This is a genomic window from Pseudonocardia sp. N23, from assembly GCF_002583555.1.
Taxonomy (GTDB): Bacteria; Actinomycetota; Actinomycetes; order Mycobacteriales; family Pseudonocardiaceae; genus Pseudonocardia.
Map to the genome: position 1 here is coordinate 435833 of NZ_BEGX01000052.1, position 112008 is coordinate 547840.

At 72.1% G+C, this 112008-nt stretch carries 116 protein-coding genes, 3 tRNA genes and 5 pseudogenes; 34 read left to right on the top strand and 90 right to left on the bottom strand.

Going from position 1 to position 112008, the window contains the following annotated elements:
• Positions 1 to 52 precede the first annotated feature (52 nt).
• The 3 genes from TOK_RS15600 to eccCa form a co-directional block, all read right to left on the bottom strand.
• The gene (locus TOK_RS15600) at positions 53 to 550 is read right to left on the bottom strand and encodes a GNAT family N-acetyltransferase (RefSeq protein WP_253258403.1); all 498 of its coding nucleotides are present in this window, start codon (positions 548 to 550) and stop codon (positions 53 to 55) included.
• Between the two features lie 239 nt (positions 551 to 789).
• Positions 790 to 1863 carry a type VII secretion-associated protein gene (locus TOK_RS15605; RefSeq protein ID WP_098958553.1) on the bottom strand — a complete coding sequence of 358 codons (1074 nt, stop codon included), beginning with the start codon at positions 1861 to 1863 and terminating at the stop codon, positions 790 to 792.
• On the bottom strand, positions 1860 to 5723 hold the full coding sequence (gene eccCa, locus TOK_RS15610; RefSeq protein WP_098958554.1) for a type VII secretion protein EccCa: 3864 nt from the start codon (positions 5721 to 5723) through the stop codon (positions 1860 to 1862). Before eccCa ends, TOK_RS15605 begins: the two co-directional genes overlap by 4 nt.
• 185 nt (positions 5724 to 5908) lie before the next feature.
• Between eccCa and eccD the strand changes: the two genes are divergently transcribed.
• Positions 5909 to 7384, top strand: a complete 1476-nt coding sequence (gene eccD, locus TOK_RS15615) for a type VII secretion integral membrane protein EccD (RefSeq protein ID WP_172457580.1) — start codon at positions 5909 to 5911, stop codon at positions 7382 to 7384.
• Entirely contained in the window at positions 7384 to 8673 is a 1290-nt protein-coding gene (gene mycP, locus TOK_RS15620) for a type VII secretion-associated serine protease mycosin (RefSeq protein WP_098958556.1), read from the top strand. Before eccD ends, mycP begins: the two co-directional genes overlap by 1 nt.
• Positions 8674 to 8878: 205 nt before the next feature.
• On the opposite strand, the gene eccB is transcribed toward mycP, so the two are convergent.
• From eccB to infA, 10 genes and pseudogenes are all read right to left on the bottom strand, one after another.
• Positions 8879 to 10285: a type VII secretion protein EccB gene (gene eccB / locus TOK_RS15625; RefSeq protein WP_098958557.1), complete on the bottom strand. Its 1407-nt coding sequence runs from the start codon at positions 10283 to 10285 to the stop codon at positions 8879 to 8881.
• A 54-nt stretch (positions 10286 to 10339) separates the two neighbouring features.
• Positions 10340 to 10753, bottom strand: a pseudogene (locus TOK_RS15630) (DNA-binding response regulator); the annotation flags it as partial.
• 454 nt (positions 10754 to 11207) lie between these two features.
• Entirely contained in the window at positions 11208 to 11993 is a 786-nt protein-coding gene (truA, locus tag TOK_RS15635) for a tRNA pseudouridine(38-40) synthase TruA (RefSeq protein WP_253258417.1), read from the bottom strand.
• A 278-nt stretch (positions 11994 to 12271) separates the two neighbouring features.
• Positions 12272 to 12796: pseudogene (gene rplQ, locus TOK_RS34115) on the bottom strand (50S ribosomal protein L17); the annotation flags it as partial.
• 2 nt (positions 12797 to 12798) lie between these two features.
• A complete protein-coding gene (locus TOK_RS15645; RefSeq protein WP_098958560.1) occupies positions 12799 to 13842 on the bottom strand; it encodes a DNA-directed RNA polymerase subunit alpha in 1044 nt (347 codons plus the stop codon).
• A gap of 101 nt (positions 13843 to 13943) precedes the next feature.
• Positions 13944 to 14549, bottom strand: a complete 606-nt coding sequence (gene rpsD / locus TOK_RS15650) for a 30S ribosomal protein S4 (protein ID WP_098958561.1) — start codon at positions 14547 to 14549, stop codon at positions 13944 to 13946.
• A 20-nt stretch (positions 14550 to 14569) separates the two neighbouring features.
• A complete protein-coding gene (gene rpsK / locus TOK_RS15655; RefSeq protein ID WP_098958562.1) occupies positions 14570 to 14977 on the bottom strand; it encodes a 30S ribosomal protein S11 in 408 nt (135 codons plus the stop codon).
• Complete coding sequence (gene rpsM, locus TOK_RS15660) at positions 14977 to 15357, bottom strand: 30S ribosomal protein S13 (protein ID WP_098958563.1); 381 nt, start codon at positions 15355 to 15357, stop codon at positions 14977 to 14979. The genes rpsK and rpsM overlap by 1 nt, the downstream gene beginning before the upstream one ends.
• A gap of 174 nt (positions 15358 to 15531) precedes the next feature.
• Positions 15532 to 15645: a 50S ribosomal protein L36 gene (gene rpmJ / locus TOK_RS15665; RefSeq protein WP_010148647.1), complete on the bottom strand. Its 114-nt coding sequence runs from the start codon at positions 15643 to 15645 to the stop codon at positions 15532 to 15534.
• Between the two features lie 34 nt (positions 15646 to 15679).
• Complete coding sequence (gene infA, locus TOK_RS15670) at positions 15680 to 15901, bottom strand: translation initiation factor IF-1 (protein WP_004558881.1); 222 nt, start codon at positions 15899 to 15901, stop codon at positions 15680 to 15682.
• A 315-nt stretch (positions 15902 to 16216) separates the two neighbouring features.
• Here infA and TOK_RS15675 point away from each other — a divergent pair.
• Positions 16217 to 17500 (top strand): annotated as a pseudogene (locus tag TOK_RS15675) (MFS transporter); the annotation flags it as partial.
• Positions 17501 to 17596: 96 nt separating this feature from the next.
• Here the strand turns inward: TOK_RS15675 and map are convergent.
• The 30 genes and pseudogenes from map to TOK_RS15825 form a co-directional block, all read right to left on the bottom strand.
• Complete coding sequence (gene map / locus TOK_RS15680; RefSeq protein WP_098958564.1) at positions 17597 to 18424, bottom strand: type I methionyl aminopeptidase; 828 nt, start codon at positions 18422 to 18424, stop codon at positions 17597 to 17599.
• A gap of 36 nt (positions 18425 to 18460) precedes the next feature.
• A complete protein-coding gene (locus TOK_RS15685; RefSeq protein WP_098958565.1) occupies positions 18461 to 19009 on the bottom strand; it encodes an adenylate kinase in 549 nt (182 codons plus the stop codon).
• Between the two features lie 129 nt (positions 19010 to 19138).
• Positions 19139 to 20449 carry a preprotein translocase subunit SecY gene (secY, locus tag TOK_RS15690; RefSeq protein WP_098958566.1) on the bottom strand — a complete coding sequence of 437 codons (1311 nt, stop codon included), beginning with the start codon at positions 20447 to 20449 and terminating at the stop codon, positions 19139 to 19141.
• Between the two features lie 233 nt (positions 20450 to 20682).
• A complete protein-coding gene (gene rplO, locus TOK_RS15695) occupies positions 20683 to 21132 on the bottom strand; it encodes a 50S ribosomal protein L15 (protein WP_098958567.1) in 450 nt (149 codons plus the stop codon).
• Positions 21132 to 21323, bottom strand: coding sequence for a 50S ribosomal protein L30 (rpmD, locus tag TOK_RS15700; protein WP_098958732.1), 192 nt, complete (start codon positions 21321 to 21323; stop codon positions 21132 to 21134). Before rpmD ends, rplO begins: the two co-directional genes overlap by 1 nt.
• A gap of 5 nt (positions 21324 to 21328) precedes the next feature.
• Entirely contained in the window at positions 21329 to 21964 is a 636-nt protein-coding gene (rpsE, locus tag TOK_RS15705) for a 30S ribosomal protein S5 (RefSeq protein ID WP_098958568.1), read from the bottom strand.
• Between the two features lie 31 nt (positions 21965 to 21995).
• On the bottom strand, positions 21996 to 22406 hold the full coding sequence (gene rplR / locus TOK_RS15710) for a 50S ribosomal protein L18 (protein ID WP_098958569.1): 411 nt from the start codon (positions 22404 to 22406) through the stop codon (positions 21996 to 21998).
• Positions 22406 to 22945: a 50S ribosomal protein L6 gene (rplF, locus tag TOK_RS15715; protein ID WP_098958570.1), complete on the bottom strand. Its 540-nt coding sequence runs from the start codon at positions 22943 to 22945 to the stop codon at positions 22406 to 22408. The genes rplR and rplF overlap by 1 nt, the downstream gene beginning before the upstream one ends.
• Positions 22946 to 22958: 13 nt before the next feature.
• On the bottom strand, positions 22959 to 23357 hold the full coding sequence (gene rpsH / locus TOK_RS15720) for a 30S ribosomal protein S8 (protein WP_098958571.1): 399 nt from the start codon (positions 23355 to 23357) through the stop codon (positions 22959 to 22961).
• 99 nt (positions 23358 to 23456) lie between these two features.
• The gene (locus tag TOK_RS15725; RefSeq protein ID WP_098958572.1) at positions 23457 to 23642 is read right to left on the bottom strand and encodes a type Z 30S ribosomal protein S14; all 186 of its coding nucleotides are present in this window, start codon (positions 23640 to 23642) and stop codon (positions 23457 to 23459) included.
• 1 nt (position 23643) lies between these two features.
• Positions 23644 to 24207, bottom strand: a complete 564-nt coding sequence (gene rplE, locus TOK_RS15730) for a 50S ribosomal protein L5 (protein ID WP_098958573.1) — start codon at positions 24205 to 24207, stop codon at positions 23644 to 23646.
• Between the two features lies 1 nt (position 24208).
• Positions 24209 to 24538, bottom strand: coding sequence for a 50S ribosomal protein L24 (gene rplX / locus TOK_RS15735; RefSeq protein ID WP_098958574.1), 330 nt, complete (start codon positions 24536 to 24538; stop codon positions 24209 to 24211).
• Positions 24539 to 24540: 2 nt separating this feature from the next.
• On the bottom strand, positions 24541 to 24909 hold the full coding sequence (rplN, locus tag TOK_RS15740; RefSeq protein ID WP_098958575.1) for a 50S ribosomal protein L14: 369 nt from the start codon (positions 24907 to 24909) through the stop codon (positions 24541 to 24543).
• The gene (gene rpsQ, locus TOK_RS15745; protein WP_098958576.1) at positions 24906 to 25178 is read right to left on the bottom strand and encodes a 30S ribosomal protein S17; all 273 of its coding nucleotides are present in this window, start codon (positions 25176 to 25178) and stop codon (positions 24906 to 24908) included. The genes rplN and rpsQ overlap by 4 nt, the downstream gene beginning before the upstream one ends.
• Positions 25175 to 25417, bottom strand: a complete 243-nt coding sequence (gene rpmC / locus TOK_RS15750; protein ID WP_098958577.1) for a 50S ribosomal protein L29 — start codon at positions 25415 to 25417, stop codon at positions 25175 to 25177. Before rpmC ends, rpsQ begins: the two co-directional genes overlap by 4 nt.
• On the bottom strand, positions 25417 to 25836 hold the full coding sequence (gene rplP, locus TOK_RS15755; protein ID WP_098958578.1) for a 50S ribosomal protein L16: 420 nt from the start codon (positions 25834 to 25836) through the stop codon (positions 25417 to 25419). Before rplP ends, rpmC begins: the two co-directional genes overlap by 1 nt.
• Before the next feature lie 3 nt (positions 25837 to 25839).
• Positions 25840 to 26661, bottom strand: coding sequence for a 30S ribosomal protein S3 (gene rpsC / locus TOK_RS15760; RefSeq protein WP_098958579.1), 822 nt, complete (start codon positions 26659 to 26661; stop codon positions 25840 to 25842).
• Entirely contained in the window at positions 26661 to 27092 is a 432-nt protein-coding gene (gene rplV, locus TOK_RS15765; protein WP_098958580.1) for a 50S ribosomal protein L22, read from the bottom strand. Before rplV ends, rpsC begins: the two co-directional genes overlap by 1 nt.
• Before the next feature lie 35 nt (positions 27093 to 27127).
• Positions 27128 to 27409, bottom strand: a complete 282-nt coding sequence (gene rpsS / locus TOK_RS15770) for a 30S ribosomal protein S19 (RefSeq protein WP_020622935.1) — start codon at positions 27407 to 27409, stop codon at positions 27128 to 27130.
• A gap of 16 nt (positions 27410 to 27425) precedes the next feature.
• Complete coding sequence (gene rplB / locus TOK_RS15775) at positions 27426 to 28259, bottom strand: 50S ribosomal protein L2 (RefSeq protein WP_098958581.1); 834 nt, start codon at positions 28257 to 28259, stop codon at positions 27426 to 27428.
• Between the two features lie 16 nt (positions 28260 to 28275).
• Positions 28276 to 28575, bottom strand: a complete 300-nt coding sequence (gene rplW, locus TOK_RS15780) for a 50S ribosomal protein L23 (RefSeq protein ID WP_098958582.1) — start codon at positions 28573 to 28575, stop codon at positions 28276 to 28278.
• Positions 28576 to 28829: 254 nt separating this feature from the next.
• Positions 28830 to 29486: pseudogene (gene rplD, locus TOK_RS15785) on the bottom strand (50S ribosomal protein L4); the annotation flags it as partial.
• Entirely contained in the window at positions 29483 to 30136 is a 654-nt protein-coding gene (rplC, locus tag TOK_RS15790; protein WP_098958584.1) for a 50S ribosomal protein L3, read from the bottom strand. The gene rplC and the pseudogene rplD, both read right to left, overlap by 4 nt.
• A 13-nt stretch (positions 30137 to 30149) precedes the next feature.
• Positions 30150 to 30455: a 30S ribosomal protein S10 gene (gene rpsJ, locus TOK_RS15795; RefSeq protein WP_003938093.1), complete on the bottom strand. Its 306-nt coding sequence runs from the start codon at positions 30453 to 30455 to the stop codon at positions 30150 to 30152.
• A 347-nt stretch (positions 30456 to 30802) separates the two neighbouring features.
• The gene (gene tuf / locus TOK_RS15800) at positions 30803 to 31996 is read right to left on the bottom strand and encodes an elongation factor Tu (RefSeq protein WP_098958585.1); all 1194 of its coding nucleotides are present in this window, start codon (positions 31994 to 31996) and stop codon (positions 30803 to 30805) included.
• A gap of 144 nt (positions 31997 to 32140) precedes the next feature.
• On the bottom strand, positions 32141 to 34240 hold the full coding sequence (gene fusA, locus TOK_RS15805; RefSeq protein ID WP_098958586.1) for an elongation factor G: 2100 nt from the start codon (positions 34238 to 34240) through the stop codon (positions 32141 to 32143).
• 46 nt (positions 34241 to 34286) lie between these two features.
• On the bottom strand, positions 34287 to 34757 hold the full coding sequence (gene rpsG, locus TOK_RS15810) for a 30S ribosomal protein S7 (RefSeq protein ID WP_098958587.1): 471 nt from the start codon (positions 34755 to 34757) through the stop codon (positions 34287 to 34289).
• Complete coding sequence (rpsL, locus tag TOK_RS15815; protein ID WP_013677469.1) at positions 34757 to 35131, bottom strand: 30S ribosomal protein S12; 375 nt, start codon at positions 35129 to 35131, stop codon at positions 34757 to 34759. Before rpsL ends, rpsG begins: the two co-directional genes overlap by 1 nt.
• A 753-nt stretch (positions 35132 to 35884) precedes the next feature.
• The gene (locus TOK_RS15820) at positions 35885 to 39787 is read right to left on the bottom strand and encodes a DNA-directed RNA polymerase subunit beta' (protein WP_098958588.1); all 3903 of its coding nucleotides are present in this window, start codon (positions 39785 to 39787) and stop codon (positions 35885 to 35887) included.
• Positions 39788 to 39830: 43 nt separating this feature from the next.
• On the bottom strand, positions 39831 to 43358 hold the full coding sequence (locus tag TOK_RS15825) for a DNA-directed RNA polymerase subunit beta (protein ID WP_098958589.1): 3528 nt from the start codon (positions 43356 to 43358) through the stop codon (positions 39831 to 39833).
• Between the two features lie 669 nt (positions 43359 to 44027).
• Here TOK_RS15825 and TOK_RS15830 point away from each other — a divergent pair.
• Complete coding sequence (locus TOK_RS15830; protein ID WP_098958590.1) at positions 44028 to 45707, top strand: AMP-binding protein; 1680 nt, start codon at positions 44028 to 44030, stop codon at positions 45705 to 45707.
• 71 nt (positions 45708 to 45778) lie between these two features.
• On the opposite strand, the gene rplL is transcribed toward TOK_RS15830, so the two are convergent.
• The 17 genes from rplL to TOK_RS15915 all read right to left on the bottom strand — a co-directional run bounded on the left by rplL (position 45779) and on the right by TOK_RS15915 (position 62823).
• Positions 45779 to 46168, bottom strand: coding sequence for a 50S ribosomal protein L7/L12 (gene rplL / locus TOK_RS15835; RefSeq protein WP_098958591.1), 390 nt, complete (start codon positions 46166 to 46168; stop codon positions 45779 to 45781).
• A gap of 66 nt (positions 46169 to 46234) precedes the next feature.
• Positions 46235 to 46816, bottom strand: coding sequence for a 50S ribosomal protein L10 (gene rplJ / locus TOK_RS15840; protein ID WP_098958592.1), 582 nt, complete (start codon positions 46814 to 46816; stop codon positions 46235 to 46237).
• A 272-nt stretch (positions 46817 to 47088) separates the two neighbouring features.
• Positions 47089 to 48096, bottom strand: a complete 1008-nt coding sequence (locus TOK_RS15845) for a hypothetical protein (protein ID WP_098958593.1) — start codon at positions 48094 to 48096, stop codon at positions 47089 to 47091.
• 59 nt (positions 48097 to 48155) lie between these two features.
• Positions 48156 to 48716 carry a hypothetical protein gene (locus TOK_RS15850; RefSeq protein WP_141566409.1) on the bottom strand — a complete coding sequence of 187 codons (561 nt, stop codon included), beginning with the start codon at positions 48714 to 48716 and terminating at the stop codon, positions 48156 to 48158.
• 83 nt (positions 48717 to 48799) lie between these two features.
• Complete coding sequence (locus TOK_RS15855; RefSeq protein ID WP_098958595.1) at positions 48800 to 50026, bottom strand: MCE family protein; 1227 nt, start codon at positions 50024 to 50026, stop codon at positions 48800 to 48802.
• Positions 50023 to 51297, bottom strand: coding sequence for an MCE family protein (locus TOK_RS15860; protein ID WP_098958596.1), 1275 nt, complete (start codon positions 51295 to 51297; stop codon positions 50023 to 50025). Before TOK_RS15860 ends, TOK_RS15855 begins: the two co-directional genes overlap by 4 nt.
• Positions 51294 to 52568 carry an MCE family protein gene (locus tag TOK_RS15865; RefSeq protein WP_306305145.1) on the bottom strand — a complete coding sequence of 425 codons (1275 nt, stop codon included), beginning with the start codon at positions 52566 to 52568 and terminating at the stop codon, positions 51294 to 51296. The genes TOK_RS15860 and TOK_RS15865 overlap by 4 nt, the downstream gene beginning before the upstream one ends.
• Entirely contained in the window at positions 52562 to 53527 is a 966-nt protein-coding gene (locus TOK_RS15870; protein ID WP_098958597.1) for an MCE family protein, read from the bottom strand. Before TOK_RS15870 ends, TOK_RS15865 begins: the two co-directional genes overlap by 7 nt.
• The gene (locus TOK_RS15875) at positions 53524 to 54681 is read right to left on the bottom strand and encodes an MCE family protein (protein WP_098958598.1); all 1158 of its coding nucleotides are present in this window, start codon (positions 54679 to 54681) and stop codon (positions 53524 to 53526) included. The genes TOK_RS15870 and TOK_RS15875 overlap by 4 nt, the downstream gene beginning before the upstream one ends.
• Entirely contained in the window at positions 54678 to 56051 is a 1374-nt protein-coding gene (locus tag TOK_RS15880) for an MCE family protein (protein ID WP_098958599.1), read from the bottom strand. The genes TOK_RS15875 and TOK_RS15880 overlap by 4 nt, the downstream gene beginning before the upstream one ends.
• Positions 56048 to 56890 carry an ABC transporter permease gene (locus TOK_RS15885; RefSeq protein WP_098958600.1) on the bottom strand — a complete coding sequence of 281 codons (843 nt, stop codon included), beginning with the start codon at positions 56888 to 56890 and terminating at the stop codon, positions 56048 to 56050. The genes TOK_RS15880 and TOK_RS15885 overlap by 4 nt, the downstream gene beginning before the upstream one ends.
• Entirely contained in the window at positions 56890 to 57687 is a 798-nt protein-coding gene (locus TOK_RS15890) for an ABC transporter permease (protein ID WP_098958601.1), read from the bottom strand. Before TOK_RS15890 ends, TOK_RS15885 begins: the two co-directional genes overlap by 1 nt.
• Positions 57684 to 58772, bottom strand: a complete 1089-nt coding sequence (locus TOK_RS15895; protein WP_098958602.1) for an ABC transporter ATP-binding protein — start codon at positions 58770 to 58772, stop codon at positions 57684 to 57686. Before TOK_RS15895 ends, TOK_RS15890 begins: the two co-directional genes overlap by 4 nt.
• Positions 58773 to 58907: 135 nt before the next feature.
• Positions 58908 to 59867, bottom strand: coding sequence for an oxygenase MpaB family protein (locus TOK_RS15900; RefSeq protein ID WP_216361978.1), 960 nt, complete (start codon positions 59865 to 59867; stop codon positions 58908 to 58910).
• On the bottom strand, positions 59842 to 60816 hold the full coding sequence (locus TOK_RS15905; protein ID WP_098958604.1) for a R2-like ligand-binding oxidase: 975 nt from the start codon (positions 60814 to 60816) through the stop codon (positions 59842 to 59844). Before TOK_RS15905 ends, TOK_RS15900 begins: the two co-directional genes overlap by 26 nt.
• Before the next feature lie 13 nt (positions 60817 to 60829).
• A complete protein-coding gene (locus tag TOK_RS15910) occupies positions 60830 to 61936 on the bottom strand; it encodes an NDMA-dependent alcohol dehydrogenase (protein WP_098958605.1) in 1107 nt (368 codons plus the stop codon).
• 233 nt (positions 61937 to 62169) lie between these two features.
• Positions 62170 to 62823, bottom strand: a complete 654-nt coding sequence (locus TOK_RS15915) for a response regulator transcription factor (RefSeq protein WP_098958606.1) — start codon at positions 62821 to 62823, stop codon at positions 62170 to 62172.
• Positions 62824 to 62845: 22 nt separating this feature from the next.
• On the opposite strand from TOK_RS15915, the gene TOK_RS15920 reads away from it, so the two are divergent.
• From TOK_RS15920 to TOK_RS15930, 3 genes are all read left to right on the top strand, one after another.
• Positions 62846 to 64078, top strand: a complete 1233-nt coding sequence (locus TOK_RS15920; protein WP_253258405.1) for a sensor histidine kinase KdpD — start codon at positions 62846 to 62848, stop codon at positions 64076 to 64078.
• Between the two features lie 187 nt (positions 64079 to 64265).
• The gene (locus TOK_RS15925; RefSeq protein WP_098958607.1) at positions 64266 to 64676 is read left to right on the top strand and encodes a sterol carrier protein; all 411 of its coding nucleotides are present in this window, start codon (positions 64266 to 64268) and stop codon (positions 64674 to 64676) included.
• An 81-nt stretch (positions 64677 to 64757) separates the two neighbouring features.
• On the top strand, positions 64758 to 65021 hold the full coding sequence (locus TOK_RS15930; protein WP_098958608.1) for a hypothetical protein: 264 nt from the start codon (positions 64758 to 64760) through the stop codon (positions 65019 to 65021).
• Here the strand turns inward: TOK_RS15930 and TOK_RS31735 are convergent.
• A complete protein-coding gene (locus TOK_RS31735; RefSeq protein WP_141566410.1) occupies positions 64973 to 65233 on the bottom strand; it encodes a hypothetical protein in 261 nt (86 codons plus the stop codon). The genes TOK_RS15930 and TOK_RS31735 overlap by 49 nt on opposite strands.
• A gap of 62 nt (positions 65234 to 65295) precedes the next feature.
• Here TOK_RS31735 and TOK_RS15935 point away from each other — a divergent pair, with 62 nt between their 5' ends.
• Positions 65296 to 66771: a PLP-dependent aminotransferase family protein gene (locus TOK_RS15935; RefSeq protein ID WP_098958609.1), complete on the top strand. Its 1476-nt coding sequence runs from the start codon at positions 65296 to 65298 to the stop codon at positions 66769 to 66771.
• 61 nt (positions 66772 to 66832) lie between these two features.
• Positions 66833 to 67921: a CaiB/BaiF CoA-transferase family protein gene (locus TOK_RS15940; RefSeq protein ID WP_098958610.1), complete on the top strand. Its 1089-nt coding sequence runs from the start codon at positions 66833 to 66835 to the stop codon at positions 67919 to 67921.
• Between the two features lie 55 nt (positions 67922 to 67976).
• On the opposite strand, the gene rplA is transcribed toward TOK_RS15940, so the two are convergent.
• The 5 genes from rplA to TOK_RS15965 all read right to left on the bottom strand — a co-directional run bounded on the left by rplA (position 67977) and on the right by TOK_RS15965 (position 70882).
• Positions 67977 to 68699: a 50S ribosomal protein L1 gene (gene rplA / locus TOK_RS15945; protein ID WP_098958611.1), complete on the bottom strand. Its 723-nt coding sequence runs from the start codon at positions 68697 to 68699 to the stop codon at positions 67977 to 67979.
• Positions 68700 to 68772: 73 nt separating this feature from the next.
• Entirely contained in the window at positions 68773 to 69207 is a 435-nt protein-coding gene (gene rplK / locus TOK_RS15950) for a 50S ribosomal protein L11 (RefSeq protein WP_098958612.1), read from the bottom strand.
• A gap of 81 nt (positions 69208 to 69288) precedes the next feature.
• Positions 69289 to 70218 (bottom strand): transcription termination/antitermination protein NusG, encoded by a 930-nt coding sequence (gene nusG / locus TOK_RS15955; RefSeq protein ID WP_374754899.1) that lies wholly within the window; start codon positions 70216 to 70218, stop codon positions 69289 to 69291.
• A gap of 163 nt (positions 70219 to 70381) precedes the next feature.
• Positions 70382 to 70723, bottom strand: coding sequence for a preprotein translocase subunit SecE (gene secE / locus TOK_RS15960; RefSeq protein WP_098958613.1), 342 nt, complete (start codon positions 70721 to 70723; stop codon positions 70382 to 70384).
• 83 nt (positions 70724 to 70806) lie between these two features.
• Positions 70807 to 70882, bottom strand: a tRNA-Trp gene (locus TOK_RS15965).
• A gap of 249 nt (positions 70883 to 71131) precedes the next feature.
• On the opposite strand from TOK_RS15965, the gene TOK_RS15970 reads away from it, so the two are divergent.
• Positions 71132 to 72361: a pyridoxal phosphate-dependent aminotransferase gene (locus TOK_RS15970; RefSeq protein ID WP_098958614.1), complete on the top strand. Its 1230-nt coding sequence runs from the start codon at positions 71132 to 71134 to the stop codon at positions 72359 to 72361.
• A gap of 64 nt (positions 72362 to 72425) precedes the next feature.
• On the opposite strand, the gene TOK_RS15975 is transcribed toward TOK_RS15970, so the two are convergent.
• From TOK_RS15975 to rpmG (TOK_RS16020), 10 genes are all read right to left on the bottom strand, one after another.
• Positions 72426 to 72635, bottom strand: coding sequence for a hypothetical protein (locus tag TOK_RS15975; protein ID WP_098958615.1), 210 nt, complete (start codon positions 72633 to 72635; stop codon positions 72426 to 72428).
• Between the two features lie 111 nt (positions 72636 to 72746).
• Positions 72747 to 73181, bottom strand: a complete 435-nt coding sequence (locus TOK_RS15980; RefSeq protein ID WP_098958616.1) for a MaoC family dehydratase — start codon at positions 73179 to 73181, stop codon at positions 72747 to 72749.
• Positions 73178 to 73621: a MaoC family dehydratase N-terminal domain-containing protein gene (locus TOK_RS15985; protein ID WP_098958617.1), complete on the bottom strand. Its 444-nt coding sequence runs from the start codon at positions 73619 to 73621 to the stop codon at positions 73178 to 73180. Before TOK_RS15985 ends, TOK_RS15980 begins: the two co-directional genes overlap by 4 nt.
• 2 nt (positions 73622 to 73623) lie before the next feature.
• On the bottom strand, positions 73624 to 73791 hold the full coding sequence (gene rpmG / locus TOK_RS15990; RefSeq protein ID WP_098958618.1) for a 50S ribosomal protein L33: 168 nt from the start codon (positions 73789 to 73791) through the stop codon (positions 73624 to 73626).
• Between the two features lie 41 nt (positions 73792 to 73832).
• Positions 73833 to 73908: transfer RNA gene (locus TOK_RS15995), tRNA-Met, on the bottom strand.
• 38 nt (positions 73909 to 73946) lie between these two features.
• Positions 73947 to 74019 (bottom strand) — tRNA-Thr (locus tag TOK_RS16000).
• A gap of 153 nt (positions 74020 to 74172) precedes the next feature.
• Positions 74173 to 74478 (bottom strand): 30S ribosomal protein S14, encoded by a 306-nt coding sequence (gene rpsN / locus TOK_RS16005; RefSeq protein ID WP_098958619.1) that lies wholly within the window; start codon positions 74476 to 74478, stop codon positions 74173 to 74175.
• Positions 74478 to 74714: a 50S ribosomal protein L28 gene (rpmB, locus tag TOK_RS16010; protein ID WP_098958620.1), complete on the bottom strand. Its 237-nt coding sequence runs from the start codon at positions 74712 to 74714 to the stop codon at positions 74478 to 74480. The genes rpsN and rpmB overlap by 1 nt, the downstream gene beginning before the upstream one ends.
• Positions 74715 to 74718: 4 nt before the next feature.
• Complete coding sequence (gene rpsR / locus TOK_RS16015) at positions 74719 to 74964, bottom strand: 30S ribosomal protein S18 (RefSeq protein WP_098958621.1); 246 nt, start codon at positions 74962 to 74964, stop codon at positions 74719 to 74721.
• Positions 74964 to 75128 (bottom strand): 50S ribosomal protein L33, encoded by a 165-nt coding sequence (gene rpmG / locus TOK_RS16020; protein ID WP_098958622.1) that lies wholly within the window; start codon positions 75126 to 75128, stop codon positions 74964 to 74966. The genes rpsR and rpmG (TOK_RS16020) overlap by 1 nt, the downstream gene beginning before the upstream one ends.
• 68 nt (positions 75129 to 75196) lie before the next feature.
• On the opposite strand from rpmG (TOK_RS16020), the gene mrf reads away from it, so the two are divergent.
• From mrf to TOK_RS31740, 6 genes are all read left to right on the top strand, one after another.
• On the top strand, positions 75197 to 76465 hold the full coding sequence (gene mrf, locus TOK_RS16025) for a ribosome hibernation factor-recruiting GTPase MRF (RefSeq protein WP_098958623.1): 1269 nt from the start codon (positions 75197 to 75199) through the stop codon (positions 76463 to 76465).
• Complete coding sequence (rpmF, locus tag TOK_RS16030) at positions 76465 to 76635, top strand: 50S ribosomal protein L32 (protein ID WP_098958624.1); 171 nt, start codon at positions 76465 to 76467, stop codon at positions 76633 to 76635. Before mrf ends, rpmF begins: the two co-directional genes overlap by 1 nt.
• A gap of 471 nt (positions 76636 to 77106) precedes the next feature.
• Positions 77107 to 80157, top strand: a complete 3051-nt coding sequence (locus tag TOK_RS34920) for a helix-turn-helix transcriptional regulator (RefSeq protein WP_098958626.1) — start codon at positions 77107 to 77109, stop codon at positions 80155 to 80157.
• Between the two features lie 69 nt (positions 80158 to 80226).
• Entirely contained in the window at positions 80227 to 81513 is a 1287-nt protein-coding gene (locus tag TOK_RS16045; protein WP_098958627.1) for a cytochrome P450, read from the top strand.
• Positions 81510 to 83234, top strand: a complete 1725-nt coding sequence (locus TOK_RS16050; RefSeq protein ID WP_098958628.1) for a class I adenylate-forming enzyme family protein — start codon at positions 81510 to 81512, stop codon at positions 83232 to 83234. The genes TOK_RS16045 and TOK_RS16050 overlap by 4 nt, the downstream gene beginning before the upstream one ends.
• 289 nt (positions 83235 to 83523) lie before the next feature.
• Positions 83524 to 83736, top strand: a complete 213-nt coding sequence (locus tag TOK_RS31740; RefSeq protein WP_141566411.1) for a hypothetical protein — start codon at positions 83524 to 83526, stop codon at positions 83734 to 83736.
• A gap of 153 nt (positions 83737 to 83889) precedes the next feature.
• Here the strand turns inward: TOK_RS31740 and TOK_RS16060 are convergent, their stop codons facing one another.
• Positions 83890 to 84096, bottom strand: coding sequence for a hypothetical protein (locus TOK_RS16060; RefSeq protein ID WP_172457598.1), 207 nt, complete (start codon positions 84094 to 84096; stop codon positions 83890 to 83892).
• Positions 84097 to 84331: 235 nt separating this feature from the next.
• On the opposite strand from TOK_RS16060, the gene tenA reads away from it, so the two are divergent.
• Positions 84332 to 84994, top strand: a complete 663-nt coding sequence (tenA, locus tag TOK_RS16065; protein ID WP_098958736.1) for a thiaminase II — start codon at positions 84332 to 84334, stop codon at positions 84992 to 84994.
• Positions 84995 to 85071: 77 nt separating this feature from the next.
• Here tenA and TOK_RS16070 read toward each other — a convergent pair whose 3' ends face one another.
• Genes TOK_RS16070 through TOK_RS16080 form a run of 3 tightly spaced genes read right to left on the bottom strand, consistent with a single transcriptional unit; the run spans position 85072 to position 87129 of the window.
• Positions 85072 to 85482: a phage holin family protein gene (locus TOK_RS16070; RefSeq protein ID WP_216361979.1), complete on the bottom strand. Its 411-nt coding sequence runs from the start codon at positions 85480 to 85482 to the stop codon at positions 85072 to 85074.
• Between the two features lie 22 nt (positions 85483 to 85504).
• Complete coding sequence (locus tag TOK_RS16075; protein ID WP_098958631.1) at positions 85505 to 86734, bottom strand: serine hydrolase; 1230 nt, start codon at positions 86732 to 86734, stop codon at positions 85505 to 85507.
• 56 nt (positions 86735 to 86790) lie between these two features.
• A complete protein-coding gene (locus tag TOK_RS16080; RefSeq protein WP_305775563.1) occupies positions 86791 to 87129 on the bottom strand; it encodes a multidrug efflux SMR transporter in 339 nt (112 codons plus the stop codon).
• Positions 87130 to 87195: 66 nt separating this feature from the next.
• Here TOK_RS16080 and TOK_RS16085 point away from each other — a divergent pair, with 66 nt between their 5' ends.
• Positions 87196 to 87576, top strand: coding sequence for a hypothetical protein (locus TOK_RS16085; protein WP_216361980.1), 381 nt, complete (start codon positions 87196 to 87198; stop codon positions 87574 to 87576).
• 236 nt (positions 87577 to 87812) lie between these two features.
• On the top strand, positions 87813 to 88265 hold the full coding sequence (locus tag TOK_RS16090; RefSeq protein ID WP_141566412.1) for a hypothetical protein: 453 nt from the start codon (positions 87813 to 87815) through the stop codon (positions 88263 to 88265).
• An 82-nt stretch (positions 88266 to 88347) separates the two neighbouring features.
• On the opposite strand, the gene TOK_RS16095 is transcribed toward TOK_RS16090, so the two are convergent.
• Positions 88348 to 89247, bottom strand: a complete 900-nt coding sequence (locus tag TOK_RS16095) for an alpha/beta hydrolase (RefSeq protein WP_098958633.1) — start codon at positions 89245 to 89247, stop codon at positions 88348 to 88350.
• Between the two features lie 292 nt (positions 89248 to 89539).
• Positions 89540 to 90055 carry a PaaI family thioesterase gene (locus tag TOK_RS16100; RefSeq protein WP_098958634.1) on the bottom strand — a complete coding sequence of 172 codons (516 nt, stop codon included), beginning with the start codon at positions 90053 to 90055 and terminating at the stop codon, positions 89540 to 89542.
• Between the two features lie 56 nt (positions 90056 to 90111).
• On the opposite strand from TOK_RS16100, the gene TOK_RS16105 reads away from it, so the two are divergent.
• The 3 genes from TOK_RS16105 (at position 90112) to TOK_RS16115 (ending at position 92209) form a co-directional block, all read left to right on the top strand.
• Positions 90112 to 90603, top strand: coding sequence for a helix-turn-helix domain-containing protein (locus TOK_RS16105; RefSeq protein ID WP_253258407.1), 492 nt, complete (start codon positions 90112 to 90114; stop codon positions 90601 to 90603).
• Positions 90604 to 90647: 44 nt separating this feature from the next.
• Positions 90648 to 91547 (top strand): S9 family peptidase, encoded by a 900-nt coding sequence (locus TOK_RS16110; protein WP_141566413.1) that lies wholly within the window; start codon positions 90648 to 90650, stop codon positions 91545 to 91547.
• Positions 91548 to 91672: 125 nt separating this feature from the next.
• Positions 91673 to 92209: a hypothetical protein gene (locus tag TOK_RS16115; protein ID WP_098958637.1), complete on the top strand. Its 537-nt coding sequence runs from the start codon at positions 91673 to 91675 to the stop codon at positions 92207 to 92209.
• Here the strand turns inward: TOK_RS16115 and TOK_RS16120 are convergent.
• On the bottom strand, positions 92206 to 92787 hold the full coding sequence (locus TOK_RS16120) for a helix-turn-helix domain-containing protein (protein ID WP_098958739.1): 582 nt from the start codon (positions 92785 to 92787) through the stop codon (positions 92206 to 92208). The genes TOK_RS16115 and TOK_RS16120 overlap by 4 nt on opposite strands.
• Positions 92788 to 92865: 78 nt before the next feature.
• Here TOK_RS16120 and TOK_RS16125 point away from each other — a divergent pair, with 78 nt between their 5' ends.
• From TOK_RS16125 to TOK_RS16135, 3 genes are all read left to right on the top strand, one after another.
• A complete protein-coding gene (locus tag TOK_RS16125; protein WP_098958740.1) occupies positions 92866 to 93846 on the top strand; it encodes an NAD(P)/FAD-dependent oxidoreductase in 981 nt (326 codons plus the stop codon).
• 62 nt (positions 93847 to 93908) lie between these two features.
• Positions 93909 to 94343: a heme-binding protein gene (locus TOK_RS16130; protein ID WP_098958638.1), complete on the top strand. Its 435-nt coding sequence runs from the start codon at positions 93909 to 93911 to the stop codon at positions 94341 to 94343.
• Positions 94344 to 94393: 50 nt separating this feature from the next.
• Positions 94394 to 94762: a nuclear transport factor 2 family protein gene (locus TOK_RS16135; RefSeq protein ID WP_141566414.1), complete on the top strand. Its 369-nt coding sequence runs from the start codon at positions 94394 to 94396 to the stop codon at positions 94760 to 94762.
• A 57-nt stretch (positions 94763 to 94819) separates the two neighbouring features.
• Here the strand turns inward: TOK_RS16135 and TOK_RS16140 are convergent, their stop codons facing one another.
• A complete protein-coding gene (locus TOK_RS16140) occupies positions 94820 to 95275 on the bottom strand; it encodes a protein-tyrosine phosphatase family protein (RefSeq protein WP_098958741.1) in 456 nt (151 codons plus the stop codon).
• Positions 95276 to 95574: 299 nt separating this feature from the next.
• Between TOK_RS16140 and TOK_RS16145 the strand changes: the two genes are divergently transcribed.
• Positions 95575 to 96384 (top strand): putative protein N(5)-glutamine methyltransferase, encoded by an 810-nt coding sequence (locus TOK_RS16145; RefSeq protein ID WP_253258408.1) that lies wholly within the window; start codon positions 95575 to 95577, stop codon positions 96382 to 96384.
• Here TOK_RS16145 and TOK_RS16150 read toward each other — a convergent pair.
• The gene (locus TOK_RS16150) at positions 96363 to 96827 is read right to left on the bottom strand and encodes a hypothetical protein (RefSeq protein ID WP_098958640.1); all 465 of its coding nucleotides are present in this window, start codon (positions 96825 to 96827) and stop codon (positions 96363 to 96365) included. The two genes, TOK_RS16145 and TOK_RS16150, sit on opposite strands and share 22 nt — an antisense overlap.
• A 37-nt stretch (positions 96828 to 96864) precedes the next feature.
• Between TOK_RS16150 and TOK_RS16155 the strand changes: the two genes are divergently transcribed.
• The 7 genes from TOK_RS16155 to TOK_RS16185 all read left to right on the top strand — a co-directional run bounded on the left by TOK_RS16155 (position 96865) and on the right by TOK_RS16185 (position 105653).
• A complete protein-coding gene (locus TOK_RS16155; RefSeq protein ID WP_098958641.1) occupies positions 96865 to 97857 on the top strand; it encodes an arsenic resistance protein in 993 nt (330 codons plus the stop codon).
• A gap of 165 nt (positions 97858 to 98022) precedes the next feature.
• Entirely contained in the window at positions 98023 to 100980 is a 2958-nt protein-coding gene (locus tag TOK_RS16160) for a response regulator (protein WP_172457581.1), read from the top strand.
• On the top strand, positions 100977 to 101702 hold the full coding sequence (locus tag TOK_RS16165) for a two-component system response regulator (RefSeq protein ID WP_172457582.1): 726 nt from the start codon (positions 100977 to 100979) through the stop codon (positions 101700 to 101702). The genes TOK_RS16160 and TOK_RS16165 overlap by 4 nt, the downstream gene beginning before the upstream one ends.
• A complete protein-coding gene (locus tag TOK_RS16170) occupies positions 101699 to 102451 on the top strand; it encodes a MinD/ParA family protein (RefSeq protein WP_098958644.1) in 753 nt (250 codons plus the stop codon). Before TOK_RS16165 ends, TOK_RS16170 begins: the two co-directional genes overlap by 4 nt.
• A 3-nt stretch (positions 102452 to 102454) precedes the next feature.
• The gene (locus TOK_RS16175; protein WP_098958645.1) at positions 102455 to 104308 is read left to right on the top strand and encodes a cyclic nucleotide-binding and patatin-like phospholipase domain-containing protein; all 1854 of its coding nucleotides are present in this window, start codon (positions 102455 to 102457) and stop codon (positions 104306 to 104308) included.
• A 308-nt stretch (positions 104309 to 104616) separates the two neighbouring features.
• On the top strand, positions 104617 to 105255 hold the full coding sequence (locus tag TOK_RS16180; protein ID WP_098958646.1) for an FMN-binding negative transcriptional regulator: 639 nt from the start codon (positions 104617 to 104619) through the stop codon (positions 105253 to 105255).
• Positions 105256 to 105269: 14 nt separating this feature from the next.
• Positions 105270 to 105653, top strand: coding sequence for a hypothetical protein (locus TOK_RS16185; protein ID WP_098958647.1), 384 nt, complete (start codon positions 105270 to 105272; stop codon positions 105651 to 105653).
• Positions 105654 to 105713: 60 nt separating this feature from the next.
• Here the strand turns inward: TOK_RS16185 and katG are convergent, their stop codons facing one another.
• The 5 genes and pseudogenes from katG to TOK_RS16210 form a co-directional block, all read right to left on the bottom strand.
• On the bottom strand, positions 105714 to 107933 hold the full coding sequence (gene katG, locus TOK_RS16190) for a catalase/peroxidase HPI (RefSeq protein ID WP_098958648.1): 2220 nt from the start codon (positions 107931 to 107933) through the stop codon (positions 105714 to 105716).
• Between the two features lie 28 nt (positions 107934 to 107961).
• A complete protein-coding gene (locus TOK_RS16195) occupies positions 107962 to 108390 on the bottom strand; it encodes a Fur family transcriptional regulator (RefSeq protein ID WP_098958743.1) in 429 nt (142 codons plus the stop codon).
• A 78-nt stretch (positions 108391 to 108468) separates the two neighbouring features.
• Entirely contained in the window at positions 108469 to 109686 is a 1218-nt protein-coding gene (locus tag TOK_RS16200) for a cation:proton antiporter (RefSeq protein WP_098958744.1), read from the bottom strand.
• A gap of 59 nt (positions 109687 to 109745) precedes the next feature.
• Positions 109746 to 110183, bottom strand: a pseudogene (locus TOK_RS16205) (alpha/beta fold hydrolase); the annotation flags it as partial.
• 167 nt (positions 110184 to 110350) lie between these two features.
• Positions 110351 to 110839: a hypothetical protein gene (locus TOK_RS16210; RefSeq protein ID WP_098958650.1), complete on the bottom strand. Its 489-nt coding sequence runs from the start codon at positions 110837 to 110839 to the stop codon at positions 110351 to 110353.
• Between the two features lie 147 nt (positions 110840 to 110986).
• Between TOK_RS16210 and TOK_RS16215 the strand changes: the two genes are divergently transcribed.
• The gene (locus TOK_RS16215) at positions 110987 to 111700 is read left to right on the top strand and encodes a hypothetical protein (RefSeq protein WP_098958651.1); all 714 of its coding nucleotides are present in this window, start codon (positions 110987 to 110989) and stop codon (positions 111698 to 111700) included.
• The last annotated feature ends 308 nt before the right edge of the window (positions 111701 to 112008 follow it).

Genomic DNA, 112008 nt, shown 5'->3' on the forward strand with positions numbered 1-112008 from the left:
CGTCGTGCCCGTGGCGCTTCGGCGGAACCGTTCGCCACGGTGAACGGCGGCGTCAGGAGGGGCGGCGCGCGGGGTGCAGGTCGAGGCCGAAGTACCGGCTCGACGGCATGTCGGCGTAGTACCCGAACCCGTCGACCGGCGTGTAGCCCTCGGTCTCGTAGAGCGCGATCGCCTCCGGCTGCCGGATGCCTGTCTCGAGCACGATCCGGGTGTACCCGGCCGCGCGGGCGCGGTCCTCGGCGGCGTGCAGCAGCAACCGGGCCAGGCCGCGCCTGCGTCGGTTCGCACGGACGTAGAGGCGCTTCATCTCCGCAGCACCCGGCTCCGCGGCGGCACGTATCGCGACCGACCCCACCGCGACGCCGCCGCACGAGCCGACCAGTACGAAACCGCACGGCAGCCGGAACTCGTCCGGGTCGACGGGCGTCCGGTCGCGGTCGCCGTAGCGCACGACGTACTCGCCCTGCACCTCCTCGACGAGCTCCGCGACGACCGCGTCGGTGTAGTCGTGTACCCGCACCTGCAGCGGGACGGTGTCGTGACGTTCCACGACGCCCATCCTGCGCGCCCGCCCGCCGGGAGCCCACGCCGTCGCCGACTTCGACACATGACCGGTTCCGACGGCCGCCGGCAGCCCCTGTCGGACCGGCCCGGAGCGGACGTCAGCGGCGGCGCCCCCGCACCCACCGCCGAGCTCGGCACCGGACTGGTGTCGACGACTTCTGCAGCATTCCTGTGTCGAACTCGGCGCGGGGAGGAAAGGCACCAGGGGGAACCACGACGGGCGTCTCAGGCGGGGGTGACCGACGCCACTACCTCCGCACACGCCGCCAGCAACGAGGCCGAGGCCACCGGCCCGTGCCGGCAGCCGACGCTGAGCTGCGCGGTGCCGTCGAGCACGACGGTCCAGTCGACGCGCCCGTCGACGGTTGTCTGCCGGTAGGTGTGGACGTCCCGCTCACCGGCCCGACCCGGCGCGAAGCCGTCCAGCCGGCCGCCCGCGGCGACGGAGTCGTCGTAGCGGGCGCGCAGGTCCGCGGCGGCCCGTGCCGGTTCGAGCGTCGCGTCGTAGGCGAGGTCGGTGCGTTCGACCGCCATGAGCTCGACCCCGTCCGGCGCCGCGGCCGGGGTGACGAGGGTCCGTCGCCGCTCGGGCAGCCCGCCGGTGTGCGCCCAGCCGGCGGGCAACACGAACCGGTAGCCGTACTGCACGAGCGACTCGGGTCCCGTGTCGTCGGCGTGCCGCGACAGGGTGGGAACGACGCCCGCGGTGCCGACGCCCAGCACCGCCACCGCCACGACCGCGGCGGCCACGACGGATGCGCGTCGGCGCCGCGGGACCGGCAGCAGCCGGCCGGGAACGTCCACGGCGGAGTCGGCAGACGGTGCCGCGACCGCGACCGCGCCGAGAACGGCCGCGGAGTCCGGCCCGGCAGGCACGCGCACGGGCGGGAGGTCCGCGGAGTCGAGCAGCGCGGCGAGCCGCGGGTCGCGGGCGCGTCCACCGACGAGGACGACCTCCCCGACGGGATGCTCCCGCGCAAGCCCCACGACCTGCGCGCACATCTCCCCGAGTGCCACCTGCCGCGTCGCGACCACTCGCCCACCGTCCACGACGGACACCTCGACGCGCGACGCCCCGGCGTCGACGACGAGCCGCCGCGGCGCCCCCGAGACCGCCACCCCGACCGGGGTCCCGCCGGGACCGACCACCGTCGGCGCCACGGGCCGGGCGAACAGCAGCACGACGGCCGCCTCGGCGGTGACGTACCCGGGCAGCTCGGCGACGAGCCGGGGCTTCGGGTCGGCGACGGCCACCCGCGTCGTCGCCGTCCCGGGGTGCACCGCGACGCGCAGGCTCACGCGTCGGGCTCCGGGGCGAGCCAGGCGAGCTGAACACGCCGGGCGCCGCGGCGGCGGTCGACGAGCATCGCCCGCCCGGGCGGCATCGGCGCGGGCTTCACGGTGTCGACGAGCGCGCCCTCCTCGGGGCTGCCGTTCATCACGAGACCGGGCGAGCCCAGCTCGCGCAGCCGGCCGAGGACCGGGTCGTACAACGCTCGCCCGGCACCACCGCACCGCCGGGCGACGACGACGTGCAGGCCGACGTCCTTGGCCTGCGGCAGGAACTCGGCCAGCGGCAGCAGCGGGTGCGGCGCACCGGCTCCGGTGGGCGCGACGAGGTCGTAGTCGTCGACGAGCAGCCACACGTCGGGGCCGGTCCACCAGCTCCGCCCGCGCAGCTCCCGCGCGGTGACGGCGGGGCCGGGGAGCCTGCGGCGCAACGAGTCCGCGATGTCGCGAACAGCGGCGGCGATCGCGTCGGGGGTGCTGGGCGCGGCGAGCAGGTGGCCGTCTCCGACGGCGCCGAGCAGACCGCGGCGGGGGTCGACGACGACGATGCGCGCCTGGTCCGGGGTGTGGGTCCCGGCGATCTCGGCCGCGAGCAGCCGCAGCAGTGCGGTCTTGCCACTCTCGGCGTCGGCGAAGCACAGCAGGTGCGGCTCGGCGGCCGGGTCGATGTCGACGAGCGCGAGCCCGTCCTCGTCGAGGCCGATCCGCAGCCGGCCGGACCCGCCGGCCGGCAGGTCGTCGCGGTCGACGCAGGCGGGCAGGGTCCGGACCGACGGCATCCCCGGTGCGGCACACCCGTCCGCGAGGGACGCGACGAGTGCGGCGGTGTCCCGCCCGGACGTCCACGGCGCGGCGACGATCGCGGCGGCGCCGTCGGGGGCGAGACAGTGCCCGGGCCGGGTGGGGACGGTCGCGGCCCGGCGACGGTCCACTTCGGACTCGCCTGGCTCCCCGAGCCGCAGCTCGACCCGGGTGCCGAGCAGCTCCTTGACGGCGGGCCGCAGCTCGCTCCACCGGCCCGCACCGACGACGAGGTGCACGCCGTAGCCGAGGCCCTGGGCGGCGACGCCCTGCAGCCGGGCCTCGACGTCCTCGAACTCGGTGCGCAGCGCGAGCACGCCGTCGACGACGAGCAGCACGTCGGTGGCGGGCTCGTCGGCGAAGCCGCCGGCGGCGCGGCGGGCCCGGAACGCCTCGACGGAGGTGAGTCCGGCGTCGCGGAACAGCCGTTCGCGGCGGGCGACGAGCCCGGCGACCTCGGCGACGGTGCGCCGCACCAGGTCCGGGTCGCCGCGGTCGGCGACGGTGCCGACGTGCGGGAGCCCGCCGAGCTGCGCGAGGGTGCCGCCGCCGAGGTCGACGGCGTGCACGCCCAGCTCGGCCGGGGTGTGGGTGCGGGCGAGCGCGAGAACGAGCGTCGCGAGCGCGGTCGACTTCCCGGACCGGGGCCCGCCGACCACGACGACGTTGCCGGCCGCACCGGACAGGTCGACGACGAGCGGCTCCCGTCGTTGCTGGTAGGGACGGTCGACGACGCCGATCGCGGCCCACGGAGCCGACGGCGCCGGGCCGGTCGGCGGTCCGAGCTCGTCGAGGGGCGGGGGCTGGGCCAGCGGCGGCAGCCACACCCGGTGGGCGGCGGGTCCGAGCCCTGCCGCGGCCGAGATGAACCCGTCGAGAACGGTCACGCCGGGATCCGGGCCCGAGCCGTCGGGAGGCGGGTCGTCGAGGACGGGTTCCGCGACGGTCGCGGCCGTGAACAGCATCGGCCGGCGTGCCGGACCGGCGCCCGCGGCGGGCACGTCCGCGGGCGCCCCAGACACGTACGACGAGCGGAACCGGACCAGCTCACCGGTGCCGTCGGAGAGGAACGCCGCGCCCGGCACCGGCGGCAGCAGGTGTGCGTCGGGGACGCCGAGGACCGCACGGGACTCGGCGGCGGAGAAGGTGCGCAACGCGATCCGGTACGACAGGTGGGACTCGAGCCCCCGCAGCCTGCCCTCCTCGAGCCGTTGCGACGCGAGCAGGAGGTGCAGCCCCAGTGAGCGGCCGAGGCGTCCGACCATGACCATCAGGTCGATCAGCTCGGGCCGCTGCGCGAGCAGCTCGGAGAACTCGTCGACGACGACCAGCAGTGCGGGCAGCGGCGGCAGGTCCGGGCGCTCGGCGCGGACCGCGGCGTACTCGGCGACACCGGTGAGGTTCCCTGCGGCGCGCAGCAGCTCCTGGCGACGGGTGATCTCGCCGGCCAGCGCGTCGGCCATCCGGTCGACCAGCGTCAGCTCGTCGGCGAGGTTCGTGATCACCGCCGACACGTGCGGCAATGCCGACAGCCCGAGGAACGTCGGGCCGCCCTTGAAGTCGACGAGCACGAGGTTGAGGTCGGCCGGGTCGTGCGTCGCGGCGAGGCCCAGGACGAGCGTGCGCAACAGCTCGGACTTTCCCGAACCGGTCGCGCCGACGCACAGCCCGTGCGGGCCCGAGCCGCCCTGCGCCGACTCCTTCAGGTCGAGCAGGAGCGGGCGGCCGTGCTCGTCGACACCCAGCGGCACACGCAGACGGTCGGCCGGCGTGCGCCGCCACCGCGCACGGACGGCCACCAGGTCGGCCGCCGCGGGCCGGCCGGGGACGCCGAGCAGCGCGGGAAGGTCCTGCGCCGCGACGGGAACGCCGTCGTCGGCGACGACCGCACCCGAGGGGCGGAACCGGGCGAGCCGCCGCGCGAGGGCAGCCGCCTCGGCGACGTCGAGCGAGTCGGGGACCCCGACGGGGGTGATCGTGCCGTCGGGCGCGACGCGCCCGAGCCTGCCGGCGGCCACGGCGAGGCGCACCACCGACGGCGCCGCCCGCCGCCCGGGTGGGGCGCCGACACGCAGCACCGTCACCCCGGCGGCGCCTGCCCACGGGCCGGGCCCCTCGACCCCGTCGACGACGACCAGCACGTGCGGCTCGGCCGGGCCCGGCCCGGGTGGGCGGGCCGCGACGTCGGCGGCGAGGAGCCTGCGGAGCTCATCGGGATCCGACGTGACCAGCCGGCAGGGGCCCAGTGCGTCGACGGTTCCCGTGCGGGCGTTGTGCGGCAGCCACTTCGCCCAGTCCCAGGGTGCCGGGTCGGCGGCCAGTACCGCGACGACTGCGGCGTCGGGGCCGTGCCACAGCGCGAACTGGGCCACGATCGCGCGGGCCAGGCTCCGGGCCGGTCCGGGATCGGCCCCGACGCGTTCGAGCCAGACAGTCGCTCCGGCACGCATGTCGAGGGCGACGGGCAGGTCGGGCACGACGGAGTGCCTGCCGAGGAAGCGGCGCAACGCCGCCGCGGTGACGGGCTCGATGCCGTCGAGGGGGCCGGTCTCGGGCGCGGTGAGCCGCGTCGCCAGCCGCTGGACCCCGAGCGCGACGCGGACCTGGCCGAAGTCGGGGTCGGAGACGCCGCGTTCCCAGTGCCTCCCGGCGGCGACGACGTCCGCCCACGCCGTCGGATCGGGGTGGACGGCGAGCAGTGCCGCACGCTGGGCCGCCGACACGGCGACGACCCTGTCGCGCTGCACGCCGAGGTAGCGCAGGTAGTCGCGGCGGTCCTCGTCGAGGCCCGCGGTCCGGGCGGCACCGCTCTGGCCGCCGTTGCCGGACACCAGCATCGCCACGCTCGACAGCGCCATCATGCCGCCGAACATCCACATCGACGGGTTGCTCGACGCGAGCAGGACGACCATCACGATCGACGCCACGATCATCCCGATCGGCAGCACCTTCGCGAGCAGCCCGCCGGGGACGACGCGTTCGAGCTCCGGCGGCGGCTCCAGCACCAGTTCGCCACCCGGCATCGGCAGCGGTGTGCGGCGGGTCCGCGGCTTCCCGATCGTGCCCACGCGCCGTCCTTCCGCGGCGGTGTCGCTCAGGTGCGAACGATCTGCCGCCTGCTTCTCCGAAACGGCCCACGGCGGGCCGGATGCGCGGCGACAGTAGGCGCCCACCCGTCCTCGCCGCGGGCGTTCACGGGAATCCGTTGCACCCGCAGAACCCCGCGCGCCCCCGACCGAACCCGAGGTCCCCCGTGACGCCGTTCCCGGCTCCGCCCCTGCCCGACCCGGGCGCCACGGTGCCGCTGGGCGCCGACCCGTTCGCCGCGGCCCGGCGGGCGGCCGCCGCCCGCGCGGGACGCCCGGAGCCCGACCCGCCCGTCGTCACCGCCGCGGCGTGGTGCCGGGTGACGGTGTGCGCGCCGCACCGCACCGCCGACGTCGCGCTGCCCGCGGGGGTGGCGGTCGCGGAGCTGATCCCGATGCTCCTGGACCTGCTCGGCCGCCCACCCGCCGCGGCGGCGCCGGCGCGGTGGCGGCTCGTGACGTCGGCGGGGGTGGAGCTGCCGCCGGCGGCGTCCCTGGCCGCACTCGGGCTGCTCGACGGGGAGCTCCTGCAGTTCCGGCCCGACACGGCGGCACCCGCACCGCCCGTGCTCGACGATCCGGTCGACGTGCTCGCCCGCTCCGCCGCCGACACCGCACCGGGCCGCGGCGTCGCCGTGCGGACGGTTCTCGCGCTCCTGCTGGCCGCGGTTGCCGCGGCTCTCCTCGGTGGCGCGGCGACCGGCGGGGCGGGGTGGGCCGCCGCCGTCGTGGCGGGGCTGCTCGCGCTCGGCGGGGTCGTGGTCGCGGGCCGTCGCCCACTCGACGACGACGGGCTGCGCGAGGCCCGGACCGCCGCGCTGGCCGCCGTTCCGTTCGCCGCGGCGGCGGGCTGGGCCGTGCTGCCCGAGGCGGCGGCGGGTGTGCTGCTCGCGGCCGCCGCGGCGGGGATCGCGGCCACCGCGGGACAGCTCGTCGTCCGGGTGGTGACGCCTGCGCTGCTCGCGGCGGTGGCCGTCGCGGCGACGGGCCTGCTCGCCGCCGCCGGGGCGCTGCTCACCGACGCCGGTGCGGCGCCGGTCGCGGCCGTCGTCGCCGCCGTCGCGGTCGCGGTGGCCCCGCTGCTCCCCCGGTGTGCGCTACGGCTGGCGGGGGTGCCGCGTCCGATCGTGGCGTCCGACCTCGACGACCTGACCGGCGCCGACCCCGGTGGTGGCCTCTCCCCCGACGAGCTCGCCGACCGCGCCGACCTCGCCCGCGGCTACCTGACCGGGACGGCGAGCGGCGTCGCCCTGGTGGCGGCGGTTGCGGCGGGGCTCGCGGCGGGGGGCACGTCGGGCGGGTGGTCGGGTGCGGCGCTCGCGGGGGTCGTCGCCGTCGTCCTCGGCCTGCGGACCCGGGCGACGACGGATCCGGTCGTCACCCAGGTCCTGACGGGCGCCTCCGCCACTGCGGGCCTGGCCGGGCTGGCGCCCGTCGCGGTCGCGGGCACGGCCGGTGCCGTGATCGCCGTCGCCACCCTGGTCGCCGGGGTCGCCGTACTGGGTGCGGCTGGTCCGGTCACGCCGACCCTGTCGCCGGTCGCGCGGCGCGCCCTCGACATGGTCGAGGCCGCACTGGTCGCGGCGACCGCGCCGCTGGCCGTCGCCGCCGCGGGCCTGCTCGCCGTGGTGCACGTGCTGTGATGGCGGCCCTGGCCACGCTGGCCGCCGCGGCGGTGCTGGCGCTGGGCCCGCTTCCGGTCGTCGACGCCCCGCTGCCCGACGGCAGCGCTCCGCGTACCCCGGCGGCCGGCCTGCGGGCACCCGAGCGGTGCGAGGACAGCGGCGGCGGCCCTGTCCCCCGGGTGCCCGATCCGGCCGTCGTCACCATGGGACTCGATGCGGCGCACCGGATCGCGACGGGTCGCGGCGTGCGGATCGCGGTGATCGACACGGGCATCGCCCCGCACCCGCGGCTGTCCGGACGGGTCACCGGCGTCGGCGACTACGTGCGCGGCGGCTCCGGTCTGGAGGACTGCGACGGGCACGGGACCGCCGTCGCCGGGCTGCTCGCCGCCACCCCGGACGCCGGGGACGCGTTCCGGGGGGTCGCCCCCGACTCCTCCCTGCTCTCGATCCGGCAGTCCAGCCAGGAGTTCCGGGTTCCCGCGCCGGGCGGCGGCGACCGCGGGGTGGGGAACACCGGCACGCTCGCCGACGCGCTCGTCCTCGCCGTCCGCGCGGGCGCCGACGTCGTCAACGTGTCCGAGGCCGCGTGCGTCACCCCCACCGATGCCGAGGCCGCCGCCCCGCCCCTGCGTGCGGCGCTGCGGTTCGCGGCGGAACGCGACGTCGTCGTGGTCGCCGCCGCCGGCAACGTCGGCAACGGTGGCTGTGCCGAGGGGCAGGTCGCGCTGCCGGGCTGGCTCGGCGAGGACGTGCTGACCGTCGGCGCCCTCGACGAGCGCGGCGGGCCGGCGCCGTTCGGCGTCCGGGGCCCGTGGGTCGACGTCGCCGCCCCCGGCGCCGGCCTCACCTCGCTCGGCGTGCCGGTGGGGTTCAGCCGGGAACCTCTGCGCGGCACCAGTTTCGCGACGCCTTTCGTTGCCGGCACGGTCGCGTTGCTGATGCAGCGCAGGCCTACGGCGAGCGCGCGGGAGATCGTCGGGACGGTCGTCGCGACGGCCCGGCCCGTTGCCACCGCGCCAGGGGACGCGGTGGGCCGCGGTGTCGTCGACCCGGTCGCGGCGCTGACCCGCGGCGACGCCCCGGAGCCGCCTGCCGACACCGGAGCGGCGAACGCGCCCGCCGACGTGCCCGCGCCGCCACGGACGGAGACCGGAACCCCGACGAGCAGACCGACCGCGCTGCTCCCCGGCGCCCCCGACGACGCCGAGGCGCCGCTGTCGACCGGGACCGCCGTCGCGATCGTCGTCGCCTGCGCGGGTGCGCTGCCGCTCGCGATCCGCATGATGCGCAGGCCCCGCCCCTGACCGCGACGACAGCGGTCGGACGCGACAAGCCCGACCGGCTCCCGCACCGTCGCGGACGTCTCGTCCGGATGGTCGGGCCGACCGCCGTGGGACGCGCCGGGCGACGACTCGGGCGAGCCGCCGAGCGCGGCGGTGGGCCGGGTGTGCGTCCGCCGGATGTCGCTGCTCCGGCTCCCGGCCGGCGGTGACGACGACGGCGCGGCGCTCAGCCCACCCGGTCCAGGACGTCGACGACCCGCCTCGCCGCGTCGACGTCGAGTCCCGGGCCCGCGGGCAGTAACCGCAACGCCCAGCCCGGGGCATCCGCGGGGTCCCCGACACCCAGTGCGTCCGCCGTCGCCCGGTCCCGGATCACGTGCAGGACACCGGTCGTCGACACCAGCGCGACCGTCCCCTCGGCCTCGCCCCCGATCCGGACGGGGCCGCCGGCGCCCGCGCCGAGCACGACCGCGTCGGCCCGCGGCCCTGGCCCGTCCCGCTGGGCGAGCTCGACGGTGACGACGTCCCCCGGCACGGGTGCGGTCGCGCCGACCACGACCTCGGGATACCGGGTCTCGCCGGGTGCCGAGACCCGGCAGAGCACCGGTTCGGTCGCGGCGTCGGCCCAGCGCTGCGGCGGGCGCGGCCAGGCGCCGAACGACGGCGCCGACAGCCGCGGTAGCGCCGTCACGACCGACTCCGGCACCTCGACGATCCGCCGGCCCGACGCCGCCGCCAGCGCCAGCCCGGCCAGCGGCGGCACCTCGCGCAGCCCGGTCGGCAGCACGAGGAACCTGCTGTCCCCCAGCGAGACGACGTCACCCGACCGGGCGTCCACCCCGGGTGGGCCGTCGCCGCGGGGCAGCGCCGGAACGGTCAGATCGGGCCCGGTGGGCACCGACGCGAGCAGCGCCGCGCCCACAGGGCGGGCGGCTCGCCGGTCCGTTCCGAGTGCGTCGAGCACCGCGCGGTCACCCGCGTCGACGCGGTAGCGCGTGCCGTCGACGATCGCCCACAGCTCTCCCACGCTCTCGGCGAGCACCGCGACGCCCGCCCCCGCGACCGGGTTCGCCACCCCGGCGACGACGGTCGTCCCGACCAGGCGAGGTGTCGCGTCGCTGGTCACGGTGTCGCACACCGCCCAGCCTCCGGACGGCCCGGGCGCCTCCGGCTGCACCCCGGACGCGCCGGGGACCGCAGCCACGGCGGTGCGCGGGGCGGCGGCGAGCACCCGGTCGGCGACCGGCGTCGCCGTCGCACCCGACGCGCCCTCCACTCCGAGCGCGGCGAGCACCAGCCGCGCGGCCGCGAGGTTGGCCACCGGGACGAGGAGGTCGAGCCGCTGCGCGACCGCGTACATCGTGCCCGCCGACTTCGTGACGACGATCTTCTCCGACCGCCAGTTCGTCGCCGACGTGAACCTTCCGTGCGCTGCGACCCCGCCCAGCACCAGCAGGGCGAGCAGCACCCCGGCGAACGCCGCCCGTCGCTGCGACCGCAGCTGCTCGTGCAGCAGGACGGTGTCGCCGCGGGCGAGCGCGGCCTCCATGCGGCGCACCCCGAAGCGGTAGGCGTCGGCCTGGTCACGGGTGGCGGGCGTCCGCGCCGGGGCGGGAGCGGTCGGACGGACCATGGCGCGGACCGTAACCGCGCAGCCCCTGTGCCCGTGGCGGTTCGGGGAAACCCGTCAGCCGGCCCAGCCCGGCCGCACGCGCCCGCTCTCGTAGGCGAGCACCACCAGCTGCGCCCGGTCGCGGCAGCCGAGCTTGCCCATGGCCCTGCTGACGTGCGTCTTCGCCGTCGCCGGGCTGACGACGAGCCGCTCGGCGACGTCGTCGTTGGTCAGCCCACCGGCCACCAGCGCGACGACCTCCCGTTCGCGATCGGTGAGCACCGTGAGCGCGGCCGTGGCCGCCCCGCCGGCCGGCGACGACCGCACCGCGAACTCCGCGATCAGCCGGCGGGTGACCCCCGGCGACAACAGCGCGCCCCCGTCCGCGACGACCCGCACCGCGTGCACGAGCTCCGCCGGTCCGGTGTCCTTCACCAGGAACCCGGATGCACCCGACCGGATCGCCTCGAAGACGTACTCGACCTGGTCGAGCTCACCGCCGACCTGCCCGCCCCTCCCCCGCCACCTGCCCCGCCCCCGTCGAAGCAGGCCCGGACGAGGCTGGGAGTCCACGGGATCGTCGTCGCCGTCCTGGCGACGACGCTGGTCATCGGCTGGGCGACCTCGGCCGCCCTTTCTTCTGGCCGGCGTGGCCGATGTTCTGGCCGGCCCTGAGCCTGTTCCTGCACGCCGCCGCGAGGCCCGACCGACCCCCGCCCGCTGCCCCTGCCCCCTGACCTGGGCCGCTGCCCCGGCCCGCCGCACCCCAGCCCGCGCTCGAGCGGGCCACCCCCCGTCGAACGTGTCACCAGCGCGACCGGCGCGCTCTCACGACACACTCGACGGCAGTCACCGGACCGAGCGTGTCACCAGCCCGGCCTGCGGACTCTCAGCACACGCTCGCCGCGGCGGAGCCCGGACGGGGCCGCTTCGCGCGCCCCGGTCAGCGGGTGCGGACGTTGCGGGTGACGGCGGCGCGGGCGCCGAGCTCGTCGTCGGCGGGGTAGTCGACGCCCACGAGGGTCAGCCCGTGCGCGGCGGCGACCGCGACGTCGGAGGCCCGCTCGGTGCGGTCGAGCAGGCTCGCGGGCCATCCAGGGGCGCGCCGGCCGCGGCCGACGTCGAGCATCGCCCCGATGAGGCTGCGCACCATGGAATGGCAGAACGCGTCGGCCGACAGCCGCGCGGACAGCACGCCGTCGGCGTCGGCGGACCAGTCGAAGCGCTGCAGCGTGCGGATCGTGGTCGCGCCCTCACGGCGCCGGCAGAAGGCGGCGAAGTCGTGCTCGCCCAGCAGCGCGGCGGAGGCGCGGGCGACGGCCTCGACGTCGACGGGGTGCGGCCAGGCGAGGGTGTCCCTGGCGCGCAACGGATCGGCCCCCCAGGGCGCGGTGGTCACGCGGTAGACGTAGTGGCGGCGCAGCGCGGAGAAGCGGGCGTCGAACTCCGCGGGTACGACGGCGACGGCCGGTACCCGCACGTCGGGCGGCAGCAGCCGGGCGAGCCTGCGGACGAGCCGGTCGGGGTCGGTCCCGGCGGCGACGTCGGCAGGGAGGTCGACGTGCGCAACCTGCGCAGCCGCGTGCACGCCGGCGTCGGTGCGCCCGGCGACCGTCAGCGCCACCGGCGTGCGGAGCAGCCGGGCGAGCGCCTCGGTGAGGACGCCGTACACGGTGCGCAGGCCGGGCTGGGGGGCCCAGCCGGAGAAGCCGGTGCCGTCGTAGGCGATGTCGAGCCGGTATCGCCGGGCCGCAACACCGACGAGCCCGCCGTCCGGGTGGACGGCGGGCTCGTCGTGGTGCGGGGTGGTGCTCAGGCGTCGCCCTTGGCGTCGTCGTCCGACGACTCCTCGGACTCGTCCTCACGCTGCGACTTCGGCAGCAGGAAGCCGGCGGCCTCCGCAGCCTCCGCGTCGCGGAACCAGACCTCGGCCACGGTGCGGTCGTAGAACGACGTACCGGGGAGGTGGTAGAGCATCGAGTCGGCGTTGCCCTTGACCGGGAAGCCCTCGGGGGCCTCCTGGGGGTCGTCCAGCGGGGCGTGGCTGCCCTCGCCGTGCGGGGCAGCGGCCTCGTCGGCCGGAGCCTCGACGACCTCGGCGGCCTGCACCTTGTCCTCGGCCGCCTGCTGCGACGCGGCGACCCGGCGGGCGCGCTCGGCCTCGTCGGTGACCGTCTTCTGCGACACCAGCTCGATGACCGCCATCGGGGCGTTGTCGCCCTTGCGCGGCATCGTCTTCGTGATGCGGGTGTAGCCGCCGTTGCGGTCGGCGAAGAACGGGCCGATGTCGGTGACCAGGCGGTGGATGATGTCCTTGTCCCGGATCACCTTGGCGATCTGCCGAATGTTGTGCAGGTCGCCCTTCTTGGCCTTGGTGATCAGGCGCTCGGCGTAGGGACGCAGCCGCCGGGCCTTGGCCTCGGTGGTCGTGATCTTGCCGTGCTCGAACAGAGACGTCGCCAGGTTGGCCAGGATCAGCCGCTGGTGCGCGGGCGAACCGCCGAGGCGGGGACCCTTGGTGGGCTGAGGCATGACTACAACTGCTCCGTTTCTGCGTAGTCCTGACCGTCGTCCCCGAAGTTGTCGGGGTCGAACCCGTCGGAGCCGTACTCGACGGCGGCGGCCGACGGGTCGAATCCGGGCGGGCTGTCCTTCAGCGCGAGGCCGAGGCCGACGAGCTTCATCTTGACCTCGTCGATCGACTTCGCACCGAAGTTGCGGATGTCGAGCAGGTCGGCCTCGGACCGGCCCACCAGCTCACCCACGGTGTGGATGCCCTCGCGCTTGAGGCAGTTGTAGGAGCGGACCGTGAGGTCGAGCTCCTCGATCGGCATCGCGAAGGCCGCGATGGTGTCGGCCTCCTGCGGCGACGGCCCGATCTCGATGCCCTCGGCGTCGACGTTCAGCTCGCGGGCGAGACCGAACAGCTCGACCAGGGTCTTGCCGGCGGAGGCCAGCGCGTCGCGCGGCGTGATCGACGGCTTGGTCTCGACGTCGAGCACGAGCTTGTCGAAGTCCGTGCGCTGCTCGACACGGGTGGCCTCGACCTTGTACGTCACCTTGAGGACCGGCGAGTAGATCGAGTCGACCGGGATGCGGCCGATCTCGGCGCCGGTGGCCTTGTTCTGCATGGCCGGGACGTAGCCACGACCCCGCTCGACGACGAGCTCCACCTCGAGGCGGCCCTTGTCGTTGAGGGTGGCGATGTGCAGGTCCGGGTTGTGCACGGTGACGCCGGCCGGGGGCACGATGTCACCCGCGGTGACGGGACCGGGGCCCTGCTTGCGCAGGTACATCGTCACCGGCTCGTCCTCCTCGGAGCTCACGACGAGCTCCTTGAGGTTGAGGATGATGTCGGTGACGTCTTCCTTGACCCCCGGCACGGTGGTGAACTCGTGCAGCACGCCGTCGATGCGGATGCTGGTCACCGCTGCCCCCGGGATCGAGGACAGCAGGGTGCGGCGGAGCGAGTTGCCGAGCGTGTAGCCGAAACCGGGCTCGAGCGGCTCGATGACGAACCGGGAGCGGGTCTCGGTGACCGAGTCCTCGGTCAGAGTGGGGCGCTGAGAGATCAGCACAGAGTTATCTCCATTCGTATGCCGCGGCAACCACTATTTGATGCCGCAGTGAGCCCCCCGCCCCACAACGGGACGGGGGGACGAACAGAGACCGGCGAGCGCTACTTGGAGTAGAGCTCGACGATCAGCTGCTCGGTGACCTGCGTGTCGATCTGCGCGCGCTCGGGCAGCTGGTGCACGAGGATGCGCAGGTTCGAGGGAACGACCTGGAGCCAGGCCGGGACCGGACGATCGCCGACGAGCTCCTTGGCGATGACGAACGGGTCCATCGGCATCGACTTCGGCTTCACGTCGATGATGTCGTACTGGCTGACGCGGAAGCTGGGGATGTTCACCTTCTGGCCGTTGACCAGGAAGTGACCGTGGTTCACCAGCTGACGGGCCATCCGCCGGGTGCGCGCGAGGCCCGCCCGGTAGACGACGTTGTCGAGCCGCGACTCGAGGATCTGCAGCAGGTTGTCACCCGTCTTGCCGGGGCGACGGTTGGCCTCTTCGTAGTAGCGGCGGAACTGCTTCTCCAGCACGCCGTACCCGAAACGGGCCTTCTGCTTCTCCTGCATCTGCAGGAGGTACTCGGTCTCCTTGATCCGGATCCGGCCGTGCTGGCCGGGCGGGTAAGGGCGACGCTCGAACGCCTGGTCGCCGCCGACGAGGTCGACCTTGAGCCGGCGGGACTTGCGGGTCATGGGTCCGGTGTAACGAGCCATGTCTTGTTACTCCCTCTCCCTTAGACCCGGCGCCGCTTGGGCGGGCGGCATCCGTTGTGCGGCTGGGGGGTCACGTCGCTGATGGTGCCGACCTCGAGGCCTGCGGCCTGCAGGGAACGGATCGCGGTCTCACGACCGGAGCCGGGGCCCTTGACGAACACGTCGACCTTCTTCATGCCGTGCTCGGCGGCCTTGCGGGCGGCGCTCTCGGCGGCCATCTGCGCCGCGAACGGCGTCGACTTGCGCGAGCCCTTGAAACCGACGTGGCCGGCGGAGGCCCACGCGATCACAGCACCGGTCGGGTCCGTGATGGACACGATGGTGTTGTTGAAGGTGCTCTTGATGTGCGCGTGGCCGTGCGCGACGTTCTTCTTCTCCTTGCGGCGGACCTTCTTGGGTCCGGCCGCGCCACGGGTACGGGGCGGCATTACTTCTTACCTGCCTTCTTCTTGCCGGCGACCGTCTTCTTCGGTCCCTTACGGCCGCGGGCATTGGTCTTGGTGCGCTGGCCACGCACCGGCAGGCCCCGGCGGTGCCGGATCCCCTGGTAGCAGCCGATCTCGATCTTGCGACGGATGTCGGCCTGCACCTCGCGGCGAAGGTCCCCCTCGACGCGGAAGTTGGCCTCGATGTACTCGCGAAGGGCGGTCAGGTCCTCGTCGGAGAGGTCCTTGGTCCGCAGGTCCTTGCTGATACCCGTGGAGGCGAGAATCTCGAGCGAGCGCGTACGCCCGATCCCGAAGATGTAGGTGAGCGCGATCTCCATCCGCTTGTCGCGGGGGAGGTCCACGCCTGCGAGTCGTGCCATACGGCGGTGTTCTCCTCTGTTCTTGTCCCCAGGTCTGCCCGATGTCCGTCCCGGTCCGACTCGTGGTCCGGGCCCCGGCCTGGGGGCCGGGGGTGGGCCGCGCCCGAGTGGCGCGGCAGGTGCATCGGGTCCTCTGATGCGGTCAGGACGACCGCGACGTGCCGGTTGCTGCGATCAGCCCTGGCGCTGCTTGTGGCGCAGGTTCTCGCAGATCACCATGACCCGGCCGTGACGGCGGATCACCTTGCACTTGTCGCAGATCTTCTTGACGCTCGGCTGGACCTTCACGTCTTCTGCCTTCTTGTTCCGATGGAGCGGGCGATCACTTGTAGCGGTAGACGATTCGGCCGCGGGACAGGTCGTAGGGTGAGAGCTCCACGACCACCCGGTCCTCGGGGAGGATCCGGATGTAGTGCTGCCGCATCTTCCCGCTGATGTGAGCCAGGACCTTGTGCCCGTTCTCCAGCTCCACGCGGAACATCGCGTTCGGCAGGGGTTCGACGACCCGGCCCTCGACCTCGATCGCCCCGTCTTTCTTGGCCATGTCCTCCGCGTTCCGTGACGGTTGTGCGCAATTCGTGCATCTGACGGGTGGTGCTGGGGACGACCGCGACCGCCGACGGAATTGCCGGCTGGGTCATGGCGTCCGGTGGGCACGAGGGGCACCGGAGGCGACATGCGGGAGGCACGACGGAACCGGCGCATCCAGCGCGCCGAACTCTCAGTGTACGGGTCTTGCGAAGTGCCGTTGCAGTCGGGTACACGCGCGCGGCATGCGCCACGACGCGCCGCGCCGACACCACGACGGATCGGACAATCCGCTTGACCTCGACCCGGGTCGAGATGGTCGCATCATGACGTGGAGAACCGCCCCGACCCCGCATCCCACGATACGCGCCTCCCCCGGGCGCTGCGGCCGTTCCGCCGGCGCGAGTACCGGATGCTCGCCACGTCGATGCTCTTCTCCCTGTTCGCGACGGGCGTGTGGCTGGTCGCGATCGTCTGGCAGGTCATCGAGCTCGGCGGCGGGCCGTCGCAGCTGTCGCTGGTCGCGGCGGCCGGGAGCGCGGGCCTGCTGCTCAGCGTGCTCGCCGGTGGGGTGGCCGCCGACCGGCTCCCACGGCGGCGCGTCCTCGTGACCGTCGAGACCGTCCGCATCCTGTCGGCGGCGACCGCGGCGACGCTCGCCCTCACCGGCAGCCTCGCGCTGTGGCACCTCGCGGCCGTCGCGTTCCTGCTCGGGACGGCGGACGCGTTCTACTACCCGGCGGCGTCGGCAATCCTGCCGTCGCTGCTGCCGGCCGACGAGCTGTTGGCCGCCAACGGGGTCGAGGGCACGCTGCGACCCGTCGCGATGCAGGCCGCGGGGCCCGCCGTGGCCGGGCTCGTCGTCGGCGCGCTGGTCCCGGCAGCAGGCTTGGTCGCCGCGACAGCCGGCTTCTGCGTGGCCCTGCCGCCGCTGCTGGCCATGCGCCGCACCCCGGTCACCGACCGCACGCCCGCCACCGCGGAGGACGTGCCCCGCGCCTCGGTCCTCGCCGACGTCCGCGAGGGCTTCGCCTACCTGCTGCGCACCGGCTGGCTCTTCACGACGCTGGCGTTCTCGTCGCTGTACGTGCTCGTCGTCATCGGGCCGATCGAGGTGCTGCTGCCGTTCGCGGTCCGCGACCAGACCGGCGGCGGCCCGAGCAGCTACGCCATGGTGCTGGGCGCCTTCGGCATCGGCAGCGCCGTCGGGTCGATCGCGACGTCGTCGATCCGGCTGCCGCGGCGCTACCTGACGGTGATGATCCTGGCGTGGGGCGTCGGCGGGGTGCCGCTGGCGTTCATCGGCCTGACCGACGCGCTCTGGGTGATGACGGCCATCGCGTTCGTCGTGGGCGTCCTGAGCGCCGGTGCCATGGTGATCTGGGGCACGCTGCTGCAGCGAAGGGTGCCGTCGCACCTGCTGGGCCGGGTGTCGAGTCTCGACTTCTTCGTCTCGCTCGCGTTGATGCCGGTGTCGATGGCGCTGGCCGGGCCGATCGGCGAGTGGCTGGGCATCCCGCTGACGTTCCTGCTGGCCGGGACCGTGCCGGTACTGCTGGCGGTGGCGGCGCTCGTCGGCTTCAGGCTCGACCGCGACGAGACCGCGCACCCGCTCGACACCGCTCCGCCTGCGGAGCCGGACCCGCCGACGCGCGACGGTGCCGACCCAGCGGCCGAGGCGCCGGTCCCCCGGTCGTGACCCGGACCGCTGTCAGGGTGCCGCGGTCAGGACCCGCGGCCCGTCGTCGGTGATTGCGACCGTGTGCTCCCAGTGCACCGCACGCCTGCCGTCAGCCGTGACCACGGTCCAGCCGTCCTCCAGCTCACGCGTCTCGGGCTCGCCCGCGGTGATCATCGGCTCGATCGCGAGCACGACCCCTGGCCGCAGGCGCAGCCCGTGGCCCGGGTCGCCGTAGTTGGGCAGGAACGGGTCCATGTGCATCGACGTGCCGATGCCGTGGCCGCCGTACTCCGCGACGATCCCGTAGTCGGCCCGGTCGCGGTTCGCCGCCTTCTCGACGGCGTCCTGCACCGCGTGCGAGATGTCGGTGAGCCGGCCCCCGGGCAGGGCCGCCGCGATGCCGGCGTACAGCGACTCCTCGCAGGCGACCGACAGCAGATGGTCGGCCTCGGAGACGGTCCCGATCTCCAGCGTCACGGCCGAGTCGCCGTGCCAGCCCTCGACGACGGCACCGCAGTCGACCGAGATGATGTCGCCCTCGGCGAGGACCTGCGCCGCCGACGGGATGCCGTGCACGATCTGGTCGTTCACCGACGCGCAGATCGACGCCGGGTACCCGTGGTAGCCGAGGAAGGACGGCACACCGTTGCCGTCGCGGATGGTCTCCTCGGCGAGGGCGTCGAGCTCGGCGGTACTGACGCCGGGAGCGGCGAGCGCCCGGACGGCGGCGAGGGTGCGGGCGACGAGCAGGCCCGCGACCCGCATCGCCTCGATCTCGCCTGCCGACTTCAGCTCGATGTCACGTCCACGGAAGCGGGCCAACGCGCCCCGCACCCCGCCTCGTCCGCCGCCGTTCATCGACGCTCCTCATGGCTCGTGGCGCCGCCGCAGTGGTCAGCGCTCGGGAAGGGCCGAGAACACCCGGTCGGTGATCTCGGCGACCTCGCCGACGGCGTCGACGGTGACGAGCCGGTCGCGGTAGTAGTCGAGCAACGGCGCGGTCTCCTGGCGGTAGACCTGCTGCCGGTTGCGGATGACGTCCTCGGTGTCGTCGGACCGGCCGCGCGCGAGCAGCCGCTCGACGACGACGTCCTCCGACACCTGCAGCTCCACGACGGCATCGAGCTCGTCGCCGGTCGCGGACAGGATCTCGGCCAGCGAGTCGGCCTGCGACGTGGTGCGCGGGAAGCCGTCGAGCAGGAAGCCCTTCGCGGCGTCGGCGTCGGCCAGCCGGGCCTTCACCATCCCGACGGTCACCGAGTCGGGAACGAGGTTCCCGGCGTCCATGTACCCCTTGGCCTCGAGGCCCAGCGGGGTCTCCTCGGCGAGGTTGGCCCGGAACAGGTCACCCGTGGAGATGTGGGGGATGCCGAGCTGCTCGGCGATCCGCACAGCCTGAGTTCCCTTGCCCGCCCCCGGCGGACCGACCAGAACGAGTCGCACGCGAAACCAACCTCCCTGAGAACACGATCGCGGTGGTGCCGAGCGTCGCCGGCGGGGTGCGGCGAGCGGCGGGACTGGGCAGCGTGCGGCTGCGGGTGACGCGCCGCGCTGCCTGCCGTCCATCGCACCTTAACGCAGGAAACCCTCGTAGTTCCGCTGCATGAGCTGGCTCTCGATCTGCTTCACGGTGTCGAGGCCCACTCCGACCATGATCAGCACTGCCGTGCCACCGAAGGGGAAGTTCTGGTTCTGCCCGCTCCCGGTGACGCCGAGGAAGAAGTTCGGCAGCACCGCGATGACGCCCAGGTAGAGCGATCCCGGCAGCGTGATGCGGGAGAGCACGAAGTTCAGGTACTCCGCCGTCGGCCTGCCCGGCCGGATGCCCGGGATGAAGCCGCCGAACTTCTTCATCTCGTCGGCCCGCTCCTCGGGGCTGAACGTGATGCCGACGTAGAAGTACGTGAAGAAGATGATCAGGGCGACGTAGAGCAGGATGTGCAACCAGTTCGACTGGTCGACGAGATAGGTCGCGACGAAGCGCTGGAACCAGCTGTCGCCGCTGCCCGCGAGCTGCGCGATGAGGCTGGGCAGGTAGAGCAGCGAGCTGCCGAAGATGACCGGGATGACGCCGGCCTGGTTCACCTTGAGCGGCAGGTACGTCGACGTGCCGCCGTACATGCGCCGGCCCACCATGCGCTTCGCGTACTGGACCGGGATGCGGCGCTGGCCCTGCTCGACGAACACGACGCTCGCGATGATGGCGAGGCCGAAGACGCAGACGCCGGCGAAGACCAGGCCGCCGGAGCTGTCGAGGATGTTCTTGCCCTCGGCCGGGATGCGGTGCGCGATCGAGGCGAAGATCAGCAGCGACATGCCGTTGCCGATTCCGCGCTCGGTGACCTGCTCGCCGAGCCACATGACGATGGCGCAACCGGCCGTCATCACGATGACCATGACGGCGAGGGTGAAGATGCTCTGGTCCGGGATGACCGGGACGTTGCAGCCCTGGAACAGCACACCGCGCACCGCGAGCGCCACGATGCCCGTGGCCTGCAGGATCGCGAGTGCGATCGTGAGGTAGCGGGTGTACTGGGTCAGCTTGGCCTGACCGGACTGCCCTTCCTTCTTCAGCTGCTCGAACCGCGGGATGACGACGGTGAGCAGCTGGACGATGATGCTGGCCGTGATGTACGGCATGATCCCGAGGGCGAGGATCGACAGCTGCAGGAGCGCGCCACCCGAGAACAGGTTGATGAGCGAGTAGACGCCGGAGTTGGCGCCGCCCTCGACCGCGGCGATGCACTGCTGGACGTTCGGGAAGGACACCCCGGGCGACGGGATGTTCGCTCCGAGGCGGTAGACCGCGACGACACCCAGCGTGAAGAGGATCTTCTTCCGTAGGTCTGGCGTCGTCAGTGCTGACCGGAACGCGCTGAGCACTCGGGCCCCTCCTACTACGTCGGCGGCGGACCGCCGGTTGCCGGCACGACCGGCTGCTGGTGGGGCCTGCGGCGTCTGCCCCTTGCGGGGACCTCGACGGCCGGCTGCGACCCGGCGACCGCGCGCCACGAGTGCATGCGGCGGTCGCGAGCGACTCTAACAGCGGCGACGCCGCCCGCTCCCGCACCCCGTACTGGACGGGGTCGACTCGGGAACGAGCGGCGTCGGCCGGCTCACAGCTCGGTGGCGGAACCGCCGGCTGCGACGATCTTCTCCTTGGCACTGCCGGAGAACTTGTGCGCCGACACGGTCAGCGCGACACCGTCGAGCTCGCCGGTGCCAAGCACCTTGACCAGCTCGTTGCGGCGGACCGCACCCGCGGCGACCAGCTCGGCGGGGCCGATCTCGCCACCCTGCGGGAAGAGCGCCGCCAGGTCGCCGACGTTCACGACCTGGTACTCGACGCGGAAGCGGTTCTTGAAGCCCTTGAGCTTGGGCAGCCGCATGTGCAGCGGCATCTGCCCACCCTCGAAGGCGGCGGGAACCGTCTTGCGCGCCTTGGTGCCCTTGGTACCGCGGCCGGCGGTCTTGCCCTTGCTGCCCTCACCGCGACCGACACGGGTCTTCGCGGTCTTGGCACCGGGGGCCGGACGCAGGTCGTGGATCTTGATGGACTCGGTCATCAGGAACCGACCTCCTCCACCGTCACGAGGTGACGAACGGTGTTGATCATGCCGCGGATCTGGGGGTTGTCGTCCCACTCCGCGGTCTGACGGATCTTGCGCAGTCCGAGTGACTTGAGCGTCGCCCGCTGGTTCTGCTTACGCCCGATGGCGCTGCGAACCTGGGTGACCTTCAGCTTCTTGTCGGCCACGTCGCTCACGCCCTCGCAGCCGCAGCGGCTTCGGCACGCCGACGGAGCATGGACTCCGGCGCGACGTCCTCCAGCGGCAGGCCGCGGCGGGCCGCGACCTCCTCCGGACGCTGGATCATCTTGAGCGCCGCGATCGTCGCGTGCACGACATTGATCGCGTTGTCGCTGCCGAGCGACTTCGACAGGATGTCGTGGATGCCGGCGCACTCCAGGACCGCGCGGACCGGGCCACCGGCGATGACACCGGTACCGGGGCTCGCGGGGCGCAGCATGACCACGCCCGCGGCCGCCTCGCCCTGGACCCGGTGGACGATCGTGCCGCCGATGCGGGGGACGCGGAAGAAGTTCTTCTTCGCCTCCTCGACACCCTTGGCGATCGCCGCCGGGACCTCCTTCGCCTTGCCGTAGCCGACGCCCACCATGCCGTCGCCGTCGCCGACGATCATCAGCGCGGTGAAGCTGAAGCGCCGACCACCCTTGACGACCTTGGCGACGCGGTTGATGGTGACCAGCCGCTCGATGTACGGGGTCTTGTCCTGGGCCGCCCCGCCACGGCCTCCGTCGCGGCGGTCCCGACGGTCGCGGTTGTCGCCGCTGCCGCCACCGGGGCCTCCGCCGTCACGCCGCGTACGTCCCGGCATCAGACGTTCCCTTCAGTGTGCTTCATGGTCATCAGAACTTCAGCCCGCTCTCGCGTGCCGCATCTGCCAGCGCCGCGATCCGGCCGTGGTAGCCGTTGCCGCCGTGGTCGAACACCACCGCGTCGATGCCGGCTGCCTTGGCGCGGGCGGCGATGAGCTCGCCGACCTTGGCCGCCTTGGCCTTCTTGTCGCCCTCGAGCGACGCCACGTCGGCGTCGAGCGTGGAGGCCGACGCCAGCGTGTGGCCGGCCAGATCGTCGATCAGCTGCACGAACATGTGCCGCGAGCTGCGCTTGACCGCAAGCCTGGGGCGGACCGTCGTGCCGTTGATCTTCTTGCGCAGCCGGGCGTGGCGACGCGTACGCGCCGTCCGCCGGGCGCCGGAGATGTTCGACGCGGCCCGCTTCTTGGCGTTGGCCGAGATCGTCTCTGTCTGAGCCATCACTTACCCGTCTTCCCGACCTTGCGGCGGACGACCTCGCCCGCATACCGCACGCCCTTGCCCTTGTAGGGCTCCGGCTTGCGGATCTTGCGGATGTTGGCGGCGGTCTCGCCCACCAGCTGCTTGTCGATGCCCGACACCGAGAACTTGGTGGGGGACTCGACGGCGAACGTGATGCCCGCGGGCGGTGTGATGACGACCGGGTGGCTGAAACCGAGCGCGAACTCGAGGTTCGCCCCCTTCAGCGCGACGCGGTAACCGACACCGACGATCTCGAGCTTCTTCTCGTAGCCGGCGGTGACGCCGATGACGAGGTTGTTGACCAGCGTCCGCGTCAGGCCGTGGAAGGCCTTCGACTTGCGCTCGTCGTCCGGACGCTTCACGACAACCGCGCCGTCGTCACCACGCTCGATGGTGATGGGCTCGATGACGGTGTGCGACAGGGTGCCCTTCGGGCCCTTCACGGTGACCGTGCGGCCCTCGATGGCCACGTCGACGCCCGACGGAACGGTGATCGGAAGTTTTCCGATGCGCGACATCGTTACTCCCCTCTCACCAGACGTAGGCGAGGACTTCCCCGCCCACGCTGTCCCTGTTCGCCTGCCGATCGGTCAGCAGGCCCTTCGACGTCGAGATGATCGCGACGCCGAGCCCACCCAGAACGCGGGGCAGGTTGTTCGACTTCGCGTAGACCCGCAGGCCGGGCTTGGAGACCCGGCGCAGGCCCGCGATGCTGCGCTCGCGGTTGCGGCCGTACTTGAGCTCGATCACCAGGGACTTGCCGACCTCGGCGTCCTCGGTGGTGTGCGACGCGATGTAGCCCTCCTTCTGAAGGATCTCCGCAATGGCGACCTTCAGCTTGGAGTGCGGCATCACGACGCGGTCGTGGTATGCCGAGTTCGCGTTTCGCAGACGGGTCAACATGTCTGCGATCGGATCGGTCATCGTCATGGTGACGTCACTACTTTCCCGCCCTGGTTCCCCCTGGCCCAGAGAAAACTGGACGCTGTCGGGGGCCTGTGGCGATCAGGAACTACCAGCAGCCGGCGATTACCAGCTGGACTTGCTCACACCGGGCAGCTCGCCCGCGTGCGCCATCTGGCGCACGCAGATACGGCACAGCCCGAACTTGCGCAGAACGGCGCGCGGACGCCCGCACTTCTGGCAGCGGGTGTAACCGCGGACCTTGAACTTCGGGGTCTTCTCGGCCTTGATCCGAAGCGCCTTCTTCGCCATCTCAGGCCTCCTTGAAGGGGAAGCCGAGCTTGCGCAGGAGCTCCCGGCCTTCCTCGTCGGTGGTCGCCGTCGTCACGACCGTGATGTCCATGCCGCGCGGCCGGTCGATCGAGTCGGGGTCGATCTCGTGGAACATCGACTGCTCGTTGAGACCGAAGGTGTAGTTGCCCCGGCCGTCGAACTGCTCGGCCGACAGCCCGCGGAAGTCACGGATGCGGGGCAGCGCGATCGACAGCAGCCGGTCGAGGAACTCCCACATCCGGTCGCCCCGCAGGGTGACCTTCGCGCCGATCGGCATGCCCTCGCGGAGCTTGAACTGCGCGATGGACTTGGTGGCGCGGCGGACCTGCGGACGCTGACCGGTGATCGTGGCCAGGTCGCGCACGGCGCCGTCGATCAGCTTCGCGTCACGGGCGGCGTCGCCGACACCCATGTTGACGACGACCTTCACGACGCCCGGGATCTGCATGACGTTCTCGTAGGAGAAGTGCTCGCGCAGCTCTCCCCTGATCTCGTCGCGGTAGCGCTGCTTGAGACGCGGCGCCACCTTCTCGGCGGTGGTCATGTCAGATCTCCTTCCCGTTGCGGCGGGAGATCCGGACACGCTTGGCCTTGCCGCCGTCCTCGGCCTCGACGACCGACTTGCCGACACGGGTCGGCTTGCCGTCGGAGTCGATGACCATCACGTTCGAGACGTGGATGGCAGCTTCCTGCGTCACGATGCCGCCGGACTGCGCTCCACGCTGGTTCTGGCTCACGCGGGTGTGCTTCTTGATCCGGTTCACGCCCTCGACGAGGACCCGGCTGCGCTCGGGGTAGGCCTGGATGACCTTGCCCTTGGCGCCCTTGTCCTTGCCGGCGATCACCAGAACGGTGTCACCCTTCTTGACCTTCATCCCTACAACACCTCCGGAGCGAGGGAGATGATCTTCATGAACCTCTTGTCGCGAAGCTCGCGACCGACCGGACCGAAGATGCGGGTCCCTCGCGGCTCGCCGTCCGGCTTGATCAGCACGGCGGCGTTCTCGTCGAACCGGATGTACGAGCCATCCGGGCGGCGCCGCTCCTTGACGGTGCGGACGATGACGGCCTTGACGACGTCACCGCGCTTCACACCGGCACCGGGAATGGCGTCCTTCACGGTGGCGACGATGATGTCGCCGATGCCCGCGTAGCGTCGGCCCGAGCCACCCAGCACCCGGATGCAGAGGATTTCCTTCGCACCGGTGTTGTCGGCGACGCGCAGCCGCGACTCCTGCTGGATCACTTGGCCTTCTCCAGGATCTCGACCAGGCGCCAGCGCTTCGTCGCCGACAGCGGTCGGGTCTCCATCAGGCGGACCCGGTCGCCCACGCCGGCCGTGTTGGCCTCGTCGTGCGCCTTGACCTTGCTCGTCCGCCGGATGACCTTGCCGTACAGCGGGTGCTTCACGCGGTCCTCGAGCGTGACGACGATCGTCTTGTCCATCTTGTCGGACACGACGAGGCCTTCACGGACCTTCCGCTCCCCGCGCTCATTCGCGTTCTGGTCGCTCATGCCGCGCCCTCGTTGTCGGTCGGGGCGACGGACAGGCCCAGCTCACGCTCGCGCATCACCGTGTAGATGCGCGCGATGTCGTGGCGGACTGTCCGCAGCCGCCGGTTGTTGTCCAGCTGCCCGGTCGCCATCTGGAATCGGAGGTTGAACAGCTCCTCCTTGGACTCCTTGACGCGCAGCACGAGCTCCTCATCGGTCAGCTCGCGCAGCTCGGCAGCGGTCGTACCCGCGGAGGCCATCAGATGTCACCACCCTCGCGGGTCACGATCCGGCACTTCATCGGCAGCTTGTGGATGGCGCGACGGAGCGCCTCCCGAGCGGTCTGCTCGTTCGGGAAGCTCATCTCGAAGAGCACCCGGCCGGGCTTCACGTTGGTCACCCACTTCTCGGGGGAACCCTTACCGGAGCCCATGCGGGTCTCGGCGGGCTTCTTGGTCAGCGGCCGGTCCGGGAAGACGTTGATCCAGACCTTGCCACCACGCTTGATGTGCCGGTTGATCGCGATACGCGCCGACTCGATCTGGCGGTTGGTGACGTAGGCGGGCTCGAGAGCCTGGATACCGAAGTCACCGAAGGTGACACGGGTCCCGCCCGTCGAGGCGCCGGTGCGGTGCGGCCGGTGCTGCTTGCGGTGCTTCACCTTGCGTGGGATCAGCATGACTCAGGACTCCCCACCGGTGCTCGGAGCCTCGGTGGTGGCCACAGAACCCCCGCCGGCCTGCTCGGCAGCGGCGCGACCGGCGTCCGTGCTCGTCGCCGTGGTGCCGGAAGCACCGGAACGGCGGCGGGCGGGACGCTCGCGACGCGGACCACCGCGGCCCGGGTCGGCAGCGGCGGGCGCGCCTTCACGGCGGCCACCGACGACGTCACCCTTGTAGATCCAGACCTTCACGCCGATGCGGCCGAAGGTCGTGCGGGCCTCGAAGAGGCCGTAGTCGATGTCGGCACGCAGCGTGTGCAGCGGGACGCGACCCTCGCGGTAGAACTCCGAGCGCGACATCTCGGCACCGCCGAGGCGGCCCGAGCACTGCACGCGGATGCCCTTGACCTGCGGGCTGCGCATGGCCGACTGGATGGCCTTGCGCATCGCGCGACGGAACGCGACGCGGTTCGACAGCTGCTCGGCGACACCCTGCGCGACGAGCTGCGCGTCGGACTCCGAGTTCTTGACCTCGAGGATGTTGAGCTGGACCTGCTTCTTGGTCAGCTTCTCGAGGGCGCCACGGATACGGTCGGCCTCCGCGCCGCGGCGGCCGATGACGATGCCCGGCCGTGCGGTGTGGATGTCGACACGCACACGGTCACGAGTGCGCTCGATCTCGACCTTGGAGATGCCGGCCCGTTCCATGCCCTTGGAGAGCAGGCGACGGATCTCGACGTCCTCCTTCACGTACTCCGCGTACTGCTTGTCCGCGTACCAGCGGGACTTCCAGTCGGTGGTGATACCGAGTCGGAACCCGTGCGGGTTGATCTTCTGCCCCATCAGCGGGCCCTCCCCTTGGCACCACGTCCGCCGCGTCCGCCGGCCTTGACGACCGCCCGCGACTCGACCTCGATGGTGATGTGGCTCGTGCGCTTGCGGATCCGGTACGCACGACCCTGCGCGCGCGGCCGGATGCGCTTGAGCGTCGGGCCCTCGTCGACGTAGGCGACGGCCACCACGAGGGTGTCCGGGTCCATGTCGAAGTTGTTCTCGGCGTTGGCCGCGGCACTCGCGATGACCTTGGCGAGCGGCTCCGCAGCGGCCTGCGGCGAGAACCGCAGGATGCTCAGAGCCTCGGCGACCGGACGCCCCTTGATCAGCTCGACCACACGCCGCACCTTGGTCGGCGACATGCGGACGAACCTCGCCCTGGCGAACGCGCGAGCAGGCTCGAGCGCGGCGCCGGCGGTGTCCTGGCTGGTGTCAGCCATGTCTTTCCACCTCTCCTTGTCGCTACTCGGGCCGCTCAGCGCCTACGCGCTTTGCGGTCGTCCTTGATGTGGCCACGGAAGGTCCGCGTGGGCGCGAACTCCCCCAGCTTGTGGCCGACCATCGAGTCCGACACGAACACCGGCACGTGCTTGCGGCCGTCGTGCACCGCAATCGTGTGGCCGATCATGTCGGGGATGATCGTGGACCGTCGGGACCAGGTCCGGATGACGGTCTTCTTGCCCGACTCGTTGAGCGCGTCCACCTTCTTGAGCAGGTGGTCGTCCACGAACGGGCCCTTCTTCAGGCTACGCGGCATGTCTTAACCTCCCTGCTCAGCGCTTCTTGCCGGTACGACGCCGGCGGACGATCAACTTGTCGGACGGCTTGGTGCGGCGGGTACGCCCCTCGGGCTTACCGTTGGGGTTGACCGGGTGGCGACCACCGGAGGTCTTGCCCTCACCACCACCGTGCGGGTGGTCGACCGGGTTCATGGCGACACCACGGACGGTCGGGCGCTTGCCCTTCCATCGCATGCGGCCTGCCTTGCCCCAGTTGATGTTCGAGTGCTCGCTGTTGCCGACCTCGCCGATCGTCGCGCGGCAGCGCACGTCGACGTTGCGGATCTCGCCGGACGGCATGCGCAGCTGCGCGTAGGGCCCGTCCTTGGCGACCAGCTGGACACTCGACCCGGCGGACCGCGCGATCTTGGCGCCGCCACCGGGGCGGAGCTCGATCGCGTGGATCACGGTGCCGGTCGGGATGTTGCGAAGGGGCAGGTTGTTGCCGACCTTGATGTCGGACTTCGGGCCTGCCTCGACGACGTCGCCCTGCTTGAGCTTCGCCGGCGCGATGATGTAGCGCTTCTCGCCGTCGGCGTAGTGCAGCAGTGCAATGCGTGACGTGCGGTTGGGGTCGTACTCGATGTGAGCGACCTTCGCCGGAACGCCGTCCTTGTCGTTGCGCCGGAAGTCGATCAGCCGGTACGCACGCTTGTGGCCGCCACCCTGGTGACGAGTGGTGACCTTGCCGTGCGCGTTACGGCCGCCCTTGCTGTGCAGGGGACGGATCAGCGACTTCTCCGGCGTCGAGCGGGTGATCTCGGCGAAGTCCGAGACGCTCGAGCCACGACGACCGGGGGTCGTCGGCTTGTACTTACGGATGCCCATGGGTCAGCTCACTCCCTCAGCTCGCCCGGCCGCCGAACACGTCGATCGTCTTGCTGTCCTCGGACAGCGTGACGATCGCGCGCTTGGTGTCCTTGCGCTTGCCGTAGCCGGCCTTGGAGCGCTTGCGCTTGCCGGGGCGGTTCAGCGTGTTGACGCTGAGAACCTTGACCCCGAACACCTTCTCCACGGCGATCTTGATCTCGGTCTTGTTCGCGTCCGGGCGGACGACGAAGGTGTACTGGCGCTCTTCGAGCAGCCCGTAGCTCTTCTCCGACACCACCGGCGCGAGCAGGATGTCGCGCGGATCCGCGATCACTTGCTCTCCTCCTCAGCAGCCTTGCGCTGCGACGGCGGCAGAGCGAAGCCCGCGGCCTCGGCATCCGCCTCGGTGGCGAACCACACCTCGGCGACCGTGCGGTCGTAGAAGGCGGAGCCCGGCACGTGGTACAGCTTCGAGTCCTCGTTGCCCTTGATCGGGAAGCCCTCGGGGGCCTCCGACACGTCGTCGAGCGGCGCGTGGCTGCCCGAACCGTGCGGGGCGGAGTCGGCCTTCAGCAGGCCGATCTTCGCGGCACGGCGCTTCGACGGCGCGGCCGCGACCGGGCCGGCGAGGAACGAGTCGAGCGACTCGGACGTGAATATCACGTCGTCGTTGACCAGCACGTCGTACGTGTTGAGCTGGTCGGGCGCGATGAGGTGCACCTGCGGCAGGTTGCGCAGGCTCAGCAGGTTCACCGAGTCGTCGCGACCGACGACCACGAGCACGCCGCGGGACTCGGTCCCGATGACGGCCTCGAGCGCCAGGCGCGCGGCCTTGGTCGAGGGGGCGTCCCCACCGACGAGGCCGGACACGACGTGCACGCGACCGCCACGGGCCCGGTCGGAGAGGGCGCCACGCAGGGCGGCGGCCTTCATCTTCTTCGGGGTCCGCTGCGAGTAGTCGCGCGGCTGCGGGCCGTGGACGACACCACCACCGGTGAACTGCGGCGCGCGGACCGAGCCCTGACGGGCGCGACCGGTGCCCTTCTGGCGGTAGGGCTTGCGCCCGCCGCCACGGACCTCGCCACGGGTCTTCGTGGAGTGCGTGCCCTGGCGGGCCGCGGCCTGCTGGGCCACGACGACCTGGTGCATCAGCGGGATGTTCGCCGTGACGTCGAAGACGTGGGCGGGAAGCTCGACGCTTCCGTCCTTCTTGCCCTCGGCGTTCTTCACATCGACCGAGCTCACTTGGCACCACCCTTCGCGGCCGTCTTGACGACGACGAGGCCACCGCGCGGACCGGGCACAGCGCCCTTGATCAGCAGCAGGCCGCGCTCGGCGTCGACACGGTGGATGGTCAGGCTCTGGGTGGTGACGCGCACCGAACCCATCCGCCCGGCCATCCGCATGCCCTTGAAGACACGACCCGGGGTGGCGCAGCCGCCGATGGAACCCGGCGAGCGGTGCTTGCGCTGGGTGCCGTGGCTGGCGCCGAGGCCCTTGAAGTTGTAGCGCTTCATGACACCGGCGTAGCCCTTGCCCTTGCTGGTGCCGACGACGTCGACCAGGGCGCCGGCCTCGAAGGCATCGGCGGTGATCTCCTGGCCGAGCGAGTACTCGCCGGCGTCGGTCGTGCGCAGCTCGACGGTGTAGCGCCGCGGCGTCACGCCGGCCTTGGTGAAGTGGCCCGTCTCGGGCTTGTTCACCCGGCGCGGGTCGACCGCGCCGTAGGCCAGCTGGACCGCGACGTAGCCGTCGCTCTCCTGGGTTCGGATCTGGGTCACGACGTTGGGTCCTGCCTGGACCACGGTGACCGGAACGACCCGGTTGTTCTCGTCGAATACCTGGGTCATCCCGAGCTTCTTGCCCAGGATCCCGGTGATCTGCCTGTCAGTCATCGCCTGGTCAGCCCTACTGAATGTTCACGTCGACGCTGGCCGGCAGGTCGATGCGCATGAGCGCGTCGACCGTCTTCGGCGTCGGGTCGAGGATGTCGATCAGCCGCTTGTGGGTGCGCATCTCGAAGTGCTCGCGCGAGTCCTTGTACTTGTGCGGCGAGCGGATGACGCAGTACACGTTCTTCTCGGTCGGCAGCGGCACCGGCCCGACGACCCTGGCACCCGTACGCGTTACGGTCTCGACGATCTTTCGCGCCGACGCGTCGATTGCCTCGTGGTCGTAGGCCTTGAGCCTGATGCGGATCTTCTGTCCCGCCATGTCCTCGGTCGTCCTCTTCTTCCTGCCGCTGCTTCACGGTCCACCGGGTAGCGCCCGCGAGGAGCCCCGCACCCGCATTCGTGCCTCTGTACAGATGTCTGCGACATCCGTCGTGGGCTCGCGCTCTGTTCAGGTCTCACTCCCTGGGCTCCGGTCCACGAGGTCGGGCGTGTCGCGCTCGTCCTGCAGACTGGTCCCCGGGTCACGTGCATCCACGGGGGGATGCTCGAGAGCTCTTGGGGGCTGGCACCGAACGCGGCGCGCGGGAGCTGGTCCCGCGCGCCGCGTTCGACGCGCAACCCGTCAAGGATGCCACACCGGAATGTGGCCTCCTCAACCGGGGGGTGTTACTTGCTGATCTTGATGACCTGGCCGGCGCCCACGGTCCGACCACCCTCACGGATGGCGAACTGCAGGCCCTCCTCCATGGCGATCGGCTGGATCAGCGCGACGCTCATGGTGGTGTTGTCGCCGGGCATGACCATCTCGGTGCCCGACGGCAGGGTCACGACGCCCGTCACGTCCGTGGTACGGAAGTAGAACTGCGGGCGGTAGTTGTTGAAGAACGGCGTGTGCCGGCCACCCTCGTCCTTGGACAGGATGTAGACCTGGCCCTCGAACTCGGTGTGCGGGGTGATCGAGCCCGGCTTGACGACGACCTGGCCGCGCTCGACGTCCTCACGCTTGATGCCGCGGAGCAGCAGGCCGACGTTCTCACCGGCGCGACCCTCGTCGAGGAGCTTCCGGAACATCTCGACACCGGTGACGGTGGTCGAGGTGGACTTCTCCTTGATACCGACGATCTCGACGGTCTCGTTGACCTTGACGATGCCACGCTCGATACGGCCGGTGACGACCGTGCCGCGACCGGTGATCGTGAAGACGTCCTCGATCGGCATGAGGAACGGCTTCTCGATGTCGCGCTCGGGCTCCGGGATCGACTCGTCGACCGCGGCCATGAGCTCGAGGAGCTTCTCGGCCCACTCGGCGTCGCCCTCGAGGGCCTTGAGCGCCGAGACGCGCACGATCGGCAGGTCGTCGCCCGGGTACTCCTGCGACGACAGCAGCTCGCGGACCTCGAGCTCGACGAGCTCGAGGATCTCCTCGTCGTCGACCATGTCGGCCTTGTTGAGCGCCACGACGATGTAGGGCACGCCGACCTGACGGGCGAGCAGCACGTGCTCGCGCGTCTGGGGCATCGGGCCGTCGGTCGCCGCGACCACCAGGATGGCGCCGTCCATCTGCGCCGCACCGGTGATCATGTTCTTGATGTAGTCGGCGTGACCGGGGCAGTCGACGTGCGCGTAGTGCCGCTTCTCGGTCTGGTACTCAACGTGCGCGATCGAGATCGTGATGCCGCGCTGACGCTCCTCAGGAGCCTTGTCGATCTGGTCGAACGCCGAGGCCTCGTTGAGGTCCGGGTACTTGTCGTGCAGAACCTTGGTGATGGCCGCCGTCAGCGTGGTCTTGCCGTGGTCGATGTGACCGATCGTGCCGATGTTGACGTGCGGCTTGGTCCGCTCGAACTTCGCCTTCGCCACTGCAGTGTCCTCCTGGACTGAGTTCCTTTTGTCCGCCGTGCTGACGGCAGGTTCTTGGGGTGGTGCCGATGTCGGCGCCGGGTGGCTGTCGGATGAGTGACGGCCACCGGGCCGCGGACCTTACCGGTCCGCGGCCGGGACCTCTTACTCGCCCGTCGCCTTCGCGATGATCTCCTTGGCCACGTTGGTCGGGACCTCCGCGTAGGAGTCGAAGACCATCGTGTAGTTCGCCCGGCCCTGGGTCCGCGACCGGAGGTCGCCGACGTAGCCGAACATCTCGGAGAGCGGCACGACCGCCTTGACGATGCGAGCGCCGGCCCGCTCCTCCATGGCCTGGATCTGGCCACGGCGGGAGTTCAGGTCGCCGATCACGTCGCCCATGTAGTCCTCGGGCGTGGTGACCTCGACGGCCATCATCGGCTCGAGGATGGCCGGGTCCGCCTTGCGGGCCGCCTCCTTGAGTGCCATCGAGCCGGCAACCTTGAAGGCCATTTCCGAGGAGTCGACCTCGTGGTACTGGCCGTCGAGGAGCGTCAGCTTGATGCCGGTCAGCGGGTAGCCCGCCAGCACGCCGTACTGCATGGCGTCCTGGGCGCCGGCGTCCACCGACGGGATGTACTCCCGAGGGATGCGGCCGCCGGAAACCTTGTTGTCGAACTCGTACAGCGCACCGTCGGCCGTGTCGAGCGGCTCGAGCTTGATGATGACGCGGGCGAACTGGCCCGAACCACCGGTCTGCTTCTTGTGCGTGTACTCGAACTTCTCGACCGTCTTGCGGATGGTCTCGCGGTAGGCCACCTGCGGCTTACCGATGTTCGCCTCGACCTTGTAGTCGCTCTTCATACGGTTGACCAGCACCTCGAGGTGCAGCTCTCCCATACCGGCGAGAATGGTCTGGCCACTCTCGTCGTCCTGGTGGACCTGGAAGGTCGGGTCCTCCTCGGCGAGCTTCTGGATCGCGATGCCCAGCTTCTCCTGGTCGGCCTTGGTCTTCGGCTCGACCGCGACCTGGATGACCGGGTCGGGGAAGGACATCGACTCGAGGACGATCGGGGCCTGCGGGTCCGACAGGGTCTCCCCCGTCGTGGTGTCCTTCAGGCCCGTGACCGCGTAGATGTGGCCGGCGAGGGCCTCATCCACCGGGTTCTCCTTGTTGGCGTGCATCTGGAAGAACTTCCCGATGCGCTCCTTACGGTCCTTGGTCGAGTTGATGACCTGGGCGCCCGCAGCGACCTTGCCCGAGTAGACCCGGATGTAGGTGAGCTTGCCGAAGAACGGGTGTGCGGCGATCTTGAACGCGAGAGCCGAGAACGGCTCGTCGATGCTCGGCTTGCGCGACGCCGGGGTCTCCCCGTCCGTCAGCGTGCCCTCGACCGGCGGGACGTCGATCGGCGACGGCAGGTAGTCGATGACGGCGTCGAGCATGGGCTGCACGCCCTTGTTCTTGTACGCCGATCCGCAGAGCACCGGATACGCGACCCGGTCGTTCACGATCTTGCGGATGCCGAGCTTGATCTGCTCGGTCGTGAGCTCCTCACCGCCGAGGTAGAGCTCCATGAGCTCGTCGTCGGTCTCGGCGACGGCCTCGACGAGTGCGGTGCGGTACTCGGCCGCACGCTCGACCAGGTCGGCCGGGATCTCCTCGACCGTGTAGTCCTCGCCCATCTTGACCTCGCCGCGCCAGGTCAGTGCGCGCATCTCGACGAGGTCGACGACGCCGATGAACTCGCTCTCGGAGCCGATGGGCAGCTGCAGCGGCAGCGGCTTGGCACCGAGGCGGTCCTGGATCGTCTGCACCGTGAAGTAGAAGTCGGCGCCGAGCTTGTCCATCTTGTTGACGAAGCAGATGCGCGGGACGTCGTACTTGGTGGCCTGCCGCCAGACCTGCTCGGACTGCGGCTCGACCCCCTCCTTGCCGTCGAAGACCGCGACCGCGCCGTCGAGCACCCGCAGGGACCGCTCCACCTCGACGGTGAAGTCGACGTGCCCCGGGGTGTCGATGATGTTGATCTGGTGGTCGTTCCAGAAGCAGCTGATGGCGGCAGACGTGATCGTGATGCCGCGCTTCTGCTCCTCCTCCATCCAGTCCATCGTGGCCGCGCCGTCGTGGACCTCACCGATCTTGTAGTTCAGACCGGTGTAGAAGAGGATCCGCTCGGTGGTGGTGGTCTTGCCGGCATCGATGTGCGCCATGATGCCGATGTTGCGGACCTTGCCCAGGTCCGTCAGCACGTCCCGTGCCACGGTTAGCTCGCTTCCCTCAACAGGTTGGCGCGGACGATCGGGCCCGTCACCAGCGGTAGTGGGCGAAGGCCTTGTTGGACTCCGCCATCTTGTGCATGTCCTCGCGCCGCTTGACAGCAGCACCGAGACCATTGCTCGCGTCGAGGAGCTCGTTCATGAGCCGCTCGACCATGGTCTTCTCGCGACGCTGGCCGGCGTAGGACACCAGCCACCGCAGCCCGAGCGTGGTCTGCCGGACCGCACGGACCTCGACCGGGACCTGGTAGGTCGCGCCACCGACACGGCGGCTGCGGACCTCGAGGGCCGGCTTCACGTTGTCGAGCGCCCGCTTGAGCGTGACGACGGGGTCGGTGCCGGTCTTGTCCCGGGTGCCCTCGAGCGCGGCATACACGATGCGCTCCGCGAGGGAGCGCTTGCCGTCCTTGAGGACCTTGTTCACCAGCTGGGTGACCAGCGGCGAGGAGAACACCGGGTCGGAGACCAACGGCCGCTTCGGGGCGGGACCCTTGCGGGGCATCAGCTCTTCTCCTTCTTCGCTCCGTAGCGGCTGCGCGCCTGCTTACGGTTCTTGACGCCCTGCGTGTCGAGCGAGCCGCGGACGATCTTGTAACGGACGCCGGGCAGGTCCTTCACACGGCCGCCACGCACGAGCACGATGCTGTGCTCCTGCAGGTTGTGACCCTCGCCCGGGATGTAGGCCGTGACCTCGATCAGGCTGGACAGGCGGACGCGGGCGACCTTGCGCAGCGCGGAGTTCGGCTTCTTGGGGGTCGTCGTGTACACGCGCGTGCAGACCCCGCGGCGCTGGGGGCTGCCCTTGAGCGCGGCGGTCTTGGTCTTGGCGACCTTGTCCTGGCGGCCCTTGCGGACCAGCTGCTGGATCGTGGGCATGGACCGTGTGCTTCTTCCCGTCGGCGTGCTCGGCTGTACTTGCTCGTTCTGTTCGGGGCACGGGGGACCCTGAGGCTCCCGTATCCCGAGGTCGGGCGTGTCGCGCTCGGTGAACCCCACTCCAGGGCGGGGAAACCCTGACGGGAGTCCGAGCGGCCGTGGCTGGACCGATCGGCACAGCCAGAACCCCGGAGGGCCGGCGCGCCGGGACGACAGGCACACGGAGCAACCCGACCATGGTCGAGCGCAAGACAACAGAGTACCTGCCCCCTGACGAGAGGGTCAAAACGGGTCCGTTGTCGGCGACGGCGGGTTCCCGCAGCGTGCCCGACGACCACGGTCCCCGCAAGCCGACTCACCCGCTCGCCGCTCGCGAACGTCCGCTCGTCGCACCCCGGGACCTGCAGATCCCCTGCTGCCGACGTGTCCAACGCGCCGGGCGCGCCGCTGATTCCCGATCACCGGCCGGATCCGCACGCCCGGTCGACATCGCCGTAGGTCTGCCGTCCTGCAGCCGGAGGGCGCCGTGGTCCCCTCGTCCGGCGACCGATCCGGACCCGTTGGGACACAAGCCCTCGCTCCGGTGAACCAGGTCCGGGAACGCCGAACGGGGCCGGACACCGCCACGGGAGAGCAGTGTCCGGCCCCGTCCGGGACCGTCCTCGGGGCGGGCCCGCCGTCGCGGGTCCGTTCACGATCCGAGGAGCGCTGACGAACTCCGGCCTGGTGCGGCCGGAGTTCCCCAGCACCCTCCTAGCGGAAGTCGCGCCCGAAGTCGTAGTCGTCCAGCGGCACCGCGGCACCGCTGCCCGTGCCGAACACGTCGGGGCTGTAGTAGCCGTCGTCGTAGTTCGGCAGCGCGTAGGCGGCCGCGCGGGCCTCCTCCGTGGGCTGGACCTGGATGTTGCGGTACCGGCCGATGCCCGTACCGGCGGGGATCAGCTTGCCGATGATCACGTTCTCCTTGAGCCCGACGAGCTTGTCGCGCTTTCCGTTGATCGCGGCATCGGTGAGGATCCGGGTGGTCTCCTGGAACGAGGCCGCGGACAGCCACGACTCCGTCGCCAGCGAGGCCTTGGTGATCCCCATGAGGACGGGACGGCCGGAGGCCGGCTCGCTGCCCTCGGCGACCACACGCCGGTTCTCCGACTCGAACTCACCACGCTCGGCGAGCGCGCCCGGCAGGAACTCCGTGGCGCCCGAGTCGATGATCGTCACCCGGCGCAGCATCTGCCGGACGATGACCTCGATGTGCTTGTCGTGGATGTCGACGCTCTGCGTGCGGTACACCTTCTGGACCTCGGCCACGAGGTGCAGCTGCACCTCGCGCGGACCCATGACACGCAGCACCTCGTGCGGGTCGGCCGTGCCCTCGAGGAGCAGCTGGCCCACGTGCACGTGGTCGCCGTCGGCCAGCGGACGCTCCTGGCCGTCGACCGAGTTCATGGCCAGCCACTGCCGCTTGGACAGCTTCTCGTAGACGATCTCCTCGCCACCGTCGTCCGGGGTGAGGGTGATCTTCCAGAAGCGGTCGCCGTCCTCGATGCGGATGCGGCCGTCGACATCGGCGATCGGCGCCTTGCCCTTCGGGACCCGGGCCTCGAAGAGCTCGGTGACACGGGGCAGACCGGTCGTGATGTCGTCGCCCGCGACGCCACCCTGGTGGAACGTACGCATCGTCAGCTGCGTGCCGGGCTCACCGATCGACTGCGCGGCGACGATGCCGACGGCCTCGCCGACGTCGACCAGCTTGCCGGTGGCCATCGAGCGGCCATAGCACATCGCGCAGATGCCGGTACCGGACTCGCAGGTCAGCGCACTGCGCACCTTGACCCTCCGGACGCCGGCGGCCACGAGGGCCTCCAGCGCCGGGTCGCCCAGGTCCCCGCCGCGGGCGACGATGATCTCGCCGTCCGGGCCGACGACCTCTTCGGCCGAGCAGCGCGCGTACACCGACGTGCGGATGTAGCGGTGCGGGATGAGGCGACCGTCGCTGGTCTCCTCGGTGACCGCCATGGCGACCGACCGCGACGTTCCGCAGTCGACCTCACGGACGATGACGTCCTGCGAGACGTCGACGAGACGACGGGTCAGGTAGCCCGAGTCGGCGGTCCGCAGCGCGGTGTCCGCCAGACCCTTACGGGTGCCGTGCGTGGAGATGAAGTACTCCAGCACCGACAGGCCCTCACGGAAGTTGGCCTTGATCGGGCGGGGGATGTACTCACCCTTGGGGTTGGCGACCAGACCACGCATACCGGCGAGCTGCCGGACCTGGGTCATGTTGCCCGCCGCGCCGGACTTCACGATCGTGGGGATCGGGTTGTCCTCGGGGAAGTTGTCCTCCATGGCCTTGGCGACCTCTTCGGACGCCTGGGTCCAGATCTTGACCATCTCGTCGTTGCGCTCCTGGTGGCTGAGTGCACCACGCTGGTAGCGCTTGTTGACCTGGTCGGCCTTGATCTCGTAGCCGTCGAGGATCTCCTGCTTGTTGGGCGGGACCACGACGTCGGAGATCGCCATCGTGACGCCGGACCGGGTGGCCCAGTAGAAACCGGCGTCCTTGAGGCGGTCGAGGCACTGCGCGACCTCGGTCATCGAGTACTGCTCGGCCAGCTCGTTGATGATCGCGGCCTGACGCTTCTTGGGCAGCAGCTCGTTGACGAACGGGTAGCCGGCCGGGAGCAGCTGGTTGAACAGCACGCGACCCAGCGTCGTCTCCGCCAGCCAGACCCCGCCCTCCTCGACCACGACGCCGGGGATCGGCTCCACACCGGGGAGCCGGATCTTGATCGGCGCCTGCAGGTGGAGGACCTTCCGGTCGTAGGCCATGATCGCCTCGGCGACCGAGCCGTACACGTTGCCGTCGCCGGTCGCGCCGGGACGCTCACGGCTCAGGTGGTACAGCCCCGTGACCATGTCCAGTCGGGGCATGGCCAGCGGCCGGCCCGAGGCGGGCGAGAGGATGTTGTTGCTCGAGAGCATCAGCACCCGGGCCTCGGACTGTGCCTCGGCCGACAGCGGCAGGTGCACCGCCATCTGGTCACCGTCGAAGTCCGCGTTGAACGCCTCGCAGACCAGCGGGTGGAGCTGGATGGCCTTGCCCTCGACCAGCTGCGGCTCGAACGCCTGGATGCCCAGGCGGTGCAGGGTCGGCGCACGGTTGAGCAGCACCGGGTGCTCGGAGATGACCTCTTCGAGCACGTCCCACACCTGCGAGCGGCCACGCTCGACCATCCGCTTGGCGGACTTGATGTTCTGCGCGTGGTTGAGGTCGACCAGCCGCTTCATCACGAAGGGCTTGAAGAGCTCCAGCGCCATCTGCTTGGGCAGACCGCACTGGTGCAGCTTGAGCTGCGGGCCGACGACGATGACCGAACGGCCCGAGTAGTCGACGCGCTTGCCGAGCAGGTTCTGACGGAACCGGCCCTGCTTGCCCTTGAGCAGGTCGGACAGCGACTTGAGCGGGCGGTTGCCCGGACCCGTCACCGGCCGGCCGCGGCGGCCGTTGTCGAACAGTGCGTCGACGGCCTCCTGCAGCATCCGCTTCTCGTTGTTGACGATGATCTCGGGCGCGCCGAGGTCGATCAGTCGCTTGAGGCGGTTGTTGCGGTTGATGACCCGGCGGTACAGGTCGTTGAGGTCCGACGTCGCGAAGCGGCCACCGTCGAGCTGCACCATGGGGCGCAGGTCCGGCGGGATGACCGGGACGCAGTCGAGCACCATGCCCATGGGGCTGTTGCCCGTCATCTGGAACGCCGCGACGACCTTGAGGCGCTTGAGGGCGCGGAGCTTCTTCTGCCCCTTGCCGCTGCGGATGGTCTCCCGCAGGTTCTCGGCCTCGGCCGGGATGTCGAAGTTCTGCAGCAGGGTCTGGATCGCCTCGGCGCCCATGGACCCGGTGAAGTAGTCGCCGTAGCGGTCGTAGAGCTCGCGGTAGAGCCCCTCGTCCGCGATCAGCTGCTGCACGTCGAGCTTGGAGAAGGTCGTCCAGATCTCGTCGAGCCGGTCCAGCTCGCGCTGGGCACGGTCACGGAGCTGGCGCATCTCGCGCTCGCCACCCTCCTTGACCTTGCGGCGGACGTCGCTCTTCGCGCCCTCGGCCTCGAGCTCGGCCAGGTCGCCCTCGAGCTTCTGGGCCCGGGCCTCCAGATCCGAGTCGCGGCGCTGCTCGACCTTCTTGCGCTCGACGGTCATCTCGTTCTCGAGCGTCGACAGGTCGTTGTGGCGCAGCTCCGCGTTCACCGATGTGATCACGTAGGCGGCGAAGTAGATGATCTTCTCGAGGTCCTTCGGAGCCAGGTCGAGCAGGTAGCCCAGCCGGCTCGGGACGCCCTTGAAGTACCAGATGTGCGTGACCGGCGCGGCCAGCTCGATGTGGCCCATCCGCTCACGACGCACCTTGGCACGAGTGACCTCGACGCCGCAGCGCTCACAGATGATGCCCTTGAAGCGGACGCGCTTGTACTTGCCGCAGTAGCACTCCCAGTCGCGGGTCGGGCCGAAGATCTTCTCGCAGAAGAGCCCGTCCTTCTCCGGCTTCAGGGTGCGGTAGTTGATGGTCTCGGGCTTCTTGACCTCGCCGTGCGACCACTGGCGGATGTCCTCGGCGGTGGCCAGGCCGATGCGCAGCTCGTCGAAGAAGTTGACGTCGAGCACTGTGTGAGTCCTCTGTTCCTTCGTTAGTCGGCTCTGGGCGGGGTCAGTTGACGACGTCGTCGACGGTCATCGAGTCGGAGCCCGGGCGGCTGGACAGGTTGATGCCCAGGTTCGCCGCGGCCCTCTCGAGGTCCTCGTCGTCGGTGTCGCGCATCTCGATGGCCGCGCCGTCGCTGGACAGCACCTCGACGTTCAGGCACAGGGACTGAAGTTCCTTCAGCAGCACCTTGAACGACTCGGGGATGCCCGGCTCGGGGATGTTCTCCCCCTTGACGATCGCCTCGTAGACCTTGACCCGGCCCACCACGTCGTCCGACTTGATGGTGAGCAGCTCCTGCAGCGTGTATGCCGCGCCGTAGGCCTGCATCGCCCAGCACTCCATCTCACCGAAGCGCTGGCCACCGAACTGGGCCTTACCGCCGAGCGGCTGCTGGGTGATCATCGAGTACGGGCCCGTGGAACGTGCGTGGATCTTGTCGTCCACCAGGTGAGCCAGCTTCAGGATGTACATGTAGCCGACGGCGACGGGGAACGGGTAGGGCTCCCCCGAACGGCCGTCGAGCAGCTGCGCCTTGCCGTCCGGGCCGACCATGCGGTCGCCGTCGCGGTTCGGCAGCGTCGACGAGAGCAGTCCGGTGATCTCCTGCTCCTTGGCGCCGTCGAACACCGGCGTGGCCGTGTTCGTGTTCGGCGGCACGGAGTAGAGCTCGTCGGGCATCTTCGACGCCCAGTCCGGCTTGCCCTCGATGTCCCAGCCGGACTTGGCGATCCACCCGAGGTGGGTCTCCAGGACCTGGCCGATGTTCATCCGTCGCGGAACACCGTGGGTGTTCAGGATGATGTCGACGGGCGTGCCGTCCGGCAGGAAGGGCATGTCCTCGGCAGGAAGGATCTTGCCGATGACGCCCTTGTTGCCGTGCCGGCCGGCGAGCTTGTCGCCGTCCTGGATCTTGCGCTTCTGGGCGACGTAGACCCGGACCAGCTCGTTGACACCCGGCGCCAGCTCGTCGTCGTCGTCGCGGGAGAAGACCCGGATGCCGATGACCTTGCCGTTCTCGCCGTGCGGGACCTTGAGCGAGGTGTCGCGGACCTCGCGCGCCTTCTCACCGAAGATCGCGCGGAGCAGGCGCTCCTCCGGGGTCAGCTCGGTCTCGCCCTTGGGCGTGACCTTGCCGACCAGGATGTCGCCGGGCTGCACCTCGGCGCCGATCCGGATGATGCCGCGCTCGTCGAGGTCGGCCAGGACCTCCTCGGAGACGTTCGGGATGTCCCGGGTGATCTCCTCGGCGCCCAGCTTGGTGTCGCGGGCGTCGATCTCGTGCTCCTCGATGTGGATCGACGTCAAGACGTCGTCCTGCACCAGGCGCTGCGAGAGGATGATCGCGTCCTCGTAGTTGTGGCCCTCCCACGGCATGATCGCCACGAGCAGGTTCTTGCCCAGGGCCATCTCGCCGTTCTCGGTGCACGGACCGTCGGCCAGGACCTGCCCGACCTCGACCCGCTGTCCCTCGTCGACGATGGGCTTCTGGTTGTTGCAGGTGCCCTGGTTCGACCGGCGGAACTTGTTGAGCCGGTAGGTCTGGCGGGTGCCCTCGTCGGCCATGACGGTGATGTAGTCGGCGCACAGCTCCTCGACCACACCCGCCTTCTCGGCCACGAGCACGTCGCCCGCGTCGACCGCGGCACGCAGCTCCATGCCCGTACCGACGAGCGGCGACTCGCTGCGCAGCAGCGGGACCGACTGACGCTGCATGTTCGCGCCCATGAGGGCACGGTTCGCGTCGTCGTGCTCGAGGAACGGGATGAGCGCCGTCGCGACCGAGACCATCTGCCGCGGCGAGACGTCGATGTACTCGACGCCCGTCGGGGCGATGTAGTCGACCTCGCCGCCCTTGCGGCGGACCAGGACGCGCTCCTCGGTGAAGGTGCCGTCGTCGTTCAGCGGCGCGTTGGCCTGCGCGACGACGTAGCGGTCCTCCTCGTCGGCGGTCAGGTAGTCGATCTGCTCCGTCACGACACCCTCGACGACCTTGCGGTACGGGGTCTGGATGAAGCCGAACGGGTTGACCTGCGCGAACGTCGACAGCGAGCCGATCAGGCCGATGTTCGGGCCTTCAGGGGTCTCGATCGGGCACATGCGGCCGTAGTGCGACGGGTGCACGTCGCGGACCTCGAAGCCCGCCCGCTCACGCGACAGACCACCCGGGCCCAGCGCGGACAGACGCCGCTTGTGCGTCAGGCCGGCCAGCGGGTTGTGCTGGTCCATGAACTGCGAGAGCTGCGACGTGCCGAAGAACTCCTTGATCGCGGCCACGACAGGCCGGATGTTGATCAGGGTCTGCGGCGTGATCGCCTCGACGTCCTGCGTCGTCATGCGCTCGCGGACGACACGCTCCATCCGGGACAGGCCGACACGGACCTGGTTCTGGATGAGCTCGCCGACGGTGCGCAGGCGACGGTTGCCGAAGTGGTCGATGTCGTCGGTCTCGACGGGAATGGTCTCCCCGGGGATGCCGGCGGCACCGGTGCCGCCACCGGGCATCGAGGTCTCACCGGCGTGCAGCCGGACGAGGTACTCGATGGTGGTGGCGATGTCCTCCTCGGTCAGCGTGCCCGTCGACTTCTCGATGGCCAGGCCGAGCTTCTTGTTGGCCTTGTACCGGCCGACCTTGGCGAGGTCGTAGCGCTTGTCCTTGAAGAACAGGTTCTCCAGGAGCGTCTGCGCGCTCTCGCGGGTGGGCGGTTCGCCCGGACGCAGCTTGCGGTAGATGTCGAGCAGGGCCTCGTCCTGCCCGGCGGTGTGGTCCTTCTCCAACGTGGCCATGATCGTCTCGGAGAAACCGAAACGCTCCTGGATCCGCTCGTTGGTCCAGCCGAGTGCCTTGAGCAGCACCGTGACCGGCTGCCGGCGCTTGCGGTCGATGCGGACACCGACGGTGTCGCGCTTGTCGACGTCGAACTCGAGCCAGGCGCCACGGCTGGGGATGACCTTGACCGAGTAGACGTCCTTCTCGGTCGTCTTGTCGATGTTGTGGTCGAAGTACACGCCGGGCGAGCGCACGAGCTGCGACACGACGACGCGCTCGGTGCCGTTGATGATGAAGGTGCCCTTGTCGGTCATCACGGGGAAGTCACCCATGAACACCGTCTGGCTCTTGATCTCGCCAGTGGTGTTGTTGGTGAACTCCGCGGTGACGAACAGCGGGGCGCCGTAGGTCATGTCCTTGTCGCGGCACTCCTCGACGGAGGCCTTGACCTCGTCGAAGCGGGGGTCCGAGAACGACAGGGACATGGAACCGGAGAAGTCCTCGATCGGAGAAATCTCCGTGAGGATCTCCTCGAGACCACCGGCCGGGCTCTCGTCACCGGCGTCGATTCGACGCTGGAACCAGTTCTCGCTCCCGATCAGCCATTCGAACGACTGGATCTGGAGGTCGAGCAGGTCGGGCACCTCGAGCGGTTCGCGGATCTTCGCGAACGACACCCGGGTCGGCGCACCCGGGAAACTCGGGTTTGCCGAGACGGCGGAGCCGGGGGTCGCAGTGGTCACGGTGGCGCGGGAGACAGCCAAGATGCGTCCTTCCGAGAACTACGCTCTCGTCTGGCGTACACCGGGCCTCAGGCGCTACCGTCTGGTCGTCCCGCTCCGTGCAGGCGATCGTCGGGCTGGTCGAGGATCGATGGACGCCGTCTGTGTTGTCGACGCGACGCCTCTGGCCAGGTTCCGAGTCCGCGGCCGGAACCATCCCTGATGGGGAGCTCTCGACAGCGCGCACACGTCACCTGGGCGGAGGCAGCGCAAAGAGGCAGTCTAGCCGCAAACGCAGCCGCTGTCGAGATGGGTATCCAAGCCTCGCGGCAAGGGAACCACCGAGACCTAAGAGTGACCTGACAGGCGCACCGAGTCAAGGCTCTACCCGTCGGTAAGTGGTCCCTTTCGCCGGACGACCGGCAACCACCACCGTTGAGCGGTGCGCCGGACCGCAGTGTCCCGGCCTGCGAGAACCCCTCGTCAAGGCCTGCCTACCGCCCGTCGGGTCGGCCTCGTCCGCGACCCGACCGCTCGTCCACGCGACAGGCGGTACGCCCGGAGGCCACCGACCACCATGGTCACGCTCCGCGACGGGGCGCCTTGACACCGCACCGGGGGCGGCTGACGATCGGCCGCGATGGCCGATGCAGGTGCATCAGTCGTCCTGGACGGCGACGCGGTGGTCGCCGCCGAGAGCGAAGGAGCCCGATGACCGCGTACGCCGACAAGCCGTGGACAGCGCTCTACGAGGCGGGGAAGCCGGACACCGTCACGGCCGGCCACTCCGACGCCCTGAGCATGTTCCGCGCAGGCGTCGAGGCCGACCGCGACGGCATCGCGATCCACTACTTCGACGCCGGCCTCACCCGCCGCGACGTCGACACCCTCTCCGACGCCCTCGCGTGCGCCCTGCTCGACGCCGGACTCGGACGCGGCGGCCGGGTGGCCCTCTACCTGCAGAACGTGCCGCAGTTCGTGATCGGGCTCGTCGCCGTCTGGAAGGCGGGCGGCATCGCGGTCTCGGTCAACCCGATGAACCGCGAACGCGAGGTCGAGCTCCTCCTGAACGACTCGGGCTCGACGATCCTGCTGACCCTGGAGTCGCTCTACCGCGACGTCGCCGCGTCGGTCGTGGAGCGCACGCCGGTCCGCACCGTCATCACCACCTCGGAGCTGGAGTTCCAGTCCCGCAACGACTCCCGGCTCTTCGCGGGTGTCGTGCGCATCCCTGCGGCCGAGCAGACCGCGCCCGACGGGGTGTCCGTCGTGGACCTGGCCGAGCTCCTCGACCGCTTCCGCGGCACCGTCCCTCCCCCGGTGACGCTCGCGGCCGACGACGTCGCGATGCTCACCTACACCTCGGGCACCACCGGTCCACCCAAGGGCGCCATGAACGGCCACGGCAACATGACGTTCAACGCCGAGGCGTTCCGGCAGTGGTGCTCCATCGGACCCGACGACGGCATCTTCGGGGTGGCGCCGCTGTTCCACATCACCGGCCTCGTCGCCGACGTCGCGCTCTCGATGCTCACCCGCGCCCCCCTCGTACTGTTCCACCGCTTCGAGCCGTCGGTCGCCCTCGACGCCATCCGCGAGCACCGCCCGACGTTCACCGTCGCGTCCATCACCGTGTTCATCGCGCTGATGAACACCGAGGGCGCCACCGCCGACGACTTCTCCTCGATGACCAAGCTGTGGTCGGGCGGGGCGCCCATCCCGCCGTCGACCGTCGACGCCTTCGAGCGGCAGTTCGGCCGCTACGTCCACAACATCTACGGCCTCACCGAGACCACCTCGCCCAGCCACGCCGTGCCCTACGGCGCGACCGCGCCCGTCGACGAGGCGTCCGGAGCGCTCTCGGTCGGCCTGCCCTGGTTCGCCACCGGCTCCCGCATCGTCGGCGACGAGGGCGACGAACTGCCGCCCGGCGAGGCGGGCGAGATCGCCATCAGCGGGCCGCAGGTCGTCGCCGGTTACTGGGACAAGCCCGAGGCGACCGCGCAGACGTTCCCGGACGGGGAGCTGCGTACCGGCGACGTCGGGTACATGGACGACAAGGGCTGGTTCTACATCGTCGACCGCAAGAAGGACCAGATCAACGCCGGCGGGTACAAGGTGTGGCCGCGCGAGGTCGAGGACGTGCTCTACGAGCACGAGGCCGTGCGGGAGGCCGCGGTCGTCGGCGTCCCGGACCCCTACCGCGGCGAGACGGTCAAGGCGTTCGTGAGCCTGCGTCCCGGGCACGCCGTGTCGCCCGAGGAGCTCATCGCCTTCGCCAAGGGGCGGATGGCGGCCTACAAGTACCCGCGCCAGGTCGAGATCATCGACGAGATCCCCAAGACGGCGTCGGGCAAGCTGCTGCGCCGAGAGCTGCGCGGCCGCACCTGACGGCTCCGGGAGCGCCGAAGGGCGGCACCGGGTTCCGGTGCCGCCCTTCGGACGGTGGAGCGGGAGCGACGTCAGCTCAGGCTGACCTTCGCGCCGGCCTCCTCGAGCTTGGTCTTCGCGGCCTCGGCGGCGTCCTTGGCGACACCCTCGAGGATCGGCTTCGGGGCCGACTCGACGAGGTCCTTGGCCTCCTTGAGGCCCAGGCCCGAGACGAGCTCGCGGACGACCTTGATGACCTGGATCTTCTTGTCGCCGGCGGCGTCGAGGACGACGTTGAACTCGTCCTTCTCGGCCTCGGCCTCGGCCGGCGCACCGGCGGGGCCGGCGGCGGCGGCGACCGCGACGGGCGCGGCGGCGGTGACGTCGAAGGTCTCCTCGAACTTCTTCACGAACTCCGACAGCTCGATGAGCGTCAGGTCCTTGAAGGCCTCGAGCAGGTCGTCGGTGGACAGCTTCGCCATGATCGGCTCTCTTTCTGCGGGTGGAGCACTACGGGTGGGGGTGGTCGGCTCGCGCCGGGCCACGTACTACTCGGACGCCTCGGCGGGCGCCTCGGCAGCGGCATCGGCGGCGGGCGCCTCGGCGGCCCCACCCTCCTCGGCACGCTTGTCGGCCAGTGCCTGCGCGAGACGCGCGACCTGCGACGCGGGGGCCGCGAACAGCCCGGCCGCCTTGCTCAGGTTCGCCTTCATCGCGCCGGCCAGCTTGGCCAGCAGGACCTCGCGGGACTCCAGCTCTGCGAGCTGGTTGACCTCGGCGACGGTCAGCGGGCGACCGTCCATGAAGCCGCCCTTGATCACCAGGCCCTGGTGCGTCTTGGCGAAGTCGCGCAGCGCCTTGGCCGCGTCGACCGGCTCGCCCTTGACGAACGCGATGGCGGTGGGGCCGCTGAGCAACGCGTCGAGACCCTCGACGCCTGCGTCCGCGGCCGCCCGCTTCACCAGGGTGTTCTTGGCGACGCGGTACGTGGCGTCCGGGCCGAGCGAGCGGCGCAGCTCGGTGAGCTGGGCCATGCTGAGGCCGCGGTACTCGGTGACGACCGAGGCGGTCGCGCCCCGGAACCGGTTGGCGATGTCGTCGACCGCTTCGACCTTGTCGGGTCGTGCCATCCCTGTGCCTCCTCTCGGTGTCGGTGCGATCCACCGCTTCCGACTCCCGAGAAACACGAACGCCCCGGCGCAAGGAGCGCACGGGGCGTACAGGCACGACATGCCCGGAACCTCGTCCTCCTGCGCGGGTCGCCCGTTGGTACGGGACCTTCGTACGGTGCCGGGACGCTTACCCCGGACCCGCAGACCTGCGGTCTTCGGTGGAACCGTCGGCCAGCATACGTGTCCGGCCGCGAGCCCCGTCGGCCGGGGCCCACGGGCCGGACCGGGGCTCAGACGACCTGGACGTCGGCGATCTTCCAGACCCCGTCGACGAGCTTGCCCGTGACCGTGAGCCGGCCTGCCGACGCCGCCTGGGTCTGCCCGTCGCTCGCCGCGGCCTTGGTGGCCTGCTGGTCGACGAAGACGACCGCGACCGCGGTGTCGCCGTGGATCTCGCGGACGGCGATCTGGGAGATCGTGGCGCTCACGACGGCCTGCTGCTGCGTCCCGAGGGCGCGGACCTGCTCGAACAGCTTGTCGTAGTCGGCCTGGAAGTCGGGGGTGATGACGTCGCGGGCGGCCTTCTCGTTCTGGTCGAGGCGGGTGTAGTCGAACGAGTAGACCTTCTTCACCGCGTCGCCGAGCTGCTGGGACACCTGTGCTGTGGTGGCGACGTCGACGAGCGCGGTGTTCTCGGCCGCGGCGGAGTGCGCGGTGCGCCACCACGAGACGCCCAGGAACGCCGCCGCGGCGAACAGCAGGACGGCGACGGCTGCGACGACCGCCGCCGCCTTCCGCGTCGTGGCGACGGGGAGCCGCGAGATCACGGACCGCGTCCGACGCGTCCCGCCGTCGGCACGCTCCTTCCCCTCCTCCGGATCGACGGTGTCGGACCCGGTGCCGGGGGCCTCCGCGTCGGTGTCGGACCGCAGGGAGCCGGTGTCGGGAACCGGGGCGTCGGCCCCGGAGGCCAGGGCGTCGGTGACAGCAGCCGGGTCCTCGGCGGCAGGAGCCGGGGCGTCGGTGACAGGAGCCGGGCCCTCGACCGCGGGGGCCGCGGTGCGCGCCATGCGGGTCGGGAGGACCGACGCGATCCCCCGGGGCCTCGACGGGCGGCGGGCCGGCGCGGTGCGGGCCGACCCGTCGGCCTCGGGGGCGACGGGGCCGGCCTCGGGCTCCGTCGCGCGGGCCTCGACCGCGCTCTCCTCGGCGGGGCGCGACGTGGTGCCGGCGGGGACGCGGCCGGCGACGCGGGGCGCGCGGACTCCGGCCGGGCGGCGGCGGTGGTTCGGGGGCATGTCGGTGACCTCCTGGGAGTCGGTCGACCTCGGGGACCGGGACGGGGCACGGGACCGGCTCAGCCGGTCGCGCCGCCGACCGGGGCGATCTTGACGACCTTCCAGCCGTCATCGGTGCGCGTCATCTGCATCTGGAGGCGCTGCCGGGTGGGCGGGGTCCTACCCCCGTCGTCGAGGGCGACGTCCATCCCGACGATCACACGGGCGGTGCCGGCGCGGTCGTCGAGCTCGGCGACGGCCGCGTCGGTGACCGTGCCGTGCGCGCTCGCCGGGAACTGCCCGATCATCTGCGCGTACTGGTCGTGGCTGGTGCGGAACTCGTCGAGCTGGGCGTCGGTCGCGACGGCCTCCCAACGGGCGAGGGTGCCGTTCGGGTCGTTCTTGTCGACGGAGGTCACCGTCGTGGCGGCCTGCCGGGCGGCGACGAGCGCGGCGTCCCGGTCCTCGGAGAGCCGGGTGGTGCCGCTGGTGGCGGCGACGATCCAGAGGATCCCGGTGACGAGCACCAGCGCGGCGCCGACGACGACCGCGACCGAGAGGCCACGCCGCAGCCGGTCGGGCGGGTTCGTGGGGGGCGCGTCGTCGTCGGCCGGGGGACGTTCCGGGGCCTGCGTCGTCATCGGGCACTCCATCCGGCGGCGGGGAGCCGGCCATCGGGGACTGCGTTCACTCGACCGAGCACGATGTCGAGGATCATCGCTGGTCAGGGTTCGAGGATCTGCGCCGGGGTGGTCAGCGGGACGCGCCACGGGTCGGGATCGGAGCCGGCGGGGAGGATCTGCCCGTTGCCACCGCTGCGGGTCCCGGGCGGCGGTTTCGGGGTCGAGGCTCGCGGGACGTTCTGTGCGCCACGGACGTCCGACGAGCTGCCGGGCGGCTCGGCGCAGTAGGCCTTGCCGTTGACGGGGACCTCGGCGACGTCGTTGCCCGGGCGCCGCTGCGTGGTCTCGTAGCCCTCGGCGCAGACGATGGGGTCGAACAGGTTGACCACGAGGCCGAGGTGGGCTGTGCCGTCCCCGGGGACGGTGGTGTAGCCGCTGGCGACGACGCCGGGATAGGTGACGAGGAGCTGGCGCAGCCCGGCCTGGCGCGGCTCGGCGACCCGGCTGACGGTGAGCAGGTTGTCGATGACGGTGCCCAGGCCGCTGCCGCTCTCCGACAGCAGCGCGCTGACCTCCTGCGCCGCCCCTGGTCCGGCTTCGATGAGCCGGCGCAGGTCAGGGTCGGACGTCTTGAGCTGGGCGGCCAGCAGCGCGAGGTTGCGGCTGAAGTCGGTGAACTGGCCGGCGACGTCGTTCTGGGTGGTGAGGACGGTACGCCCGTCCGACAGCAGTGCGGTCGTCTGCGGGAGGGCGTCGACGGCGGCGCGGGTGAACTCGTTGCTCGAGTCGAGCAGCTGCTGCAGCGGCTGGGAGGTACCGGCGAACGCGGTCCCGAGCTGGTCGATGACGGTGCGCAGGGAGTCGAGCGGCACGGAGCGGACGAAGTCGTCGAGGCTGGACACCAGGTCGTCGACGGGGACGGGGACCGAGGTGCGGTCGACGGGGATGACCGAGCCCGAGGAGAGCATCGTCCCGCCCGCGGTCTGTGGGGTGAGGTCGACGTACTGCTCCCCGATGGCCGACAGGTTGCGGACGGCGGCGCGCAGGTCGGCCGGGATCTCCGGGGCGGACTTCTCGATGTCGAGGCGGACGTCGACGCCGTCGGGGGTGACGGTGAGGTCACCGACGCGTCCGACGCTGACGCCGCGGTAGGTGACGTCGGCGCCGGAGAAGATGCCGCCGGAGTCGGCGAGCCTCATGGTGACGGGGTAGGTGGTGGCACCGAAGACGTTGCCGAGCCCGGCGTAGCGGACGCCGACGTAGCCGACGCCCAGCAGCGTGACGGCGAGCAGCGCGATCAGCTGCAGCCTGATGGTGCGGGTGATCACCGGCCACCTCCGAGGACTCCGCCGAGGAGGCCGCCGACTGCCGGCGGGGCCGTGGTGGTCGTCGGCGGGGGGCCGGGGGTCGTCGCGTCGGTGGCGGGCGGCGGGGGCGGCGAGGTCTGCGGGGTCCCGGGGGTCAGCGGTGTGGGGACCTGGCCGAGCAGCGGGAAGACAGGCCGGTCGGGGTCGCCGCCGAGCAGCGGGGCGAGCAGCGCGGCGGTGCCGGGGAGCTGGTTGAGCAGCGGCGCGTCGGGGCCGATCAGCGGCTCGCGGGACCGGGACAGGTTGTCGAGCAGGTCCTTGAGGTCGAGGTCGGCGCGGATGTAGAGGTTGGCGTAGTCGCCCGCGAAGGCGGGGACGGCGGCGTCGGTGAAGGGGAACGTGCCGATCATCTGCAGCGAGTTCGGCAGGTCCTGTCCGGACTCGGCGAGCTTCGCCAGGGTGGGCTGGAGGGCACGGAGGTCGGCGACGAGGTCGTCGCGGCTGCGGTCGACGACATCGGTGGCGACGCCGGAGAGCCGGTCGAGGGCCTTGAGCATGTCGACGAGCTGTTCGCGCTGGTCGGCGAGCTCCTGGATGCCGGGGCCGAGTTGGTGGAGTGCGTCGGAGATCTGGCCGCGACGTTCGGCGAGGGTGGCGGCGAGCCGGTTGATCGAGTCGAGCGCGCGGGTGATCTCGGACTTGTGCGCGTCGAGGGTGCCGACGAGCGTGTCCAGGTTGCTCAGCAACGAGCGGATCTCGGGCTCGTTGCCCGACAGGGCCTTGTTGAGCTCGGTGGAGATCGTCTTGATCTGGCCGACGCCGCCACCGTTGAGCAGCATCGACAGCGCGCCCAGGACCTCCTCGACCTCGGCGGCGCGGCCGGTGGCGGCCAGCGGGATGGTGGCGCCGTCGCGGAGGCTGCCGGTGGCGCCCTGGGTGGGCGGGGACAGCTCCACGAACTTCTCGCCGAGCAGGCTCGTGGCGCGCACGGACGCACGGCTGTTGGCGGGCAGGGTGACACCGCGGTTGACCTTCACCGTCACGACCGCGTCCCAGGTCTGCGGGTCGACGCGGATGTCGGAGACGGACCCGACCGACACGTCGGCCACCTTGACCAGCGACTGCGGGACGAGGTCGGCGACGTCGGCGAACCGGATGGTGACCGTGTACGGGTCGTCGCCGAGGTCGGCTCCGCCGGGGAGGTCGACCCCGCGCAGGCCGCCCGAGAGCACGCTGCACCCCGACAGCAGCAGTGCCGCGACACCGAGCAGGGCCGCGAGCCGGGTCCTCATCGGCCACCTCCGAGCAGGCCGGGCAGCAGCCCGGGCGCGGTGGTCGTGGTGGTCGTCGGAGGCGTCTGGGTGGCAGGGGCGAGTGCCAGGCCCGGTGGCGGGTCGACCGGCACCGCCATCGCGGGGAACGGCGGCACGGTTCCCTGCTGCAGCGAGGTGATGACGGCGGCGGCGGACGGCAGCGGGACGGCCCCGGAGATGACGGGTTCGAGCGTGGTGCAGGCGTCGGTCAGGTTGGCCGGGACCGGGCCGGAGCGGCGCAGCATCGTGCACAGGAACAGCACGGGCGGGAACGACAGCTCGTTGATGTTGGCGCGGGTGTCGAGGGTGCCTGACGCGCCGTTGTAGGTGTTGGCGAGGTTGCCGACGGCGGTGGGGGCGACGTCGAGGATCTCCGCCAGCGCGCGCTGCTCGTCGGCGAGGACGCCGGTGACCTCGGTCAGCTTGTCGATGTCGGACTTGAGTGCCGCGCGGTTGTCGGCGATGAACCGCTGGACCTCGCCGAGCGCGAGCGACAGGTCGCGCAGCGCGGAGCCGAGGTCCTCGCGCTGGTCGGCGAGGATCGTCGTGACGGAGTCGAGGCGGCCGGCGAACTCGCGGACGGTGCCGTCGCTGTTCTTGAGGGTCTCGGTGAACTTCTGCAGCTCGGTGATGGTGCCGAACAGGTCGCCGCTGGACCCGGCCAGCGTCGTGGAGAGCTGCCCGAGGTTGTGGATCGTGTCGTTGAGGGCCTGGCCGTTGCCCGCGAGGTTGGCAGCGCCGACGTCGAGTGCGTCCGAGACCGCGCCCTGCTTGTTGGCGCCGTCGGGGCCGAGTGCGCGGGCGAGCTCGGTGGCGGTGCGGCTGAGGTCGTCGACGCCGAGCGGGACGGCGGTCCGCTCGAGCGGGATGACCGCGCCGTCGGACATCTCGGGGCCGGAGGTCCAGATGGGGGTGAGCTGGACGTAGCGGCCGGTCACCAGGCTGGGCGAGACGACGACGGCCTTCACGTCGGCGGGCAGCTTCACGTCGCGGTCGGTGATCGTCATGTCGACGCGCACCCGCGTGCCCTCGGGGGTGACCTTGTCGATGGTGCCGACGGACACCCCCAGAACACGGACGGAGTTGTCGTCGAACAGCGCGGAGGCGTTGGTGAAGTAGGCGGTGATCTTCCGGCCGGCCTCGCCGGTGACGAGCCAGATGCCCGCGGCCAGCAGCACGGCGACGACCGACACCAGCGCGACGAGCTGCATCCGCGCCTTGTCCCGGGCCCATTCCGGCATGGTCAGCATCCCCCCGGGTTGAGCGGGCCGATGCTCGGCGTGGGGAGCAGCGCGCAGATGTAGTTGTCGAACCAGTGGCCGCTGCCGACGGCGTTGGCGAACAGCCGCACGAACACGGCCTCCTTCTCCAGCACCTGGGCGAGGTTGTCCTGGTTGCGCTGCAGCACGTCGACGACGCGGTCGAGGGCTTCGAGGGTGGGCCGCAGCTGCGCGGTGTTGTCGGCGACGAGGCCGCGCAGCTGCTCGGACAGCGCCCGGGTGCCCGACAGCAGCCGCGAGATGGCGTCGCGGCGCTGCTGCAGCTCGCCGAGCAGGAGATTGCCGTCGGACAGGAGCGCCTCGATGTCGCCGCGGCGGTCCGCCAGCGTCGTCGACAGCGTGCGGGTGCCGGCGAGCAGGCTGCGGAGCTGGTCGTCGCGGCTCGCGATCGTCGTCGAGAGGCGGGTGAGGCCGTCGAGTGCGCCGCGGACCTCGGGCGGGGTGTCGCGGAAGGTGTCGGCCAGCGTGGTGAGGCTCTTCGCGAGCTGGTCGGTGTCGAGCTGGTCGAGGGTGCCCGACAGCCCGTTGAACGCCTCGACGACGTCGAACGGCGACGCGGTGCGCGAGCGCGGGATGACCGTGTCGGGGTCGAGCTCGGCGCCGCCCTGCGGGTCGAGCGCCAGGTACTTGGCGCCGAGCAGGGTGCGGATGCCGATGGAGGCGGTCGTGCGGTCGCCGACCCAGGCGTCGTCGACCTGGAACGTGACGACGACGTGGTCGCCGTCGAGGCCGACGCTGCGGACCCGCCCGGTCTCCACCCCGGCGACGGTGACCTTGTCCCCCGGCTGCAGGCCGGCGGCCTCGGTGAACTCGGCGGAGTACGTCGTGCCCCCGAACAGGGACGGGCCGTTGAACGCGATCAGCCCGGCGACGAGCAGCACGATGATCCCGATGGTGGCGAGCGCGACGGGACGCTGGGCGAGCTTCACGAGCCACCCCCGATCAGCGGGAGGTTCGTCGGCACGGCGGGGATCGCGGGCAGCTGCGTCGGGATCGGCAGGTTCGACGGGGCGGGCAGCAGCGGCGGGCTCTGGCCGCCGGAGCCGGCCGGGTCGGACCCGCACCGCGGCGCGTCGGACCGGAAGACGGGCAGCTCCTGCGCGGGGACGAGGCCGCCGATCCCGACGGACCCGGTGAGCCCGCACAGGTAGAACTGGAACCAGCTGCCGTAGCTGGCGGCGCGGCCGAGCTTGTTGAGCTTGTACGGGGCGAACTGCAGGAAGTGCTCGACGGTCGGCTCGGCCTGGTTGAGCTGGCCCGAGAGGTCGCCCAGCGACGCGATGTCCTGCTTCAGTGCGGGGCGGCCCTCCTCCAGGAGCCCGGCGGTGGTCGTCGTCAGGTCGCCGAGGGAGGCGATGGCGTCGCCGATGGGCTTGCGGTCCGCGGCCAGCCCCGAGACGAGCCGGCGCAGCGACACGATGAGGTCGTTCAGCTGCTGGCCGTTGTCCGACACCGTCTGCAGGACCGCGTTCAGGTTGTCGATGACCTGGCCGATGACCTGGTCGCGGTCGGCGATCGTGGTGGTCAGCGAGGCGGTGCTCGCCAGCAGGCTGTCGACGGTGCCGCCCTGGCCCTGCAGCACCTGCACGATCTCCATCGACAGCGTGTTGACCTGTTCCGGGTCCAGCGCGGCGAACAGCGGCTGGAACCCGTTGAACAACGTGGTCAGGTCGAGCGGCGGCGTGGTGCGCTGCACGGGGATCTCCCCACCCGGCGGCAGCGGCACCGGGTTGCCGCCGTCGCCCCGGTCCAGCGCCAGGAACCGCTGCCCGATGAGGTTCTTGTAGAGGACTGCAGCCGTCGCCGAGCCCGGGAGCGTCTGGGCCGCGTCGACGCTGAACTCGACCTGCGCGAAGCGGCGGTCGACGACCTCCACCGAGTCGACGCTGCCGACGACGACACCCGCGATCCGCACGTCGTCGCCCGGGAGCAGGCCGGACGCGTCGGTGAAGCGGGCGCTGTAGGCGGTGCGCTCCCCGCCCTGGGAGTTGGCGATGGTCAGCGCGAGGACCGTCGTCGCGAGGGCGACGACGAGGGCGAACACCAGGAACTTGACGAGCGGTGCGACGGGGACGCGGCTCACGTCAGCGTCACCTCGCTCCCGCGGTAGAGCGGGCCGACGAGCATGCTCGACCAGGCCGGGACCTGCGCGGGCGAGACGCCCTGCTGCACGGCCACGACCTCGGAGACCATCTGCCGGTCGGCCGGCGAGTTGGCCAGGCCCATCCCGGTGCGCCACGACGCCGGCTCGTTGGTCGCCGCGCCGCCGCGCACCCCGCCCCACGACGACGCGCCGTCGTAGCTGCCGTAGGTGTCGACGCCGAAGGCCTCCGGGTTGCCGACGGGGTTGCCCACCGGCGGCGGCGAGGGCTTCGACCCGTCGCGGAACGGCCCGTCGGGCGGGCTCTGCGACCCCGGATAGGTGATCGGGTAGCAGCGGGGGCCGCGGTCGTCGAGGTAGCGGGGCTCCTCGCCGGGGCTGTACTTGCCCTTGTTGTTGACGATCTCCAGCGTGATGTGGATGCCCGGCTTGTCGGTTCCCTTGCCGAAGGCGTTGTCGGCGAACGGGACCAGCCCGGCCATCTGCTGGAAGAAGCAGGGGAACTCGGGGGCGTAGCGGGCCAGGCTCTCCAGCGTCGGGCGGCTCGACGCCGACAGCGCGACGATGTCGTCGCCGTTGGCACGCAGGAAGCCGGTCAGGTCGTCGGAGGCCCCGGTGACCGACGACGCGAACGCCCGCAGGTTCGCGCTCTCGTCGACCAGGGTCCGGCTCGTCGTCGTCAGGTCCTCCAGGGCGTTCAACAGGTCGGGCGCGGCGCCGTCGAGGTTGTCTGCGTAGTCGGCGAGCTGGGTGATGTCGGCGTTCAGGTCGGGCAGGCTGGGGTTGAGGCCCGCGACCAGCGTGTTCAGCTGTACGAGCGTCTGTCCGAGCTCCTCCCCGCGCCCGGACAGCGACTGCGACAGCGCACCGAGGGTCGTCGCCAGCTTCTGCGGCTCGACGGCGCGCAGCAGCGGCAGCAGCCCGTCGAGGACGCGTTCGAGCTCGCGCGCGGCCTGGCTGCGGTCCTCGGGGATGACGTCACCCGCCTGCAGGTGCCGGCCCGTCGACGCCGGGGGCGGCACGAGCGAGACGTACTTCTCGCCGAACAGCGTCTTGGGCAGCAGCCGCGCCGACACCCCGGCCGGGACCGCGCCGATCTTGTCGGGGTCGAGGCTCATGCTGACGGTGACGACGCCGCCGGCGGTGGAGATGTCCTCCACCCGCCCGACGACCATGCCGCGGACCTTCACGTCGGCCCGCGTCGCGAGCTGCGTCCCCGCCTTGTCGACCTGCAGCGTCACCGGCACACCCGCCCGGAACGCCCCCGCGTACTCCGCGACGGCGAGGCCCGCGAGCAGCACCAGCGCCACGACGAACGCGACGCCCTGCAGGACCCGGCGGGTGGACCTCATCCGGCCACCTGCACCGACGTCGACGTCCCGTACATCACCAGGGTGAGGAAGAAGTCGAGGATCGCGGTCGACACGATCGACAGCCGCACCGCCCGGCCGACCGCCACCCCCACGCCCGCCGGCCCGCCCTTGGCGCGGTAGCCGTAGTGGCAGTGGATCAGGATGATCACCGTGGCGAAGACGACCACCTTGAGGTAGGAGAACAGCACGTCGCTGACCGGGAGGAACAGGTCGAAGTAGTGGTCGTACGTGCCGCCCGGCAGCCCGTTGACCACGGTGACGTTGAGCCGGGACGCGGCGAAGCTGGCCAGCAGGCCGATCGTGTACATCGGGATGACCGCGACGATCCCGGCGAGCACCCGCGTCGTCACCAGGAACGGGACGCTGGGTACCGCCATGACCTCGAGCGCGTCGACCTCCTCGGAGATCCGCATCGCGCCGAGCTGGGCGGTGAAACCCGCGCCCAGCGTCGCTGTCAGGGCCGCCGCCGCCACGAGCGGGGCGATGTCGCGGGTGTTGAAGTACGCGGTGATGAACCCGGTCAGGGCCTCGACGCCCAGCGAGTCGAGCGCGCGGAAGCCCTGCAGTCCGACGAGTGAGCCGACGAACAGCGACAGCGCTGCCATGACCCCCGCGGTGCCGAGGATGACGATCAACGCGCCCGACCCGAAACTGACCTCGGCCAGCAGCCGCGCGATCTCCTTGCGGTAGCGGCGGATCGTCCGCGGGATCCATGCGATCGCCCGGGCGTAGAGCGACAGCTGGTCGCCCAGCTCCTCGAGCTGGTCGAGCGGTCCGCGCATCGCACGCCGGGCCCGGGTGCCGAAAGACGTGCTCATCAGACCCCCTTCGGCGGCACGATCTGCAGGTACAGGGCCGTGAGGACGAGGTTGATCAGGAACACGAGGACGAACGAGATGACGACGGCCTGGTTCACCGCATCCCCGACGCCCTTCGCGCCCGGCGGCGGGTTGAGCCCGCGGTAGGCCGCGACGACGCCGGCGGTGAAGCCGAACAGCGCGGCCTTGAGCTCGGACACGACGATGTCGGAGACCTGCGCGATCGCGGAGAAGCTCGCGACGTAGGCGCCCGGCGTCCCGCCCTGGACGACGACGTTGAAGAAGTAGCCGCCGCCGACACCGACGACCGTCGCCAGCCCGTTGAGCACCACGGCCGTGACCGTCATCGCGAGCACCCGCGGCACGACGAGCCGCTGGATGGGCGAGATGCCCAGCACCTCCATCGCGGCGATCTCCTCGCGGATGGTGCGCGCGCCCAGGTCGGCGCAGACCGCGCTGCCGCCCGCGCCGGAGATCAGCAGCGCCGTGACGATCGGCGCCGCCTGCTGCACGATCGCCAGCACGCTGCCCGCGCCGGTCTGGCTCTGCGCCCCGAACTGCGCGGTGAGCTCGGCCAGCAGGAGTGCGATCGTCGCGCCGAAGGGGATGGTGAACAGGGCCGTCGGCAACGCCGAGACCTTGGTGACGAACCAGGTCTGCTCGATGAACTCGCCGAGCTGGAACGGCCGCCTGAACGTCATCCGCACGACGGCGCCACCGAGTGCGAACAGCTTGCCGACCGGGGTGAGCGCCCGGGTGACGAGGCTCGGCGGGGCAGGGTCCTGGTGTGTGGTCATGGGGCGCGGTGCCGCCCGTCGGGGTCGTCGGCCGGGTCGTCGACCAGGGGGAGCCGGGCGGTCGGCCGGTCGTCGTTGGCCACCGGCATCCACTGCGTCGGTGCGTCGCCGCTGTTCGCGCCGCCGTTCGCGTACGAGTCGCGGATCGCGTCCTGCGCCGCCGCGGGCAGCGTGTGCATCATCGCCTCGACGCGTTCCCTGCGACGTCTCACCGCCTGCCGCTGCGGCAGTCCCGCCGTCGGTTCCAGCTGCGGCTTCAACGGCGGCAGCCCGGCCAGGTCGTCGATCTCCGCCATCTCCCGCTGGGCCTGCGCGGTGTCCTTCTCCTCGCTCATCCCGATCGGGCCCTGCCTGCGCCCGTTGAGGAACTGCGCGACGACCGGCTCCTCGCTGGTGAGCAGCACCTCGCGGGGGCCGAACATCGCCAGGTGCTTGCGGTAGAGCATCCCGATGTTGTCCGGGACGGTCTGCGCGGTGTTGATGTCGTGGGTGACGATCAGGAACGTCGCGTCGGTCTGGGCGTTGAGGTCGATGATCAGCTGGTTCAGGTACGCCGTGCGGACCGGGTCGAGGCCCGAGTCGGGCTCGTCGAACAGGATGATCTCGGGGTCGAGCACCAGCGCGCGGGCCAGCCCGGCCCGCTTGCGCATCCCGCCGGAGATCTCGCCCGGCAGCTTCTTCTCGTCGCCGGTGAGGCCGACCATCTCCATCTTCTCGGCGACGATGTCGCGGATCCTCGACTCCGCGAACTTCGTGTGCTCGCGCAGCGGGAAGGCGATGTTGTCGTAGAGGTTCATCGACCCGAACAGCGCGCCGTCCTGGAACAGCACCCCGAACAGCTTGCGCAGCTCGTAGAGCCGCGTCTCCGAACACTTCACCAGGTCGGTGTCGTGGATGACGATCGAGCCCCGCTCCGGCTTGAGCAGCCCGATCAGGGTCTTGAGGAAGACGGACTTGCCGGTGCCCGACGGGCCGAGCAGCACGCTCACCTCGCCGGGCGGGAGCGTCAGCGTCACATCGGACCAGATGTTCGCGCGGCCGAAGGACTTGGACAGCCCCTCGACCTTGACCTCGACACCCGGCACGCGACGCGCCTCCGTTCGCCTGTGACTGCGCTCGGCCGTGAACGCAGCCGCCTCTGAGGACGGGGAGCCGCCGCGGGTGCTGGGGAGCGCGCAGTCGGCTACCGACAACCGGTCAACGAGGCCGGTCGGGGTGGGTTACTGGCGAGTTGTGGTCCCGTCGCCAAGTTGGTCCGAATGGAGGGCGTGTTGCGGCTGAGTGTCGGAACCGTCGCCGCCCTGGGTCACCGGACACCCCGTCGGGAAGGTCCCGAGTCCCTCGACGGTGAACCCTCCCGGATAGCTGCGAACACCCGGGAGGTCGCGGAACATGCTCGGCTCGTCGCGCACCGCCATGAACCGGACGAACTTCCCCCGTGCGTGTAAAGCCCTGCGCGACAATGCCTCCACGACCTTCGGGGGCGACCGGTAGGCCAGCGCACTCCGCAGGGGCGCATCCATCAGCGAGCGGGCGAACGCGTCCACGGCCGCGCGCGGGGCGAGATGGTTGGGCGGGAACGTCGCCAGCAGGGCGAGCGTGTCATCGGCGACCGCACGGGAGCCCGGGTCGTAGCCGAACCGCTCGCGCTCGTAGTCGTCGAGGAGCGTCTCGAAGTCCCGCCACGTCGCCGGGATGCCGGGGATGCCCATGTGCCGGCCGAGCTCGCGGTAGTAGTTGGCCGACGCCGTCTTCTCCCCCTCGGTCAGCGCGCGCCAGCCATAGTCGTCGAGCCAGCGGATCGGGGTCACGACGAACGTCGCCAGCACGTAGCGCATGTCGTCGTCGGAGATGTCGTAGCTGCGGTGCATCCGGTTGATCCGGCGGACGGCGGCGCGGCCCTGCTCCGAGGAGAAGCCGTGCTCCAACACGGACTCCAGCAGCAGGCCGGTGTCGTCGTAGCGCTTCTGCACGCGGCGGGTGAACTCCCCGGTCTCGTGCAGGAGCATCCCGATCGAGGGCACCGCGTAGGTCCGGAACAGGGCGAAGCTCAGCGCCTGGTTGATGTCCCACGGGAACTCGTGGAGCGCGAGCTGCCGGTAGATCTCGTGGAAGTCGGTACCGGGGTCGAGGCGGGCCAGCGCGTCGCGCCTCTCATACCGCTGCCGCGGCCAGCTCACGGGTGTCCTCCACATGGAACCGCTCCTCCAGTGCCTCGGGTGAAGCGTCGACGTCGATCACCGCGAGGTCCGCCCCGCGCGCCGACTCGATCGCCCCGAGCCGGCGACCCAGCTTGTCCATGGCGTACTCGGCCAGCTCGTTCATGTCGACGTCGAACGGCACGGTCCCGCCGTCGGCCTCGACCTTGTCGAACGTCCCCGTGACGACGCCCATCGACGGCACGATCAGCTCCTGCATCCGCTCGTCGACCACGTCGTACATCGCGTCGTCGGCGGCGACGTGGCGGCGGCAGGTGAACGTCCCCCACGCCATGTGGCGGCGCTCGTCGTCACCGATGTGCTTGATGACCTGCTGCATCCCGGGAAGGATGCCGCGGCTCGTGCAGATCTTCGCCCACGTGAAGTAGCCGGTCAGCGCCAGCGTGCCCTCGACGATGTGGTTGTAGGTCACCGACGCCCGGACCTGGTTGCGCGGTGACGGGTCGTCGGCCAGCGCGTAGAGGCTCGCCGGCAGCTCCTCGGTGAAGATCTGCATGTAGTGCTCGTTGAACTCGATGTAGGAATGCAGGTCCTCGGTCATGCCGACGGCGTCGAACCAGCGCCGGAAGGCGTCGGTGTGCTTGGCCTCCTCGAACACGAACTGCGTCAGGTACAGCTCGTCGGCGAGGCGGCCCTCCGCGGCCATCGCGGCGACGAACGGCTGCAGGTCCTGCGTCACCGACTCCTCCCCCGCCATGAACTGCGCGGCGAGGGCGAAGGTCCACCAGCGCTCGTCGTCGGTCATGGCCTCGATGTCGCGGGCGTCCTGGCTGAAGTCGATGTCGGCCGGGTTCCAGTGCCGGGCATTGCCCTTGGCGAACAGGCGCATCGGGAAGGAGTCCCGGTTGAGCCCTCCCCGGCCGAGGCTCGCGAATCCCTCGCGCTTGCCGTGCTCGATGCTGCGCTGCATCGGATCCTCCGTCTCAGTAGCGGATCAGGCCGCGGATGTTGCGGCCCGCCCGCATGTCCTCGTAGCCGCGGTTGACGTCCTCCAGCGCGTACTCGGCGGTGATCAGCTCGCCCAGCTTCAGCTGTCCGGTGTTGTGCAGCTCCAGCAGCCGCGGGATGTCGTGCTGGCTGTTGGCGCTGCCGAACATCGCGCCCTTGACCTGCTTCTCGTAGACGGTGAGGTCGAGCAGCGACATCGTCGCCGTCTCCTGCTCGTGCGGCGCCAGCGCCGTCACGACGACCCGGCCCCGCTTGCCGACGAGCTCCAGCGCCGGCTGCACCATCTCTCCCTGTGCCACACCGGTCGTGATGATCGCGGCGTCGGCGAGGCGGCCGCGGGTGAGCTCCGAGACGATCTCCCACGCCGCGTTCAGGTCGACCGCGGTGTGCGTCGCGCCGAACTCGGTCGCCTTGTCCCGCTTGAACTCCACCGGGTCCACGGCGACGATGTAGCGGCAGCCGGCGATGCGCGCGCCCTGGATCGCGTTGGCCCCGACGCCGCCGACGCCGATCACCACCGCGGTGTCGCCCGCCCGCAGGTCGGCCGTCTTCGTCGCGGAGCCGTAGCCCGTCGTGACACCGCAGCCGACCAGCGCGGCCAGGTCCAGCGGGAAGCCCTCGTCGATCGGGACGACCGACTTCACCGGCACCACCGTGTGCCGGGAGAACGTCCCCAGCAGGCACATCTGCCCGATGTCCTCGCCACCGGAGTGGAAGCGGTAGGTGCCGTCGAGCTGCGGGCCCAGGGTGGCACCGGCGCCGTCGTCGCACAGGTTGGTGATCCCGCGGACGCACCACGTACAGCGCCCGCACGACGGCAGGAACGCCAGCACCACCGGATCGCCCACCGCGACCTCGGTGACGTTCTCGCCCAGCGCCGTGACCCGGCCCGCGCCCTCGTGGCCGCCGACGATCGGCAGGCCCACCGGGAGCTGGCCCGTCACCAGGTGCTCGTCGGAGTGGCACAGCCCGCTGGCCGTCAGCTCGACGAGAACCTCACCAGGGCCGGGCGGGTCGAGGTCGACCTCGCCGACCTCCCACTTGCCCCCGACCTCCCACAGCACCGCTGCTGTCGTACGCATGCAAGCAGCATGACGCCGATCACGTCCACTCCGCACCGGTTCACCCGCGCCTGCGCTGTCCCGCGGGTGCCACCACCCGTTCGCGTGATGCAGTTCCACAGCCCGCCTCGTGGCGCGCCACAGACCGCGCGCAACCTCACGGTCGTCAGCGCGCCCCGGGGAACAGTGAGACTCGGACACTCGCGCACATCGTGGTCGGCTCCGGGCGCCCGAAGAGCTGGGGTTGCGCGCTCCTACCTCTCGTCGAGCAGACCCGCCCGGCCCGCGAGGGCCGCGGCCTCGATCCGGTTGGCCGCCCCGAGCTTGTGCAACAGCGAGGCGATCATCCGCTTCGCCGTCCGCTCGCTCACCAGCAACGGGCGCGCGATCTCCGCTGTCTCCAGCCCTCGGGCGAGCATCGTCCAGAGCTCGACGTCGCGGTCACCGAGCCGGTCGAGCAGCCCGTCGGCGGTGCGGTCGGCCGCGACGAGCAGGGCGTCGAGCAGCTCCGCGCGCACCACCCGCACCCCCGCGACGAGCGCGAGCAGCGGCGCGACCAGCACCTGCGGATCGGCGGACTTGCCGAGGTAGCCGTCGGCCCCGGCGCGCAGTGCGGCGGCGGCGAGGTCGAGGTCTTCTGTGCCCGACAGCGCGAGCACCCGCGTCGCCGGATAGGCGGCCTTGACCCGGCGGATCGTCTCCACCCCGCCGAGCGGGGGCAGCGCCAGGTCGACGATCGCGATGTCGGCGCCGTGCCTCCCGACGAGGGCGACCGCGTCCTCACCCGAGGTCACGGACCCGGCGACCTCGAAGCCGTCGCCCGCCCGCGCCTCCAGCAGCAACGCCAGGCCCTCCGCGAAGAGGGCGTGATCGTCGACGATGACCACCACGTGTCGCCCGTCACGCACCCGGTGACCCTACTGTCGCCGCGTGCAACACCTCTGGACGGACCGCGCCACCGACGAGCAGTGGACGACGTCGGTACTGCGGCTGATGGTCGTCGCCGCGGTCGGGCTGGCACTCGCGATCGGGCCGGAGCTCGCCCGCGGGATGCTCGTCGCCGCGTGGGTGCTGGTGGCGGCCACGGCCTGCTACGCGACGGCCCAGATCGTCGCGACCTGGCGTGGGCGTCCGCTGCTGCCACCGTGGGCGGTGACGGTCGTCGACGGGCTGCTCGTGATCGTCGGCTGTGCGTGGACAGGCGGCGCCGACAGCATCATGGTCGCCGCGCTGCCGTTGGTCGCGATCGCCGCGGCCGTGCGGGGCGGTGCCGTCGCCGGGCGGGTCGGGGCGCTGCTGCTGGGGCTGGCGTACACGGTCGCGGCGGTCCTCGGGTCCGACACCGGCGTCTCCCTCGCCCACCGGCTGCTCGCCGGGGCCTGGTGGACGGGGTTCCTGGTGTCGTTCGCGGTGCTCGTCGGCGTGCTGGTGCGGCTGCTGGAACGGGAGGCCCGCGCCGCGGAGTCCGAGCGGGCGCTGCGGGAGCAGCTCGTCGCCACCCAGCGGGCCCGCATCGACGGCGTCCGCGTCGTCCTGCACGAGTTCCGCACGCCGGTCGCGTCGCTGTCGGCGCTGGCCGGGGACCTCGCCGCCGGCCGGCTCGACGGCCCCGCCCGCGACCGCGCGCTGACACTGCTCGCCGACCACGCGACCCACCTCGACGACATGCTCGACGGCCTCGCCGACCTCGCGCTCACGGACGGCAGCCCGCTCGGCCGGGTCCGGGAGCGTTCCGTCGGCCTGGCCGAGCTCGCCGCCGCCGTCCTCGACGCGGCGGGGGTCCCGCCGGACCGTCGCGTCGCGACCGTCTCCCCGGGGGACGCTGCCGTCCGCACCGATCCGCAACGACTTCGCCGGCTGCTCACGAACCTCGTCGAGAACGCCGCGCGGCACGGTGCCGCCGAGCAGGTCGAGCTGGCCCTGTCCCACGCGGGCGGCGTGCTGACCGCCGAGGTCCGGGACCGCGGTCCGGGCATCCCCGCGGGTCAGGAAGGTCTCGTGACGGCCAAGGGCGTCGCGCTCGGGGAGCGGCGCGGGACTGCCGGGCTGGGCCTGTGGATCGTGGAGGCACTGGTGGCGTCGATGGACGGCGAGCTGGCGCTGCTGCCGCGCGAGGGCGGTGGGCTCGTCGCGAGACTGACCCTCCCGCTGGCCGGTGCCTGAGTGCCCGCGCGCAACCTCATGGCTGCCGTGGGCCGGCGGGACGACCGTGAGGTTGCGATCGGGCTCGGCCCGCACGGGCCGGGCGCCGCGCAGGCCCGGGTGGGCCAACGGTGGCCCGATCGTGGAGTCGTGCGGACGCCACGTCGTCGACCAGACTGCGCGACAGTCGACGGGGAGGAGTCGCGTCGTGGCGGCGTTCGAGAACGAGGACGAGGTCTACCGGTTCCTGGGCGGGGTGTTCCGCATCGGCATGGAGAACCCGGACCTGGTCGCGAAGCTGACGCCGTCGGGCGTCGTGCTGCGGGTGACCTACACCGACCCGGACGCGGTGATCACCGTCGACATGCCGAACGCAGAGCTGTTCACCGGCGCGGGCCAGGGGCCGACGCCCAACGTCGAGCTGTTCATGTCCGCTGACACCGGCAACCGGTTCTGGCTGGGCAAGGTCGTGCTGCCGGTGGCGCTGGCGAAGGGCCAGGTCCGGGCGAAGGGGCCCGTCGCGAAGCTGCTGACGGTGCTGCCGCTGGCCAAGGGGCTGTTCGGGCCGTACCGGCAGAGCCTCGAGGAGGCCGGGCGGGCGGACCTGCTCGACGCCTGACGAGGGACGATCGCCACCCGTTCCAGTGACTTGCCGGGCCGGGACCGTCGCCACCGGCCGATACTCGCGGCGGAGGCGATCATGGACGTGGTCTGGCTCGACGTGCAGATGTGGACGCCCCTGCGCGGCCACATGCACCCCTTCACCGACATCGAGTGCGACGCGCCCGATCCGGCGCCCACGGTGCAGAACGTGTGGGAGGAGTGGGCGCTCGACCACCTGACCGCGGTCGCGGTGCACGACGGGTGGCAGCCGGGCCGCTACCACTACACCGCCGAGCGTCGCGACCGTGGCGGTCACACGGTGGAGGTCTTCGCCCGCGGGTACTGGGAGTGGACGCCCTGAGCGAGGGCGCGCTCGTCGGCGGTGCGCTGCGGACGGGCGGTTGCACGGGCCAGCCGTGAGCCCAGGGCGGCAACGTCGGCGGTGACGGTGTGCCGCCGTGGTGGCCGCTCGAATGCGGGGCGACCGGTGCGCTCGCGGCTGTCGGCGCCATAGCGGGTGACCGCCGCACTGAGGGCGGCGAGGACCAGAACCAGAACCAATAGTGTCGTCATGCCCATATTGTGGCTACGATTGGCCTGGTCCGGCATAGCCAATTCGCGGAGAGTGGCCCGTCATGCCCCAGGACGACCTGGAACGGCGCATCGGCGCCCACACGTTCGCCCGCATCCTCGGCTCGTGGCGCCCGCCCGAGGGACGCGCGCTGGCATCGGCCCTCACCGACCAGATCCGGCTGCTGATCCTCGACGGCCGGCTCCCTCTCGGCACCCGGGTGCCCGCCGAACGCGAACTGGCGGGGGCGCTGGAGGTGAGCCGTACGACCGTCGCGGCGGCGTACGAGTCGTTGCGCGAGAACGGGTTCCTGCACAGCCGGCGCGGATCGGGCAGCTGGACCCGGCTCCCCGACGCCCAGGCGGGCGACCACTCCCCCACCCTCGGCGCGTTCACCCCGATCCACGACGACACCGTCCACGACCTCGCCTTCGCGGCACTACCCGCACCGCTCGACGCGGTCCGCGCGGCTGCCGCGGCCGCCGTCGGCGATCTCGACGCCCACCTGAGCAACCACGGCTACGACGTCACCGGCCTGCCCGTGCTGCGCACGGCCATCGCCCGCCGCTACACCCAGCGCGGCCTGCCCACGACGCCCGACCAGATCCTCGTGACCTCGGGCGCCCAGAACGCGATCGCGCTGGTCCTCAACGCGCTGGTCACCCCGGGCGACCGGGTCCTCGTCGAGCACCCGACGTATCCCAACGCGCTCGACGCGATCCGTGTCCGCGGCGGGCGGCCCGTGCCGGTGCCCTTCACCGCCGACGGCTGGGACCTCGACCAGGTCACCGCCGGGGTCCGCGACGCCGCGCCCCGGCTCGCCTACCTCATCCCCGACTTCCAGAACCCCACCGGCCACCTGATGCCCCCCGAGGACCGGGAGGCCCTGATCGCGCTGGCGCGGCGTACCGGCACGACGCTCGTCGTCGACGAGACGCTGTCCGAGCTCCCGCTCTCGGTCCCGCAGCCGCCGCCGTTCGCCACCTACGGTGGAGCGGCCGAGTCCTCGCTGGTCATCACGGTCGGCTCGGCCAGCAAGATCTTCTGGGGTGGCCTGCGGGTCGGCTGGATCCGCGGCCCGGCGGCGACGATCCGCAGGCTGGCGTCGGTCCGCCCGGGCATCGACCTCGGCGGCGCCGTGCTCGACCACCTGGTCGCCGCCCGGCTGATCGACGACATCACCGTCGTCGCCGAGACCCGCCGCACCGAGCTGCTCGCCGCCCGCGACCACCTGCGCGGCCGGCTCGCCGAGCTGTTCCCCACCTGGACCTCGACGCGGCCCGGCGGCGGCCTGAGCCTCTGGCTCGACCTGGGTGCACCGGTGTCGAGCAGGCTGACGTCAGCGGCGCGGCGGCACGGCGTACTCCTCGCCGCCGGCCCCCGGTTCGGGATCGACGGCGCGTTCGAACGCAACCTGCGACTGCCGTTCACCCTGCGCCGCGACCGGATGGACGCGGCCCTCGACGACCTCGCCCAGGCCTGGTACGCCCTCGACGGCACCGTCGTCGCCGGTGACCACGATCCCATCGCGGTCGCGTGAGCCGGGAGGACCGCTGATCTAGGGTCGGTCCGAAGACGTCGGTGCGGACGAAGGAGTCGGTGTGGGCAAGGGGCCTCTGTCAGGACTGCGAGTCGTCGAGCTGGCCGGGATCGGACCGGGGCCGCACGCGGCGATGATCCTGGCCGACCTGGGCGCCGACGTCGTCCGCATCGACCGGCCCGGCGGCCTGCAGCTCGGCGACAGCTCCGCCGACGTGGTGCAGCGCGGCCGCCGCCGCGTCGTCGCCGACCTCAAGGACCCGGCAGGCCGCGAGACCGTACTGGGCCTGGTCGAGCGGGCCGACCTGCTCATCGAGGGCTACCGGCCCGGCGTCACCGAACGTCTCGGCGTCGGTCCGGACGACTGCCTGCGCCGCAACCCCCGCCTCGTCTACGGCCGCGTCACCGGCTGGGGCCAGGAGGGCCCCCTTGCCGACCGCGCCGGCCACGACATCAACTACATCTCTCTGACGGGTGCGTTGCACGCCATCGGCCGCGAGGGCGAACGGCCCGTGCCGCCGCTGAACCTCGTCGGCGACTTCGGCGGCGGGTCGATGCTGCTGCTCGTCGGCGTACTGGCCGCGCTGTGGGAGACGAAGAACTCCGGCGAGGGCCAGGTCGTCGACGCCGCGATGATCGACGGTGCCAGCATCCTCGTGCAGATGGTGTGGTCGCTGCTGTCGCAGAAGCTGTGGACCGACCGGCCTGCTGCCAACCTGCTCGACGGGCACGCCCCGTTCTACGACACCTACACCTGCTCCGACGGCCGCCACGTCGCCGTCGGGGCGATCGAGCCCCAGTTCTATGCCGCGCTGCTGCAGGGCCTCGGGCTCGCGGGCGAGGACCTGCCCGCCCAGATGGACACCGACGGCTGGCCCGTGGTGCGGGCCCGGATCGCCGGCGTCTTCGCCTCCCGCACCCGTGACGAGTGGGCCGATGTCTTCGCGCCCACCGACGCCTGCGTCACCCCGGTACTGACGTTCGCCGAGGCCGCCGCGCACCCCCACGTCACGGCGCGCGACACGATCGTCGAACGCGACGGGGTCGCCCAGGCCGCGGCGGCACCGCGGTTCTCCCGGACCCCGGGCGCGGCGGGTTCCACGGGCGCCGAGACCGTCGACGCGGCCGCGGTCCTCACGGGCTGGGCCTGATACGACGACGCCCCCGCCGCGGGAGGCGGCGGGGGCGTCGTCGAGCAGGTTCGTGTCAGGCGCTGGGCGCGTCGTCCACGAGCAGGTTGCGGGTGCGGTTCGGGTCGATCTGGATGCCCGGGCCCGTGGTCGTGGAGACCGTGATCTTCTTGATGTAGCGGCCCTTGGCGGCCGACGGCTTGGCGCGCAGGATCTCGTCGAGCGCGGCGCCGTAGTTCTCCACCAGCTTCTCGGTGTCGAACGACGCCTTGCCGATGACCAGGTGCAGGTTGGCCTGCTTGTCGACCCGGAAGTTGATCTTGCCGCCCTTGATCTCGTTGACGGCCTTCGCGACGTCCGGGGTGACGGTGCCGGTCTTCGGGTTCGGCATCAGGCCACGCGGGCCGAGGATGCGCGCGATCCGACCGACCTTGGCCATCTGGTCCGGCGCGGCGATGGCCGCGTCGAACTCCAGCCAGCCACCCTGGATGCGCTCGATCAGGTCCTCGGCGCCCACGACGTCGGCGCCCGCGGCCTCGGCTTCGGCAGCCTTGTCGCCGGAGGCGAAGACGATGACCCGGGCGGTCTTACCGGTACCGTGCGGCAGGTTCACGGTCCCGCGGACCATCTGGTCGGCCTTGCGGGGGTCGACGCCCAGTCGCATCGCGACCTCGACCGTCGGATCCTGCTTCGACTCGATGGAGGTCTCCTTGGCCAGGGCAGCGGCCTCGAGCGGGGTGTAGAGCCGGTCGCTGTCGATCAGCTCTGCGGCCTTGCGGTAGTTCTTGCTGCGCTTCATGTCTGTCCTTCGATTCTGGTCAGATCGTGGTGCGAGCCGCGCAGGCTCTCCCACAACTCCTGGTGTGGCTGGGTCAGCTCTTGACCGTGATGCCCATCGAACGCGCGGTACCGGCGATGATCTTCGCCGCGGCGTCGATGTCGTTGGCGTTGAGGTCGCGCATCTTCGCCTGGGCGATGTCGCGGACCTGCGCCATGGTCACGGAGGCGACCTTCTTGGTGTGCGGCTCGCCGGAGCCCTTCTCGACGCCCGCGGCCTTGAGCAGCAGCCTGGCGGCCGGAGGGGTCTTGAGCTCGAAGGTGAACGAGCGGTCCTCGTACACCGAGATCTCGACCGGCACGACGTCCCCACGCTGCGACTCGGTCGCGGCGTTGTACGCCTTGCAGAACTCCATGATGTTGACGCCGTGCTGACCCAGCGCGGGTCCGACGGGCGGCGCGGGCGTGGCCGCGCCGGCCTTGATCTGCAACTTGATGATCGCGGAGAGCTTCCGCTTCTTGGGAGGCATTTCTACTTTTCCTCTTCGATCCCTGCTCGGGGTGCGCCGCGGACCTGCCTGCCGGGGCGCGAGTTCAGTGGTTGCCCGGCCTCAGATCTTCGAGACCTGGCTGAAGCCCAGCTCGACGGGCGTCTCACGACCGAAGATCGAGACGAGCACCTTGAGCTTCTGGGCGTCGACGTTGACCTCGTTGATCGTCGCCGGGAGTGTCGCGAACGGGCCGTCCATGACGGTGACCGACTCGCCGACCTCGAAGTCCACCTCGACCGTGGCCTTGCCGGGCGTCGAGGCGGCGCCGGACTTGCCGGCGTCCTTCTTCGCGGGCTCGGTCTTGGGCAGCAGGAACTTGAGGACGTCGTCGATCGTCAGCGGCGAGGGCCGCGACGTCGCTCCGACGAACCCGGTCACGCCCGGCGTGTTGCGCACGGCGCCCCACGACTGGTCGTTGAGCTCCATGCGCACCAGGATGTAGCCGGGCAGCACCTTGCGCTGCACCTGCTTGCGCTGGCCGTTCTTGATCTCGGTGACCTCTTCGGTGGGCACCTCGACCTGGTAGATGAAGTCCTCGACGTCCAGGGTCTGCACCCGGGTCTCGAGGTTCGACTTCACCTTGTTCTCGTAGCCGGCGTAGGAGTGCACGACGTACCAGTCGCCGGGGGCGCGGCGCAGTGCCTCGCGCAGCTCCTCGGCCGGGTCGACGTCCTCGGCTTCGGAGTCGTCGGCGGCGGGCTCGTCGTCGGCCTCGGTCTCGACGGCCTCGGCCTCGATCTCGTCGCCGGCCTCGGCCTCGGTGTCCGCGTCGGCGTCGGTGTCCGCGTCGTCGGTGTCCGCGTCGTCGGTGTCCGCGTCGTCGGTGTCCGCGTCGTCGATGTCCGCGTCGGCGGTGTCTGCCTCGTCGCTGTCCGCGTCGTCGGCGGAGCTGTCTGCGTCGTCGGCGGACTCGTCGGCGTCGGCTGCCAGCTCGGCATCGACCTCCTGAACGGTCGCCGTCTCGGCCTCGACGTCGTCGTCACCGGACACGGCGTCGATCACCGCCTCGTTCGCCGCGATCTCGTCGGCGGTGAGGTCGGTGTCGGCTGCTCCGCGGCTGCCGTCTGGGGAGGTCACGTACGTCTCGCTTCCTTCGTCTGCGTGGCCGGCGGCGCTGTGGTGGTCCGCCGGCCGGGGTGGTCGGCCACGCTCGTCAGGGTCCGAAGACCGCCCCGATCGCCTGGCCGAACACGAAGTCGAACCCGGCCACCAGAGCGACCATGAACGACACGAACACGAGCACGACGATGGTGTAGGTGACCATCTGCTTGCGCGTCGGCCAGATGACCTTGCGCAGCTCCGCGACGACCTCGCGGAGGAACCGGGCCAGCCGGTTCGGCAAGGACACCTTGGTGGGCCGCGAGTCGCGGACCGGGGTGGCGCGCCCCTTGCCGGACGCCCCCGATGCACCGGACGCCGCGGCGGCACGCCGACCACGACGGTCGGCCGCGGTGCTCGGACGTTCCCGTCCGGACCGCTCCTGCTCCTCGCTCACGCCCGCTGTCCTCCGCCCGCACTGGGCGCATGCCGCCCGGCGCTGTCACAACCGTTCGTACTTGGTCTCCGTGCATGTCGCGATGGCAGGGGTGACAGGACTTGAACCTGCAACCTGCGGTTTTGGAGACCGCTGCTCTGCCAGTTGAGCTACACCCCTAAAGCCTGCCCCGACCCGGCTGCGAGCCGATGCGGGACGGGCGAATGTCGCCTCGGAGGGCGGGCTCCGGTGATCCTCGGGAACGATCTCCCGTACGACCCCCGCACACGCCCCACCGGCACGACGTACCCGGCCCAGCGAGTGTACGGCACCCCGCGGACGGGCTCGAAACCGCACACCTCCCGGCCCCCGCCGCGACCCCTGAAACCCAGTGGCGCCGGCCCGGGAACCGTGGGGGATTATGGCGCCATGGCCACCGCTTCGACCACGTCAACGCCACGGAACCGCATTTCGGCCCGGATCGGGGGCATCGCCGAGTCGGCGACGCTGGCCGTCGATGCGAAGGCGAAGGCCCTCAAGGCGGCGGGACGACCCGTCATCGGTTTCGGGGCGGGCGAGCCGGACTTCCCGACGCCGCCGGCCATCGTCGCCGCCGCGCAGGCCGCCTGCGCCGACCCGAAGAACCACCGCTACACCCCCGCGGCCGGGCTTCCCGAGCTGCGCGAGGCCATCGCCGCGAAGACCAAGCGCGACAGCGGGTTCGACGTCGCCGCCTCCCAGGTCCTGGTCACCAACGGCGGCAAGCAGGCCGTCTACCAGGCGTTCGCCACGATCATCGACCCGGGCGACGAGGTCATCCTCCCCGCGCCGTACTGGACGACCTATCCGGAGGCGATCAGCCTCGCGGGCGGTGTGCCGGTCAAGATCGTGACGGGCCCGGACGCGGACTACCTGCCGTCGGTGGAGCAGCTCGAGGCCGCGCGCACGCCACGCACGAAGGCGCTGCTGTGGTGCTCGCCGTCGAACCCGACGGGTTCGGTCGCCTCGCGTGAGCTCACCGAGGCCGTCGGCCGCTGGGCCGCCGAGAACGACGTGTGGGTGATCACCGACGAGATCTACGAGCACCTCGTCTACGACGGCGCCGAGGCCGCCTCGGTGCCGGTCGTGGTGCCCGAGATCGCCGACCGCACGATCGTGCTCAACGGCGTCGCCAAGACCTACGCGATGACCGGCTGGCGGGTCGGCTGGATGATCGGACCGGCCGACGTGATCAAGGCCGCAGGGAACCTGCAGTCGCATCTGTCGTCCAACGTCGCCAACGTGTCGCAGCGCGCCGCGCTCGAGGCCGTCTCCGGTCCGCTCGACGCGGTCGCCGAGATGCGCAAGGCGTTCGACCGCCGCCGGCGCACCATCGTCGAGCTGCTGTCGGCGATCCCCGGCGTCCAGTGCCCGACGCCGCGGGGCGCGTTCTACGTGTACCCGGCCGTCGGCGAGCTGCTCGGCAAGGAGATCCGCGGAACGGTCGCGAACACCAGCGTCGACCTGGCTGCGCTGATCCTCGAGCACGCCGAGGTCGCGGTCGTCCCCGGTGAGGCGTTCGGGACCCCCGGCTTCTTCCGGCTGTCCTACGCCCTCGGTGACGACGACCTGCGCACCGGCGTGACCCGCATGGGCGAGCTGCTGGCCGAGGCCAAGTAGCCGGACCATCGACACGCGAAGGGGCGGGCGCCGGTCGGCGCCCGCCCCTTCGTCGTCGGAGCTGCTACTTGTCGGTGTCGGCGAGCGCGGCCAGTGCGGCGGCACGCTTCGCGTACTTCCAGTCGGCGAGGTCCTGGATCGTCTTGATGCCGAAGGCGGCGAGCTGCTCGTCGTGCTTCGGGGTCAGGCCCTCGAGCGCCGACGGCGGCGCGGCGAGGACCTCCGCGGCCGACTTGTCCTCCCACGCCTTGTCCACGAGCTTGGCGAACTTCAACGTTCTGCTCCTGTCGATGCGACGATGTGCCGGCCCTCCACGACGGAGATCCGGTGTGGCGTGCGCAGCATCGACCCGTGGACCGGGCCCGGCAAGTCGGCCGGGGGAAGTTCAGCCGGGCAGGGTGATCTCCGCCGACGCGCGGCCCAGCACGGTCCGCCCGTCGAACTTCGCAACGATGTCGACCTTCGCGATCCGGGCGCCGTCGTCGCCGTCGAACACGTCGCGGACCTTGCCCGACAGCTCCAGCAGTGCGCCCTCGTCGTCGTCGGGGACGAGCACCGGGCGGGTGAACCGCACGCCGTAGGTGCGGATGGCGGCCGGGTCACCGACCCAGCCCGTGACGAGCCGGCCGGCGAGCGCCATCGTCAGCAGACCGTGGGCGATCACGCCGGGCAGGCCGACGGCCGTGGCCGTGCGGTCGTTCCAGTGGATCGGGTTGAAGTCGCCGGAGGCGCCCGCGTAGCGGACGAGGTCGGCGCGGGTGACGTGGACCTGCAGCGGGGGCAGCTCGTCGCCCTTGGCGACGGCCGAGAAGTCGGTCACGAGGCGGCCTGGGTCACGAGCATCGCCTTCGTGGTGGAGACCGGGGTGCCCTCGACGTCGGCCAGCTCGCAGCGCAGCGTCAGCATGTGGCTCCCGGCGCGGGTGGTGAGCTCGTCGACGTGGATGACCGTGACCAGCTCGTCGCCACCATGGATCGGACGGTGCAGCGTGATCGTCTGGTCGCCGTGGACCATCCGTGAGTAGTCCCAGCCGAAGTCGGGGTCGCGCAGGAAGGCCTCGATCAGCGGCATCGTGATCGTCGCCGTGAAGGTGGGCGGGGCCACGACGTCGGGATGCCCCGCAGCGCGGGCCGCTTCGACGTCATGACAAATCCGCGAGCCCTCACCGATGGCGGTGGCGAACTCGCGGATTTTCTCGCGGCCGACCCGGTAGGCCTCGGAAGGCTCCAGTGACCGGCCGACGTAGCTCTCGTCGGGCACGCTCAGCGGGTCTCGCGGTGCTCCCGGTGCGTGCCGCAGTTAGGGCAGAACTTGTTCATCGCGAGACGGTCGGGGTCGTTCCGACGGTTCTTCTTCGTGATGTAGTTCCGGTGCTTGCACTGCTCGCACGCCAGCGTGATCTTCGGCCGAACGTCCGTGGCCTTACCCATCGCGGGTGCCTCCTGCTTGCGCTTCTCTGAGAACGACGGTGTGGTAGCGGTGGCCGGACTTGAACCGGCGACACAGCGATTATGAGCCGCTTGCTCTACCGACTGAGCTACACCGCTGCGGGAGACCGATACTACGTGGCATCGGGTCTTCCTCGAGCCCCTTTACGGAATCGAACCGTAGACCTTCTCCTTACCATGGAGACGCTCTGCCGACTGAGCTAAAGGGGCGGCACGGCCTTCCGGGGTGTCGACTGCTTCCCCCGGCTGACCCGGAGAACCTTACACACCCCCGCCGAGCGGCTCAGCAGGCGGGGTGGGCATACCGGCCGACCTGCGGGAACGCGTTCCGGGAGGGCTACGCGACGCCCGGAACGCGGCCCGTCACCAGGACGACTTGCGCACTCCCGGCAGGAATCCGTCGTGGGCCAGCTCACGCAGCCGCACCCGGGAGACGCCGAACGCCCGCAGGTACCCGCGGGGCCTGCCGTCGACGGCATCACGGTTGCGCACCCTCGTGGCACTCGCGTCACGCGGCTGCCGGGACAGCTCGCGACGGGCCGCGTCGCGCACCTCCGCTGTGGACGTCGGCGCGGCGAGGACCCGCTTCAGCTCCGCGCGGCGCTCGGCGTGACGCGCCACGACGACCTTGCGTCGCTCGTTGGCGGCGATCTTGGCGGTGCTCGCCATCAGACCTTCCCTCCCCGGGCCCGGATGCGGGCGACGGCCGCCTCGATGCCGATGCGGTCGATCGTGCGGATGGCGTCGGTCGACAGGCGCAGCCGCACGTGCCGGCCCTCCGAGGCCAGCCAGTACCGCTTGCGCTGGACGTTGGGGTCGAACCGGCGGCTCGTTCGCACGTGGGAGTGCGAGACCGAGCGGCCGAAGCCGGGCTCGCGCCCGGTCAGGTCGCAGCGACGGGACACGTGCTCACCCCCGCCCGGTGCCCGCGTAGGGCAGCAGCGCCATCTCGCGGGCGTTCCTGATCGCGACGGCCACCTGCCGCTGCTGACGTGGAGTCAGTCCGGTGACGCGGCGGGCGCGGATCTTGCCGCGGTCGGACACGAACGTCCGGAGCAGCGCGGTGTCCTTCCAGTCGACCTCCTCGATGCCCCGGGCGTGCAGCGGGTTCGCCTTCCGTCGCGGTGGGCGTGGACGGCGGGCGGGGGCCGCCATCAGCGCTCCTCGCGGAAGTCGACGTGCCGGCGGACCTTGGGGTCGTACTTGCGCAGCACCATGCGGTCGGGGTCGTTGCGCCGGTTCTTGCGGGTCACGTAGGTCGTGCCCGTCCCGGCAGTGGAGCGAAGCCGCACGATCGGCCTCGATTCCGTCCTCGCCATGCACCCTCCTAAAAACGAGAATCATTTTCATCTACAGTACACAGGACGTCACCCCCGAGGAGGAACCCGTGCCACCCGACCCGCGCGCACCCCGCCGCACCGAGCTGCTCGTGCTCGCCGGCCTCCCCCGCGATACCACCGAACGCATCGCCGGCCTGCTGCTCGCCGACCCCGGGACCGTCGTGGTCGGGCACGACCTGCGCGACGTCGCCACCGGCCTGGTCCGCCGCCGGGTCCGCACCAGCAGTACCGACACCCGCACCGACGTGCGGCTCGCCCACGGCTGCGTCTCCTGCACGCTGCGCGAGGACCTCCTGCCCGGGCTCCTGCGCCACGCCGGTACCGCCGCCCGCGTCGTCCTGCACCTCGACCCGGTCCTCGAACCGGAACAGGTCTGCTGGGCGCTCGCCCACGTCCTCGCCGACACCCCCGACGGCGGACGCGCCGTCGTCACCGACGTCCTCGACCTGCGCGGCGTCGTCACCGCCGTCGACTCGCCACGATGGCTCGACGACGCGACCGGCGACGCCGAGCTCGACGACCGCGACGTCGGCCGGCTGCCCGACGACGAACGGACCGTCGCGCAGGTCGTCACCGGGCAGGCCGAGTTCGCCGACCTGCTCGTCCTCGGCGGGACCGCGCCCGGCTGGACGCTCGCCCGTACCCACGCCGCCCTCGCCCGCCTCGCCCCCACCGCCCGCCGGGCCACGCTCGCCGCCGTCGCCGCCGACCCCGGCCTGCTCGCCCTGCACGACCTGCCCGCCGACGCCCGCCGCGGACGCGTCGACGACGTGCACGCCCCGTTGCTGCGCGGCGCACCCCCGCTCGACGAGGACTGCGGCCTCGCCCTGCACGTCTTCACCGCGCGCCGGCCGTTCCATCCCGAACGGCTGCACGAGGCGATCGACGTGCTTCTCGACGGCGTCGTCCGCACCCGCGGCCGGGTGTGGCTCGCAACCCGGCCCGCCGACGTGCTGTGGCTCGAGTCGGCGGGCGGCGGGCTGCAGATCGGGCACGCCGGGAGCTGGCTCGCCGACACCGGCCCCGACGTGTGGGAGGCCGCCGACCCGCAGCGTGTCGCGCTCGCCGCCGCCGGCTGGGACGAGCGGTTCGGCGACCGCGCACAGGACGTCGTCGTCCTCTCCGACGGCGCGCGCTCCGAGCCGATCGACGCCGCACTGCACGCCGCACTGCTCACCGACGACGAGCTCGCCGGCGGCCCGGACTCGTGGGCCGCGCTGCCCGACCCCTTCGGGTGGTGGCACACCGACCCCTGCGACACCACCGCCGCACATGCACCGGCCCCGAACCGTTCCGACCGAGGAGGACACCGCTGATGGCCGTCCCGAAGCGACGGATGTCGCGCGCCAACACCCGCAACCGCCGGGCTCGGTGGAAGGCGACCGCGCCCGGGCTCGTGCCGATCGTCCTCGGCGGCAGGCGCCACCTCGTGCCCCGGCGACTCGTCGCCGCGTACCGCCGCGGGCTGCTGCCGCCCCCGGACTGAGGGCCCCTTACCCCGGGTGGGTGGCAGGTCCGGGACGACTGAGGGCCCGACCCGGCGAGTACGGGGTCGACGCCCGATGCCCGGACCGGGGCCTCAGCACGACCGTGGAGTCATGTTGGTCAGCCGTCATTTCGAAGCGGAGATGTTCGTCCACCGCGACCGGCTCCTCGCCGACGCCGCCGCGTTCCGGCTCGCCCGCCTCGCCCGCGCGGCCCGTCGCCGACGGCGCCGCGCGGCAGGAGCGGGCTCTGCGCCGGTCCGTGAGGGACCTGTTCCCGTCCCGCCGGTCGCCGCCCGGCCGGGTGGCGCCCGGCCGGGCGCCACCCACGACGGGGACACCCGCGGGGACGACGGCGCCACGCGGGACAGGGACGCCACGCGGGACAGGGACGCCACGCGGGACAGGGACGCCACCGGAAACAGGGACGCCACCGGAAACAGGGACGGGAAACGTCGGGGTGCCGTGCGAGCATGAGCGACGTGCCGCGGCTGGGCGTCGGGATCCCGCTGGTCGGCCGCCGTGACGAGCTGCGCGCACTCTCCGCCGCTCTCGACGCGGCCGCCGCCGGGACGGCTGGTGCCGTCCTGCTGGCGGGCGAAGCCGGGGTCGGGAAGACACGGCTGGTCGCCGAGACCGTCGGCAGGGCGCACGCGGCCGGGTTCGCCGTCCTCACCGGACGGTGCCTGGACACGGGCGAGGCCACACTGCCGTACCTGCCGTTCACCGAGGCGTTGCGCGTCCTGGCCACCGACCGTCCGGATCTGGTCGACGCCCATCCGCCGCTGCACCGGCTGCTGCCGGGGTCGCGGCCCCGGGAGGAGGTCAGCGCCGGCGAGCGCGACCTCGGTCAGCTGCGGGTGTTCGACGCGGTGCTGTCGGTGTTGGAGCAGCGCTCGGCGCAGGACCCGGTGCTGCTGGTGCTGGAGGACGTCCACTGGGCCGACACGTCCAGCCGCGACCTGCTGGTGTTCCTCGCCTCGCGGCTGGGAGCGCAGCGGCTGCTGGTGATGGCGAGCTACCGGGGCGACGACCTGCACCGTCGGCACCCGTTGCGCCCCTTGCTCGCCGAGCTGGTGCGGCTGCCCGCGGTGGCCCGCGTGGAGCTGGGCGCACTCGGGGTCGCCGACGCGGAGGAGCTGGTCCGCGAGCTCGCCGACGGCGCGTTGACCGACCAGGAGATCGCCCGGATCGCCCGGCGCAGCGAGGGCAACGCGTTCTTCGCCGAGGAGCTCGTCTCAGCCTCCGACGAGGGGGTGCCCGACGGGCTGGCCGAGGTGTTGCTGGCCCGGCTCGACCGGGTCACCCCGGAGGCGCGGCGGGTGCTGCGGGCGGCGTCGGTGGCGGGCCGGCGGGTGCGGCACGACCGGCTGGCGGCGGTGCTCGACCTGGGTGTCGACGAGCTGGAGACAGCGCTGCGCTCCACCGTCGCGCACCACATCCTGGTGCCGGAGCCGGGTGGCCGGTCGGTCACGGCGTCGGACACCTACGTGTTCCGGCACGCCCTGCTGCACGAGGCCGTCTACCAGGACCTGCTGCCCGGTGAGCGCAGCAGGCTGCACGCCGCGTTCGCCGCGCTGCTGTCCCCGGGCGGGGACCGCGACGAGCCGGGCGCCGTCGCCGAGCTCGCCCATCACGCGCTCGCGGCGCACGACCTGCCGTTGGCGTTGTCGGCGTCGGTGCGCGCAGCCGACGAGGCCGACCGGCGCGGCGGCCCGGCCGAGGTGCTGCTGCATGCCGAGCGGGCGCTGAGCCTCTGGGCGGCGGTGCCCGACGCGCACGAGGTCACCGGCGCCACCGAGATCACGATCACGCGGTGGGCGGCATGGGCGGCCGCGGCCACGGGCGACCCCGACCGCGGGGTGGCGCTGGCGCGGCGGTCCGTCGAGCTGGCCGACCGCGAGCACGACCCGCTCCAGGCGGCCGACCTGCGCGTCCGCTACGCGTTGCGGATGCTGGAGCTGGGTGAGGGTGAGGAGCCGCGGCGCGTCGTCGGCGAGGCGCTGGAGCTGTACGCGGACGCACCGCCGTCGGGTGACCTGGCGTGGGCGCACGCGGTCGCGGCCCGGTCGGCGATGCGGCTCGACGACATCGCCGACGCCGGCAGCCGGGCCTACGTGGCGTTGCAGGTGGCGTGTGAGGTCGTCGAGCGCGGGCTCGACGGACACGACGACGCCGTCGCCGCGCAGGCCGACGCGCTGGTCACGCTCTCGGTGTGCGAGGAGGCGCTGGGGCGCGACGAGGCGGCGCGCGGCCGGCTGGCCGAGGCCAAGGAGCTGGCGCGGACCTCGGGAAACCTGGGCGTCGAGCTGCGGACGTTCTTCAACACCGGCATCTCCCTGCTCGACGCGGGCCGGCTCGGGGAGGCGGCCGCCGAGTTCGCCGCGGGTGAGGAACGGGCCGTCGCGACCGGGACGACGTGGAGCAGCTACGGGCTGGAGCTGCGGGTGGCGCACGTGCTGGCCGCCCACATGCGGGGCGACTGGGACGACGCGGAGGCGTCGGCGCGGATGGGCGTGGCCGCGGTGTCGGAGACGGTGGCCACGCGGGTGGCCGCGGCGGCGTTGCTCACCGAGGTGGGACGGGGCCGGTTCGACGCGGCGGAGCGCCGGCTCTCGGGGTTGTCGGCCACCCGTCCCACCGACGACCAGGTGCTCCTGCTGCTCGGGCAGGCCGGCGCGGAGTCGGCGCTGTGGCGCGGGGAGCCGCGGCGGGCGCTCGAGCGCATCGCCTCCGCCCGCGAGGGCCTGCTGGCCTGGGATCCGCACCATCTGGCCGGGATCATGCTGTGCGCCATCGGCGTCGCCGCCTTCGCCGACCTCGCCGCCGGCGGCACGATGGATCGCGGCGAGGCGGTGACCGGGGCCTGCGAGCTGGCCGCAGCGGGGCGGGAGGCGGCCGCGAAGGGCACCCCGCGGGGAGCGCAGCTGGGCGTCGAGGGGCTGGCGTGGCTGGCCCGGATCGAGGCGGAGCTGGCCCGCGCCCGCGGCGACGTCGAGGCGCCGCAGCGATGGGCGGACGTCGTCGAGGCGTTCGGGTACGGCGACCGCTACCGGCAGGCGCTGGCCCGTCGCCGGCGGGCGGAGGCGCTGCTGCTGGGCGCGCCCCCCGATACCGGCGCCGTCGTCGGGGGCGGCGGAGGGAGCGGCGGAGGGAGCGGCGGAGGGGGCGAGCCGGTCCGCCGCGCCGAGGCCGCCGACGAGCTCCGCCGCGCCCTCGCGACCGCGACCGAGCTCGGTGCGGCGCCGCTGGCCGCCGCGGTCCGCGACCTGGCCGACCGGGCCGGGGTGGCACTCGCAGCGACCGACGGTTCCGCTCCCGTACGTGACGTCCTCACCCCGCGCGAGCGGTCGGTGCTGGAGCTGGTCGCGGGCGGGCGGACCAACCGGCAGGTCGGCGCCGAGCTGTTCATCAGCGAGAAGACCGTCAGCGTCCACCTGTCCCGGGTGATGGCCAAGCTGGGCGCCGCGAGCCGCACCGAGGCGGTGTCGCTGGCCTGGTCGCGAGGTCTGCTCGGTCCCTGACCGCCCGCCTGTACCCGCGAGTAACTATGCTCGGTGAGCGACTGCTCACACCAGTACGGGAGGACGGCGATGACGCCGACCGACGTGACGCGCTCCGGCCGGGGCGTGACCGGGATCGACCTCTCGGATCTCGACGGCTTCTGGGCCGCCCCGATCCCCGCCCGCGCAGCGGCGTTCGCCGAGCTGCGCGCCCGCGATCCGCTGTCGTTCCATCCGGAGCCGGACTCGCCGTGGCGCGACCCCGACGGCGGCTTCCACGCCGTCACCCGCCTCGACGACGTGCTCGCCGCCAGCCGGGCACCGCAGGTGTTCTGCTCGGGCAGGGGCTCGACGTCGATCCCGGACATGCCGGCGGAGTTCGTCGAGTTCTTCGGCTCGATGATCGGCATGGACGACCCGCGGCACGCCCGGTTGCGCCGCATCGTGTCCCGCGGCTTCACCCCACGACGGCTCGCCCGGCTCACCGAGGACGTCGCCGCCACGGCCCGCCGGATCGTCGACGAGGTGATCGACCGCGGCGAGTGCGACGCCGTCACCGACATCGCGGCCCGGCTGCCGATGACGATCGTCTGCGACCTGATGGGGGTGCCGGCGAGCCAGTACGACTTCGTGTTCGACGCCTCCAACGTCGTGCTCGGCGCGGGCGACCCCGACTACGTGCCCGAGGGCAGCGACATCGTCACCGCGATCCTCACCGCGGCGGGCGGGCTCGCCGAGCTGATGCGCGACCTCGGGGCGAAGCGGGCGCAGGACCCCACCGACGACGTCACGTCCGCGCTGGTCAACGCGGAGATCGACGGCGAGCGGCTCACCCCCGACGAGCTGGCGAGCTTCTTCATCCTCCTCGTCGTCGCGGGCAACGAGACCACCCGCAACGCGATCTCCTGGGGCCTGCACCTGCTGACGGAGAACCCGGACCAGCGCGACGTGTGGCTCGCCGACGTCGACGGGGTGACGCCGACGGCCGTCGACGAGATCGTGCGGCTGGCGTCGCCGGTGATCTTCATGCGCCGCACCTGCACGCAGGACACGGAGCTGGGCGGGACGGCGATGCGGGAGGGCGACAAGGTCGCGCTGTTCTACTGGGCCGCCAACCGCGATCCGGCACACTTCACCGACCCCGACCGGTTCGACGTGCGCCGCGACCCGAACCCGCACGTGGGGTTCGGCGGGCCGGGCCCGCACTTCTGCCTGGGCGCGCACCTGGCGCGCCGGGAGATGTCGGTGATGTTCCGCGAGCTGTTGACGCGGGTGCCCGACATCCACACCACGGCCCCGCCGAGCCGGCTGCGATCGATGTTCATCAACGGTGTCAAGGCGCTGCCCGTGGCGTTCACGGCGGGAGGTGTGCGATGAGCGCCCGGTCGGCGGTGCGGCTGGAGTACCCGGACGTGCCCGTCGGGGCCGTCCTCGCCGGGTCGGCGCGCCGGTTCGACGACCGCGTCGTGATCCACTACCAGGGCCGTGAGCTGTCGTACGCCGGGCTGTACGCGCGGGCCTGCGCGTTCGCCAACGCGTTGCGCGCGAACGGGGTCGGCCGCGGCGATGCCGTCGCGATCCACCTTCCCAACTGCCCGCAGTACGCCGTCGCCTACTTCGGCGTCCTGCTCGCGGGCGCCACGTTCACCCCGGCCAACCCGCTGCTGCCGCCCGACGACCTGGGCTCCCAGCTCGCCGACTCCGGCGCCCGGACCGCGCTGACGTGGGCGCCGGTCGCGCCCGCGCTGCTCGCGGTGCAGGACCGGACGCCGGTGGAGCTGGTCCTGGTCACCGACCGCGAGCAGGGCGTCGACCCGGCGCACCGCCCCGCGCTGCCGGACCGCACCGTCGACTTCGAGGACTTCCACGCCGGCGCCCCGACCACGCCGCCCGACGCCGACACCGTGCCCGCCACCGATCTCGCGCACCTCTCCTACACCGGCGGGACCACGGGCCGGTCGAAGGCGGTGCAGCTGACGCACCGCAACGTCGTCGCCAACGTCCTGCAGTACGCGTGCGGTGGCGCCGGCGCGGTCAGCCGGGTCGACGACGCAGGTGGGCTGTGGATCGAGCAGACCAGCCCGCCCGAGGAGCACCCGACGCGCCTGGGCACGGGGGTGTCGATCTGCCTGGCGCCGTGGTTCCACGCGATGGGCACGATCGGCGGCCTGAACGTCCCGGTGCTGTCGGGGACGACGATGGTCCTGCACGAACGCTTCGAACCCGCCGCCTACCTCGCCGACGTCGAACGCTTCCGGGCGACGACGCTGTCCGGCGCCCCACCGCTCTACGCCGCGCTGCTGCGCCACCCCGACCTCGCCACACGCGACCTCACCTCCGTGCGCGGGCTCAGCTCCGGGGCGGCGCCCCTGCCCGTCGAGATCATCGGCGGGTTGCGCGCCCGGCTCGGTGACGACGTCGTCATCGCCGAGGGCTACGGGCTCACCGAGGTGACGATGGGCGCGACGATCGGGCCGTCGGCACGCACGGCCGTCCGCAAGCCGGGGACGGTGGGACCACCGGTGCCCGACACCGAGATCGCGATCCTCGGCCCGGACGGCGCCGAGGCGCCCGCCGGCGCCGAGGGCGAGGTCTGCATCCGCGGCCCACAGGTCATGCGGGGCTACCGCAACCGCCCGGAGGAGACTGCGGCGACGCTCACCGGCGGCTGGCTGCACACCGGTGACGTCGGCGTCCTCGACGAGGACGGCTATCTGCGCATCGTCGACCGGCAGAAGGACATGCTGATCTACAAGGGGTACAACGTGTACCCCCGCGAGCTCGAGGAGCTGCTGCACGCGCAGCCCGGCGTCACCGGGGCGGCGGTCGTCGGGCGCCCGCAGGCCGACGTCGGCGAGCTGCCGGTGGCCTTCGTCGTCGCGCCGGGCCTCGACCCCGCGGGGGCGCAGGCACTCGTCGAGCGGGTGAACGCCCAGGTCACACCCTACAAACGGCTCCGGGAGATCGTTCTCGTCGACGAGATCCCGGTGTCGGCGGCGGGCAAGGTGCTGAAACGGACGTTGCGCGAGCGCCTCACGGCGGGGCGACACCCGGGAGCGCCGCAGGTCGGTCCGTTCCGGGACCAACGACCCCGATAGGGTGATCAGCGCTAACAGTCTCGCTCGCGACGACGACATGCATCACGTACGGACACCCGGGGAGCCCCACGGGACCCGCACAGGCGGTCGCCTCTCTGGTGGCCGCGCTCCCCCAGAGAGGTGGTCCGCCATGACGACGCAGGTCGCCCCGAGCCAGGCACGCCCGGTTCCCGCGCCCCGCTCGTTCATGGACGTGCCCACCCAGCGAATCGTTCCGCCGGCCCACCTCGTGGTGGACGCGCGGACCCGGCCGGCTCCGTCGGCCTCGACGTCACTGGGGAGCGGCGTCGTGAGCGTTCGGACGGTCGGGGCCGTCCGGACACGGAGCCGTGTCGGGACCATCGTGGACGTCGTCGGCCGGCTCGGGACCGTGGTCTCGTTCGCGGCGATCGTCGTCGTGTCGACAGCCATCGGGGCCTCGACCGACAACGCCGCACCGGCCGGCGACGCCGCACCGGCCGGCGACGCCGCGAACGCGGGCATGACACTGGGCGCCCCGTAACGACGCTCCGTCACCGGCGCGTCCCGGCGACGGCGTCGTGCGTGGCGCGTGCTCCGGCCGGGCCCGTGAAATCCCGGTTGGTCCTGCGTACTCCCGGACGGTGCTGCCCGACCGGACGGCCGGAGCTGTCCGGTCGGTGAGGTGACCGGAAGGTCAGGCCGCCGCTTCGCCCTGCGTCGCCAGCGGGGTCTTCAGTACGTGGTCGACGAGCCGGCTGATCAGCTGGGCGCCGCCCAACCGGTAGCCGAACTCCTCCCAGGTGAGAAGCTCCTTGGAGATCATCTCGCCGACCGGCCCGGGGTACAGCCGGGTCGCCCGGAACGCCGCGGCGCGCAACCGCATCTTCTCGTGGTGGTCCATCGGGCTCACTTGCACTCCTCGCCGTCGACGTGACACGTACGGACGAGCGCCTCGACGCTGAAACGCACCCTCTCGGCCATGGTCGCCCACCCCTGCAACGCCGTGGCATGACCGACCCCATGGAGTGACGAGTATCTCACACTGTGCGCACGGAGCGCGGTTGCACCGCCACGACCTGCACAAATGATCAACGACCGGTCGGAGGCTCCGCGGGAGCCGATCTAGATTCGTGCACGTGAGCCTCACCGAAATGCTGTGGTCCGACGTCGAGGACGTCTACGCCAAGGTCCTCGCGCACCCCTTCGTGACCGGCCTGACCGACGGGTCACTGCCCCACGAGTCGTTCCGGCACTACATCGTGCAGGACTCCCACTACCTGCGCGGCTACTCCAAGGCCCTCGCGGCCTGCGCCGCCAAGGCACCCACCGACGACGAGACCGTCATGTTCGCGACGAGCGCCACCAGCGCCGTCGCCGCCGAGCAGGGCATGCACGCCGCCCTGGTCGACGCCCTGGGCACCACCGCCGAGGCCGCCGCGAAGGAACCCGTCGCCCCCGCGACGCAGGCCTACCTGAGCTACCTGCTCGCCGTCGCGCACGGCGGGTCCTACGGCGAGGCCGTCGCCACCGTGCTCCCGTGCTACTGGATCTACGCGAAGGTCGGCGCCGAGCTCTACGCCCGCAGCTCCCCCGACCCCCTCTACGCCCGGTGGATCGCCATGTACGGCGACGAGGAGTTCCAGTCCGTCGTCGACGCCGTCCTCGCCGTCACCGACCGGATCGGCGAGACCGCCGGCCCGGCCGAGATCGAGCGCATGCGCCGCCACTTCCACACCACGACCCGGTACGAATGGATGTTCTGGGACGGCGCCTGGCGCCGCGAGACCTGGCCGGTCTGAACCCCGGCGCCGGGACATGAGCGACACCGCTGACGCTCATGTCCCACGCCCGGCATCGCCCCGCGGGCCTGCAGGAGTCAGCGCTGGTCGAGCCGGTCCGGGATCAGCACGTGCAGCAGGAACGACACGACGCCGACGATGATCGCGCCCCAGAACGCCGCCCAGAAGCCGTCGACGGCGAACGGGAGGCCCACCTTCCCGGCGATCCAGCCGGCCAGCCACAGCAGCAGCGCGTTGACGACGAGGCTGATGAGCCCCAGCGTCAGCACGTAGAGCGGGCAGCCGACCACCTTGATGATCGGCTTGAGCACCGCGTTCACGACGCCGAAGATGATCGCGACGACGACCAGCGTGCCGATCGTCGAGGCTGTCGTCGAGTTCGGGTTGACCTCGGTGCCGACGCGGATGTCGGAGAGGATCAGCGTCGCGACCCACAGGGCTACCGCGACGACGATCACCCGGATCGTCATGGCCAGGGCGTTACTCATGGTCTGTCACCTTCCGTCCGGCCTAGTCGACCAGGGCCTGCATCACGAGCGCACGCAGCTGCGGGCGCAGGGGGTAGGTGCTCGACGGCATCAGCTGTGTCATCAGCACCGCGGTGACGTCCTCCACCGGGTCGACGTAGAACGCGGTGGAGGCCAGTCCGCCCCAGGCGAACTCGCCGACGCTGGTGAGGCTCTTGCCGACCGCCGGGTCGATGACGACGGAGAAGCCCAGCCCGAAGCCGACGCCCGCGTACGTCGACTCGGCGAAGATCGGCCGCCCGATCGTCTCAAGGTCGGCCCCGCCGGGCAGGTGGTTGCGGGTGGCGTACGCCAGGGTGCGGTTGCCGAGCAGGCGGACGTCGTCGAGAGCGCCGCCACCGGCGAGCATCTGGGTGAACCGGTGGTAGTCGTGCAGCGTCGAGGCGAGGCCCGCGCCGCCGGCGAGCAGCGTCGGCGGCTTGGTGATCAGCTCGCCGAGCGGGCTGCGCACGAGGCCGCCACCGGGCTTGGGCTGGTAGAGCGTCGCCAGCCGGTCGGCCGCGCTGTCGGCGACCTGGAACGCGGTGTCGGTCATCCCGAGCGGGCCGAGGATGCGGTCGGCGAAGAACCGGTCGAGCGACATGCCCGACGCGACCTCGACGACGCGGCCCAGCACGTCCGTCGACACCCCGTAGTTCCACTCCGTGCCCGGCTGGAACAACAGGGGCAGCGACGCGAACTGGTCGCACGCGGCGGCGAGGTCGAGGTCGCCGGGGGTGGTCAGGTCGTGACCACGCAGCCGGTACATCTCGTCGACGGGGTGGGAGTGGTGGAACCCGTAGGTCAGGCCGGAGGTGTGCGTGAGCAGGTGCCACACCCGCACAGGCTCGGTCACCGGGTCGGTCGCCGGGGCGAGTGCCGACCCCGAGCGGTAGACCCGCAGCCCGGCGAACGACGGGATGAACGCCGACACCGGGTCGGTGAGGGCGAGCGCGCCCTCCTCGTAGAGCATCAGCGCCGCGACCGAGGTGATCGGCTTGGTCATCGAGAAGATGCGCCACACCGTGTCGGGCTCGACCGGCAGGCCCGACTCGATGTCGCGGCTGCCGTAGTGCGCGACGTGCGCGAGGCGGCCGTTCCGGGCGACGGCGATCGACCAGCCCGGGAGCCGGCCGTCGTCGACGTACCGGCGGAAATGCGCGTCGACACGCGCGAGCCGGCCGGCGTCGAAGCCGACTTCTGCCGGGTCCACGTCCACATCGAGCACACCCACGGCGCCGACCCTACCGGCGCGCGATCACGGGCGCGTCTCCTTCTGCCCGTTCGGGTTCAGTGCGCTCCCGACAGGTTCAGCAGCACGACGCCGGCGATGACGAGCACGACCCCGCCGACCTTCGCCGGGCTGATCCCCTCCCCCAGGAACAGCACGCCGACCAGGACGACCGCGGCCGTCCCGATGCCCGACCACAGCGCATACGCCGTCCCCACCTCGAACGTCCTCAACGCCTGCGACAGGCACGCGAACGCCGCCACGTACCCCACGACGACGACGATCGACGGCACCGGCCGGGTGAAGCCCTCGGACAGTTTGAGGCTCGTCGTGGCGACGATCTCCGTCGCGATCGCGCCGAGCAGCCACCCCCACGCCACCACCATGCGGGCCAGCATGCCCGGGGCGGTGACGTCGGTCGGCGACCGGTCCGCCGGAGCCGGGACCGCGTCACAATCGACGTCATGCCGTCCACGCCCGGCCGGGGCCCCGCCGCGAGGCTGTCCGGCGACGACGAGGTCGTGCGTGCCCTGCTCACCCGCACCGTCGGGAAGCTGCGCCGGTCCGATCCCGGAACGCGTCCGCCGCTGTGGGCGCGGGGTATCGACGTCGTCGGCCCCGGCCTCGGCGCGATGACCCAGGACGTCCGCCGTCACGCGCCCGGCCTCGATCTGCTCGCCGGCGCCGCCCATCCCGACCGCGGCGACGCCCACCTGATGGCGATCTCCCCCGCCCGCTCCGCCGGGGTGCGCGGGCTGACGACCGACGTGCCCCGCATCGAGGACGCCGTCGTGCTCGGCCGCGATGCGGTCGTCACGGCGTTGCGGGCGGTCTCAGTGCTGTGAACGGTCACCGCGGGTGATCGACCCCGGTTCTCACTCAGCGCAGTGACCTGCCCACTTCGATCATGAGTTGTCCACAGGCCCGCGACTCGTCACAGTAGGTGACATGATTGTGATTCACTCACACGTCGGCCGTCGATCCACAGGTTGGTCACAACCTGTGGATCGCGACACACCACAGCGCGAACCACTCCGATAGCCGCGTTGACCGGATTCACGCGGCAGGGCCAGGGTTGGTGGTGATCTGCGCTCTCCACGACGAACTGCTCCGCGACGCACGCGACTTCGGCGGCCCCGACCTCGTCGCCGACATCGACCACGAGGCCCGGACGTGGGTCGACGAGGCACATCCGTGGGACGGCACCGGCGACGAGCCCGGCGACCGCCGGTCGGCCTACCTCGCCGTCTGGTGGCAGCGGATCGACCTCGAACGCGCCGAACGCATCGGCACCCTCGTGCAACGTTCCGACGGTCGCTGGGAGCCCATCGGCCCGGTCCGCTGTCCCGACGGACACACCTTCGGGCCGCGCCGCGTCCTCATCGGCTGGATCCCCTGCCAGTGCCGCGGCCATCACTGCTGGACCTGCCAGGCCCCCACCGACGACGGCGTCTGCGGCCTGCAGACCGTGCACCCGTTCCCGGGCCCGCGGTGTCGCGAGGTCGGCATCGGCGCCCTGCCGCGCACGACCTGACCTCCGCACCGATCGGGCGTGTCACCGGTGCACGACGAGCACGCCCACGACTCGCTCGGTGTCGCCCGGTGAGCGCGGAGCGTCAGCCGCCCAGGTGCTCGACGAACCAGTCGCGCGCCGGGCCGGAGGCGCCTTCGAAACCGTCGACGTACGCGTCGAAGTGCCCGCCCGGCAGGATCACCAGCCGCTTCGGCTCACGCGCGTTCTCGTACGCGTCGATCGCGAGGTGCGCCGGCGTCAGATGGTCCCCGCGGGCGACGACCATCATCAGCGGCGTCGGGCTGATCCGGCCGATGTAGGTGCCGGGCTCGTACTCGCCCAGCATCTCGACGGTCCGCAGCGTCACCTCGTTGCGCCACGACGGTGCCCGGTCCTTGCCGGTCTCGGTGAACCAGGTCCAGGAGTCCGGCGTGGGCAGGGCCGAGGGAGCCGTCGGGTCCGCGTCGACGACCGGCACCATCGCGGGCGGGTCGCCGGCGTAGCGGGCGGCCCGGTCGGCGTCGAACATCTCGCGGAAGCCCGCGCGGAAGTCGGCCCGCACCAGCTCCCCGATGTTCGCTGAGCCGCTGACCAGCGGGACCTGGGCGACGACGGCCTTCACCCTGCGGTCGATCGCGCCGACGACGAGTACGTGCCCGCCGGAGTAGCTGCTGCCCCAGATCCCGATGCGGGTGGGGTCGACCGTGTCGAGGGTCGTCGCGTACGTGATGGCGTGGCGGTAGTCGCGCACCTGCTCCCAGGGGTCGATCTCCTGGCGCGGCTCACCGTCGGAGGCCCCGAAGTTGCGGTTGTCGAACACCAGCACGTTCAGCCCCGCCGCCGCGAAGGACTCCGCGAACGAGTCGAGGTACATCTCCTTCACCGCGGAGAAGCCGTGCGCCATGACGACGGTCGGTGCCGGGCCCGATGCCCCGTCGCCGCCGTAGAACCAGCCGCGCAGCGTGACGCCCTCGGCGTCGAACTCGATGTCTCGTCGGGCCATGGTCGCTCCCCGGGTCACCCGGTCCCGCCCCGCGCCGGACCGGTCCTGCAGCCGGCCTCGACTCCGCTGTGAGACCGGCCACTCCGACGCTAGGCGCTGACCCCGTGTCTCCATGCCGCCGGACGGGTCACGTCCCGCACCGCACGCAACCTCACGGCTGCCCGCGAGGCTCCACAGAGCCGTGGGGTTGCGGCCATCCGTCCGCGCGGGACCTCACGGCTGTTCCGAGCCGCTCGGGCAGCAGTGAGGTCGCATCCGGTCGTCGCCGCGCCTGGTCCGGCCGTCGCCGCAGTCAGGAGGTCGCGGGGCGGAAGATCATGCAGGAGCTGGTGGCGTGGGCGAGGAGGCGGTCGGCACCGTCGAGCAGCTGCGACTGCGCGAGCGCGGTGCGCCCGCCGAGCTGCAGGACCTCACCGACGCAGCGCACGGGGCCCGTGCCGTCGGTGATGGGGCGCAGGAACTTCACGGTGAGGTCGAGGCTCGTGTAGTAGGCCCCGGCGGGCAGGCGGGACTGCACGGCGCAGGCGGCGGCGGAGTCGAGCAGCGTCGCGTAGACGCCGCCGTGGACCGAGCCGATCGGGTTGTAGTGGTACTCCGCGGGTTCGAGCCCGAACTCGACGCGGCCGGCGTCGACGGAGACCAGCGTGATCCCCAGGGTGTCGACGATCGGCGGGGACGGGAGCTCGCCTGCGGCGATGCGGCGCAGGAAGGTGAGGCCGTCGTCGACGCGGGCCGCGGCGGCGGTGAGGCGCGGGTCGCCCCACTCGTAGGTGCGGGACCGGACGGGGGCCTCGGGCTGGGCGGACATGGGCCCGACTCTACGAGGCCTGGGTATCGCTGAGCAACCCAGCTAGGATGGCGGGCGTGGACGCAGCGACGACATGGGCCGACCTCGACACGGGCAACTGCTCCGTCGCGCGGACGGCGGCGATCGTCGGCGACGCCTGGACCCTGGTGCTGCTGCGCGACCTGTTCAACGGCGTGCGCCGGTTCGACGAGCTCGCCGCGCATCTCGGCGTCGCCCGCACCGTGCTGACCCGGCGGCTCACCACACTCGTCGACGCCGGGCTCGTCCGGCGCGAGCCCTACCGCGAGCCCGGCCGACGGGAACGTCACGAGTACCGGCTCTCGGCCGCGGGGCGGGACCTGCTGCCGGTCGTCCTGGCCCTGATGGCCTGGGGCGACGCCCACCTCGCCGACGACGAGGGTCCGTCGGTCGTCGTCGAGCACCGGGGGTGCGGTGCGCCGGTGCACGTCGCGCTGCGCTGCGCGGACGGGCACGAGGTCGATCCGCACCGCGGCACCGTCGCCCGTCCCGGACCGGGTGCGCGGACGCAGGTGCGCGCGTCGTCGTGAGCGGCTCACAGGGGTGGCACAGGGCCGCAGGGTAGAACCGGGGCGTGCGCGGGGCGAGGGCAGCGGCGGCGGGGATGCTCGCGGCGGCGCTGGTCGTCGCGGGGTGCGCGGCGGCGCCGGTCGGACAGCCCGTCGACCCCTCCGCCGTCCACGAGCGACCCGCCGTCGCAGGCTTCCACGGCGAGCTGCACCTGCCGCCCGGCGGCGGGGCGACGGCGCGGCCCGCGGTGCTCGTCGTCGGCGGGGCGGAGGGCGGGATCATGATCGACCCGCTGGCCGCGGCGCTGGCGCGCAAGGGTTTCCCGGCGCTGGCGGTGGCGTACTTCGGGCTGCCCGACCTCCCGCCGACGCTGAGCCGCATCCCGCTGGAGTATTTCGCCGGGGCGCTGCGGACGCTGGCCACACAGCCGGGGGTGGACCCGCACCGGATCGTCGTGTGGGGTGTCTCGCGGGGAAGCGAGGTGGCGCAGCTGCTGGCCGTCGACTTCCCGGACCTGGTGGCGGGGGTCGTCGCCGACTCGCCCAGCTCGGTGGTGCACGCGAGCAGCACCTCGCCCGACGTGGCGGCGTGGACCCTCGGCGGGCGCGATGTCGCCTACACCTCGGTCGCCCACCAGGACGACCCGCAGGCCCCGGGCGCGACGGTCGACGGCTCAGCGATCGACGACGCCGCGATCGTGGGCCCGATCCTCACGATCTGCGGGGACGCCGACCGGCTGTGGCCCTCGTGCGCCTTCGCCGACGCGATCGCGGCCCGCTCGCCGCGCGTGACCCGGCTGGTCTTTCCGGGAGCCGGGCACTCGTTCGTCGGGCTGTACCTGCAGGGCGCGCAGGCGCCGGGGGTCGCGGCCCGCTCCGCCGCCGCGGGCGGCACCCCGGACGCGGACACCGACGCGGCGATCGACGCCTTCGACCGTGCGGTGGGGTTCATCGCGTCCGTCTGACCGGCCCCGACCCGCCGGGTCGACAACAGGCTGGTTCCGGCGGCGCGCAAGAGCAGTCCGGTGTCGAGCTCGGTGCCGCGGCTGCATCGGCGGAATCCGGTCGACGGCATCGCGAGAATGATCGGGTGGACGTCCGATTCACCAAGCTGCCGCGGGGCCGGCGCACCTACAGCGTGGTACACCGGGCCGACGGCGTGCGCTGGAGCGTCGACGGCGGCGTCGCCGGGCCCGGGCTCCCGCACGACCTGGTGCACTTCGTCGTCGAGCGCGCGATCGGCGAGGAGCACGGCTTCTGGGGTTCGGTCGCGGCGGGCGTGGTGTTCGGGAGCATGTCCCATCTCGACGGACGCCGGCCCCCGCACGGCAGGGAGAGGTCGACCCTGCTGCTGCGGGAACGCCGCGGTGGGCTGCAGGCGGCGGAGCTGCTGGTGAACCTGGTCGAGCACGTCGCCGAGCAGGGCATGACGTCGACGGAACAGGTCCGCGCCGCAGCCCGCACCCACCTGTCGACGGTGCAGCGCGCCGAGGTCGATCCCGCCCGCGTCCTCGACGCCGCGCAGGCCCTGCACGACATGGAGTCGCGCTGGGCCGAGCTCGCCGAGGGCGAGGAGCTGACGGTGCAGTGGCCGACCCCGCGCCCCGCGCGTCGGCGACGGCGCTAGGAGCGACGTCCGCTCGCCCGCAGGTGCGCCCGTTCTCCCATCTTCCCGAACAGGCTGAGCGCCTCGACGGGCTGGTCGCCGGTGGAGAAGCCGTGCGGGACGTGGCAGTCGAACTCCGCGGCCTCGCCGGAGCCGAGCACGATCTCCTTGTCGCCCAGGGTCAGCGTGAGCCGGCCGGTGATGACGTAGACCCATTCGAAGCCCTCGTGCGTGCGCAGCTCCCCACACTCCAGGCCGGGCGGGTAGACGAGCCGGTAGGGCCGCGGCTGCACCGGGCCGCGCGTCAACGGGTAGGCCGTCGCCCGGCCCATGCGTACCGGTTCGAGGCCCCGTACCCGCGGGTCGGGGACGGCGGGTTCGGTGCCGACGAGGTCGTCGAGGCCGACGCCGTGCGCGCGGGCGATGGGCAGCAGCAGCTCCAGGGTGGCCTTGCGCTGCCCGGACTCCAGCCGCGACAGAGTGCTCGTCGAGATGCCGGTGGCGCGCGAGAGCGCCGCGAGGGTGAGGTCGCGCTCGCGGCGCAGCTGCGCGAGCCGGGGCCCGACGCCGGCCAGCACGGCGGTCGGGTTCTGGGTCATCGTCTCGGCGGTCACGATTCCTTGCTACTCCAGCAACGACGTTGGCGCAATGGCACGCCCTTGTTGCACGGTGGCGGCATGACAACGCAGAACTTCGACGTGGTGGTGGTCGGCGGCGGCGCAGCGGGGCTGTCGGCCGCCCTGATGCTCGGGCGGTCCCGCCGTTCGGTCCTGGTCCTCGACGCCGGCGAGCCGCGCAACGCCCCCGCGGCCGGGGTGCACGGCCTGCTCGGCCACGAGGGCACCCCGCCCGGCGAGCTGCTGCGCGCGGGCCGGGCGGAGGTCGAGGCGTACGGGGTGGTCGTCCGGGCGGCCCGGGCGAGCGCCGCGACCCGCGACGACACCGGCTTCGTCGTGACCCTCGACGACGGCACCCCCGGCGACGGCACGACTGTTCATGCGCGGCGGATCGTGCTCACCACCGGCGTCGTCGACCAGCTGCCCGACGTCCCCGGCCTCGCCGCCCGCTGGGGTCACGACGTCCTGCACTGCCCCTACTGCCACGGCTGGGAGGTGCGCGACAAGAAGATCGTCGTCCTCGCCACCGGGCCCATGGCCGTGCACCAGGCGCTGCTGTTCCGCCAGCTCTCCGCCGACGTCACCGTCGTCCTGCACGAGCAGCCCCCGCTCGCCGACGAGCAGGCCGAGGAGCTCGCCGCGATCGGCGTGCGGGTCGTCGCCGAGGAGGTCGCCGAGGTCGTGGCCGAGAACGACGTGCTCACCGGTGTGACCCTGCGCTCCGGGCAGGTCGTCGCGGCGGAGGCGGTCGTCGTCGCCTCGCGGCCCGTCGCCCGCCCCGACCTGCTCGCCGACCTCGGCCTGGAGACCGCCGAGCTGCCGGGCAACATGGGAACGCACGTGCCCGCCGACGCGATGGGCGTCACCGCCGCACCCGGGGTGTGGGCGGCGGGCAACCTCGTCGACCCGTTCGCACAGGTCGGAGCCTCCGCGGCTGCGGGCGCCAAGGCCGGCGCGATGATCAACGCCGACCTCGCCGCCGCCGAGGCCCGCGAGGCGGTGCAGCGCCGGCGCGCCCTCCACGCGGAGCCCGCCCGGTAGGGGGATGTGACCTGCGCGTGCGGCCGGCGTGAGATTTCCAGCCTCGTGGCAGGCTCCCCGGCGTGAGCATCTCCCTCGAACAGGCTCAGACCGTCGTCACCGCCGCCCTCGCCCACGGCACCGAGCAGGGGTTCAACCCGCTCACCGTCGCCGTCCTCGACCCGGGCGGCGCGCTCGTCGCGCTGGCCCGTCAGGACAACTCGGGCAACCTGCGGCCGGACCTCGCCGTCGCCAAGGCCTACGGCGTGCTCGCGCTCGGCATGACCAACCGCGCCATCGCCGCCCGCGCCGCCGACTCCCCCGAGTTCTTCACCTCCGTCGCCACGCTCGCCGGCGGCAGGATCCTGTCCGTCCCGGGCGGCGTCTTCGTCCGCGACGACGAGGGCCGGCTCCTCGGCGCCGTCGGCGTCACCGGCGACGCCTCGCTCAACGACGAGGCCGCCGCCGTCGCCGGCATCCGCGCCGCCGGGCTCGTCCCGGTGACCGGCGCCGAATAGGCCCTCCTTCGGCGGGTGCACAGCGCGCACCGGCGGGGCACTATCGGGGAATGACCCCGGACCTGGTGCGTGCCTTCGAGAGCGCGGTCAACGCCGTCGACGTCGACGCGGCCGCCGCGCTGGTCACCGACGACGTCGAGGTCGGCGGCCCGCGCGGCGCCGCCCACGGCGTCGACGTCCTGCGGCAGTGGGTGTCCGGCTCCGGCATCTCGCTCACGACAGTGCGGTTCTTCGGCCGCGACGACGTCGCCGTCGCACTGCAGGACGCCCGTTGGATCGACGACGACACCACCCGGCCGGTCGCCACCGAGTTCGCCACCCGCGACGGCCGGATCAGCCGCATCGTCCGCCACGACTCGGGGCTCGACGACGCGCTGACCGCAGCCGGTCTCAGCGAGGCCGACGAGATCGCGCTCTGACCCCCGGCCTGCGTCGCGTCCGGAGGCGACGGTCGCCCGCGAGACCGGACCTGCCCGTCAGCGACTGAGCAGCCCCGGGAACGCCAGGATCCAGCGGCGCTGCCCCGGCGTCTCGACGGCATGCGGCCGGTAGTTCGCGCGCACCCAGGTGAGGGCGTCGTCGGCGGGGTGACCGGCGAGGATCGCCATGCACGCGATCACGGTTCCGGTGCGGCCGGTGCCGCCCAGGCACGCGATCTCCACGCGCTCCCCCGCCCGCGCCCGCTCGTAGGTGGCGACGATGCGCGCGGCGGCATGGGCGTCGTCGCGCGGCGTGCGGAAGTCCGGCCAGTCGAGCCACTCCGCGGGCCAGCCGGGCAGCCGGACGGCCTTGCGGGACCACCACGTGCGCTCCGGGCTGCCCAGACAGAGCCCGAACTCCGGCAGCGGGCCGGCGGGCACCGGCTGGCTGCGTCCGCGGCCGCGGACACGGGTGCCGTCGGGGAGGGTCGTCGCGTCGGTCAACGTGCTCACGCGGTCAGTGTCCGGGGCCGGCCGCCGGGGGTCGACGCGCACCCGGCCCTGGTCCGCGTCATCACCCCGAGCGTGGTCCCGGAGCTGCGCGGCACTCTGACGACACGCTCGATCGGGAGCCCGTGCATCGAGCGTGTCACCGGCGCGGGACCGCGCTCACGACACGCTCGGTCCCCGAGGGTGGCCCGGGGGCGGGGCGACGGGGTCGGGGCGACGGGGTCGGGGCGACGGGGTCGGGGCGACGGGGTCGGGGTGCGGGCGCGAGACTCGGGCCCGCATCCCGCTCGCGAGAGGAACCCGTGTCCGAGACCTTCCCCGATCCCGCGCTGCGCGACCGCACGATCGACGCGCTGCGCGCCGCCGGCTGCGTCTTCGCCGAGGACGAGGCGGCGCTGCTGCTCGCCGAGGCCCGTGGGCCGGAGGCGCTGGCGGCGATGGTGGCCCGCCGCGTCGAGGGCGACCCGCTCGAACAGATCGTCGGATGGGCGGAGTTCCGAGGGCTGCGGGTCGTCGTCGAGCCGGGGGTCTTCGTCCCGCGGAGGCGCACCGGGTTCCTCGCCGGGCTGGCGGTCGCGGCGACCGGCGACGGCGCGACGGTCGTCGACATGTGTTGCGGCGCGGGCGCCGTCGCGATGGCGGTGCGGGCGGAGTCGGGGGCGGCGTCGGTGCACGCGACCGACGTCGATCCGGCCGCCGTCACCTGCGCCCGGCGCAACCTCCCACCGCGGACCGTGCACGAGGGAGACCTCTACGCCGCCCTCCCGACGCAGCTGCGGGGCCGGGTGGATGTCGTCGTCGCCAATGCCCCCTACGTCCCCACCGACGAGATCGCGACGATGCCACCCGAGGCCCGGCTGTTCGAGCCACCGGTCGCGCTCGACGGTGGCGCCGACGGACTCGACGTCGCCCGCCGGGTCGTCGCCGGTGCCCCGCACTGGCTGGTCGCACGCGGCACCCTGCTGGTGGAGACGAGTGTCCGGCAGGCGCCGGCGTTGCAGGAGTGGTTCGCGCGCAACGGGTTCGAGGCGACGGTCGAGTCCGACGACGAGATCGGCGGCACCGCGGTCCGGGGCGTGCTCAGCGACGCTCAGGGCGGCCGCCGGGAGTGACGCGGCGGCGCACGCCGAAGGCCCGCCGCTCCGGCCCGTGGTCGCGCCGGTGCCGCAGCCGGCGCAGCGCGTCGTCGACGGACGGCCGCGTGCCAACCCGGTGAGCCTGCGGTGCACCACGGGGTCGAGAAGCACGGCGGCGGTGTCGACGGCCGCGTCCCGGTCGAGGCGCAGCGGGCGAGCCCGTCGACGACCCACGCCGCGACGACACGGCGGCGCCGGTCGATCTCGCGGGCCAGCTCGGCGATGGCCGGGTCACCGGCCGCGGCGGCGTCGACGACGGCGTGCACCCCCGCGACCCGCTCCCCGACGACGGCGACGAGGCCGGTGACGGCGGGTGCGGCGAGGTCGCCGGACACCGGGTCGAGGGCCGTCCGCCCGCCGGACAGCCGGGGATCCTGGTGAACGTGCTGGTCCGCGGCGGGTCCCGACAGGCAGGTCACCCGATGGGCCGGTCCCCGGCTCGGGCAGCCTGGTCGCATGCACCATGCCGGACGGCCCGTTCCCCAGCCCCGCGGGGTGAGGGTCGCCGGCGCGCTGGAACGCCGGCAGGTCCCGCTGTACGTGGGCGCGATCGTCGCGGGCGTCGTGCTCGGGCTGTGCGTGCCTGGTGCCGGTCCCGGCTTGTCGACGGCCGTCGACCCGGTGCTGGGCGCCCTGCTGTTCGTGACGTTCCTGCAGGTCCCGGCGCGGGAGCTGGCCGGGGCGTGGCGCGCGGGGCGGTTCCTGGGCGCGGTCCTGCTGGTGAACTTCGTCGTCGTCCCGGCGGTCGTCGCGGTCCTCGCCGCCTTCCTGCCCACCGACGACGCGCTGCGTGCCGGGGTGCTGCTGGTGCTGCTCGCGCCGTGCGTCGACTACGTCGTGGTCTTCAGCCGCCTCGCCGGCGCCGCGGCCGACCGGCTGCTCGCCGCGACCCCGCTCCTGCTGGTCGCGCAGATGGCGCTGCTGCCGGTGTACCTGCGGATGCTCGGCGGGCCGGGTGTCGGCGGCGACCTCGGCCCGTTCGTCGAGGCGTTCCTGGTGCTGATCGTCGTGCCACTCGCGTCGGCGTGGGCCGTGCAGGCGTGGGCGGCGCGGCACCGGGCGGGAGCGGTGTTCGCGGCGGGCGCGGGGACGCTGATGGTCCCGTTGATGGTGGCGACGCTGCTGCTCGTCGTCGCCTCCCAGGTCCCGGCGCTCGGCGGCGACCCGGCCGTCCTCGTCGTGGTCCCGGTGTACGTGGTGTTCCTGCTGATCATGCCGTTCCTCGGGCTCGGGGTGGCCCGGCTGCTGCGGCTCGGCCCCGGCGAGGCCCGGGCGGTCGTGTTCAGCGGTGCGACCCGCAACTCGCTGGTCGTCCTGCCGCTCGCGCTCGCGCTGCCCGCCGGCGCGGGGGTCGCGGCGGCGGCCGTCGTGACGCAGACGCTCGTCGAGGTGCTGGCGATGGTCGGCTACGTCCGCCTCGTCCCGCGCCTCGTACCCGCGCGGGCCTGACCCTCACGGGTGTGGTGGGCTGTCCGGCGAACGGACCGGGCACCTCCGCCGGACGCGAGACGACCTTCCCCCGGGCGCCGGAGGCCGTTCGACGACACCCGGATGACGTAGCGCCCACCGGCTGCTTTCATCATCGTCATGGCAGCGCGGCGACGGTCGGACGTGATGGCGTCCATCGGCGCCGCCGAGTTCGAGACGGCCGAGACCGCGGAGCTCGCCCGGCTCGTGCGCGCCGAGCGGATCATGGTGCGCATCCGCTGGGGTGGCGTGGCGTTCGCGCTGGTCCAGGTCCTGACCTACTACCTGCCGTACCCGCCCGGGCTGCTGGAGGCGGCGCTCGCGCTGACCGTCCTGCTCGGGGCGGGCAACATCGCGTTCTGGCGGGCGATCCCGTCGATGACGACGCTGCGCCGGGCCCGGCGGATCAGCGTGCTCGCGTTGCTGCTCAACGCGGTCGTGTTCGTGGGCCTGGTCGCGGTGTACACGTTCGACACCGAGACGGCGATCTGGGCGGTGCTCTACGTGCTGCCCATGGAGGCGGCGATCCGCTTCCAGCTGCGCGGCGCGATGTGGACGATCGGCGGGCTGGCCGTCGTCTACACGATCCGCGAGGCCGTCGGCACGATCGTCTACGGGCACCCGTTCCTGGTCGTGTCGATCACCTACCGGATGGGCATCGGCCTGATCATCGCGTCGGTGGCGGGCGCGATCGCGCAGAGCCTCACCCAGGACCGCCGCCAGCTCGCGGTGCTGGGGCGGGTCACGCGGACGGTGGCGTCTGCACCGACGCTGCGCACCGTGCTCGACCGTGCCGCCGACGACACCGCCGACCTGTTCCGGGTCCCGGCGGTCGCGGTGGCCCTGGTCGACGAGGCCGACGCCCTCCTGCGGGTCCAGGCCACGCACGGCAGCGGCTTCGCCCCGGGGACCGAGGTCGACCGCGGCGGCGACGGCGCGGTCGCACGGGCCCTCGACCAGCGCCGGGCGGTGTGGACGCCGTCGGGATCGCGCGACGGGCTGCTGCGCCGCACGGTCGGCCGGGCGCGGTTCAGCGGCGGGCTGGTCGCAGCACCGCTGCTGGCCCGCGACGACGTCATCGGCGTCGTGCTGCTCGACACCGGGGAACGCGACCGTCGCTTCTCGGCCGCCGAGCTGGCGCTGGCCGAGACCGTGGCGGGCCAGCTGGCCGGCGCGATCACCGCGGCCCGGCTGTTCGAGCAGGCGCAGGCCGCGCGGGCCGCGGCGGACGCCGCGAACGAGGCCAAGAGCGCGTTCCTGGCCAACATGAGCCACGAGATCCGCACCCCGATGAACGCCGTCATCGGAATGACCGAGCTGCTGTCGGCGACCGAGCAGTCGGAGGAGCAGCGCGACTACACGGGCGTGATCGCGCAGAGCGCCGACGGCCTGCTCACCGTCATCAACGACGTACTGGACTTCTCGAAGATCGAGGCCGGGAAGCTGGAGCTGGCCCGGGAGCCGTTCGACCCGCGCGAGTGCATCGAGGACACCCTCGGCCTGCTGGCGCCGCGCGCCGCGGCGAAGGGCCTGGAGCTGGTCGCGGCCGTCGACGGTGACGCGCCCGAGGCCGTCGTCGGCGACCCGGGCAGGCTGCGCCAGATCCTGGTCAACCTGGTGGGCAACGCAGTGAAGTTCACCGAGCGCGGCGAGGTCGTCGTGACGTTGTCGGGGCGGCTCGCCGACGGCCGCTGGGAGCTGCGCATCGACGTGACCGACACCGGCATCGGCATCTCCGCCGACCAGGCGGCGCTGCTGTTCCGCTCGTTCAGCCAGGTCGACGAGTCGGCGACGCGCCGCCACGGCGGCACCGGCCTCGGGCTGGCGATCAGCAGGCGGCTGGCGGAGCTGATGGGCGGCACCGTCGTCGTCGACAGCGAGCCGGGCCGGGGCTCGACGTTCACCGCGACGCTGGTCGGCGAGCCCGCGACCAGGCCCGGCACGGCCCCGGACGGGCCGGTGGAGTCGCTGCGCGGGCGGACCGCGCTCGTCGTCGACGACAACGCCACGAACCGGCGGATCCTGGTGGCGCACTGCAAGGCCTGGGGCATGCAGGCCCGCGCCGCCGCCACCGCGGAGGAGGCGCTGGCCTGGGTGCGCGACGGGGCGCGGTTCGACGTCGTCGTCACCGACCTGCTCATGCCGGGCCTCGACGGCGCGACGCTCGCCGCGCGCCTCGCGGAGATCCACCGGGTGCCGACGGTGTGCCTGTCGTCGCTGGGCGCCGACCGCGACCCGGCGGCACCGATCGACGCGTGGCTGACCAAGCCGGTCCGCCGGGCCCAGCTGGCGCAGACGCTGGTCCGTCTCCTCGACGCGGGCCCGGTGGACGCCGAACCCACGCGCGCTCCGGCGCCGATCGACAAGGCCACCGAGCTCCGGCTCCTGCTCGCCGACGACAACCCCGTCGGGCGCCGCGTCGGACTGCTGCTGCTCGAACGCCTCGGGCATCGCGCCGACACCGCCGCCACCGGGCTGGAAGTGCTTGCGGCACTGGAGCAGCGGGACTACGACGTCGTGCTCCTCGACGTACAGATGCCCGAGCTCGACGGTCTGGAGACGGCGCGGCGGATCACCGCGACGCGGCCGCCGGGGGCCCGTCCGTGGCTGGTGGCGCTGACCGCCAACGCGATGGCCGGCGCCCGCGAGGAGTGCCTGGCCGCGGGGATGGACGACTACCTCACCAAACCGGTACGGATCGCCGACCTGGCGGCGGCGCTGGACCGCCGTCCCGCCGCCCCGGCCGCCGTCACGGAGAACCAGCCGGATCTCGGTGAGCTCGTCGCCTCCTTCGGCGCGGAGACGGCCGCGGAGCTGGTCGGCGAGTTCGCCGCCAACGCCCCCGTCCTGGAGGCCGACCTGCGCGACGGCCTCGCCGCGGGCGACGCGCCGCGGGTCCGCCGGGCCGCGCACACGCTCAAGTCCAACGCCGCCCTGTTCGGTGCCGGCGCGCTCTCCGCGCGTTGCGCCACGCTGGAGGAGCACGCCGCCGCGGGTGGGCTCGACGCCGCGGAGGTCGACGACGTCGCCGGTGCGCTCGGCCCGCTGCTGCGCGAGCTGCGCGCGGCCGTCGCGGGCGAGGAGAAGGAAGTGGCGGGCACGTGACCGACCAGCGCACCGGGACCGTCCTGGTCGTCGACGACGATCCCACCAACCGGCTTCTGCTGCGCCGCGGCCTGGAACGCGAAGGGCTGCAGGTCGAGACGGCCGTCGACGGCGTCGAGGCCCTCGACCGGCTCGCCGCACCCGGTATCGACCTCGTGCTGCTCGACCTGCTGATGCCCCGCCTCGACGGCCACGAGGTGCTCGCCCGGATGCGGGCCGATGCCCGGCTGCGGCACGTGCCCGTCATCGTCGTCTCGGGTGCCGACGACACCGCGGAGGCGGTGCGCTGCATCGAGCTGGGCGCCGAGGACTTCCTGCCCAAGCCGTTCGACCCGGTGCTGCTGCGGGCCCGGATCGGGGCGAGCCTGTCGCGCAAGTGGTTGCGCGACGTCGAGCAGGACTACCTGCAGCAGGTGGGGCTGGTGCTGCGCGCCGCGGGCGAGGTGGAGGCGGGCACGTTCGAGCCCACGACGCTCGACGCCGTCGCCGGCCGCGACGACGCGCTGGGCGGCCTGGCCCGCACCTTCCAGACGATGGCCCGGGAGGTCCGGGCCCGCGAACGGCGTCTCGAGCAGCAGGTCGGCGCTCTGCGCATCGAGATCGACCAGGCGCGCACGGCGCGGCAGGTCGCCGAGATCACCGAGACGGACTACTTCGCCGACCTGCAGCGCAAGGCCGCGAGCCTGCGCGGCGGCGGCCACATCCGAACGGAGGGCCCGTGAGCCGAATCGTCTCGATCCACTCGTTCCGGGGCGGCACGGGCAAGTCCAACACCACGGCCAACGTCGCCGCGATCCTTGCGGCGCAAGGGCGCAGGGTGGGCGTCGTCGACACCGACATCCTCTCCCCCGGCATCCACGTGCTGTTCGGGCTCGACCAGGACGCCGTCGGCAACAGCCTCAACACCTACCTGTGGGGGCAGTGCACGATGCCGGAGGCGGCCTACGAGGTCACCCCGCCCGGCGTCGGCGGCGGGGGCCGCGTCTGGCTCGTCCCGTCCAGCGTTGCGCCGCAGGACATCGCCCGGGTCATGCACGACGGCTACGACGTCGGCCGCCTCGGCGACGGGTTCCGCGCGCTGGTCGACGCACTCGACCTCGACGTGCTGATCCTCGACACGCACCCTGGCCTCAACGAGGAGACGTTGCTGGCCATCGCGATGTCCGACGCGCTCGCGATCGTGCTGCGCCCCGATCACCAGGACTACGAGGGCACCCAGGTCACGGTCACCGTGGCGCGCAAGCTCGCGGTGCCGACGATGGTGCTCGTCGTCAACAAGACGCCCGCGGTGTTCGACGAGGACGAGGTCCGCGAGCGCGTCGAGAAGGCCTACGAGTGCCGGGTCGCGACGGTCGTGCCGCACTCCGACGAGCTGATGGCGCTGTCGAGCGCGGGACTGTTCGCGGTCGGGTTCCCCGACCATCCCGTGACCGACCGGTACCGGGCACTGGCCGCCGACCTGATGTCCTGACACATGACCGACGGATTCTTCGACCGTGACGCCATCGTCGCCGGCCGCGGTCGTGGGCGCAGACGACGCACGATGCTGTTCCTCGTCGAGAGCTTCAGCAATCCCGACGGCCCCGATGCCGGTGCGGCGCTGGACTTCTTGGCTTCGACGGAGATCTTCGGCGGGCTCGACCGCGAGACGCTGCGCGGGCTGCTGCCGCACCTGGAACCGGTGCACGTCGGCGCCGGGGAGTCGGTGGCCCCGGGCGACACGCTGCTGCTGGTGGGCCACGGCCGGGTCACGGTCGTCGGCGCCGACGGGTCGACGACCGAGCGCGGGCCCGGGCAGGTGGTCGACGCCGCGGCGTTGCTCGGCGGTCCGGGTGAGGGTGTGCAGGTCGAGGCCGTGCGCGACTCGATGCTGCTGACCCTGTCCGCCGACGCCTTCGAGGCGTTCGCGCACCGCCACCCCGCAGCGCTGCTCGGTCTGTGCCGTCAGCTGGTGCGGCTCTCGACCCGGCCGGCCGAGGCGGTCGCCGTTCCACAGGCGACTAACACGGTCGCGGTGCTGCCCGCCGGCCGCGCACCGGTCCCCGGCTTCTTCGTCCCCGCACTCGCCGAGGCGCTCGCCGCCCACGGGAGCGTCGCGGTCCTGTCCCGCGACACGGTCGGCCCCGAGGCCGCCGACGTCGACCCCGCCGACCCCCGCAACGGTGCCGTCGTCGCCCGCCTGCAGCAGGCCGAGCAGCGGAACCGGTTCGTCGTCTACGTCGCCGACCCGCACGACTCGGCATGGACGCGCCGCTGCGTGCGGCAGGCCGACCGGGTGCTGCTCGTCGCCCGCTCCGGCACCGACCCGCTGCCCGGCCCCGCCGACCCCCGCCGCAGCGCCGACCTCGTGCTGCTGCACCCCGCCGGGACGGAGAAGCCCGTCGGCACCCCACGCTGGCTCACCGGCCGCGACGTCGACCTGCATCATCACCTGCGCGAGGGCCGCGCCGCCGACCTCGCCCGGCTGGCCCGCCACATCGCCGGGACCGCCCGCGGGCTCGTCCTCGGCGGGGGCGGCATGCGCGGCTTCGCCCACCTCGGTGTCATGCGGGCGTTCGACGACGCGGGCGTCGACGTCGACGCCGTCGCCGGCACCAGCATCGGCGCGATCATGGCCGGGCTGCGGGCGGGCGGGCTCGACCACGCCGGGCGCCTGGAGACGTCGGTGAACGCGATGGTCCGGCAGGGCTCGATGGTCCCGGCGACGCTGCCGCTGGTGTCCTACTCGTCGGCGCGCAAGGTGACGCGGCTGCTGCACGACGTGCCGGTGTTCCGGTGGGACATCGAGGACCTGTGGCTGCCGTTCTTCTGCATCTCGGCGTCCCTCGGGCACGCCCGGGAGGTCGTCCACGACCGCGGGCCGGCCTGGCGCGCGATCCGGGCCAGCATCTCGCTGCCCGGCGTCTACCCACCTGTGCCGCACGACGGCGACCTGCTCGTCGACGGCGGTGTGCTGAACAACGTCCCCGTCGACGTCATGACGGCCCGCCTGCGCGGGGGCCGGGTCGTCGCCGTCGACCTGGCGCCGGAAGAGGCGTCGGGCCCGCCCGCGGTCTTCGGGGAGACCTTGTCGGGCTGGCGGGTCCTCGGCGCGCGGGTGCGCAGGCGGGCGCCGCTGCACGCGCCTGCCCTGCCCGACGTGCTCGTCCGCGGTCTCATGCTGGCGAGCTCGCGGGGTGACAGGGCCCGGCTGGCCGACAGCGCGGGGACGATCGTGCTGCGCCCTCCGCTGGGCACCGGGGGGCTGCTCGACTTCAAGAACGGTCCCGCCCTCATCGACCCGGCGTACCGCTACACCCGCGACGTCCTGCCGACGCTGAACCTCTGACCGCCGGGCCTCCGACGACCGTCGGGCCGGACGGCCGGCCCGGCCCGGCCTGCCGGATCACCACGGCGCGCCGAGTTCGACACCAGGCTGCCGATCTCCATGATCGAATCAGCCTCACGTCGAACTCGGCGCCGGGGTCGGTCGACCCCATCCCGCCGAGGTCCCGATCGACGCCTGGGTCACCGACCTGGCATTCGAGCTGGCCGACTGACGCCGTCCGGACAAGGAGAGGACGCCGGCACTCCCCGGCGGGCGTCCACTGGGCCCGCCCCATGTGTGGTGGCGCCGCCACGACGAATACTGAGCCCGTGTACGTGCCGACGCATTTCGCCCCTGCCGACGCCGACGTCGCAGCCCTGCTCGCCCGGCCCGGCGCCGCCGACCTCGTCACCGCCGGTCCCGCAGGGCTGGAGGCGACGCTGCTGCCGTGGGTGCACGACCCCGGCCGCGGCGCCCTGCTCGGCCACGTCGCCCGCAACAACGACCACTGGACGCGCGCAGACGGGCAGGCGGGGCTGGTGATCGTCCGCGGGCCCGACTCGTACGTCAGCCCGGGCTGGTACGCGTCGAAGGCCGAGCACGGGCGCGTCGTCCCGACGTGGAACTACGTGACGGCGCACGTCCACGGCACGGTCACGGTGCACGACGACCCCGCCTGGGTCGACGACGTGGTGCGTCGCCTGACCGCGGTACACGAGTCGGGCCGCGACGCACCCTGGTCGGTCGACGACGCCCCGGAGAGGTTCGTCGCCGGGCAGCTGCGGGCGATCGTCGGGATCGAGCTGACGATCGGGCGGGTCGACGCGAAGCTCAAGCTCAGCCAGAACCGGCCGGCCGCCGACGTCGACGGCGTGATCGCCGGGCTGCGCGCCGACGGCGACGAGGCCGGCGCACGCGCCGTCGAGGAGCACCGCCGGCAACCCCCTCGCCGGACGGACGGGGCCTGACACACCGTCGTGCCATGGCGGTCGTGGAGTCGGTGAACGTCGGGGTGGCCCGGGCCATCGGCGCGCGGTCAGGTCTGACGGGCATCGACAAGAGGCCCGTCGACGGGGCCGTGCGGGTCGAGGAGCCCGGTCCCGCGCAGAGTGGGCTGGCCGGCGACGACATCTGCGACGCCCACTTCCACCGCCCCGGCACCTACCTGCGGGTGCTGGAACCGGGACCGGTGCGGGCGGGCGACACCGTCGACGTCGTGCACCGCCCCGCCCACGGCGTCACCGTGCAGACGGTGTTCCGCGCGTTCACCGCCGAGCGGGAGCTGCTGGCCGGCCTGCTCGCCGTCGACGGCGAGCAGGCCGACGTCCGCAACCATGCCGAGCGCCGGGCCGGTGTGCACACCTGACACGGCCGACGGCCCCCGCCCGCGGATGCGGACGGAGGCCGTCGGGAAGAGCGGTGCGGGTCAGCGCACGTCGTAGCGGTCGGCGTCCATGACCTTGGCGAACGCCGCGACGAAGTCCTGCACGAACTTGTCCTTCGCGTCGTCGCTCGCGTAGACCTCGGCGACGGCGCGCAGCTCGGAGTTCGAGCCGAACACCAGGTCGGCGCGGGTACCGGTCCACTTGACCGCGCCCGAGGCGTCCTTGCCCTCGAACGAGTCGTCGTCACCGGCGACCGAGGACCACGTCGTGTCCATGTCGAGCAGGTTCACGAAGAAGTCGTTGGTCAGGGTGCCGACGCGATCGGTGAGCACACCGGCCGTCGAGCCGCCGGTGTTGGCACCCAGCACCCGCAGGCCACCGACCAGGACGGTCAGCTCCGGCGCGCTGAGGCCGAGCAGGTTCGCCCGGTCGACCAGCAGGTACTCGGCACCCAGGCGGTGGCCCTTGCCGCGGTAGTTGCGGAAGCCGTCGGAGGTGGGCTCCAGGTACGAGAACGACTCGACGTCGGTCTGCTCCTGGGTCGCGTCCGTGCGGCCCGGGGTGAACGGGACGGTGACGTCGTGGCCCGCGTCCTTGGCCGCCTTCTCGACCGCCGCGACGCCACCCAGGACGACGAGGTCGGCGAACGAGACGTCCTTGCCGAACGTGGACTGCACGCCCTCGAGGGCCCGGATGACCTGGGCGAGCGAGTCGGGGTCGTTGGCCTCCCAGCCGACCTGCGGCTGCAGCCGGATGCGGCCGCCGTTGGCGCCACCGCGCTTGTCGGAGATGCGGAACGACGAGGCGGACGCCCACGCTGCCGCGACCAGCTGCGACACCGAGACACCCGAGTCGAGGATCTTCGCCTTGAGGTCGGCGACGTCGGCGTCGGACAGGGTGTAGCCGTTGGCAGCGGGGATCGGGTCCTGCCAGAGCAGCTCCTCCTGCGGCACCAGCGGGCCGAGGTAGCGCTGGATCGGGCCCATGTCGCGGTGCGTCAGCTTGTACCAGGCACGCGCGAAGACGTCGTAGAACTCCTCGGGGTTCTCCAGGAAGCGACGCGAGATGGGCCCGTAGATCGGGTCGACGCGCAGCGCCAGGTCCGTCGTGAGCATCGTGATCGGCCGGTTGAGCTCGCCGGTCTCGGGGTCGGGGATCTGGTTGTCGCCCGAGCCATCCTTGGCCACCCACTGCCACGCACCGGCCGGGCTCTTGGTGACCTCGTACTCGAAGCCGAACAGGTTCTCGAAGAACTTGTTGCTCCACTCGGTGGGCGTCTGGGTCCAGGTGACCTCGAGCCCGGAGGTGATGGTGTCGCGGCCCTTGCCGCTGCCGAAGCCCTGCTTCCAGCCCAGGCCCTGCTCCTCGATGGAGGCGCCCTCGGGCTCGGGGCCGACGTTGTTGTTCTCGTCGGGGTTGGCGGCACCGTGGGCCTTGCCCAGGGTGTGGCCACCGGCGATGAGGGCGACGGTCTCCTCGTCGTTCATCGCCATGCGCGCGAAGGTCTCGCGGATGTCGCGGGCCGAGGCCAGCGGGTCCGGGTTCGCGTTGGGGCCCTCGGGGTTGACGTAGATCAGGCCCATCTGGACGGCGCCGAGCGGGCGCTCCAGCTCCCGGTCGCCGGTGTAGCGCTCGTCGCCGAGCCACTCCCGCTCCGGGCCCCAGTACACGTCCTGGTCGGGCTCCCAGACGTCGGCGCGACCGCCGGCGAAGCCGAACGTCGTGAAGCCGGAGACCTCGAGCGCGCGGTTGCCCGCGAACACCATCAGGTCGGCCCACGAGATCTTGTTGCCGTACTTCTTCTTGACCGGCCACAGCAGACGGCGGGCCTTGTCGAGGTTGCCGTTGTCCGGCCAGCTGTTGAGCGGCGCGAAGCGCTGCATGCCCGCGCCCGCGCCACCGCGGCCGTCCTCGACCCGGTAGGTGCCGGCACTGTGCCAGGCCATGCGGATGAACAGGCCGGCGTAGCTGCCGAAGTCGGCGGGCCACCAGTCCTGCGACGTCGTGATCACGGCGTCGACGTCGGCGGCCAGAGCGTCGAGGTCGAGGCTGTTGAAGGCCTCGCGGTAGTCGAACGCACCACCGAACGGGTCGGCGACGGCCGGGTGCTTGCGCAGGATGCCCAGGTTGAGCTGGTTGGGCCACCAGTCACGGTTGCTCCCGCCCTCGGTGGGGTGCGAGATCTGCCCGTGCGCGACCGGACAGCCCCCGGCCTCCTCCTCGTTCATCTCTCCAACAACGGCGTCGGGCTTGTCAGACACGGGAATCCTTCCGGGATCGTGGGGTCGCTCAGGCGGCAGCGGTGGAGCAGGCCGGGCAGAGGCCCCAGTAGACGACCTCGGCCTCGTCGATGACGAAGCCGTGGCTGTCGGATGCGGTCAGGCAGGGGGCTTCGCCCACTGCGCAGTCGACGTCGGCGATGACGCCGCAGGACCGGCACACGACGTGGTGGTGGTTGTCCCCGACTCGCGACTCGTACCGGGCCAGGGAGCCGGGCGGCTGGATGCACCGCACCAGTCCCGCGGTCGTCAACGCGCGCAACACGTCGTAGACCGCCTGGTGCGAGACCTCACCGAGCTCCGTACGAACGGCACCGATGATCGAGGCGGTGTCGGCGTGCGGCTTGTCGTGCACCGCGGACAGGACGGCCACGCGCGGGCGGGTCACCCGCAGCGAGGCCCCCCGCAACATGAGTTCGAAGTCCACGGTCGTCGACACACCCGCAGTGTGGCCCACTTTCTGGAATGAATCAAGAATCGATCGGGGACGGTCCGACGACGCGCCGTGGGAGAGCGGTCAGACGGCAGGATGTCGCGGCGGCGCGTCCCCTGCGACCACGTCGTCAGACACCCCCGCCTGCGGCCGGTGCAGCATCAAGGCCAGCGTCGGGAACACCAGCACTGTCAGCACCCCGGCCCCGACCAGCGCGGCCGCGTTCTCCGGCAACATCGTCCCGTTGCGCAGCCCGATCTCGGTCAGCGCCACGACCAGCGGCAACGCCGTGGCCGACACCAGCATCGTCTGTATCCGCTCCCGCACCGGCAGCACACCGACGTACACCACCAGCGCCGGCAGCCCCCGCACCGCGAGGATCAGCCCGAAGAACAGCAGCAGCCGCAGCGGTGCCGTCCCGATGGCGTGCAGGTCGATCGTCATCCCCGAGTAGACGAAGAAGATCGGGATCAGGAAACCGTGCCCGGCGACGTCGAGCTTCTCCTCCAACGCCGGCGCACTGGTGCCGGCCCAGCGGCGCAGCACCATGCCCGCGACGAACGCGCCCAGCACCGCGTCGAGATGGAACCGCTCGGTCACCGCCAGCAGCAGGACCAGCAGCAGGACCGTGAACCGCAACGTGATCTGGCTCGTCTCGTGCTGACGCTCCAGGAACACGTCGGCCAGCCGCCCGCGCCCCGCCTTCAGCATCCGCGACGCGCGGCTCAGCAGCACGGCCAGCACCACCACGGCACCGAGCGACAGCAGCGCGACGAACCGGCTCGTGATCCCCAGGAACACCGCGATCGCCAGGATCGGCAGCAGCTCACCGACCGCACCCGCCGCGAGCAGGTGGCCGCCGAGCCGGCCGCGCAGCATCCCGTTCTCCCGCAGGATCGGCACCAGCGTGCCCAGCGCCGTCGTCGTCATCGCGAGCGCGACCGCCACGAACGCCTGCACCACGCCCGTCACCGTCAGGATCGCCGTGACACCGATGGCGAGCACCAGCGACACCAACCACGCGACCAGCGCCCGCCTGCCCGTCTCCTGCCGGTGCAGCCGCTGGTCGATCTCGTAGCCCGCCAACAGGAACACGAAGCCCAGCCCGAGGTCGGCCAGCGGCTGCACCGAGACCGGTGATGCCAGCCCCAGCACCTGCGGGCCGACGACGATCCCGCCCGCCAGCAGCAGCACCACCTGCGGAATCCGCAGCCACGGCAGCAACCCCAGCAGCAACGGCGCGAGGGCCGCCACCGCCGCGATGGCGAGCAGGCTGTCAAGCGCGCTACCGACGTCGTCCACCTGCACGTTCTCCTTCACCACGGGTCGCGCGGATGGGGTCGCGGGACGCGCCCGATCCGTTACCTGCGGTGAGGTCTACCGGACGTCAGCCGATCGGGCGCATCCCGCGCAACGCCCCTCGACCCGGCGCACAGGGTCTTCCACCGCACGTCGAGATCGTCGACGACCTGCGCGGTCCCGTCGTCGAGCAGCTCCAACCACAGCGGCATCCCGCCCCCGAGCAGGTCGAGGACAGACTGGCCGCGCTCCGGCCAGTCCGCGGCCACGTAGACGGTGTGTCCGACCCGTGGACGGTCCGCGCGCTCGGTGATCGCCATCCCGCCGGACGAGCGCCCGACGAGCACGACCGGGCCGTCGAGCGATGCGATCGTCTCCCCGGCGGTCCGCAGGTCGGACGCCGTGTCGGTCACCGTCTCCGCGTCCGGCCCGCACGACGGCAGCTGCTCGACGACCGCCACGCGATGGCCGACCTCCCGCAGCGACGAGGCCGTCTCGGCCCAGTACTCGCCGCCGACGAACCCAACCGCGGACGAGCACGTGGTCGGTCATCGCCCCGCTGTGACCACCTCGCACATCGTGCAATCCGCCTGCCGGCCCCGATCCCGGACATCCACCTGCGGCACACACCTCACCGACAGCCCACCTGCGGTCGCGTACCGGAGCCTCACATCGTGAGCACCGGGTCGGAGCCGTACGGGTCGACGATCCGGCCGACACTGTTCGCCGGGTCCGGCATCGACGTACTGGGGAGCCTCCACGTGTCGAGCTCCATCCGCACCGTCACCGCACCCATGGGGTACCCCGAGGCGTCCCTGATCGCGTAGGTCGCGACGATCGCGTTGTCGTACCCGAACAGCCACTGGACCTCGAAGGCCTGGCTCTCCCCCGGCGCCATCGAGCTGCCGAGCTGCGGCCTGCCCTCGTCCTTGCCGCTGATGTCCACCAAGGTCATCGTCCAGCCCGGGCGCAGCTTGTTGTGCAGGGTGAACCTGTTGCTGAACTGCGCGTCCACCGTGCCGGGCGCGGCCGACACGGTCGCCGGCCCGGACCCCGCTCCCGGAGTGGCCGCCTGGGCGGCGGTGACGCCGAAACCGGTCAGCACACCGGCGACGACGACGACCGTCGCGCCCCGGGCGATCGCTCGTGTCCGCATCGTCTGCTCCCTCTCGCAGCGCCCGGACCCGACGTCCGGCGTAGCTCCACTGTCGAGGCACCGCGGCCGACCAGCCGTCGGCTCGTCGACGGAACGGACGGACGATCCCGGTGTCCCCCGATCGGCCCCGCCGTAGGGGTCGGGAACGTGGCGAACGCGAAGATCGTCCCGATTCTCGCGAGCCGGCCCCTCGACGACGTCGTCCGCTTCCGGGAGGCGCTCGGCTTCGAGGTCACCTACCGCCAGGCCCGCCCCAACATCTACGCCGAGCTCCGGCGACGCCCCGTCGACCTGCACTTCTTCGGTCTCGACGCCCACGACCCGGCCACCTCGCCGGGCAGCGTGATCGTCCAGATCCCCGGCGCTGTTCGACGCCGTCGCCGGCGGCCTGCGCGCCCACGACGGGAAGCTCCCGACGACCGGCATCCTGCGCATCACCCGGCCCCGCCGCAAGCAGGGAAGGGCCGGCGGGTTCACGATCGTCGACCCCGGCGGGACTGGGTGCGGGTCGCCTCCGGCCGCGATGACGACGAGGTCGCCCCGCCGGCGGGGGACTGGCGCGCGTACTGGAGAACGCCGCCCGCCAGGTCGACGCCCACGGCGACGAGGCCCGGGCGATCGCCATGCTCGGCACCGGACTGGCGCGCCACCCCGACGTCCCCCTGGCCCGACCGGCTGCCCGTCCTCCTCCACCTCACCGAACTGCTCACCCGCACCGCCGACCTGATCGCCGAGCCCGACGTGAGTGCTGCTGGACGCGCCGTCCACAGCACTCATGTCGGTGTCGATGCCCGCGGCCCCTCGCGGCGGGGCACGGTCGCCCGCTCCGGTCCGCTGCCGATGCGACACGCGCCGCGGTGACGCGGATGCCGGTCGGCGCCGTGCCGCTCCAGGGCCGGGCGCTCACGAGCGGTGACTTCCGCGCGACATGGGCGGTGGAGCTCGCCGTGCACCACCTGGACGTCGGCCTCGGCACGCCCACCGCGGAGTCGATACGACTGGTCCGCAGCATGATCGAAGCGCCTGCCGCGCAACGGCTCCCGTCAGGCTGGAGCGACTGGACCTGCATACTGGTCGGGCGCGGGCCGACCACGACACCGCGCAGACGCGGAACCGCGGGCTGCCGGTCCTCGGTTGACCCGCCCCCCGGATGGACGACGGACCATCTC

What these genes read in the sequence shown, in the direction of transcription:
- mycP (WP_098958556.1), top strand. Translation starts at nt 7,384, where the DNA reads ATGGCGGCCCTGGCCACGCTGGCCGCCGCGGCGGTGCTGGCGCTGGGC.
- eccB (WP_098958557.1), bottom strand. Translation starts at nt 10,285, where the DNA reads ATGGTCCGTCCGACCGCTCCCGCCCCGGCGCGGACGCCCGCCACCCGT.
- rpsD (WP_098958561.1), bottom strand. Translation starts at nt 14,549, where the DNA reads ATGGCTCGTTACACCGGACCCATGACCCGCAAGTCCCGCCGGCTCAAG.
- rpsK (WP_098958562.1), bottom strand. Translation starts at nt 14,977, where the DNA reads ATGCCGCCCCGTACCCGTGGCGCGGCCGGACCCAAGAAGGTCCGCCGC.
- rpsM (WP_098958563.1), bottom strand. Translation starts at nt 15,357, where the DNA reads ATGGCACGACTCGCAGGCGTGGACCTCCCCCGCGACAAGCGGATGGAG.
- infA (WP_004558881.1), bottom strand. Translation starts at nt 15,901, where the DNA reads ATGGCCAAGAAAGACGGGGCGATCGAGGTCGAGGGCCGGGTCGTCGAA.
- map (WP_098958564.1), bottom strand. Translation starts at nt 18,424, where the DNA reads ATGAACGGCGGCGGACGAGGCGGGGTGCGGGGCGCGTTGGCCCGCTTC.
- rplO (WP_098958567.1), bottom strand. Translation starts at nt 21,132, where the DNA reads ATGACCGAGTCCATCAAGATCCACGACCTGCGTCCGGCCCCCGGTGCC.
- rpsE (WP_098958568.1), bottom strand. Translation starts at nt 21,964, where the DNA reads ATGCCGGGACGTACGCGGCGTGACGGCGGAGGCCCCGGTGGCGGCAGC.
- rplR (WP_098958569.1), bottom strand. Translation starts at nt 22,406, where the DNA reads ATGGCTCAGACAGAGACGATCTCGGCCAACGCCAAGAAGCGGGCCGCG.
- rplF (WP_098958570.1), bottom strand. Translation starts at nt 22,945, where the DNA reads ATGTCGCGCATCGGAAAACTTCCGATCACCGTTCCGTCGGGCGTCGAC.
- rpsH (WP_098958571.1), bottom strand. Translation starts at nt 23,357, where the DNA reads ATGACGATGACCGATCCGATCGCAGACATGTTGACCCGTCTGCGAAAC.
- TOK_RS15725 (WP_098958572.1), bottom strand. Translation starts at nt 23,642, where the DNA reads ATGGCGAAGAAGGCGCTTCGGATCAAGGCCGAGAAGACCCCGAAGTTC.
- rplE (WP_098958573.1), bottom strand. Translation starts at nt 24,207, where the DNA reads ATGACCACCGCCGAGAAGGTGGCGCCGCGTCTCAAGCAGCGCTACCGC.
- rplX (WP_098958574.1), bottom strand. Translation starts at nt 24,538, where the DNA reads ATGAAGGTCAAGAAGGGTGACACCGTTCTGGTGATCGCCGGCAAGGAC.
- rpsQ (WP_098958576.1), bottom strand. Translation starts at nt 25,178, where the DNA reads ATGAGCGACCAGAACGCGAATGAGCGCGGGGAGCGGAAGGTCCGTGAA.
- rpmC (WP_098958577.1), bottom strand. Translation starts at nt 25,417, where the DNA reads ATGGCCTCCGCGGGTACGACCGCTGCCGAGCTGCGCGAGCTGACCGAT.
- rplP (WP_098958578.1), bottom strand. Translation starts at nt 25,836, where the DNA reads ATGCTGATCCCACGCAAGGTGAAGCACCGCAAGCAGCACCGGCCGCAC.
- rpsC (WP_098958579.1), bottom strand. Translation starts at nt 26,661, where the DNA reads ATGGGGCAGAAGATCAACCCGCACGGGTTCCGACTCGGTATCACCACC.
- rplV (WP_098958580.1), bottom strand. Translation starts at nt 27,092, where the DNA reads ATGGCTGACACCAGCCAGGACACCGCCGGCGCCGCGCTCGAGCCTGCT.
- rpsS (WP_020622935.1), bottom strand. Translation starts at nt 27,409, where the DNA reads ATGCCGCGTAGCCTGAAGAAGGGCCCGTTCGTGGACGACCACCTGCTC.
- rplB (WP_098958581.1), bottom strand. Translation starts at nt 28,259, where the DNA reads ATGGGCATCCGTAAGTACAAGCCGACGACCCCCGGTCGTCGTGGCTCG.
- rplC (WP_098958584.1), bottom strand. Translation starts at nt 30,136, where the DNA reads ATGACTGACAGGCAGATCACCGGGATCCTGGGCAAGAAGCTCGGGATG.
- rpsJ (WP_003938093.1), bottom strand. Translation starts at nt 30,455, where the DNA reads ATGGCGGGACAGAAGATCCGCATCAGGCTCAAGGCCTACGACCACGAG.
- rpsG (WP_098958587.1), bottom strand. Translation starts at nt 34,757, where the DNA reads ATGCCCCGCAAGGGTCCCGCCCCGAAGCGGCCGTTGGTCTCCGACCCG.
- rpsL (WP_013677469.1), bottom strand. Translation starts at nt 35,131, where the DNA reads ATGCCCACGATCCAGCAGCTGGTCCGCAAGGGCCGCCAGGACAAGGTC.
- TOK_RS15830 (WP_098958590.1), top strand. Translation starts at nt 44,028, where the DNA reads ATGACCGCGTACGCCGACAAGCCGTGGACAGCGCTCTACGAGGCGGGG.
- rplL (WP_098958591.1), bottom strand. Translation starts at nt 46,168, where the DNA reads ATGGCGAAGCTGTCCACCGACGACCTGCTCGAGGCCTTCAAGGACCTG.
- rplJ (WP_098958592.1), bottom strand. Translation starts at nt 46,816, where the DNA reads ATGGCACGACCCGACAAGGTCGAAGCGGTCGACGACATCGCCAACCGG.
- TOK_RS15845 (WP_098958593.1), bottom strand. Translation starts at nt 48,096, where the DNA reads ATGCCCCCGAACCACCGCCGCCGCCCGGCCGGAGTCCGCGCGCCCCGC.
- TOK_RS15850 (WP_141566409.1), bottom strand. Translation starts at nt 48,716, where the DNA reads ATGACGACGCAGGCCCCGGAACGTCCCCCGGCCGACGACGACGCGCCC.
- TOK_RS15860 (WP_098958596.1), bottom strand. Translation starts at nt 51,297, where the DNA reads ATGAGGACCCGGCTCGCGGCCCTGCTCGGTGTCGCGGCACTGCTGCTG.
- TOK_RS15865 (WP_306305145.1), bottom strand. Translation starts at nt 52,568, where the DNA reads ATGCTGACCATGCCGGAATGGGCCCGGGACAAGGCGCGGATGCAGCTC.
- TOK_RS15880 (WP_098958599.1), bottom strand. Translation starts at nt 56,051, where the DNA reads ATGAGGTCCACCCGCCGGGTCCTGCAGGGCGTCGCGTTCGTCGTGGCG.
- TOK_RS15885 (WP_098958600.1), bottom strand. Translation starts at nt 56,890, where the DNA reads ATGAGCACGTCTTTCGGCACCCGGGCCCGGCGTGCGATGCGCGGACCG.
- TOK_RS15890 (WP_098958601.1), bottom strand. Translation starts at nt 57,687, where the DNA reads ATGACCACACACCAGGACCCTGCCCCGCCGAGCCTCGTCACCCGGGCG.
- TOK_RS15905 (WP_098958604.1), bottom strand. Translation starts at nt 60,816, where the DNA reads ATGCAGCGCAGCATCGAGCACGGCAAGCGCGAGGGATTCGCGAGCCTC.
- TOK_RS15910 (WP_098958605.1), bottom strand. Translation starts at nt 61,936, where the DNA reads ATGCGTACGACAGCAGCGGTGCTGTGGGAGGTCGGGGGCAAGTGGGAG.
- TOK_RS15930 (WP_098958608.1), top strand. Translation starts at nt 64,758, where the DNA reads ATGGACGTGGTCTGGCTCGACGTGCAGATGTGGACGCCCCTGCGCGGC.
- TOK_RS31735 (WP_141566410.1), bottom strand. Translation starts at nt 65,233, where the DNA reads ATGACGACACTATTGGTTCTGGTTCTGGTCCTCGCCGCCCTCAGTGCG.
- TOK_RS15935 (WP_098958609.1), top strand. Translation starts at nt 65,296, where the DNA reads ATGCCCCAGGACGACCTGGAACGGCGCATCGGCGCCCACACGTTCGCC.
- rplA (WP_098958611.1), bottom strand. Translation starts at nt 68,699, where the DNA reads ATGAAGCGCAGCAAGAACTACCGCAAGGCCGCAGAGCTGATCGACAGC.
- rplK (WP_098958612.1), bottom strand. Translation starts at nt 69,207, where the DNA reads ATGCCTCCCAAGAAGCGGAAGCTCTCCGCGATCATCAAGTTGCAGATC.
- TOK_RS15970 (WP_098958614.1), top strand. Translation starts at nt 71,132, where the DNA reads ATGGCCACCGCTTCGACCACGTCAACGCCACGGAACCGCATTTCGGCC.
- rpmG (WP_098958618.1), bottom strand. Translation starts at nt 73,791, where the DNA reads ATGGGTAAGGCCACGGACGTTCGGCCGAAGATCACGCTGGCGTGCGAG.
- rpsN (WP_098958619.1), bottom strand. Translation starts at nt 74,478, where the DNA reads ATGGCGAGCACCGCCAAGATCGCCGCCAACGAGCGACGCAAGGTCGTC.
- rpsR (WP_098958621.1), bottom strand. Translation starts at nt 74,964, where the DNA reads ATGGCGGCCCCCGCCCGCCGTCCACGCCCACCGCGACGGAAGGCGAAC.
- rpmG (WP_098958622.1), bottom strand. Translation starts at nt 75,128, where the DNA reads ATGGCGAGGACGGAATCGAGGCCGATCGTGCGGCTTCGCTCCACTGCC.
- rpmF (WP_098958624.1), top strand. Translation starts at nt 76,465, where the DNA reads ATGGCCGTCCCGAAGCGACGGATGTCGCGCGCCAACACCCGCAACCGC.
- TOK_RS34920 (WP_098958626.1), top strand. Translation starts at nt 77,107, where the DNA reads ATGAGCGACGTGCCGCGGCTGGGCGTCGGGATCCCGCTGGTCGGCCGC.
- TOK_RS16045 (WP_098958627.1), top strand. Translation starts at nt 80,227, where the DNA reads ATGACGCCGACCGACGTGACGCGCTCCGGCCGGGGCGTGACCGGGATC.
- TOK_RS16050 (WP_098958628.1), top strand. Translation starts at nt 81,510, where the DNA reads ATGAGCGCCCGGTCGGCGGTGCGGCTGGAGTACCCGGACGTGCCCGTC.
- TOK_RS16060 (WP_172457598.1), bottom strand. Translation starts at nt 84,096, where the DNA reads ATGGACCACCACGAGAAGATGCGGTTGCGCGCCGCGGCGTTCCGGGCG.
- TOK_RS16070 (WP_216361979.1), bottom strand. Translation starts at nt 85,482, where the DNA reads ATGAGTAACGCCCTGGCCATGACGATCCGGGTGATCGTCGTCGCGGTA.
- TOK_RS16080 (WP_305775563.1), bottom strand. Translation starts at nt 87,129, where the DNA reads ATGCTGGCCCGCATGGTGGTGGCGTGGGGGTGGCTGCTCGGCGCGATC.
- TOK_RS16085 (WP_216361980.1), top strand. Translation starts at nt 87,196, where the DNA reads ATGCCGTCCACGCCCGGCCGGGGCCCCGCCGCGAGGCTGTCCGGCGAC.
- TOK_RS16095 (WP_098958633.1), bottom strand. Translation starts at nt 89,247, where the DNA reads ATGGCCCGACGAGACATCGAGTTCGACGCCGAGGGCGTCACGCTGCGC.
- TOK_RS16100 (WP_098958634.1), bottom strand. Translation starts at nt 90,055, where the DNA reads ATGTCCGCCCAGCCCGAGGCCCCCGTCCGGTCCCGCACCTACGAGTGG.
- TOK_RS16120 (WP_098958739.1), bottom strand. Translation starts at nt 92,787, where the DNA reads ATGACCCAGAACCCGACCGCCGTGCTGGCCGGCGTCGGGCCCCGGCTC.
- TOK_RS16125 (WP_098958740.1), top strand. Translation starts at nt 92,866, where the DNA reads ATGACAACGCAGAACTTCGACGTGGTGGTGGTCGGCGGCGGCGCAGCG.
- TOK_RS16135 (WP_141566414.1), top strand. Translation starts at nt 94,394, where the DNA reads ATGACCCCGGACCTGGTGCGTGCCTTCGAGAGCGCGGTCAACGCCGTC.
- TOK_RS16155 (WP_098958641.1), top strand. Translation starts at nt 96,865, where the DNA reads ATGCACCATGCCGGACGGCCCGTTCCCCAGCCCCGCGGGGTGAGGGTC.
- TOK_RS16160 (WP_172457581.1), top strand. Translation starts at nt 98,023, where the DNA reads ATGGCGTCCATCGGCGCCGCCGAGTTCGAGACGGCCGAGACCGCGGAG.
- TOK_RS16175 (WP_098958645.1), top strand. Translation starts at nt 102,455, where the DNA reads ATGACCGACGGATTCTTCGACCGTGACGCCATCGTCGCCGGCCGCGGT.
- TOK_RS16185 (WP_098958647.1), top strand. Translation starts at nt 105,270, where the DNA reads ATGGCGGTCGTGGAGTCGGTGAACGTCGGGGTGGCCCGGGCCATCGGC.
- TOK_RS16210 (WP_098958650.1), bottom strand. Translation starts at nt 110,839, where the DNA reads ATGCGGACACGAGCGATCGCCCGGGGCGCGACGGTCGTCGTCGTCGCC.